At 44.3% G+C, this 115343-nt stretch carries 94 protein-coding genes, 5 tRNA genes, 1 pseudogene and 1 riboswitch (2 of these 101 cut by a window edge); of the genes and pseudogenes, 39 read left to right on the top strand and 61 right to left on the bottom strand.

The features are described 5' to 3' along the window. The 20 genes from P150_RS0100270 to P150_RS0100370 form a co-directional block, all read right to left on the bottom strand. Positions 1–1208 carry the 5' portion of an IS4 family transposase gene (locus tag P150_RS0100270; RefSeq protein ID WP_028895966.1) on the bottom strand. Its footprint begins 46 nt before the window's first position, so the window shows 1208 of its 1254 coding nt (coding positions 1–1208); it begins with the start codon at positions 1206–1208; its stop codon lies off the left edge, out of view. 25 nt (positions 1209–1233) lie between these two features. Beyond that, on the bottom strand, positions 1234–2133 hold the full coding sequence (locus P150_RS0100275) for a hypothetical protein (protein ID WP_028895967.1): 900 nt from the start codon (positions 2131–2133) through the stop codon (positions 1234–1236). Between the two features lie 161 nt (positions 2134–2294). Next, a complete protein-coding gene (fic, locus tag P150_RS0100280) occupies positions 2295–3188 on the bottom strand; it encodes a protein adenylyltransferase Fic (protein WP_028895968.1) in 894 nt (297 codons plus the stop codon). A gap of 10 nt (positions 3189–3198) precedes the next feature. Continuing rightward, positions 3199–4269 (bottom strand): Fic family protein, encoded by a 1071-nt coding sequence (locus P150_RS0100285; protein ID WP_036931943.1) that lies wholly within the window; start codon positions 4267–4269, stop codon positions 3199–3201. Positions 4270–4290: 21 nt separating this feature from the next. Continuing rightward, complete coding sequence (locus tag P150_RS0100290) at positions 4291–4500, bottom strand: helix-turn-helix domain-containing protein (RefSeq protein WP_028895970.1); 210 nt, start codon at positions 4498–4500, stop codon at positions 4291–4293. Positions 4501–4602: 102 nt separating this feature from the next. Continuing rightward, positions 4603–5265 (bottom strand): hypothetical protein, encoded by a 663-nt coding sequence (locus tag P150_RS0100295; protein WP_028895971.1) that lies wholly within the window; start codon positions 5263–5265, stop codon positions 4603–4605. A gap of 2 nt (positions 5266–5267) precedes the next feature. Continuing rightward, positions 5268–6188: a relaxase/mobilization nuclease domain-containing protein gene (locus tag P150_RS0100300; protein ID WP_028895972.1), complete on the bottom strand. Its 921-nt coding sequence runs from the start codon at positions 6186–6188 to the stop codon at positions 5268–5270. Then, complete coding sequence (gene mobC / locus P150_RS0100305) at positions 6185–6538, bottom strand: plasmid mobilization relaxosome protein MobC (protein ID WP_028895973.1); 354 nt, start codon at positions 6536–6538, stop codon at positions 6185–6187. The genes P150_RS0100300 and mobC overlap by 4 nt, the downstream gene beginning before the upstream one ends. Before the next feature lie 143 nt (positions 6539–6681). Continuing rightward, positions 6682–7572 carry a toprim domain-containing protein gene (locus tag P150_RS0100310; protein ID WP_028895974.1) on the bottom strand — a complete coding sequence of 297 codons (891 nt, stop codon included), beginning with the start codon at positions 7570–7572 and terminating at the stop codon, positions 6682–6684. Positions 7573–7789: 217 nt separating this feature from the next. After that, entirely contained in the window at positions 7790–9004 is a 1215-nt protein-coding gene (locus tag P150_RS0100315) for a VapE domain-containing protein (protein WP_028895975.1), read from the bottom strand. Positions 9005–9015: 11 nt separating this feature from the next. Beyond that, positions 9016–9372, bottom strand: coding sequence for a helix-turn-helix domain-containing protein (locus tag P150_RS0100320; protein ID WP_028895976.1), 357 nt, complete (start codon positions 9370–9372; stop codon positions 9016–9018). 98 nt (positions 9373–9470) lie between these two features. Further along, positions 9471–10217 (bottom strand): hypothetical protein, encoded by a 747-nt coding sequence (locus P150_RS0100325; RefSeq protein WP_028895977.1) that lies wholly within the window; start codon positions 10215–10217, stop codon positions 9471–9473. A gap of 14 nt (positions 10218–10231) precedes the next feature. Further along, positions 10232–11488, bottom strand: a complete 1257-nt coding sequence (locus P150_RS0100330) for a site-specific integrase (RefSeq protein ID WP_028895978.1) — start codon at positions 11486–11488, stop codon at positions 10232–10234. Positions 11489–11499: 11 nt separating this feature from the next. Continuing rightward, complete coding sequence (locus tag P150_RS0100335; protein ID WP_028895979.1) at positions 11500–12057, bottom strand: helix-turn-helix domain-containing protein; 558 nt, start codon at positions 12055–12057, stop codon at positions 11500–11502. Positions 12058–12264: 207 nt separating this feature from the next. Continuing rightward, on the bottom strand, positions 12265–14166 hold the full coding sequence (gene dnaK, locus P150_RS0100340) for a molecular chaperone DnaK (RefSeq protein WP_028895980.1): 1902 nt from the start codon (positions 14164–14166) through the stop codon (positions 12265–12267). A gap of 1540 nt (positions 14167–15706) precedes the next feature. Continuing rightward, complete coding sequence (locus P150_RS0100350; protein WP_028895981.1) at positions 15707–17323, bottom strand: MFS transporter; 1617 nt, start codon at positions 17321–17323, stop codon at positions 15707–15709. Between the two features lie 73 nt (positions 17324–17396). After that, complete coding sequence (locus P150_RS0100355; protein ID WP_028895982.1) at positions 17397–19571, bottom strand: S9 family peptidase; 2175 nt, start codon at positions 19569–19571, stop codon at positions 17397–17399. A 5-nt stretch (positions 19572–19576) separates the two neighbouring features. Next, positions 19577–21499: a membrane protein insertase YidC gene (gene yidC / locus P150_RS0100360; protein ID WP_028895983.1), complete on the bottom strand. Its 1923-nt coding sequence runs from the start codon at positions 21497–21499 to the stop codon at positions 19577–19579. 2 nt (positions 21500–21501) lie between these two features. Continuing rightward, entirely contained in the window at positions 21502–23109 is a 1608-nt protein-coding gene (locus P150_RS0100365) for a CTP synthase (RefSeq protein WP_028895984.1), read from the bottom strand. A 203-nt stretch (positions 23110–23312) separates the two neighbouring features. Continuing rightward, positions 23313–23522 carry a hypothetical protein gene (locus P150_RS0100370; protein WP_155952884.1) on the bottom strand — a complete coding sequence of 70 codons (210 nt, stop codon included), beginning with the start codon at positions 23520–23522 and terminating at the stop codon, positions 23313–23315. Between the two features lie 191 nt (positions 23523–23713). Between P150_RS0100370 and P150_RS0100375 the strand changes: the two genes are divergently transcribed. The 4 genes from P150_RS0100375 to P150_RS0100390 are packed head-to-tail and all read left to right on the top strand — an operon-like array spanning position 23714 to position 26669. Continuing rightward, a complete protein-coding gene (locus tag P150_RS0100375) occupies positions 23714–24715 on the top strand; it encodes a DNA cytosine methyltransferase (protein WP_036931946.1) in 1002 nt (333 codons plus the stop codon). Next, complete coding sequence (locus P150_RS0100380; protein WP_036931948.1) at positions 24715–25725, top strand: DNA adenine methylase; 1011 nt, start codon at positions 24715–24717, stop codon at positions 25723–25725. The genes P150_RS0100375 and P150_RS0100380 overlap by 1 nt, the downstream gene beginning before the upstream one ends. After that, the gene (locus P150_RS0100385) at positions 25715–26182 is read left to right on the top strand and encodes a hypothetical protein (protein ID WP_028895988.1); all 468 of its coding nucleotides are present in this window, start codon (positions 25715–25717) and stop codon (positions 26180–26182) included. Before P150_RS0100380 ends, P150_RS0100385 begins: the two co-directional genes overlap by 11 nt. Before the next feature lies 1 nt (position 26183). Continuing rightward, positions 26184–26669, top strand: a complete 486-nt coding sequence (locus P150_RS0100390; RefSeq protein ID WP_028895989.1) for an HNH endonuclease signature motif containing protein — start codon at positions 26184–26186, stop codon at positions 26667–26669. Between the two features lie 392 nt (positions 26670–27061). Here P150_RS0100390 and P150_RS0100400 read toward each other — a convergent pair whose 3' ends face one another. Continuing rightward, positions 27062–29260, bottom strand: coding sequence for a bifunctional (p)ppGpp synthetase/guanosine-3',5'-bis(diphosphate) 3'-pyrophosphohydrolase (locus P150_RS0100400; protein ID WP_036931998.1), 2199 nt, complete (start codon positions 29258–29260; stop codon positions 27062–27064). A 126-nt stretch (positions 29261–29386) separates the two neighbouring features. Here P150_RS0100400 and P150_RS0100405 point away from each other — a divergent pair, with 126 nt between their 5' ends. Next, the gene (locus P150_RS0100405; RefSeq protein WP_028895992.1) at positions 29387–30907 is read left to right on the top strand and encodes a DUF4301 family protein; all 1521 of its coding nucleotides are present in this window, start codon (positions 29387–29389) and stop codon (positions 30905–30907) included. A 117-nt stretch (positions 30908–31024) separates the two neighbouring features. On the opposite strand, the gene P150_RS0100410 is transcribed toward P150_RS0100405, so the two are convergent. The 3 genes from P150_RS0100410 to P150_RS0100425 form a co-directional block, all read right to left on the bottom strand. Beyond that, positions 31025–31255 (bottom strand): hypothetical protein, encoded by a 231-nt coding sequence (locus P150_RS0100410; RefSeq protein WP_028895993.1) that lies wholly within the window; start codon positions 31253–31255, stop codon positions 31025–31027. 1528 nt (positions 31256–32783) lie between these two features. Then, entirely contained in the window at positions 32784–33851 is a 1068-nt protein-coding gene (locus tag P150_RS0100420; RefSeq protein ID WP_028895994.1) for a mannose-1-phosphate guanylyltransferase, read from the bottom strand. Positions 33852–33957: 106 nt separating this feature from the next. After that, positions 33958–35070, bottom strand: coding sequence for a porin (locus P150_RS0100425; protein ID WP_028895995.1), 1113 nt, complete (start codon positions 35068–35070; stop codon positions 33958–33960). 398 nt (positions 35071–35468) lie between these two features. On the opposite strand from P150_RS0100425, the gene P150_RS0100430 reads away from it, so the two are divergent. Continuing rightward, positions 35469–37166: a putative transporter gene (locus tag P150_RS0100430; protein WP_028895996.1), complete on the top strand. Its 1698-nt coding sequence runs from the start codon at positions 35469–35471 to the stop codon at positions 37164–37166. 645 nt (positions 37167–37811) lie between these two features. Here P150_RS0100430 and P150_RS0100440 read toward each other — a convergent pair. Both P150_RS0100440 and rfbC read right to left on the bottom strand, forming a co-directional pair. Further along, positions 37812–38594, bottom strand: a complete 783-nt coding sequence (locus P150_RS0100440; RefSeq protein WP_028895997.1) for a DUF4738 domain-containing protein — start codon at positions 38592–38594, stop codon at positions 37812–37814. Between the two features lie 79 nt (positions 38595–38673). Further along, positions 38674–39225 carry a dTDP-4-dehydrorhamnose 3,5-epimerase gene (gene rfbC, locus P150_RS0100445; RefSeq protein ID WP_028895998.1) on the bottom strand — a complete coding sequence of 184 codons (552 nt, stop codon included), beginning with the start codon at positions 39223–39225 and terminating at the stop codon, positions 38674–38676. Positions 39226–39361: 136 nt separating this feature from the next. On the opposite strand from rfbC, the gene P150_RS0100450 reads away from it, so the two are divergent. From P150_RS0100450 to P150_RS16765, 3 genes are all read left to right on the top strand, one after another. Further along, complete coding sequence (locus P150_RS0100450; protein WP_231477552.1) at positions 39362–40351, top strand: SPOR domain-containing protein; 990 nt, start codon at positions 39362–39364, stop codon at positions 40349–40351. Positions 40352–40358: 7 nt separating this feature from the next. Beyond that, the gene (locus P150_RS0100455) at positions 40359–40895 is read left to right on the top strand and encodes an FHA domain-containing protein (protein WP_028896000.1); all 537 of its coding nucleotides are present in this window, start codon (positions 40359–40361) and stop codon (positions 40893–40895) included. Positions 40896–40993: 98 nt separating this feature from the next. After that, on the top strand, positions 40994–41467 hold the full coding sequence (locus P150_RS16765) for a hypothetical protein (protein WP_028896001.1): 474 nt from the start codon (positions 40994–40996) through the stop codon (positions 41465–41467). Positions 41468–41678: 211 nt separating this feature from the next. Here the strand turns inward: P150_RS16765 and P150_RS0100465 are convergent, their stop codons facing one another. After that, entirely contained in the window at positions 41679–42143 is a 465-nt protein-coding gene (locus P150_RS0100465; RefSeq protein ID WP_028896002.1) for a MaoC family dehydratase, read from the bottom strand. 620 nt (positions 42144–42763) lie between these two features. Then, a complete protein-coding gene (locus tag P150_RS0100470) occupies positions 42764–43048 on the bottom strand; it encodes a putative quinol monooxygenase (protein WP_028896003.1) in 285 nt (94 codons plus the stop codon). 310 nt (positions 43049–43358) lie between these two features. On the opposite strand from P150_RS0100470, the gene P150_RS15580 reads away from it, so the two are divergent. The 4 genes from P150_RS15580 to P150_RS0100490 all read left to right on the top strand — a co-directional run bounded on the left by P150_RS15580 (position 43359) and on the right by P150_RS0100490 (position 47088). Beyond that, positions 43359–44270 (top strand): HAD-IA family hydrolase, encoded by a 912-nt coding sequence (locus P150_RS15580; protein ID WP_231477553.1) that lies wholly within the window; start codon positions 43359–43361, stop codon positions 44268–44270. 364 nt (positions 44271–44634) lie between these two features. Continuing rightward, on the top strand, positions 44635–45288 hold the full coding sequence (gene rbr, locus P150_RS0100480; protein ID WP_028896004.1) for a rubrerythrin: 654 nt from the start codon (positions 44635–44637) through the stop codon (positions 45286–45288). A gap of 227 nt (positions 45289–45515) precedes the next feature. Then, positions 45516–46499: an aminodeoxychorismate synthase component I gene (locus tag P150_RS0100485; RefSeq protein WP_028896005.1), complete on the top strand. Its 984-nt coding sequence runs from the start codon at positions 45516–45518 to the stop codon at positions 46497–46499. Further along, positions 46483–47088, top strand: a complete 606-nt coding sequence (locus P150_RS0100490; RefSeq protein WP_028896006.1) for an aminotransferase class IV — start codon at positions 46483–46485, stop codon at positions 47086–47088. Before P150_RS0100485 ends, P150_RS0100490 begins: the two co-directional genes overlap by 17 nt. 211 nt (positions 47089–47299) lie before the next feature. Here P150_RS0100490 and P150_RS0100495 read toward each other — a convergent pair whose 3' ends face one another. The 10 genes from P150_RS0100495 to P150_RS0100540 all read right to left on the bottom strand — a co-directional run bounded on the left by P150_RS0100495 (position 47300) and on the right by P150_RS0100540 (position 54992). Next, positions 47300–47674, bottom strand: coding sequence for a RidA family protein (locus tag P150_RS0100495; protein WP_028896007.1), 375 nt, complete (start codon positions 47672–47674; stop codon positions 47300–47302). A 382-nt stretch (positions 47675–48056) separates the two neighbouring features. After that, a complete protein-coding gene (locus P150_RS0100500) occupies positions 48057–49148 on the bottom strand; it encodes a DegT/DnrJ/EryC1/StrS aminotransferase family protein (RefSeq protein ID WP_036931953.1) in 1092 nt (363 codons plus the stop codon). 2 nt (positions 49149–49150) lie between these two features. Next, a complete protein-coding gene (locus P150_RS0100505) occupies positions 49151–50098 on the bottom strand; it encodes a GNAT family N-acetyltransferase (RefSeq protein WP_028896009.1) in 948 nt (315 codons plus the stop codon). A 3-nt stretch (positions 50099–50101) separates the two neighbouring features. After that, positions 50102–50518: an FdtA/QdtA family cupin domain-containing protein gene (locus P150_RS0100510; protein ID WP_028896010.1), complete on the bottom strand. Its 417-nt coding sequence runs from the start codon at positions 50516–50518 to the stop codon at positions 50102–50104. A gap of 227 nt (positions 50519–50745) precedes the next feature. Next, the gene (gene rfbB, locus P150_RS0100515; protein ID WP_028896011.1) at positions 50746–51894 is read right to left on the bottom strand and encodes a dTDP-glucose 4,6-dehydratase; all 1149 of its coding nucleotides are present in this window, start codon (positions 51892–51894) and stop codon (positions 50746–50748) included. A gap of 30 nt (positions 51895–51924) precedes the next feature. Beyond that, positions 51925–52182 carry a hypothetical protein gene (locus P150_RS0100520; RefSeq protein ID WP_028896012.1) on the bottom strand — a complete coding sequence of 86 codons (258 nt, stop codon included), beginning with the start codon at positions 52180–52182 and terminating at the stop codon, positions 51925–51927. A gap of 49 nt (positions 52183–52231) precedes the next feature. Further along, on the bottom strand, positions 52232–52738 hold the full coding sequence (locus tag P150_RS0100525) for a metallophosphoesterase (protein WP_028896013.1): 507 nt from the start codon (positions 52736–52738) through the stop codon (positions 52232–52234). Continuing rightward, entirely contained in the window at positions 52735–53364 is a 630-nt protein-coding gene (locus P150_RS0100530; RefSeq protein WP_028896014.1) for an AAA family ATPase, read from the bottom strand. The genes P150_RS0100525 and P150_RS0100530 overlap by 4 nt, the downstream gene beginning before the upstream one ends. Positions 53365–53385: 21 nt before the next feature. Further along, positions 53386–54741: an MATE family efflux transporter gene (locus P150_RS0100535; RefSeq protein WP_028896015.1), complete on the bottom strand. Its 1356-nt coding sequence runs from the start codon at positions 54739–54741 to the stop codon at positions 53386–53388. Between the two features lie 68 nt (positions 54742–54809). Further along, on the bottom strand, positions 54810–54992 hold the full coding sequence (locus tag P150_RS0100540) for a hypothetical protein (RefSeq protein ID WP_028896016.1): 183 nt from the start codon (positions 54990–54992) through the stop codon (positions 54810–54812). Positions 54993–55186: 194 nt separating this feature from the next. Between P150_RS0100540 and P150_RS0100545 the strand changes: the two genes are divergently transcribed. The 4 genes from P150_RS0100545 to P150_RS0100560 all read left to right on the top strand — a co-directional run bounded on the left by P150_RS0100545 (position 55187) and on the right by P150_RS0100560 (position 59225). Continuing rightward, the gene (locus P150_RS0100545; protein WP_028896017.1) at positions 55187–56563 is read left to right on the top strand and encodes a S8 family serine peptidase; all 1377 of its coding nucleotides are present in this window, start codon (positions 55187–55189) and stop codon (positions 56561–56563) included. 14 nt (positions 56564–56577) lie between these two features. Beyond that, positions 56578–57903 carry an exodeoxyribonuclease VII large subunit gene (gene xseA, locus P150_RS0100550; RefSeq protein ID WP_028896018.1) on the top strand — a complete coding sequence of 442 codons (1326 nt, stop codon included), beginning with the start codon at positions 56578–56580 and terminating at the stop codon, positions 57901–57903. 5 nt (positions 57904–57908) lie between these two features. Then, positions 57909–58097 (top strand): exodeoxyribonuclease VII small subunit, encoded by a 189-nt coding sequence (gene xseB / locus P150_RS0100555; RefSeq protein WP_028896019.1) that lies wholly within the window; start codon positions 57909–57911, stop codon positions 58095–58097. Positions 58098–58208: 111 nt separating this feature from the next. Further along, positions 58209–59225, top strand: coding sequence for a branched-chain amino acid aminotransferase (locus tag P150_RS0100560; protein WP_028896020.1), 1017 nt, complete (start codon positions 58209–58211; stop codon positions 59223–59225). Between the two features lie 315 nt (positions 59226–59540). On the opposite strand, the gene P150_RS0100565 is transcribed toward P150_RS0100560, so the two are convergent. Then, positions 59541–60140: a DUF4738 domain-containing protein gene (locus P150_RS0100565; protein WP_028896021.1), complete on the bottom strand. Its 600-nt coding sequence runs from the start codon at positions 60138–60140 to the stop codon at positions 59541–59543. Between the two features lie 278 nt (positions 60141–60418). On the opposite strand from P150_RS0100565, the gene P150_RS0100570 reads away from it, so the two are divergent. From P150_RS0100570 to P150_RS0100620, 9 genes are all read left to right on the top strand, one after another. Beyond that, positions 60419–61363: a serine O-acetyltransferase gene (locus P150_RS0100570; protein WP_028896022.1), complete on the top strand. Its 945-nt coding sequence runs from the start codon at positions 60419–60421 to the stop codon at positions 61361–61363. A 133-nt stretch (positions 61364–61496) separates the two neighbouring features. Next, a complete protein-coding gene (locus P150_RS0100575; RefSeq protein WP_028896023.1) occupies positions 61497–62993 on the top strand; it encodes a class I SAM-dependent RNA methyltransferase in 1497 nt (498 codons plus the stop codon). Then, positions 62983–65193, top strand: a complete 2211-nt coding sequence (locus tag P150_RS0100580; RefSeq protein WP_028896024.1) for a S9 family peptidase — start codon at positions 62983–62985, stop codon at positions 65191–65193. The genes P150_RS0100575 and P150_RS0100580 overlap by 11 nt, the downstream gene beginning before the upstream one ends. A 150-nt stretch (positions 65194–65343) precedes the next feature. Further along, a complete protein-coding gene (gene purD, locus P150_RS0100585) occupies positions 65344–66612 on the top strand; it encodes a phosphoribosylamine--glycine ligase (RefSeq protein ID WP_028896025.1) in 1269 nt (422 codons plus the stop codon). Positions 66613–66714: 102 nt separating this feature from the next. Next, complete coding sequence (locus P150_RS0100590; RefSeq protein WP_028896026.1) at positions 66715–67659, top strand: hypothetical protein; 945 nt, start codon at positions 66715–66717, stop codon at positions 67657–67659. Beyond that, a complete protein-coding gene (locus tag P150_RS0100595) occupies positions 67632–68084 on the top strand; it encodes a YqaA family protein (protein WP_028896027.1) in 453 nt (150 codons plus the stop codon). Before P150_RS0100590 ends, P150_RS0100595 begins: the two co-directional genes overlap by 28 nt. A 783-nt stretch (positions 68085–68867) precedes the next feature. Further along, positions 68868–70229, top strand: a complete 1362-nt coding sequence (locus P150_RS0100605; RefSeq protein WP_028896028.1) for a dipeptidase — start codon at positions 68868–68870, stop codon at positions 70227–70229. Between the two features lie 282 nt (positions 70230–70511). After that, positions 70512–71423, top strand: coding sequence for a sugar phosphate nucleotidyltransferase (locus tag P150_RS0100610; RefSeq protein WP_028896029.1), 912 nt, complete (start codon positions 70512–70514; stop codon positions 71421–71423). Positions 71424–71742: 319 nt separating this feature from the next. Continuing rightward, positions 71743–72780 carry a bifunctional oligoribonuclease/PAP phosphatase NrnA gene (locus P150_RS0100620; RefSeq protein ID WP_028896030.1) on the top strand — a complete coding sequence of 346 codons (1038 nt, stop codon included), beginning with the start codon at positions 71743–71745 and terminating at the stop codon, positions 72778–72780. Positions 72781–73212: 432 nt separating this feature from the next. Here P150_RS0100620 and P150_RS0100630 read toward each other — a convergent pair whose 3' ends face one another. The 12 genes from P150_RS0100630 to P150_RS0100690 form a co-directional block, all read right to left on the bottom strand. After that, positions 73213–78846, bottom strand: coding sequence for a DUF4465 domain-containing protein (locus P150_RS0100630; RefSeq protein WP_028896031.1), 5634 nt, complete (start codon positions 78844–78846; stop codon positions 73213–73215). 165 nt (positions 78847–79011) lie between these two features. After that, positions 79012–79193: riboswitch (cobalamin riboswitch) on the bottom strand. Between the two features lie 462 nt (positions 79194–79655). Then, positions 79656–80597: a thioredoxin-disulfide reductase gene (trxB, locus tag P150_RS0100635; protein ID WP_028896032.1), complete on the bottom strand. Its 942-nt coding sequence runs from the start codon at positions 80595–80597 to the stop codon at positions 79656–79658. A 158-nt stretch (positions 80598–80755) separates the two neighbouring features. After that, a complete protein-coding gene (locus P150_RS0100640; RefSeq protein ID WP_028896033.1) occupies positions 80756–81376 on the bottom strand; it encodes a deoxynucleoside kinase in 621 nt (206 codons plus the stop codon). Positions 81377–81408: 32 nt separating this feature from the next. After that, positions 81409–82023 (bottom strand): deoxynucleoside kinase, encoded by a 615-nt coding sequence (locus P150_RS0100645; protein ID WP_028896034.1) that lies wholly within the window; start codon positions 82021–82023, stop codon positions 81409–81411. An 83-nt stretch (positions 82024–82106) separates the two neighbouring features. Continuing rightward, the gene (locus P150_RS0100650; RefSeq protein ID WP_028896035.1) at positions 82107–83576 is read right to left on the bottom strand and encodes an alkaline phosphatase family protein; all 1470 of its coding nucleotides are present in this window, start codon (positions 83574–83576) and stop codon (positions 82107–82109) included. Between the two features lie 308 nt (positions 83577–83884). Beyond that, on the bottom strand, positions 83885–84451 hold the full coding sequence (locus P150_RS0100660) for a hypothetical protein (protein ID WP_028896036.1): 567 nt from the start codon (positions 84449–84451) through the stop codon (positions 83885–83887). Positions 84452–84498: 47 nt separating this feature from the next. Beyond that, entirely contained in the window at positions 84499–84957 is a 459-nt protein-coding gene (locus tag P150_RS0100665; protein WP_028896037.1) for a DUF2262 domain-containing protein, read from the bottom strand. A gap of 655 nt (positions 84958–85612) precedes the next feature. Continuing rightward, positions 85613–87553 (bottom strand): YgiQ family radical SAM protein, encoded by a 1941-nt coding sequence (locus P150_RS0100670; protein WP_231477562.1) that lies wholly within the window; start codon positions 87551–87553, stop codon positions 85613–85615. A gap of 167 nt (positions 87554–87720) precedes the next feature. Continuing rightward, positions 87721–88059 carry a hypothetical protein gene (locus tag P150_RS0100675; protein ID WP_028896039.1) on the bottom strand — a complete coding sequence of 113 codons (339 nt, stop codon included), beginning with the start codon at positions 88057–88059 and terminating at the stop codon, positions 87721–87723. Between the two features lie 28 nt (positions 88060–88087). Further along, entirely contained in the window at positions 88088–90673 is a 2586-nt protein-coding gene (locus P150_RS0100680; RefSeq protein ID WP_028896040.1) for a fibronectin type III domain-containing protein, read from the bottom strand. Next, entirely contained in the window at positions 90673–91230 is a 558-nt protein-coding gene (locus tag P150_RS0100685) for a 1-acyl-sn-glycerol-3-phosphate acyltransferase (RefSeq protein ID WP_028896041.1), read from the bottom strand. Before P150_RS0100685 ends, P150_RS0100680 begins: the two co-directional genes overlap by 1 nt. A 6-nt stretch (positions 91231–91236) precedes the next feature. Next, the gene (locus P150_RS0100690; protein WP_028896042.1) at positions 91237–91509 is read right to left on the bottom strand and encodes a hypothetical protein; all 273 of its coding nucleotides are present in this window, start codon (positions 91507–91509) and stop codon (positions 91237–91239) included. A gap of 815 nt (positions 91510–92324) precedes the next feature. Between P150_RS0100690 and P150_RS0100700 the strand changes: the two genes are divergently transcribed. Next, a complete protein-coding gene (locus P150_RS0100700; protein WP_028896044.1) occupies positions 92325–93968 on the top strand; it encodes a diphosphate--fructose-6-phosphate 1-phosphotransferase in 1644 nt (547 codons plus the stop codon). Positions 93969–94029: 61 nt separating this feature from the next. Continuing rightward, positions 94030–94914 carry a glycoside hydrolase family 25 protein gene (locus tag P150_RS0100705; RefSeq protein WP_028896045.1) on the top strand — a complete coding sequence of 295 codons (885 nt, stop codon included), beginning with the start codon at positions 94030–94032 and terminating at the stop codon, positions 94912–94914. Here the strand turns inward: P150_RS0100705 and prmA are convergent. Then, positions 94841–95710 carry a 50S ribosomal protein L11 methyltransferase gene (gene prmA, locus P150_RS0100710; RefSeq protein WP_028896046.1) on the bottom strand — a complete coding sequence of 290 codons (870 nt, stop codon included), beginning with the start codon at positions 95708–95710 and terminating at the stop codon, positions 94841–94843. The two genes, P150_RS0100705 and prmA, sit on opposite strands and share 74 nt — an antisense overlap. 178 nt (positions 95711–95888) lie before the next feature. Here prmA and P150_RS0100715 point away from each other — a divergent pair, with 178 nt between their 5' ends. Continuing rightward, entirely contained in the window at positions 95889–96947 is a 1059-nt protein-coding gene (locus tag P150_RS0100715) for a hypothetical protein (RefSeq protein WP_028896047.1), read from the top strand. Positions 96948–97085: 138 nt separating this feature from the next. After that, positions 97086–98717 (top strand): OmpP1/FadL family transporter, encoded by a 1632-nt coding sequence (locus tag P150_RS0100720; RefSeq protein ID WP_028896048.1) that lies wholly within the window; start codon positions 97086–97088, stop codon positions 98715–98717. Positions 98718–98829: 112 nt separating this feature from the next. Here the strand turns inward: P150_RS0100720 and P150_RS0100730 are convergent, their stop codons facing one another. The 4 genes from P150_RS0100730 to P150_RS0100745 all read right to left on the bottom strand — a co-directional run bounded on the left by P150_RS0100730 (position 98830) and on the right by P150_RS0100745 (position 104668). Then, positions 98830–100131, bottom strand: coding sequence for an McrC family protein (locus tag P150_RS0100730; protein ID WP_028896049.1), 1302 nt, complete (start codon positions 100129–100131; stop codon positions 98830–98832). A gap of 3 nt (positions 100132–100134) precedes the next feature. Continuing rightward, complete coding sequence (locus P150_RS16770; protein WP_028896050.1) at positions 100135–102177, bottom strand: AAA family ATPase; 2043 nt, start codon at positions 102175–102177, stop codon at positions 100135–100137. A gap of 666 nt (positions 102178–102843) precedes the next feature. Continuing rightward, positions 102844–103881: a histidinol-phosphate transaminase gene (gene hisC / locus P150_RS0100740; protein WP_028896051.1), complete on the bottom strand. Its 1038-nt coding sequence runs from the start codon at positions 103879–103881 to the stop codon at positions 102844–102846. 91 nt (positions 103882–103972) lie between these two features. After that, complete coding sequence (locus tag P150_RS0100745) at positions 103973–104668, bottom strand: RNA methyltransferase (protein WP_028896052.1); 696 nt, start codon at positions 104666–104668, stop codon at positions 103973–103975. 85 nt (positions 104669–104753) lie between these two features. Here P150_RS0100745 and P150_RS0100750 point away from each other — a divergent pair, with 85 nt between their 5' ends. Then, on the top strand, positions 104754–107024 hold the full coding sequence (locus tag P150_RS0100750; protein ID WP_028896053.1) for a BamA/TamA family outer membrane protein: 2271 nt from the start codon (positions 104754–104756) through the stop codon (positions 107022–107024). 198 nt (positions 107025–107222) lie between these two features. Here the strand turns inward: P150_RS0100750 and P150_RS0100755 are convergent, their stop codons facing one another. From P150_RS0100755 to P150_RS0100775, 5 genes are all read right to left on the bottom strand, one after another. Continuing rightward, positions 107223–108707 carry a glycoside hydrolase family 10 protein gene (locus P150_RS0100755; protein ID WP_036932003.1) on the bottom strand — a complete coding sequence of 495 codons (1485 nt, stop codon included), beginning with the start codon at positions 108705–108707 and terminating at the stop codon, positions 107223–107225. A gap of 68 nt (positions 108708–108775) precedes the next feature. Next, positions 108776–109186, bottom strand: a complete 411-nt coding sequence (locus tag P150_RS0100760) for a hypothetical protein (RefSeq protein WP_028896055.1) — start codon at positions 109184–109186, stop codon at positions 108776–108778. A 19-nt stretch (positions 109187–109205) separates the two neighbouring features. Next, positions 109206–109598, bottom strand: a complete 393-nt coding sequence (locus P150_RS0100765; protein WP_028896056.1) for a hypothetical protein — start codon at positions 109596–109598, stop codon at positions 109206–109208. 85 nt (positions 109599–109683) lie between these two features. Beyond that, positions 109684–110232 carry an RNA polymerase sigma factor gene (locus P150_RS0100770; RefSeq protein WP_028896057.1) on the bottom strand — a complete coding sequence of 183 codons (549 nt, stop codon included), beginning with the start codon at positions 110230–110232 and terminating at the stop codon, positions 109684–109686. 29 nt (positions 110233–110261) lie between these two features. Further along, on the bottom strand, positions 110262–110573 hold the full coding sequence (locus P150_RS0100775; RefSeq protein WP_028896058.1) for a T9SS type A sorting domain-containing protein: 312 nt from the start codon (positions 110571–110573) through the stop codon (positions 110262–110264). 575 nt (positions 110574–111148) lie between these two features. On the opposite strand from P150_RS0100775, the pseudogene P150_RS15590 reads away from it, so the two are divergent. The 8 genes and pseudogenes from P150_RS15590 to P150_RS0100820 all read left to right on the top strand — a co-directional run. Then, positions 111149–112058, top strand: a pseudogene (locus P150_RS15590) (IS982 family transposase). Between the two features lie 264 nt (positions 112059–112322). Continuing rightward, positions 112323–114299: a hypothetical protein gene (locus P150_RS0100785; protein WP_028896059.1), complete on the top strand. Its 1977-nt coding sequence runs from the start codon at positions 112323–112325 to the stop codon at positions 114297–114299. A 323-nt stretch (positions 114300–114622) separates the two neighbouring features. Continuing rightward, positions 114623–114696: transfer RNA gene (locus P150_RS0100795), tRNA-Pro, on the top strand. A gap of 29 nt (positions 114697–114725) precedes the next feature. Then, positions 114726–114798: transfer RNA gene (locus P150_RS0100800), tRNA-Gly, on the top strand. 48 nt (positions 114799–114846) lie between these two features. Then, positions 114847–114927 (top strand) — tRNA-Leu (locus P150_RS0100805). A 27-nt stretch (positions 114928–114954) separates the two neighbouring features. Further along, positions 114955–115038: transfer RNA gene (locus P150_RS0100810), tRNA-Leu, on the top strand. A 28-nt stretch (positions 115039–115066) separates the two neighbouring features. After that, positions 115067–115139: transfer RNA gene (locus P150_RS0100815), tRNA-Gly, on the top strand. Positions 115140–115179: 40 nt separating this feature from the next. Further along, positions 115180–115343, top strand: partial view of a hypothetical protein gene (locus P150_RS0100820; protein WP_028896061.1) — the 5' end (the start) only. Its footprint extends 373 nt past the window's final position; 164 of the gene's 537 nt are visible here — the first part of the coding sequence; it begins with the start codon at positions 115180–115182; the stop codon falls past the right edge of the window.

Consider the following 115343-nt stretch of genomic DNA (forward strand, 5'->3'; position numbering starts at 1 on the left):
GAGTCATTCTGAGGACGTTTTGGTTTAACGAATAGTTCGCCTAAGGGTTTCCTCTCAAAGAGAACCTTCCCGATGGCAGCCGATAAAATATAGAGATCCTGTTCAATATGGTACACTTTCTTTGCAACGGCAAGCAGCAGATAATCGCAGATAGCAATCCAAATCTGCGAGAATACAGCATTCTGGCTCGTTCCGTAGAACGAGTTGATGTGCATTCGCTGCTTTATCCATTTGAAGAAGCACTCCACTTGCCAGCGTTCCCTGTAGAGTTCTGCGATTGTCAGGTAGGAATGAGTAAAGTCATTGGTCAAGAATCTGTAGACGTTACCTGTGGCATAATCTTCGTAAACAACCATGCGCAGTGTGTCTGGATACCACTTGGAGGTTCTTGGTCCTGTAAGTCTGACAATGGTGTCGTTTGTAACTCCTGTCTGTTTGTCTACAGGACGTTCCTCAACTACCTCATACCTCATGTTATCTTTTGCCCTTGTCACAAAGAAAGCCTGCTGACGATGGAAGTGGTTGAACAACTGTCTGAAGTCAACATAACCCTTGTCCATGAGATAGTAGCTTCCTGGTTCTACGGGAATCAGACTCATGGTCTTGGAATCATGAACAGCAGCCTCCGTCAGATGGATGAAGGTTGGTATGGAGCCACGCAAATCCAGAAGTGTATGCATCTTTACACCCCCTTTGTCATGATGCAGACGAGCCCACGGGCAAAGCTGGAGGCACAGTTTGATGGTGCTGCTGTCAAAGGCATACACGATGCCATCCACGTCAAGCCGGGACGGTTCGTCCTGGTACAGCTCTCTTGCCCAGGCTATCAGGCTCTGCCCAAAATCATGGTATATACGCCAATCCTTGGTCTCATTGATATGGGCCAAAGTCGAACGTTGGATATACTTTATTCCACTCGAATAGAGCTTGGAAGAGAGAGCCACCAGCGTCGCATCAATGCTGCGGAGACTAATCTGGTCGGTGAACTGGGCAAAGCTCATCACCATAAACTGGTCTCTGCATTTGAAGCCGATGGCATGTCTATTGCCGTTGTATCTCTTTACGCACTTGTCGAACTCATATCTTGGTATGAGCGACATGATTTGAGCGAATACGGTCTTTCCTTGATTCATGAGTTCTGCCTCTTGCAATACGATTTGCAAAAGTACAAAACCAAATCTCGAAAAAATAATATTCGCGTAACTCATTGAAAATAATCAATTTGAATTAGGTTCAAGAATTTTTCTTTGGACAGTAGTGATCTGTTATATAAAAGTCAAGAAAACGTTTTGGATTCTTTTCGTTTCTCTTTTCATCAAAGATTTTCAGAGATAAAATTTGAATCAAGATCTCAAAGCCGATTGGATTCAGCATTCCAACATCGGTCATTCTACGCAGAATACTGCTCATAGCATCGTTTATCTGAGTAGAATGTACGCCAGAGATTATATCCAAATCTTCTATTTTTCTTTTAGAACGATCAAGAGTTTTCGTAGCAGACCACTCTAACAAGCATTCAAAATTTGGCAAATTAAAATAAGGATCGGGAAGATGTAATGAAAGTTCTTTGGTCTTGCTATTATCTCCCTTTACATTAAATTCTTCACTATATCTCAAGAACATTCCATTAGACTTGCGGAATAGATAGAGCCTTTCTGTGTCATACAAAACACCCAAACAAAAGGAACGACGACTCTCATTTAGATATGCCTTTAACTGTTTGTCCCAAATATCTGCAATATTTTTGTTATCCTCTTTTTTGAATTCCAAAGCAACTAACAGGTGTTCCCGAAGCCAATCTAAACTTTCATTATTGCCATTGTTATGGTAATCTTTGTACTTTTCAAACCATGAAACATCATCAAATATTGCAGCATCAAGTCTAATAGGAGCCGATGATTTATTTCCTTTTGGAAACTGAACTTCGGTTCCAATATAATCCTTAATGAATAATCCAGATTGTACAATAGAATAAAGGAATTGCCATTTATAGTATTGCTCATTATGTTCACCATTTTTCTTTTGAAAATAGGTTTTCCTATTCATTGTTAAATGCTCCGGTAGAAAGCAAGTATATTCTTTTATAAACTGATATTTACTATCAAATTCATTTTTAGCTTCTGTAAAAGTCATTGATACTATTATTTATTTTAAATTAAATATTTGTTATGTCCTCTACTCCTTATAATAAGACTGCTCAAAGTTTTAGATGAATACTTCTTTAGATACGAGGGCTGTCTATATGTGTAAACAATGTTTAAAGTTACTCATAAGATTACGTCTCATTTTATTAATCACTCATTTTGCTCATAATAATACGAATAGTCAATACCTTTCATAAACATTTCCCTGTCATCAATCTTTGTTGTGAGTGCAGGCTCTACTAAAGCCTTAATGCGTGTACTATCAGACACACTCTCACGCATTGCTGACAGATACTCGTTCTTATCTATTTGACTCCAATCCACACACCGTTTGAGAGAACGCTTCAGCATGAGGTCAAGCCAAATGCGAGTGCTGCGACCATTGCCTTCCATAAAAGGATGGGCAACATTCATTTCAACATACTTGTTCATTATCTCATCGAAAGTAGTTTCTGGCATTCGCTCTATCGTTTGCAGTGTAGCAGGGAAGTGCATACAATTAGCGAAAGTGAAACCTCCCTTTGAAATATTCTTGGTGCGAATTTGTCCAGCGAAGTCGTACAATCCTCCAAAGAGATAAGCATGAATCTGCTGTAAACATTGTATGCTGCCCGGTTCAAGACTTTTCAGCAAACCACTTTCATATAACTGATATGCTTTCTTTCGACTCTGTCCATCCAATGTATTATCGCTGTATGTAAACCAGTCAAGGAACTCATTTGCACGATTGTTGGGATAGTGCTTTGCTAATAAAGCCACTCCTTCACTATCAAGAACATCTGCAATACGCATCTTTCCATCCGGTGCTTCAAATTTAAAGCCGTGAGTAGCACTCACAGGTTCAATGCCTTCTTGTTTCAACTTACGTTTTAGCCAGCGCCAATAGTTACCTGCTTTGGTGTAGTCAGGCTCATCATTAATGGCACGCACAATGTCTGTTGCAGAAAACCACCAACAATTATTTTCTTCATCCCATACGGCACGTACTTCACGGTCGTTGAAGAAGCGAATTGATTTCTTATGTTGTTCTTTCTTCTCTTCCATAAATGAGAATTTAGTTGTTTATTTGACTGCTTTTTATAACCCAATAGCCATTACGCCGACCATTTTTGCGTTCAATGATGCCTTGTTCAGATAATTTTACGGTCATCGTCTTTATCGTTCGTTCTGATTTTCCTATATGCGCTGCTATTTCCTTTTGCGTTGCATTCGGCTTCTCCTTAATGAAGTTGAGCAATGCCAATTCTTCTAAAGTGCAATTCAAAGTGCAAATATTGCACTTTGTAGCATTTTCTTTTGCACTTTGAGTATCTGCCGAAACATGTAGAAACCTGTTCTTTAACTCATTCTGCTCACCCAATATCAGATTACGGAAAAACGCTTCAAGGTATTGTGTTGTCGCAAAAATACCTTTAGGTATATTGTTATAGTTGGCTCGAACCAGTGCATTGCGGAAGTACCACGAATAGTTGGCAAAGATTTCGTTGCTGACGCCAAAGCCAAATGTACGCAGATACTTAATGGTGAAAACTGCTGTGGTACGAGTATTTCCTTCTCCAAATGGATGAATTTGCCAAAGGTCGGAAACGAATTGCGCAATATGCTTCATGGCTTCCACTGTGTCATGATGCCTATAATCGTATTCCTTTTCACGGGCAAAGTCGTAATCCAAAGTTTCACGAATACTGTCTGCACCTGCATACAGTACAGTTTCTCCATTCAGCACCCATTCCTTTTTCGTAATGTTGTAATCTCTTATCTCACCTGCATGATTATAAATGCCTACAAACAATCGACGATGAATAGCAATATACTCTAATGGTGAGAACGTAAAACTCTGCTCAGATAGCAATTCAGTGATACGAGCCGAAACTTTATCTGCCTCTTCGGTCCTGTCCTCTATATCCTTACGGACAGTCTTAGATTCATAGTAGCTATTGACAAGTTGCTTCACCTCCTCAATCGTGATATTGCCCTCAATATGCTGTCGAGCAGTCTCACGCAGATAGTCGGAAGTTTTCAAACCATCAACAGCCTGCAAGCCAATAGCCGTCTGCCACGCATAACCCTTCTCACGTTTATGCGGTTCACCCTGTCGTATATATTCTTCAAAGTCAGTTATCATATGGCTTTATGAAATGATACTTTATTTGTCATCTTTTGTATTGATCAAATCCTTAGGATTGACTTGTAATATCTCTGCTATTTGGAATAGAAGTTCCAAACTTGGCTGACGACGATTGCAAACGTAGGAGTTCACTATCGTAAAACTCTTGCCGAGCTTTTCTGCAAGCCATGTCTGCTTGATTCCTTTTTCGGTAAGCACCTCTTTTATTCTGTTGGTAGGATTTTTCATAAATATTATAAGATTGTTTGCAAATATAGTAAATATTATTGTATAAGTAGCTAAAAAGGAGGAGATTTTTTCTCCTCCTTTAAAAGTTTTATATCCATATTTCTATTTGCCTTTCCTATTTTGCAGATTATTCTGCATTAGGCTATCCGCTTTTGCTTTCAGTTCCCAGTTATAATTATCCGTCTGCTTCTTGATTCTTTTAATCATTGTAGCATCGCGATGAATGTCAAACACATCATTGAGCCATAAGATTTCCTTTGGGCTGCAACCTCTCCACACTCTGATGATACGGAATTTCAAGGCATCATCTTTGTATTGTTGTTTGCTTTGCCATAAGGAGTAATTACCAACCAAAGAAATAAGACAAAGGAAAGACACTGCCACTACTGTAGTAAAGACTTTCGATGACTTGATGTCAAAGCTATGCCTGTGAATCTGTTCTTGCGGTTGTGGATATTCTTTCTGCTCCTGCCACTCGTGCAGCATGGTCAAGACACTTGCCACCAATTTGTCTATGGATTTAGCCTCCTCGTCCTTGATGCGCTTTTGCACATCAATGTACTTGTTAAGAACGGCTTTTGTACGCAATTCGTACTGATTGAGTAATTCCTGTTCTTGCTGGTCGTCATTTTGCACAGGTGTAGATGGAACAGGGAAAGAGACGGAACTGTTCTCTTTTTCTTTCAGCTCCTTCAGTTCCCTGTAAATTGTTTCCAACTTGTTCTTGATTTCCTCAAAGAGAACAAATGTATTATTATCTGCCATAGTTATAAATGTATTTTACGTTTTTTCTTTTTCTTCTTTTTGTCAAGTGTGTTGTAAACTTCCGCAGAGACTGTGCCATGAGTCTGAAATAATCCCAATCCTCCTTCTATAAGGTCGTTGGCTATTTCACTCGTAACATCTGCAACATTAGATATAAGATTTATCGTTCCTTGCATCTGCTGTTCGTGTTCTCTATCATTCTGTTGCAGGGCAAAGTCAATCTTGGAATAACAGAAACTCCGGTCCACCTTAGAGCCATTGAAATGGTAGCCGTTCTTTTCAAAGATGACACCCTGAACTTCCTGCGAGTTGCCTTTATACTTGAAACAGACATCAATACCTTGCTTTTCTAAATGAGCAAGGAGGGATTGCCAATTCCTACATCGAGTTACTTCTGCTTTCAATGCCTGATAGATTTCATATTTGGTCTTGTCAGGTTCTTTCAGGCGGTGTTCCTTGACATTCTCCTTGCCACCGGCGAAATACAAACCATACTTGGCGGTCAGTTCCTTGCAAATCTTTTCACTTCTGAATCTGTCGTTACGGTCAGAAATGCTCTTGCCGTTATTGTCTATCCGATTGAATGCGATATGAATGTGCGGATGTTCTTTGTCGAAATGGCGACCAATGATATACTGCGTATCTTTTATTCCCATCTTCTCCATGTACTCATGCGCCACTTTCGCCATCCACTCATTGTTGAGTTTGCGAGAGTCCTGAGCGGGGAAACTAAGGGAAATATGTCCGACAACCTTACTTACTCGTGGATTCAGTTCCGTCTGGTCAATGAAACTTTGGACAATATGGCTGATACTGTCTGTTCTCACTCCGGAACAGTCTATAAGCTCCGTTCCTTTCTTCGGGTCAAGGATGTAGTTGATGACACCCTTGAAGCCCGAGCCTTTCATTATCTTGGCTATCATCTTCGTATCAGGTTTAGGATTTTGTCAATCTTGCCAATAATGATTTTGTGAAAAGGAGCAACGGCATGAAACCCCTCCGCATTGGCACGATGAGCCAACTGGTTGAGATTGTTTGCCATGCCACACAGCTTACGGATAAAGTCTGCTTGCTCTACGGTCAGTCGTTCTATGACATTTCCTTTCTCAAGAACTTTTCTTACAAACTCACTCATGGATATTCCTGCGTTCTTGGCTTTACCTTTGAGCGTATAGTAATCCTCTGTGGTAAGTTTTACCGTGATACGGTATTTCTTCTTTTCAGTAGCGCCTTTGGTTGGACAACCACCTTTGTTGTATTCTGATTTAGTCATATTTTTTTCTTTAATTTGAATTGATGGAGACCGACGGGATAATTCTCTGAACCGAGTGGCAGGAGGTGGAGCAAGTGGTTTTGGTATGCCCAAAACATAAACTTGCTCCCCGAAAAATATATCATACCCAGCAATTCCTGTAATCATAGCTTGATCCCTTTGGATTTCTTGATTTCTGCTTTCTCTGAATGCTTGAATTCAGCACACAGACACTCGTTCAAGTCCTTAAAGTTTTGATAAATAGAAGAGCAATCTTGGATACGTAATCCATCCTCTATGAGTTTGTTTAAAGCTGTTCTTCCTCCTTCATCGTTATCTAAATACGAACATACCAAACTGTGTTTTGAAAGGAAAATTTTTGACTTCCTGATATTACTTATAGAATTTAGAATTAATGCGGATTTTTCCTCTTCCTCTGGGCTCATTGTAAGCAAGCTAAGATAATCCATAAAGCCTTCAAATAGATTGATTCGTTCTGAAGGGGTTGGGATGTACGATACATCAGAAGGAGGCAAACACCCTTTGAAATATGGATTGCGCAACGCATACCCATAAGAATTGTTCGGAAAGCCTATTGCATAAAATTTCTTATCAGCGATTCTATAATGGATTTCCTTACAATACTTTTTAGCAATATTCAGATTGATTCTTCTTTGGGTGAAATATTCAATGAGATTCGGATGGCATAGCTTGGTAGAACCGATAACCTCTATCCGTGATTGGCTTAAATTTTTTGTTTCGTTATTACCTATGGAGAATCTTGGCTGGATATTTGGTTTACCATTAAAAGTATCTATTGCCTGTACTAGACTACATTTATGTAATCTCATAACTAAATCTATAAGACTTCCACCTTCATTAAGGGCAAAATCATACCATAGATTTTTATTATAATCTACTTTGAAACTTGGAATATGCTCGTTTCTAAACGGACTTTTATACATTCCATAATAGCCATAATCCTTAGCAGGATATATAGCCATATTGCCTAAGTAATCCTTAATTGATATTGCTTTAATTTCATCTATTGTCATACTTATAACTTTTAAGTTTGTTGGTTACTACAAGGTTATATTATTGTAAGTTGTTGACAGTGAAAGAAAAACATGTAGTAGTCATTTATTTTGTAGTAATTTCCTTACACATATATAAATTGTTGGTAGTAATAGGTAGTAAATCCCTTTTTTGCTGATTACTACAACCTAATCTTTTTTCTTTCAATGCTTTATCTCTCTTTGTAGTAAAGTAGTATTAATAATTAGTATTGTAACTTTGAATAAAGGGATTGGGAGCAATCTTGCGTATGTGATACACATACATTGGGTTGCCACCGATTCTTTTGGACTTTCTCAAGAAACCTGCCTTTTTCAAGGCTTCGCCCATTCTCCTTTCACTTAGATTAAGTGTAGTATAAGCTCGTAAATAATTCAAGATTTCTGATGTTGTCATATAGCTTTCTTCTGTTACTGCTGGCTTTTCCATGCCTTTAAGAAGCATTTCATATTCAATAGTCTGTACTTGGAAATCTTCGCTTTCATGATGTAACTCTGCAATTTCCTCTTCGTTGAACCAGTAGTGATACCCAGACCTCCATAGTTCTACAGCTTCAGAATAGACTCTATTCATATCAATTTCCTTTGCTGAATTAATATCAATACTTTCTACCTCAAATGGAAGAAAGCGACGGCTTCCCGTCGGATCTGTCAGAAAGTCGTTGCCATTAACTGATGCCATAAAACTTGCCAAATGCGGATATTCCTCAATATAAGTGTCGTATGGTCTTCTATATTTTACTCTTGGTGTTGTTATAAGGTTTTTCAACTCATTCTCGTCTCTTTTATTTAGAGCCTTTAACTGGTCGTCAATATTGATAAAGAGGTACTCGGCAATCAGTGTCTGTACGTCTTTCCCCTGTGGGTCTATCTTGCCTGTGAATAAATATCCTTTCAATTTCTCTGGACATAGTAAATCAAGGAATGTTGTTTTGAACTTTCCTTGCTCTCCAGTAAGTACCAAACAGGTGTGATTTCGACATTGTAAATCATCCATCGCATTAGCCACAACAGCAACAAGCCATTTTACAAAATAATGCTGCCATTTATTTGGATTCTTCACAGATACACAGTTTGCTAACTTGATGATTTCAGATTCATCTTCTCCTTTAGGTTTAGGCAGACTAAGCAAGAACTCATGGATAGGATTGACTTTGCTACAAAAATCACTTTCCAATATCGCACGAATATTGTCAGAGGGAGTATATATCCCCAATGAACCATCTACTAAACGGCGCATAGAATTAATGTCATATTTAGTGAGAGGAGCAAACGGTATGTTCTCTCCTTGTGGTCTGAACTCCGTTCTACTTTTCACCGTGTTATAGCGAAAAGCATATTGCTCTTTCAAGAATTGTTCTATACGTTCATTCTTGGATTTCTTTGTACTTGTTTCTGTTTTTTCCTTCTTCATAATATGTGATTTTATAAAAGGGAAGAATCAGAATGCTTCTCAAAGATAAAGGCTTTCGCTTCCTCATTGATTTCAGCAACGGTCTTTTTCTTACCGCCTTCAATCCATGCCAATAATTCGTCTTCGAAAAAGTAGAGATGCTTACCATTCTTATAGCAAGGTAGTAAGCGTTTGCGTACTAAGGTATAAACTGTGGGCTTAGCTTTCCCTATAAGTTTACACGCGTCATCTATTCCAATAGGAATGCGTTTAGGAGGAGCAACAGGTGTTTGCCCTTTACATACTAAGTGTTTAATTTCAGCAACTTCGCTGACTAAATGAGCAACTGCCTTTGGCAAGTTCTCAAAAGTGATTTCGTTTTGTACCATAATAATTGTTGTTGATTTTACGGTGCAAATGAAAAAAGTGTTTCCTCTGTGTCCAAAGACACAGAAGAAACACTCCAAAAACACAATAGGATAGTGTGTTATTCTGTTATTTGATGGTCTGAAAGGTTTTGGACAATGGGAATAATGCCTTTCTTTTCATCATCACGCAGATGGCTTTTTATACTTCCTATTTCCATCTCTTTGAATGTGATGGCAAATACTTTTTTAAGGAACAGTGATATTTCATCTTGTTTGCCAACCCTAAAATGGTTCCATATATTCCAACCAAAATGGAATAAGTCTAAAGCAACTAACCCTTTGATATTTATCGGTTCTACTTGTGATAGTGGGAGCTTGGCAGAGTATAACTCTATATACTTACAAAGCCTGAGCAGGTCTTTATCAGAAACATACGGTGCGAACTGCTGCTGAGTATATTGAATGGCTATAGCACGTTTATCCTGCTCTTTCTGGTTTATTATCTTTTGTTGCTGTTGACGAATAGAGTCAATGTCTATTGAATGCTGATGTTGTATGGAAGAAGATTTGTTAGTACTTTCTATTGTTTGTCCAGTCTCAATCTTAGATACATTATCATTTGTTTCCTCTTCTTGTTTCTTTGGAAAGAAGAACTTAACTAATGCCGTAAATAGCCCCTCAACCAAAATAGACAATATTGAATAAATAATAATGCCTAAAGCGACAACACTCCAAAATATAATATGTGCCGTAAAGTCATCTGCACCTAAACGTATGGCAAGCATTCTTGCGAATAAAGCAATAATGACACAAACAACAAGAACGGACAAATATACTACGATATGTTCAAAATATTTGGTGTTCATTTTATTTTATCGAATTAAGTTTTATCATTTTCAATATCTATTTGAATGGCATTGGCTGCTTTGTTTTTCTTTTCGTCGACCACTTTCGCATATACCTGTGTTGTTTTTACGTTGGTGTGCCCCAACATTTTACTTACGGTGTAGATGTCTGTTCCGTTTGCAAGTTGTAGGGTTGCAAATGTGTGTCGAAAGCAATGAAAGCTGAGATGCTTGTGGATGCCAGCCTTCTCTATCCAAGATCTTAGTGGACGAGAAATCCAAGAAGGATTTGGGAGTCCTTCAAAAACGAGTTGCTCTGGCTGTCTTGGCTCTCCACAAAGTTTAAAAGCCTGTTCCGAGATGGGCATATACTCCACACCTTTTGTTTTTTTCTGAGTGAAGAGAAGTTTGGCTTGGTCTGCTTCTATGGCTATTTCATTCCATTTTAACTTTTGAATATCACAGTGTCTTAATCCAGTCAAGGCAGAGAATAGTGCAGCTCGTTTAAGTACATCACGTTCACATGGAGTATTGGCTAACTTATTTAATTCATCAAGCGTTAAGTATTCTCTACGGGATTCTTGTTCCTGTATGCCTTTGATTTTTGCAGATAAATCTATAGTCAAATATCCATCTATGAATGCTTGTTTGAGTGCAGCTTTAAAAATAGAGAAATATGTGGATGCCGTATTTCGTGATATTGTTCCTTTTTTGCTTCCACCACAAGGAGCTGACAACAAGAAAAACTTAAAATCTTCAGCTAAGCGGTTATCTATTTGTGAAAAGAGAAGAGTATCACCTGCAAACATTTTCAATAAAACATGAACTCTAGCCCAGTTGGTTTGAACTGAAACAGAACTATTGCGATGTCTTTTGTCAGCCACCTTATCAAAATACTTAATGAAATTCTGTTGTAAACGCTCTTTTTGTTCTGCCTGTGCTATTTCTGTATCGCTATATAAGCTGGCATTGTCATACTCTCGTTGTCTAAGTTTTCTAACACTATCTGCATAGATACACGATTCTTGGTCTATTTCGCTTTTGCACAAGATTATCCCATTCAAATCTCGTTTGGGTTTGAATGATTGATTAGCTCCCGTTGTTCGGGCTATTCTGCTTTTATCCCAAATAGGAGTAGTAATCGTTCGGTTAAGATATTCACGCACTCTTTGTGGAGTCGCTTTGCCAGCTACTCTTACCGGGTAGCTTTCTATATATAGGTACCACTCTTTGCGATAAGCACTTTTGCGTAGCCGTACTGTTGCTTTCGTATTGTCAAGTTCCTTTCTCATTATATGGTGGGTTAGTGATTATACAGATTGTCTATTTCTGATTTTGGAGCATAGACATAATTACCTATCTGTCTTGTAGGAATAGAATATTTGCGTATATGCAGATATACGGTACTGTCATTGATTCCAAATTTTTTGGATATTTCTCCGATAGTATAGCAGTCTTCAGGTTCAAGCCTGTAAGTCTTGACTTCTTTTGATTTATGCTTTTCTTTCTCATTATATGGACGCAGGCTAAAGCGTTCTTGTAAATCTGCTTTACAAATCCGCGTCATTCTTTGTCCGAGATTATAATAACGGACTTCCTTATTTCTAATCAAACGATATAAAGTATCACGACCAATATCAAACAGGGCTGATGCATCTGCAATGGAAAGATAAGGCTGGTCCTTAGGAACTCTTGCAGCTTTTTCTCTTTTCAATGCTTCCAACTGTTCTTCTTTCTTCCGTTGCTTATATGCTGTTTGAGAACAGGCTTTAGAGCAGTATTTTGAGGTAAGGGTTTTCGCAGTGAAAATCTTACCGCAAATCTCACATTTTCGCTCTATTTGAAATTTCGCACTTGGCATACCATTTGTATCTAATTGATAATCAGTTCTATTTTTGAATTAAGTCGTACTTTATCTCCCATTAAGTCGCGGAACAAATATGGTACAAATATAAGCATAAAATCGATTAAAAACAAGCAAAATTAAATATTATTAGAAAAGAAAAATCCCAGTAACTTATTATGTTACTGGGATTTGCTTATTTTTAGTTAGTGTTTTTTAGCACTTTTATTTCACCTCCTCAAAATCTGCATCTTGTATAGTGTCGTCCTGCTTAGGCTGCTCCTGCTGACCTGCATCTGCACCCGGCTGTGAACCTGCCTGACCTGCACCCTGATACATCTGCTGCGATGCTGCCTGCATCACGGTGTTGAGGTTGTTGATGGCAGTATCGATTGCGGCTGCATCGGCTGCCTTGTGAGCGTCCTTGAGCTGCTGGAGGGCTGACTCAATGCCCGGCTTCTGGTCGGCCGGAATCTTGTCGCCGTTGTCCTTCAGGAAGTTCTCGGTAGTGAAAATCATAGAGTCGGCCTGGTTGAGCTTGTCAATCTTCTCACGCTCTGCCTTGTCGGCTGCCGCATTCTGCTCGGCCTCTGCCTTCATACGGTTGATTTCGTCGTCGCTCAAGCCGCTTGAAGCCTCGATACGGATGCTTTGCTCCTTGCCCGTAGCCTTGTCCTTGGCAGATACGTTGAGGATACCGTTGGCATCGATGTCGAACGTTACCTCAATCTGTGGAACGCCGCGGCGAGCCGGAGCGATGCCCGTGAGGTTGAACTGACCGATTGACTTGTTCTGCGCCGCCATCGGACGCTCGCCCTGAAGCACGTGGATGGTTACTTCGGTCTGATTGTCGGCCGCTGTTGAGAACACCTCGCTCTTCTTGCAAGGAATGGTTGAGTTGGCATCGATGAGCTTTGTCATTACGCCGCCCATTGTCTCGATACCGAGTGTCAGCGGAGTAACGTCGAGCAATACGATGTCGCCCACGCCGCTCTCCTTATTAAGGATAGCACCCTGAATAGCCGCACCTACTGCAACAACTTCGTCGGGGTTCACGCCCTTTGAAGGCTCTTTGCCGAAGTAGTTCTTCACGAGTGTCTGAACTGCCGGAATACGGCTTGAACCACCCACGAGGATAACTTCGTCGATGTCGCTCGTGCTCAGTTTTGCATCGCGGATAGCGTTTTGGCAAGGCACGAGACAAGCCTGAATGAGGTTGTGTGCGAGCTGCTCGAACTGAGCACGTGTCAGACTCTTAACCAAGTGCTTTGGCACGCCGCCTTCTGCTGTGATATAAGGAAGGTTGATTTCCGTAGATGTAGTGGAACTCAACTCTATCTTTGCCTTTTCAGCAGCTTCCTTCAAACGCTGCATAGCCATAGGATCCTTGCGGAGGTCGATGCCCTCGTCTGCCTTGAAACCATCTGCCAACCAGTCGATAATAACCTGATCGAAGTCGTCGCCGCCGAGGTGGGTGTCGCCGTTTGTAGAGAGCACTTCAAATACGCCACCGCCGAACTCGAGGATTGAAATATCGAATGTACCACCACCAAGGTCGAACACGGCAATCTTCATATCCTTGTTTGCCTTGTCCACACCATAAGCGAGTGCGGCTGCCGTAGGCTCGTTCACGATGCGCTGAACATTGAGACCTGCAATGGCACCTGCCTCCTTTGTTGCCTGACGCTGAGAGTCGGAGAAGTAAGCCGGAACGGTGATAACGGCGTCCGTAACTTCCTGACCGAGATAGTCTTCGGCAGTCTTCTTCATCTTCTGAAGCACCATAGCCGAGATTTCCTGTGGAGTGTATTTACGGTCGTCAATCTGCACACGTGGATAGCCGCCCTCATTTACAACCTTGAAAGGAACACGACCCGTCTCCTTTGCACACTGCTCATAGGTTTCACCCATAAAACGCTTGATAGAGTAGATGGTCTTTTCCGGGTTTGTGATTGCCTGACGCTTTGCAGGGTCGCCAATCTTGCGCTCGCCACCTTCCACGAAACCGATCACGGACGGAGTTGTACGCTTGCCTTCAGAGTTAGTAATTACCACAGGCTCGTTGCCTTCAAATACAGAAACACAAGAGTTTGTAGTTCCTAAGTCGATACCAATAATCTTTCCCATAATTGTATTTATTTTTTTGTTTTTATTTCTTTTCTGATACTTGTCGAGGATGCAAGTTGGTGCGTGGCAGCGAACGATTTTTTCTGAATCTGTTCCTTATTAACGCCTTGTTAATCAGTAAGGTTTGTTACCTTTACGATTAACGGCCGTCCAACTTGAACCTGCGTTCGCTTGTAATTAAACAAATGTTGTGCCAAAAGAAAATGTGTTTGTCAGATGTGTCATAATGAGTGACAAGGTGTCATAGGAGGGAGAGCAAGGGGACGAGGGAATAAGTGGACGAGTAGACAAGTGAACAAGTGGATAAGTTTACAAGTAAACAAGTGAACAAGTGGACAAGTAAATTTGTAATTTATTTCTGCTGTTTGAGCCTTCATTTTCCTATGCTCTCTTTAGTTAATAAAGTAATATCCTTGTAAACTTGTCCTCTCGTCCCCTTATAAACTTCCCCTTGCAGCTTACACAAAAAAAACGCCCCATCATAAGATCACTCTCTTGATGGGACTAACTCATATTATATATAGACTGAAGTATTAAACATTTTAAACAGGAAGAAACCGACTTTGGCTCTCTTACACCATTTGCGCCTACAATCAATCATTCCACGCTTGGTTACTATGACGCCAGCAAAGCCTAATTCTCAATAAACAACGAGCCTCCGTCGATTCCACCTGATTTGAATTTATAACATAAAATCAAAATATTATCGTTTAATGATAAAGAATCAATTCTAAGTTGCTCCCCTCCGGCACTAATAGTAGCGGCACTATTGCCCTACTATTTTTCTGTCGCCTCTTCCCACTCTGGAACCTCATTTGTTTTTTAGTGAATTTGTTTTGTTTTAGTGAGTGGGGTAAGGAGTGAACGCTTTCAAAAGGTTAGACCATCCGGTCTTTTTGTTGTATATCGCTCTTATAACACCAAAGCATAGAAATCCCCCTACACACCTTTAAAACATTAACTCTTATTAACGTTTTTGTCGGTTTGTAATATATAATTACTCAAAAAAGCACATTATTTTTCTTCAATATAGAGAATTTTAAGACGTATTTTGATGCTTAAAATTGCTTTTTGGGCAGATTGAGGCTGAAATATACGAAGATTGATTGCCATTTATGCGAAGAATACTTCCTGACTACTGCAAGAATAGAAAACAAATATGCGATGAATTGGATTTAAAATAAGGTTATTAATTCCGTTTAATTATCCTAATTGCGAACTTTTTACGGATAAATTATTGCACAGAAAGGTTTAATGGAATGATAGTTTGCTGATATTTAAGCTGTTATCATTGCACGCTGAAAAATCGCATATTTGAAAATTAAAAATATTTCTTCTGAAATAAACGAATTATGGAGACTGTTTTGTAAAGAATATTCACATCTGCTATACTATTTCAAGAAATATCTAAACTCCATTAAATGCAGCATAGTATATAGTTCAAAGATACGATGAAAAGAAAATTCCACTGATATGAAAGATTGGATTCATATCAGTGGAATTGGGTTTTAAGAATATTCGTGGAATGTTCTTGGGGAGTTTACTTGATGTTTGGTTCTTCCAGACCGAGGTGCTTCTTCTTGTCCACAACCTTCAGCGTCAAACCGATGAGGAGGGCAATCACGCCGAGGCTTGCCAACATAAGCAATGGAGCTGTGTAGTCGAGCTTCGTAGCATCGGTAACACCGACATTTGTCTTGTCGAGCGCCTTACCGATGAGCATTGGGAAGAGCCACAAACCGATGTTCTGAATCCAGAAAATCAATGCGTAGGCTGAACCGATGATCTTTGCGTCTACCAACTTTGGCACGCTCGGCCACAATGATGCAGGCACGAGTGAGAAAGATGAACCCAATACGAGGATTGTGAGGTAGGCTACTATCACGCCGCCTACCTGACTGCCCTTGAACATCGGGAGCACGAAGGCGAATGTGAGGTGGCAGCACACGAGGAGGATAGAACCGAGGATGAGCATTGATGCTGCCTTACCCTTATGGTCTACATAGTTTCCGAGGATTGGAGTGATACCTACTGCCAAGAGTGGGAACACGGCGAAGATGGATTCTGCTGACTGACGCATATAGCCCATATAGCAGTAAGAAATGAGGAACACAACAGAGAGTGTGAGCATTGTGTACTTCACGCTCTTGTTCTTCATAAAGTTGAATCCGAAGGCTGTTGCCGCAACTGCCAGCATAAGGAAGTACTGGATGAATGTAACGCTTGATGAAGCCCAGAACGAATCGGCAGGGAGTTCGCTGAACGTGAGGTTGCACTGGAGCATATTCACGGCGTACTTCTGGAATGGGAAGATGGCAGAGTAATAGAGCACGCAGAGCAATGCCACGAGCCAGAATCCCATACTTGTGAGAATCTTGCCGAGGTCGCTGATCTTGAATGGGTCGTCTTTTTCTTCTGCTTCTCCGGTCTGTGAGTCGAGCTTCTTGTCCATAAAGAAGTAGACTACGAACATCATCAGGGCGATACAGATGAGAACCACACCGAATGCTACCGAGCGGGATACGTCGATTGAGCCGCCGAGCTTAGCAAAGAATGGTGAGAAAATCATACAGGTGGCAACACCCAGACGAGCCAATGCCATTTCGGAACCCATAGCGAGTGCCATTTCGCGACCCTTGAACCACTTAACGATACCACGGGACACCATAATACCCGCCATTTCGGTACCACAGCCGAAAATCATAAAGCCGATGGCAGCCACCTTTGCCGATGCCGGCATACCTTCAAAGAACGGAGAAACGCCGAGTTCGTCGAAGATTGGAATGTAATTGAGGTTTTCCGTGAACCATCTTTCAAGTCCTGTGTCGAAAAATGACTCGCTGATAGCATAGTACTTGATGCCGGCACCTACGAGCATCACGCAGCCTGAAAGAACGGCCGTGAAGCGAACGCCCATCTTGTCGAGGATGATACCTGCGAAAATGAGGAAGAACACGAATACGTTGAGGAAAGTTTCTGCTCCCTGCATCGTACCGAAGGAGGTGGAATCCCAACCACGCTGGGTTTCCATCAGGTCCTTGATAGGCGATAGGATGTCTACGAAGATGTAGGCACAGAACATTGCCAGCGACAATAGTAAAAGGGCAGTCCATCGCATAGCTGCCGAATCTCTTAATGTTTTGATTTGGTCTGTCATAATATTAATTAGTTATATATTTTATTCTAAACAGTTTAGGGAATCGGTCCTTGCAGACCAATTCCCGATAATGTTATTTCTTGTTTGGCTTCAGCCAACGGTCGAGCCAGTTGAAGAATGTTCTCTGCCAGAGAATACCGTTCTGTGGTTTCAGCACCCAGTGGTTTTCGTCAGGGAAAAGAAGGAGTTCTGCCGGGATTCCTCTCAGGCGTGCTGCATTGAATGCGCCCATTCCCTGATTGGCATTGATGCGGTAGTCTTTTTCTCCGTGAATGCAGAGAATAGGAGTGTCCCACTTATCAACCATCTTGTGAGGGCTGTACTGGTAAGTGCGCTTTGCGGCATCTGTCTGGTCGGTATTCCAGTATGCGTCGTCGTATTCCCAGTTGCTGAACCAAGCCTCTTCCGTGTCGGTGTACATACTCTCGAGATTGAAAGCACCGTCGTGAGAGATGAAACACTTGAAACGCTTGTTGTGAGTTCCCGCCATATAGTAAACGGAAAAACCACCGAAGGAAGCACCTACTGCGCCAAGACGGTCTTTGTCTACGAATGGGAGATTCTGTGCAGCGTCGTCGATAGCTGAATAGTAGTCCTTCATACACTGACCTGTCCAGTCCTGACTGATTTTCTCGTTCCATTCACTGCCGAAGCCCGGTAAGCCGCGACGGTTTGGCGCAACGATAACATAGCCGTTTGCAGCCATCATCTGGAAATTCCAGCGAACACTCCAGAACTGGGAAACAGGACTCTGCGGACCACCCTGACAATATAATAATGTAGGATACTTCTTGTTGGGGTCGAAGTGCGGAGGAGTGATAATCCAAACGAGCATATCCTTGCCGTCGGTTGTCTTTACCCATCTTTCTTCCGACTTGCCCATTGCAAGCTGATCGAGTATCTCCTTGTTTTCAAAGCTCAACTGAACCTGCTGACTTGCCTTTTCCTTCTTTGAAGGAGTGATGGCATAGATTTCGGTTGGCTGCTGATGGCTCTGGCGCAAACCGAGAAGTTTCTTGCCATTGTCGCCCAGTAAGCCGATGCTCACATAATCGTGCTGACCATCGGTCAGTTGCTTTACTTCGCCCTTTAAATTGGTCTGATAGACATTAACCTTTGCGTGCCAGCAGCCGATGAAGTAAATGTCTTTTGAGTTTGGAGCCCAAGTATAGTCCTCTACGTTTGAATCGAAACTCTCGGTAACGTAGGTCTTCTTTCCGGTTGCAAGTTCGTATATGCACAGACGGTTTCTGTCGCTTTCATATCCGTCGTGCTTCATACTCTGCCAAGCGATGTACTTGCCGTCAGGAGAGAAACGTGGATTCACATCGTAGCCAACGTTGAAATCGCCGTTCTGCTTGTTCACGGCCTGATTGCGGAGGCTCTTCGTCAAGTCTTTCTCCGGTGCAACATAGCCTTTAGGCTTGCAGAGGTTTACAGACTCCTTTGTGTCTATATTATAAAGGTATATGTCGGCATCGGTTGATGTGGCGTAGTCTACGCCTTCCTTCTTTCTGCAAGTGTAGGCAACAGATTTGGAATCCTTGCTCCAAGAGAATTGCTCGATGCCGCCGAACGGTGCCAGCGGACTTTCAAAGGGTTCGCCCTCGATGATGTCGATTCCGTCGGAAATTCCCTGCGCGGTAACATTGGCTACATAAGGATGTGCAATGGACTGAACGTAGTGGTCCCAATGACGGTAGTTCATATCCGTAGCCACGATGCCGGTTGTCTTTGGAAGGTCAGAAGGATTCTGCTTGATGGTGCCATAATATGGCAGGCTCTTTATGAGCAGCACTTTCTGCCCGTCGGGAGAAAAGAGGAAACCTTCGATTTCTGTCTTGGAATTGGAAAGTTTCTTTCGGTTCGTTCCATCAGGATTCATCGTCCAAACCTGTCCTTCAGAGAGATAGGCAATAGTGGAATTGTTGAGCCATACTGCGCTGCTTTCGCTCTTGGCAGACGTGGTAAGCTGACGGGCGTTCTTTCCGTCGGCGTCCATAATGCAGAGAACCTGATGGCCTCTGTTTTCTTTCACGCTGTAATAACCTACCTGATAGACAATCTTCGTACCGTCAGGAGAGGCTTGCGCGCTGCCCACACGACCCATTTCCCACATAGTTTCAGGTGTCATAATATCGCTTTTAAGCGTAACGTTGCTTTTTCCGATATTAACATCCTGTGCCTGTGCAATACCTGTGTTCATAAGCAATGAGGCTGCAATTGCGATTGAGATGTTTTTGTTCATAGATATTATTGTTTTTTACGATTAAGTTCTTCTTGCTTGCGTCTGAGTTCTTCCTGCTGCTTGCGCTGCATTTCCTGAATAGCCTGCATACGTGCAGCCAAACCGCCTTGCTTTTTCGGATTCTTCTTGTTTTCCTCACGGCGTGCTTCGAGGTATGCCAGAAGCTTCTCTTCGTTCGTTGTCTTGCGGAGTGCCCACATAATGGCTGCCGAGAAGAACAGTGAAATGAAGTAGTAGAAGTTCAGGCCTGAAGAATAGTCGTTGAACATAAAGAAGAAGAACAACGGCATCATATACATCATCCACTGCATCATCTTCATTTGGTCAGCCTGCTGTCCCACCATCTGGTCTTTCTGCTGCTGCATCGTGAACCACGAGTAGAGGATGTTGGTGGCACAGAAGAGGATACACGTCAGCGAGAGGTGGTCGCCGATGAGCCAAAGGTCTGTGTCCCAAGACAGGATAGGGTCGAAAGTGCTTAAATCGTCCATCCAGAGGAAACTTTCTCCACGGAGTTGGATAGCATTTGGCACGAAGTTGAACATAGCAATCCAGATAGGCATCTGTATGAGCATCGGCAGACAGCCGGAAAGCGGGCTTACGCCATACTCCGAATACATCTGCATCATAGCCTGCTGCTTCTGCATCTGGTCTTCCTTCTTGTTATATTTCTTCGTAGCCTCCTCGAGTTTCGGCTTCAGAACCCTCATCTTTGCCGAGCTCATATAGCTCTTCTTTACCATAGGATAGGTAATGAACTTCAGGAGCAGGGTAATGAGAATCAATACGATACCCATAGGGAAGAACTTGCTGAGTCCGTCGAACACGTAGATGGTAAACCAACGGTTGATGTAACGGAACAGAGGCCACCCCAAGTAAACGAGCTGTTCCATATCCAGTTCTTTCTGGAACTTGCTTTCCGATTCGATGTTCTGCAAGAGACGGAAATCGTTCGGACCGAAATAGAGTTCTAGTTCGGTGGCCTTCTTGCCCGACGGGTCGAAAGCCGTATTCATATTTGCCTGATACTGCTTGAGGTATCTCGACTCCTTGCTCTGAGGGGTGCTCTTCAGTCTTGCGCCTGTCTGGAAACCGTCCTTTGAAATCATTACGGCAGAGAAGAACTGATTCTTGAAGGCAACCCAGTCAAGGCTTTCCTCCATTGTCTCGTCGGCCTCGGCAGTCTCGCTCAGATAGTCGGTGCCGCCGTTGCTCTCCTTGTAAGTAAGGGTAGCGTATCTGTTTTCAAACGTGTAGCCACGCTCCTGCTGCTTGGATTTTTCCTGCCAGTCGATATTCAACTGGTTCTCGCCGGGTTTGAACAAGCCGTTCATTCCCGTCGTCTGAAGGCTCAGGTGCAGCATATAGCTCTTGCCGAGCTTGTAGTTCAGCGTAAGCGTCTTGCCCCCACCTGCAACGGCTGTGAGCGTAAGTGTAGAGTCGGTAACGTTTGATGGCGTGAAGAACAGATCCTGTGTTTCAATATTGTTGTCCTTCGTTGCAAGGCTGAAGTTCATACGCTGGTCTTCGCCGTCGAAGAGGGTTACTCCCTGCTTGTTGTCCTTCGAACCGTCCTTCACTTCGATATTGTGTCCTACGTAGTTCTTGATGAAAGCCTTCTTTATGGTACCGCCCTTCGTGTTCAGCGTAAGCTCCACCTTGTCGTTCTTCAGCACGATATCCTGTGCATTGCCCGACAATGCCTGATGGAAAAGCGCAGTAGTGTCAGCCTTCTGTGCAGCCTCGGCTTTGGCAAGTTCGCTGGCCTTTCTTTTCTCGTCTGCAATTTTCTTCGCGTTCCTTATAGAATCCTGCACGTATGCGGCTCTTTCCTTTTCCAACTGTTCTGCCGATGGCTGCTGCCACCAAGCAAATCCGAAGAGCACCAATGCGATAAGTACAAATCCGGTAATAGTGTTTTTATCCATTTTTATTTTTTCTTGTTTTCAATTGCAGTCTTTATAAAATCGAGGAACAGAGGATGCGGATTGAGCACCGTAGACTGGTATTCGGGATGGAACTGTGTGCCGATATACCACTTCAGTGAAGGGATTTCCACAATTTCCACCAAATCACTTTCCGGATTTCGGCCGACGCACATCATACCGTTCTTCTCAAATTCCTTTTCATAGTCATTGTTGAACTCGTATCTGTGGCGATGACGCTCCTGAATATGTTCCTGATTATAAATATTGAACGTGCGCGAGCCTTGACGGAGAATACATTCGTAAGCCCCCAGACGCATCGTGCCGCCCATATTGGTAATGTTTTTCTGTTCCTCCATAATGTCGATAACGTTATGGATGGTCTTTTCGTCCATCTCGCGCGAATTGGCATCCTTGTAGCCCAACACGTTGCGCGCAAATTCTATTACCATCATCTGCATACCGAGACAGATACCGAATGTGGGAATATTATGCGTTCTGGTGTAGTGGGCTGCCACTATCTTTCCCTCGATGCCGCGCTGTCCGAAACCCGGGCAAATCATAATTCCATCGAGTCCTTCGAGCTTTTCTGCCACATTCTTTTCCGTCAGTTCCTCAGAATTAACGAAGTGGATTACCGTTTTGTGGTCGTTGTAGGTGCCGGCTTGCGAAAGTCCTTCGCGGATACTCTTGTAGGCATCCTGCAAGTCGTACTTGCCCACAAGGCCGATGTTGATTTCCTCGGTTGCCTTCTCGCGGCGTTCCAAGAACGCTTTCCACGGTCCGAGCGCAGGTGCGGGCTTTATTTCCTCACCACACTTGCGGAGAATGGCCACGTCGAGTCCCTGCTCCTGCATATTCACAGGCACTTCGTAGATGCTCGGAAGGTCTTCGCTCTGGATTACGCAGTCGAAATCCACGTTGCAGAATGCAGCCACCTTCTTGCGAATGCCGTCGTCAAGGTGCTTTTCGGTGCGAAGAACGAGCACATCAGGCTGAATGCCCACGCTCTGCAATTCCTTCACGCTGTGCTGAGTGGGCTTTGTTTTCAGTTCGCCTGCCGCGTTCAGGTAGGGCACGTAAGTAAGATGGAGGTTGATGGCCTTCCTGCCCAATTCCCATTTCATCTGACGGATTGCCTCTAGGAATGGTGCCGATTCGATGTCGCCAATCGTGCCTCCGATTTCCGTAATCACGAAGTCGTACTGGTTCTTCTGCCCGAGCTGCTTGATGTTTCGCTTTATTTCGTCCGTGATGTGGGGCACCACCTGAATGGTTTTCCCCAGATAGTCGCCACGCCGCTCCTTGTCTATCACGCTCTTGTAGATGCGTCCGGTAGTCATAGAGTTTGCCTTCGTGGTCTTTATGCCTGTAAAACGTTCGTAGTGTCCCAAGTCGAGGTCGGTTTCCATACCGTCCACCGTAACATAGCATTCTCCGTGTTCGTATGGGTTCAGCGTTCCCGGGTCAATGTTTATGTATGGGTCGAACTTCTGGATAGTAATATTGTAACCTCTTGCTTGAAGAAGTTTTCCTATTGATGATGATATAATCCCTTTTCCGAGCGAGGACACAACACCACCAGTTACGAAAATGTACTTTGTTTCAGTCACGATTTTATATTTTTATATTATTATCTTAGCTTGATATGCCCGTTTTAATCAATTTGCAAAGATAGTAAAAAAACTATGAATATAGCCTAAAAAGAAGACGTTTTTTTAGCTCTTGTTTTTTTATTTGAAATTGTGTGTTTGAAGTTGATAAACAATAGGTTTGAAGGGAATGAAGGGTGGAAGGGAAAATGACAGACAGATGTTCAAAATTGTGCGTACGCTGTTTTTTGTTTATTTCCATCTTGCTTTGCTGCAATTTTCCCGTCTTTTCGCATCAGTCCGTCGCCTTTCATCATCCGAACAACCTGTTGGATTTCTTTTTCGGAAGGGCAATCTGCCTGAAAAACAGACAAAAAATATTGGAGTAGTTGATTTTGAATCCCCACCCGAAAGTTTGAGAATGGGGCTGCCATACTTATATTGATGGCTTTTGGATAATACTGGTAGTAGTGAAAATGCCCCCCAGATAGCAATAAAAACGCATAACATAGGCATTGCTTGTAACAAAAATATCAAATTACCAATAAACAATAGCTAAAGTTTATATTAGCAGTTAAAATATACTGATTATTTCGTAACTTTGCATTCTGTAATAAATGATAGTATGGCTAAGAAACAATATACAGTAATTGATTTGTTTTGTGGCTCTGGTGGATTTTCACTAGGATTTGAATGGGTTGGATTCAGAAATATATTTTCAGTAGAATTGGACCCGGAAATCTGCGAAACTTATAGACACAATTTCCCTAAACATAAACTACTTGAATGTGATATAACTACTTTGTCAAATGAAGAAGTAGTGAGACTTACCAAAGGAAAACCTGTGGATGTTATTATAGGCGGTCCGCCTTGTCAGGGTTTCAGTATGGCTGGTAATATTGGCAGGAAGTTTATAGACGATCCCAGAAATAACCTATTCAAGGAATTTGTAAGAATAGTAGATGTAGTTCGCCCTAAATGCTTTGTTATGGAAAATGTAGCAAGGCTATATACCAGAAAGAAGGGCGAAACTAGAAACGAGATATTACAATGTTTCAGAGATTTAGGTTATGCAGTAGAAGCTAAGGTGGTACTGGCTTCTGAATATGGCGTACCTCAAAACAGAAGCCGTGTACTATTTATAGGTAAGAAAACGGAAAATTTTATGGAAATGATACATTTCCCACATAAAGTATCTGGAGATAAACTTACTATCAAGGATGCCATAGACCGATTTCCACCTTTGCAAAGTGGCGAAACTTCCAGCATACCCAATCACGAAGCTATGATACATTCTGAGCAAATGCTTGAAAAGATGCGTTATGTGAAGGACGGTGGCGATAGGAATGATATACCCGAAAGCATACGACCGGAAAAGGGAGATGTTAGAAAGTATATTCGATATGATAGTACAAAGCCCTCTATCTGTATTACCGGAGATATGCGGAAGGTGTTTCACTATAACCAGAACAGAGCCTTAACGGTAAGAGAACTGGCTGCCATACAGACCTATCCGGATGATTTTGTATTTTTAGGTTCTAAATCAATTCAACAGCAAATGGTCGGTAATTCTGTACCGCCAGTATTAGCCAAGGCAATAGCAGAGGCAGTAAAAGAAATGTTATAATGGCACATAAGTATCCAAAGCTAAATTATATTGGTAATAAGGAAAAAATATCGGAATGGATAACTTCCCTTATCCCTTCCGATGCAGAATCATTATTAGATGTTTTTTCTGGTGGTTCTTCCATAGGTTATACTGCAAAGAATAAAGGTTTAACAGTATATTCTAATGACATACTTACTATAAACTACTATATAGCCAAGGCTATCATAGAAAATAATAGCGAAACATTAACAGAGGAAGATATTAATACTATTTTTTCCGGCGAGCCAATAGAGGGTTTTATGTATGAGAATTATGCAGATACATATTACTTCCCTGATGAATGTAAACAGTTGGATTTATATCGTGCAAATATAGAAAAACTACTTACGGAATACAAACGAGCATTAGCTTTAGTTCTAATGCGGCGTGCTATGATTCGTAAAATGCCTTATTCCAGATTCACAATCAAATGGGATAAGATTAAGCAATTAAGGGATGAAAATTATAGCTACCGTGTTTACAAGCGTAAAAGGGCTTATCATAATAAATCATTCAAATTTCACTTTGAAGATAACTTAAAGGCATATAACGAAGCCGTTTTTGATAATGAGAAGAATAACAAAGCATATAACCTCGATGTATTTGAGGCATTAAAATCTATTAAGGCGGATGTGATATATATGGATCCGCCTTACGCTGGTACTATGTGTGATTATTATGGCTTCTATAATCTTTTGGATGAATACATAGAAGGAAAGAAGACAGCACCTTTTGCAAATAACTTTGTAGATAGGAAAACGGTAGTAGATTTGTTTGATAATTTATTTTCTAATTTATCAAACTATAAGTATTGGATGCTGAGTTACAACAGCCGTTCTTATCCTACAAAAGATATGCTTATGGAACTGCTTTCTAAATACTCAAAGGATGTTACCTTATATGAAATGCCCTATGCCTATAAAGTAACTGGTAAGGAAAAGAAACAAAAAGATATTGAATATTTATTTGTAGTAAAAAATGAAAAATAGAGTAAATCAAGTCTACGAGGAATATTGGAATTATACTGCTGCCTTTACTGATTTTAACGGTGAAAAATTTTTGCGTGCAGTAAGGGCTTGTGTTGATTTCCTAAATGTAAATCCCGGTATTTATGACCCCTCTAATGCGAATGACAAAAAGTATGAAAACTTGCAGTTGTATTTTGATGAGAAGTGTAAGGTAGGTGCTGAACATCTTATAGATAGAACACCGTCTTACCGAAAGATGATAAACCAACTCGTTAAAATTGGAGTTATCAATCCATTCTTGAATGGATATCCTTATGAAACCTTAGATTTGTTAGAAGCCACTACTGATAAAAAACGAAAAAGAATTTTATCTAAGATAGTGTATAAATACGCTAATTTGTGTAATTCCACAACTAATCAAAGAAAGAAAATACAATCAAATAGGACATCTAAGAAACCTGTTAGGCAGATTAGATGATTTGGCTATTGTTGATGGTACTATATATTTTGAAACAGATGCTCAAAAACTCTTCGGCAATGAACCTGAAAGACAAAAGGAATGCAGGGACCCTTACTTGCAAAGGCTCTATAAAAGGGAGCTTGAGGAAGAAAGTATGTCTTTCCTGAAAAGCACAACCCCAAAATGTATGCTTGAGAGCCTAGACCACCCAGTATTAATAGCAAGCCATATTAAACCATATAAGGTTTCTGACGAAAAGGAAGAATTTGATGTTAATAACGGATTGCTGCTAAGTAGGAATCTGGATTCTTTATTTGACTTAGGTTATATTACGTTTAATGATGATGGAACTATTAAGCCTTCAAAAGTTTTATCTGAAGATATGAAAGCATATCTTAGCCAGTATAAACTTAATGCTTATTTCATTAATTCAAAACGAATGCAATATATGCAGTATCATAGGGAATATGTTTTTGAAAAAAGAATTTCTATAAGACGTAGGTAGTTTATTAATATCAAATTAGCAATCTTCTTCCCTTGTTTCGGGATGTAAGGAGAGACTCTTGTTTCAGGTTTGTAAGTGCTTGAAGATCAGAATGTGTTTTAATGACTTTCAAACGTGCGAAGATTGCATTCCAATCTTCGCACGTTTGCATTCTATTTTTGCGAAGAATAGACTGCAATCTTCGCACGTTTGTAAACTGGGGTTGCGAAGGGAATGAGATTGGGGTGGGAGAGAAGGAAGGTTTTGTATGCTTGGGAGCGCAATCACGTCGGGATATTAAGTCGAGGGAGAGTGGGTATGGGGAGATATAGGGGCTTGTGCCATTGGGCAGAGGATGGAAAGTGCTGAAAAGAAAAACGTGTGAGCGAAATTAGGTTTCGCCCACACGTCTGTCAGATTCTCATTACTTGCTTTACGCCTCTGATGTTGGCAAGTTTCTTGATGAGGAGTTTCAGTTTTGAAGTATCGTCGATGAGGACGACGAGATTGCCCGAGAACAGGCCGTCGTGCGAATCTATGCTGATGGAGCGCATCGTAACCTTGTCTTCCTTTGCGATGACGTTGGTAATGTTGCTCACGATTCCGATGTCGTCGTTGCCTATGATTCGCAGGGTAATGGTGTAAACGGAACCTCCCTTGCCGCTCCAGCAAGCCTTCACGATACGATAGCCAAAGCGTTTGCGCAGTTCGGGTGCGTTGGGGCAGTTCGTCCGGTGAATCTTGATGCCGCCATTTACGGTTACGAATCCGAATACAGGGTCGCCATAGATGGGATGACAGCATTTGGAAAGCGAGAAATCTACGCCCTTGAGATTCTCGTCTATCACGAGTACGTCCTCATTTGCCTTGATGAATTGTTCTGTATTGGCATCGAATTCAAAGTTTTCCGCGCTTTCGGCTTCTTTCGGCAGATTTTGGCCGTGCTCTCTTTCGTATATCTTCTGATACTCCTCGATGACGTAGTTGGGGTCGAGTTTCTCTTCGGCTATCTGTCTGTAAAATTCAGATGCTTCCTTGTAGCCGAGTTTCTTGAGCAGATGCTGAAGGATGGAGTCGTCTATTTCAATCTTCTTGTTCTTGAATCTTCTTTCGAGCAGTTCCTTTGCATAGAGTCCCTCCTTTGCCTGAGTTTCTTTCAGAGCCAGTCTTATTTTTGCTTTTGCACGCGAGGACTTCACTATCTTGAGCCATTCCCGCTTGGGCTTTTGAGTGCTTGAGGTAAGCACTTCCACGGTGTCGCCGCTGTGGAGTTCGCTCCTGAAGGATATGTTCTTGCCGTTTACTTTTCCGCCCACGCATTGGTTGCCCACCTTGGAGTGGATATGGTAGGCGAAATCGAGCAGGGTTGCACCTTTGGGAAACTTCAGCAGGTCGCCCTTGGGCGTGAACACGTATATCTCCTTGTCGTAGAGGTCGAGCTTGAACTGGTCCATCACTTCGAGGTTGTCGCCGGCTTCGAGCGCAGTGCGTATGGATGCGAGCCAGCCGTCCATACCGCCGCCCGACTTCACGCCCTTGTATCGCCAGTGTGCGGCCAGTCCGTGCTCGGCAATCTCGTCCATCCGCTCGGTTCTTATCTGCACTTCCACCCATTTGTGTTCTGCGCCCAGCACGGTGATGTGCAGACATTCGTAGCCGTTTGATTTCGGTACGGAAATCCAGTCGCGCAGTCGCTTCGGGTTGGGTTGGTACATATCCGTTACGATGGAATAAGCCTGCCAGCACTGCATCTTCTCTTTCTCTTCCGGAGAATCGAGGATGATGCGGATGGCGAAGAGGTCGTAGATGCCCTCGAAGCTGCATTTCTGCTTCTTCATCTTCTGCCATATCGAGTGGATGGACTTTGTGCGGCCCTTGATGTGGAACTTCAGTCCGGCTTCCTTCAGATGTCTGCTCACAGGGTCTATGAATCCCTTGATGTAGGCATCGCGGGCAGCTTTCGTCTCGTTCAGCTTTTCCTTGATATGATAGTAGGCATCGTGCTCGAGATATTTCAGGGAGAGGTCCTCGAGTTCGCTCTTCAACTGGTAGAGACCGAGTTTGTGGGCCAACGGTGCATAGAGATAGCTCGCCTCTTCAGAGACTTCCCGCTGTGCCTCCTTGTTGGGAGTGTCCCTTATCTGTCGCATCAGGTTTACCCTGTCGGCTATCATTATCAGGATTACTCTCATATCCTCGGCAAAGGATACGAGGAGATTGCGGAAGTTTTCGCTCTCAATGGTGGGGCTTTTCTGGTAAAGGCTCTTTATGCGGACGATTCCGTCGATAATCTTCGATACGCCTTCGCCATACTCTCTGCCTATCTCTTCGGATGTGGAATAGCCTCCCTGAACGCTGTCGTAGAGCAGGATGGCGATGACGGAATCCCTCTTCAGGCCGATGTCCTTTGCGGCAATTATTGCAGTTTGGATGGCGCACAGCAGACTGTTCAAGCCGAAAATGTTTCGCTCGATGAGTCCGTTCTGTTCTGCAAGCGTGAAATGCTCCGTGAGTTTTTCCTCGTCTTGCGCCGATAAACTGTCTTCCAGATAAGTCTTCAGTTGTTGAAAAAGTGCTTTTGCCGTTTCTTTTTCTTCTTCAGTAAAAAACATTCTTGTTTCCATAACCGTCAATAATATGCGACACAAAGGTACAAAAAAAAGCCAAAACGCCTTGCCTTTTAAGAAAAAGTAAGTATATTTGTAAGAGACTAATCAATCATTTAAATTATCAATCAAATGCTAATACAAGAGGATTTACAACAAATTGCCAAGAAGGGAATCAGCATTGAAAACTTCAACAGACAGTTGGAGAGTTTCAGGCAGGGCTTTCCTTATCTGAAACTTCAGGGTGCTGCCACTCCCGAGAGTGGTATTCTCCAGTTGAACGGCGAAGAATGTCGGAAATATACCGACGCTTGGGAGCGATACAAGGAAGAAGGCAAACGAATCGTGAAGTTTGTCCCGGCATCAGGTGCTGCCAGTAGAATGTTCAAGGACTTGTTTGCTTTCTTGGATGCTGACTATACAAGTCCTTCAACGGAGTTCGAGAAATATTTCTTCTCTCATATAGACGGATTTGCTTTCAAGGGAGAACTCGATGAGGTCTGCATTGAAAACGAGGGAAAGAACGTTGCTGCCTTAATCAATGAGGGCAACTGCAAGGCTGTTGTGTCTAATCTCCTGAATGCAAAGGGTTTGAATTACGGACAGTTGCCGAAGGGATTGCTCACTTTCCACGATTATGACGGGGGGGCGCGTTCGTCGATGGAGGAGCATTTGGTGGAAGCGGCCTTGTATGCTGAAAGCAACGGAGAGGCAAACGTGCATTTCACGGTTTCCAATGAGCATCTGGATTTGTTTAAAAAGAAGGTGGCAGACAGGGTGGCTAAATATGAAGAGCTGTTCAATGTGAAATACAACATCAGTTTCTCTGAACAGAAATCCAGCACGGACACCATTGGAGGCAATTCCGACAATACGCCTTTCAGAAATGAAGACGGCTCTCTGCTGTTCCGCCCCGGTGGGCACGGCGCATTGATTGAAAATCTGAATGATATCAACGCAGATGTGGTCTATATAAAGAATATTGACAACGTGGTTCCCGACCGTCTGAAGGAAGAGACCGTGAAGTGGAAGAAGATTATAGCAGGATTGCTGGTCGCACTTCAGACTAAGGCTTTCTCATACATCGAAAGGCTCGAGACAGAAACACTTTCTTTAGCAGAGCTGAAGACAATCCTTGCTTTCCTTGAGAACGATTTATACTGCAAGAACCCTGATGCTGACGCTCTGGATGAAGAACAGTTGAAGGAATATCTTTTGAAAAAGCTGAATCGTCCGATGCGCGTTTGTGGTATGGTAAAGAATAGTGGCGAGCCCGGTGGCGGTCCTTTCTTTGCTTATAATGCAGACGGCACGGTCAGTCTGCAGATTCTCGAAAGTTCGCAAATCGACAAGGACAATCCTGAATACCTTTCAATGTTCAAGAACGGCACGCATTTCAATCCTGTTGATTTGGTTTGTGCATTGAAAGATTATAAAGGTCGTTCCTTTAATCTGCCCGGTTTCGTAGACCCTGCAACAGGTTTCATCAGCAGCAAGTCGAAGAATGGCAAAGAACTCAAGGCTCTCGAGCTTCCCGGTTTATGGAATGGTGCAATGAGCGATTGGAATACTGTGTTCGTGGAAGTCCCAGCCATCACCTTCAATCCCGTAAAAACAGTCAATGATTTGCTGAAAAGCGAACATACAAAATAAATCATAACTCCCATTTGATTATAAGCAATAATTAAATGGGAGTTTTTGTGTCTGTATAAAAACAAAAAACCGTTGGAATAATCCAACGGTTTGTTTCTTGTGAATCTACTTCATAGATTACATAGCAGCTGAATCAGCAGGAGCAGCAGCAGAGTCTACTGTTGCAGCAGCTGAATCTACAGGAGCAGCAGCTGAGTCGAGAGCAGCTGAATCAGTAGCAGCTGAATCCATAACTTCTGTTGCAGCTACGCTGTCAGAATCGTTAGCAGCACCGCTCTTAGCGTTGCCTGTACAAGATGCGAATGAGATAGCTGCCATAGCTACGAACATAAATACCAATTTCTTCATTTTTCTTTGCTTTTTAAATCTGTAAAACAATCACGTTTATTAAAACGATGCAAAGGTAAGTATTTTTTTTATACGGCAAACATTTTTTATTCTTTTTTTTTATCTGTTTTTGTAACATTTTTGTATTATTCTGAAAATCAACTGTTTATAACTTGAATATCGGTGTTAAAAAATGCAAACGAATTGAATCTATGCTTGAAGACATCATTAAATGTGTGTAAAATAGATGAAGAATATCATAACTGAAGAGGCGTTCTTTATATATAAATAAGGTGGATAAGATGATTTTTTAGGATTTCTGTCTGAAAAGATTCTGTGTTTATAGGCTTAGGGACAAAAAGTAATCTGCACAATCTGCGTGATTTGTGGGAGGTTTTGATTCTTACTGATACGTAGATAGTGCTGCTATTTATGAATTCTGTTTGAAAGTGTATGGCTGTTATTAGTCCTCGTTATTGTTTTTCTCTGAATAAAAGAAGGTGCCTCAGGCTTGATGCTTGTCTTGAGAAAAGTTCATTTGTGGGTGGTTGATTTAAGACTGTTCTGAAGGCACTTTGCAAGTAACCGATAAATGCAAAACATTCTTCGCAAGATTGCAAGGCGTTTTTGCGAAGATTGCAGCGCATTCTTCGCAAAAATGAAAATAAGGATTTTGATAGCTGATTCTCAGATATTTACGGATTGATGAATATTTGTCTTGTTGTAGATTGACTATCAAAGGATGGGTAAAGCAAGTTTAATGAAGATTGTGTGAGGAATATGAACGGAAATGGAATGCTACAAACATTGAAAGGGCTGAATAGAATAGGTTGAGCAATAAGCAGGGATTGCAGCAGTAAGGTGGAAGATTACAAGAGAGACTTCTCTTTCAGGAATTTCCGAATAAAAATGGGTGGGGATATAATGAAAAAAGCGATGGCCTTCACAGGCAATCGCTTTCAAATCTTCAATAGGTATTAGTCTTTTAAGGTAAAAAGATTGTTTTCAGGATAACGATTGCAAAGATAAGTGGTTTTTTGATTACTGCCAAACATTTTTGCAAGTTTTTTTCCTTTGTTTTGTGCGTGTGCGAACACACAAAAATAAATAGCAGGACTTGATAAAATATTATTCGCCGTAAGCTCAGGTTATGTTGTTATTGAGAGTTTGGAGAAAGGGGCGTTCGTTTGAGTTTTTCCAGCAATATGTAATAAGGTGTATCGAATTACGGAGGATAAACAGAGTGTCTCTTAATAATAATATGCGCAGAATATGGATTTTATGACAAAATGAAAACTTCTCATTTCAATGAGTGGTTAGGGTTATACAAGCTGGAAACACATAGTAAGGAAAGAGAATGATAGAAAAACAAACACGGACTTGATGTGCGAAAAATGAAGCCGTCGGATAGGAACGCCTTCAGTTGTTGTAAATTATTTTCTCATTGGTCAGGAGTTTGGTCAATGAGCGAGAAATGAAAAACGAAGAATACTCACATTCTGCAAGGTGAGCATTCTCCGTTTATCGTCGGGTTTGGTTCTTCTCGCAATTATCCTTCGCCGGAAAACTGCTTGATGCGCTGTTCGTCTGCGAGTTTGCAAATCAGCAGAGTGCCGTCCTTTTCGGCCACGATATAGCCGTCCAGTCCCTGAACCACTACTTTTCTCTCGTCGGCCGTATGCACTATGCAGTTCTTGCTGTCGAACAACTGCACGTTGCTGCCGATTACGGCATTTCCGTAAAGGTCGTGCTGCAACTGCACGTGTAGCGAGCCCCAAGTGCCGAGGTCGCTCCATCCGAAGTCGGAAGGACATACAAAAATCTCTTCTGCTTTCTCCATAATGGCATAGTCCACGGATATTCCCTCGCATTCGGGATACACCTTGTCGATTGCAGCCTGCTCTTCGGAAGTGCCCAACACGTCCATTACGCCTTCAAAGATGCGGGCAATACCCGGCTGATAGATGCGGAATGCGTTCACGATTGTTGAAACGTTCCAGATGAATATGCCGGCATTCCAGAAGAAATTGTTCTGACTGATGTACCTCTTTGCTGTTTCCAGATCGGGCTTTTCGCGGAACTGGTCTACTCTGAACATTTCCTTGTTGCGCACCGACGGCACAGAGAGGTCTGCCTGTATGTAGCCGTAGCCTGTTTCCGGGCGGGTGGGCTTCATACCGAGCGTAAGGATGGCGTCGGTCTCGGAGGTAAACTTCAGACTGTTCGCGATTACGCGCCGAAATTCAGCTTCGTTGGTTACTATATGGTCGCTGGGCGTAACCACGATATTTGCCTTTGGGTCGTTTTTCTTGATGCGCCAGCTCACGTATGCAATGCAGGGAGCCGTGTTTCTGCGGCAAGGTTCGCTCAGGATGTTCTCGCGTGGAATTTCGGGTAGTTGTTCGTGAACCAAATCCACGTACTTCTTGTTTGTAACTACCCAAACGCTCTCAGGCTTGGTAATGCCCTTGAATCTGTCGTAGGTCAGTTGCATCAGCGAGCGTCCCACTCCCAGCACGTCGATGAACTGTTTTGGTTTTTCAGCTGTACTCATAGGCCAGAATCTGCTTCCGATTCCTCCGGCCATAATTACAAGATGGTTATTAGCGTGTAACATATTATTCTAAACTGGTTTTATTATACTTTACGTGCAAATATACGAATAAAAAACAAGAAAGGCAACAAATCGCTGCCTTTCTCCTATTATTTATGATGTTTTACTCCTAAAATCGGAAACTCATCTGAACATCAATCATCGAATAGTTGGGCTCTGCCAGCGAGCGGTCGTGTACGTAGGCATATTCGCCTGACAGTTGAAGGCTCTTGGAGAACTTATAATTCAGACCTACTTCATACATCGTCTTCTGCTTTTCAGCACCGTCTGTGGGTTGATACATATCGTAACGCGCCTTAGCATAGAGCTTGTCTTTCAGCACCGGTGCAATTACCATAGCATAAACGCCCTGAGCCTTGTCGCCCTTTGTGCCTATGTTGCAGTCAGACGCCGATGCGTCGTTCGTGTTCACGAGTGCCTTTGCGAATGCCGGACCGGTGGAATGAATGTATTCCGAACGGAAAGTCCAGTCGTTTTTCAGATACTCGGCTGAGAAAGCATAGCGGCGTTGCTTCAGACTGCGCACACCACTGTGATTAATGCCGTTTTCTGTCCAAGTGCCCTTGCGTGCATAAGAACCTGTCCATCCGAACCATCCGAGGCGCATACCTGCAACCGGCATCACCCACACGCCTCCGATGATATTCTTCTGTTGGTCAATGTCCTTGACATTGATGCCCTGTCCGTTGAAAACACCAATCTGATAGTGAATCAGATTACGCCCTGCGGAGTTCTTCAGGAAGTCGCCCTGCAACTGAATACCGATATCACGGCCGTTTGAACTGTGCTTGCCGGAACGGTCGCTGAAGCCTGCAAATGCAGTAACGGCTTGTGAATAGCCCATAAATCCCTGCTCCACGGGATGGATTGGATTCTCGAAAGTGAATGGATTCTTGAACTGTCCCGCCTTGATTCTCAGGAACTCGTACTTCTGCCATTCGGCAAACAGATCCACCACGCGTGGCGAAGACCCTAACGTTGAGGTGTTTCCGTTGAACTGAATCTGTGCTTTCCAATACCAATCCTTGAGGATACGGCCGTCCAATGCTATACGTCCCAGTCGCAGATTGAACGAATTGGCCTTGGCATTGTCCTGACTGCTGAATTGATATTGCACAATGCCATATCCAGACAGTTTCACATTGTTGATCCATTTAGGTGTCTGCGCATTTGCGCCAAGCACTCCAAGCACCATTGCGGCACTGATAATGTATTTTTTCATATCTTTAAATTTATAGTATTATCGGTAGTAATAATGTATTAATATCGCAAAGGTAAGGATTAAAAATTATAAAACAGAAGCATACATTAACTTTTTTGCAGAAAATATGCTGATTTTTCATTTTGTAAAGTCAGACGCTCCAAACTTACTGCTACAATATCCTCATTGTGGAAAAATAGTCAGAAACAAGCAAAGATGAAAACAGAAAGAAACTGATATTTAATTTTGAAGAGCTGATTTCATTATAAATTACACCTTATTTTATTATTAATAAGGCCGATGTTTGCAGATTATTAACCAAATTTGCCTACTTTGCAACATAAATATACAAATTAGTAATTGAAAGTTAGCGTATCTCCAAGTTTATATTTACCTTTGCACGAGCTAAAATTACATTTATGGATTGGTTAATAAAATTATTTACTGCGGAGGATAGTGTGGCTCACATAGTGCTGCTCTATTCCATTGTGATTGCATTGGGTGTCTACCTCGGAAAAATCAAGATTGGTGGCATCTCATTGGGAGTTACTTTCATTCTGTTTGTTGGTATTCTTGCAGGCCATATCGGCTTCACGGGTCCAACGGCAACGCTGACTTTCCTTCAGGATTTCGGTCTTATCCTATTCGTGTTTATGATAGGTTTGCAGGTAGGGCCGGGCTTCTTTGAAAGTTTTGGAAAGGGAGGTTTGAAGCTGAACATGCTTTCTTGCCTTGCCATTCTTCTGAATGTTGCGGTTATGTTCGGTTGCTACTTCATCTTCTTCGACACGAGCGACAAGAGCAACCTTCCGATGATGGTCGGTACTATGTACGGTGCCGTTACCAACACGCCCGGTCTTGGTGCTGCGAAGGAAGCCTTGAACAGCGTTTTTCCGGGTGGAACGGATTTCGACATTGCGTCCGGTTATGCCTGTGCTTACCCTCTTGGCGTGGTAGGTATCATCGGTGCGACGCTCGCTATTCGCTTTATCTGCAAGGTTGATCTCGATGAGGAGAACAACAAGCTGAGCGACGATGAGGCCGAAAACCCACACGTGAAGCCGCACATTATGTATCTCAAGATTGAGAATGAATACCTGTCTGGCAGAACCTTATCTGAAGTTTCAGAGTTCCTCAACCGTGATATTGTGTGCACGCGTATTATGCACAACGGTACGGTATCTCTTCCTTCGCGAGACACAGTCTTTGAGCTTGGCGACGAAATTCTCGTTGTCTGTGCCGAAACCGACGCTGCCGCCGTAAAGGCATTCATCGGCCCTGAAATAGAAGCAGACTGGCACGAAGAAAAGCAGGCGCAGAAGATGGTAAGTAAGCGAATCCTCGTTACGAACAGCTCTATGAACGGCAAGACACTCGGTAAGATGCACTTCAGTTCTGTTTACGGCGTGAACGTAACCAGAATCAGCCGTCAGGGAATGGACCTCTTCGCAAGCCGCAACCACCACTTCCACGTGGGCGACAAGATTATGGTTGTAGGTCCGGAAGAGAACGTACAGCGCGTAGCCGAGCTTATGGGCAACTCCATCAAGCGTCTCGATCATCCGAACATTGCCACTATCTTCATCGGTATCGTGGTTGGAATCCTGTTCGGTAGCCTCCCATTGGCAATCCCGGGTATGCCTGTTCCGTTGAAACTCGGTCTTGCAGGCGGTCCGCTGATTATTGCAATCCTTCTCGGACGATTCGGTTACAGAATGCATCTCGTTACCTATACCACGACATCGGCGAACCTGATGCTCCGCGAAATCGGTCTGGCTCTCTTCCTTGCATCCGTCGGTGTAAAGGCCGGAGCGCATTTCTGGGAAACAGTGGTTCAGGGCGATGGTCTCCTGTATGTGCTTACAGGTTTCCTGATTACGATTATTCCAATCCTCATTGTAGGAACAATCGCGCGAATGAAATACAAGTTCAACTACTTCACCATTATGGGTATGCTCGCCGGAACCTATACCGACCCTCCTGCATTGGCATACGCAAACTCTGTCTGCAACAGTGAAGCACCTGCCATCGGCTACTCTACGGTTTATCCATTGAGTATGTTCCTTAGAATCCTCGTGGCTCAGCTGATTGTATTGTTCTGCTGTGGTGCTCTCTAAGAAACGCTCGAGTTAGTTTCGGAATAAGTTCCGAAATCAGCTATACATTATAATAATGCCATTCTCTTGATTGTTTGCAATCAGGAGAATGGCGTTTTTCTTTGCCAGATTTATGTGTTCTCTCACTTTCATAATCTGTGAAGAAGGATTCAAAGTATAGATTTCAGCTTTGTTTCGACTTGTATCTATAAGCCTCCCACAATCAATAATTCTTACAAAACCACCTTCATAATTCGATTATTTCAGAAAAAGATTCATTTGTTTTTAAATACGCGAATTATGAGTGTGCAATTATAGTGTTCTCTGCATCAGTAATTTACTTTCAAAAAGCGCATATCTGTGTAGAGAATTTCCTCTTAAAAGTTCTCATATAGAACAATAAACTCGAATAATCGACCTAATTTCAGGAACCATTCAATGCTCTTTCGGTTTCCATTCTTGCGATAACTGCACAGCGTTTGTCGCAAGAATGAACAACAATCTTCGCACAACCAGAATCCATTGCAGCGAAAATCTCTTTTCAAGTGTCGAAAGAGCAGCAGAAAATCTCTATTTTGCGAAAAAAATATGTGCGTTTTTTGGTAATCATATTTTACAGAACTGAGTTGAAAGAGGGGGCTTTTCTTCCTGTCAGCTTGGCATCCATCACGTCATACGCGTAGTAACCTTGCCGTCCGTAGTAATCCTTACCTCTATCACATAGCTTGTTGCAGCATCGGGAATACCAATCATCGCATTGTAATACAGGGCTTTCAGGTCGGTTCTGTTGAATACGAAACGCTTCAGTATGCTGCGCTCGAGAAATGCCTTGTCGATCATCGACTGAAATTCCTGCTTCTTAAATTCGTGCGAATAGATAAGTTTGCCGCCGTTGGTTATGTTCAGCCGTGCCGTGTTGTCGAGATACACGTTATCAACCTCTATTCCCAAATCGTTGAAAGTAGGCTTTATTACACGCTCTGAACTTGTCTGACAGAACACCTCCGACTGAAAATAGCCTGCCTCGGTCTTTACAAGCGTGTCTGAACTCTCCTTTAGGAAAGTGTTCATAGCGTATGCGTGATACTTGAAGTCCGAAAGCAGATTCTTGTTGTCCGATTTTACCAGCGTAACTTCCTCTCCGTTCTTGTTCATCATCCGAAATACGTTTTCAGACTGCTTTATGATTTTGTAGCTATTGACGTTCTGACCTTTCAGGAAAATAGAGTCGCTGTTTATCCAGAAATGGACGGGCACACTTGCAGAATCGGGAAAGGAAATGCTGTCGCCCTTTGCAAGCAGCACGGAGCCTCCATTTTCGTCCATTACCCATAAGCCCTGAAACATCTCTTTAGCTTTATGGTCTTCGGTAATGGTCTCCGTTTTGGAATCCCGACAACTCCAAAATATAATACTTCCTAAAAAGATTAGTAAAACAGATTTCCTCATAATCTTAAAGCTGAAAAGAATGTTATAAATGCAGATACTTCACGATTTGGTTTGGAAAGACAGGCTTTCAGGGCCTGAATCAAAACAAGTCGGCCTGATTGAAAGGCAATGCCTTGTTCTGGTCTTTCTCTGAAACCAATACCTCATTTGCAGAAACAGGCCATTCTATGCCGATGGTCTCATCGTTCCACCGGATGCTTGCCTCGCTCTGAGGCGCATAGACGTTGTCTACCTTATAGGTAAACACAGCCTCGTCGGACAGTACCAAAAAGCCGTGTGCAAAGCCGCGTGGAATAAAAAGCTGCTTCTTGTTCTCTTCCGACAGTTCCACCATTACGTATTTTCCCAATGTAGGCGAGTCCTTTCTCAGGTCTACGGCCACGTCGAGCACCTTTCCTTTCAGCACTCTCACGAGCTTGGCCTGCGAGAAATCTCCCTTTTGGTAGTGCAGTCCGCGAAGTACGCCGTAGCTTGATTTCGATTCGTTGTCCTGAACGAAATCCACGTGGTAGCCGATGTGCTCATCGAAGTCGGCCTGTTTCCATACTTCATAGAAATAGCCGCGTTGGTCGTTGAACACTTTAGGCTCTATAATCCATACTCCGTCAATAGCTGTTTTTATATATTCCATAAGTATTAAGTTTGAATAACGCAAAGTTATAAAATAATATTCAAACAATGAAGCCTTGGAATGATATTTGTGAAATTAATTGAGTTTTAGTTTCTTTGGCTTGGAGATTAGAGATAAAATAATTAAATTTGCAGACGTGATTAGAATCGACCGACATATTGAGATCCTTTTACTCGAGAACGACTGTGTGATTGTTCCCGGGCTTGGTGGCTTTGTAGCCCACCAGATAGAGGCGCGTTATGATTCTGATGACGCACTTTTCCTGCCGCCTTTCCGAACCGTTGGCTTCAATCCCGTGCTTACTATGAACGACTCCCTTCTGGCACAGTCTTATTCGGAGGCATACGACGTGAGCTATCCGGAGGCTTTGAAGCTCATCGAGCAGGAAGTGGACGAGATTGAGCACAGGATTGAGAATGAAGGGACTGTTGAACTGAACGACTTAGGACGGCTTTTCAAGAACAGTGAGGGCAAACTTACGTTTGAACCGTATGAAGGTGGCATACTTACCCCGTCCTTCTATGGGCTGAGCAGCTATGAATTTTCAGCAGTCAAGCTCGGGAACAAGACAGAGAAGGTGGACGTCAGCATTGCCGATGCCGCCGAAAAGAAGGATGTCAAGGAAAAGATTGTCTATCTCTCTACCAGTAAGTCGGGCGAAAAGCGTGTGAACATCAGCTATAAAGCACTTCGGGATACGGCGATAGCGGCAGCAGTTCTGTCGTTTGTGTTCATCGTGGGAATCAATGTTCAGAAGCGAAATGGCGTGAGCGACCAGCCGGTTAAAAGCGGCGTCTTGTATAATTTGTTTGATTCGAGCAGTTCAGAGAAGGACGTTGAGGCAGCGGAAATAAGGAAAGAAGTGCAGACTGAAAACACGAAAGCCGTTCAGAAGCACTACTGGTCTATCGTGTTGGCGAGTCACGTAACTGCGGCGAATGCCGAATCATTCATAGAGAAATTGACCGATAAGGGATTCAAGGAAGGTCATTTGCATTCAGGAAGTGGCAGCTTGAAGGTTTTGTACGGCCATTTTGAAACGGCTCAGCAGGCTGTTGATGAACTAAACAAACTAAGACCTAATCCTGAATTCAAGCAGTCTTGGATATTGGAAGTAGGAAAATAATAGACTTATGAAACGTGTCAGATGTCCCAAATGTGATAACTATATCACATTCGACGAAACAAAGTACCAGTCCGGACAGAGATTGGTATTCGAATGTCCAAGTTGCAGCAAGCAGTTCGGCATACGCATCGGTGTGTCAAAACTTCGCAAGACGCAGAAAGAAGAAAACAATACGGGCATTGAAGAGCCGGATGAAGCTGAATATGGGTATCTACACGTGATAGAAAATGTATTTCACTATCAGCAAAACATTCCCTTGCACTTCGGTGAGAACCTGATAGGACGCTATCAAAAGGGAAATCCGGTGAACTGTCCTATTGAAACGGTAGACCCCAGCGTGGATTTGACCCACTGTGCCATAACGGTTTCAAAGGATAAGAAGGGAAATGTGAAGTACGTGCTGCGGGACGGTCCTTCCTATACCGGCACTTTTGTGGATAACGATATTCTTGCAGACAACGAACGACGTGTGATTGAGAATGGAACGCTGTTCACGCTTGGCGCAACAAGCATTATCCTTCGCACACAGTCAGAAGAAGAATAAGTCTTCAAAAACAAATTAAAGCCTCTTAATTAGAATAAATATATTTGCACCGAGCGTGCAAACGTATTACTTTTGTCCCATCATTTACAATTTAAAAGATGGGTAGGCACATAGCATTCTTTATATTGTTCCTTGCAGTTGCGCTGCCGTCTTTCTCTCAAAGGAAAGGCGTCATTGTCAGTATGGAGACCGGTGTACCCATCAGGGATGTTAAAATTTATACGAACAACGGTCAGATAGATTCCACCAACTATCGGGGAGAGTTTCAAATCAAGAAGGATTTTTCCAGTATTACGATTGCCAAGGCCAGTTTCGTGAGTTTAACCCTGAATCATTATGAAATGACCGATACCATTCAGCTGCTTCCCAAATTCAATACGCTGAACGAGGTAATCGTATGGGGAAAACGAAAGGAGACAACGCTGAATATAAACAGGGCAATAGGCGATTTAACCCAATATTATACACCGAAGCCCGGACTGAATTTTGACGTCATTTCGCTTTTCAGAAGACGGCAAGGCCTCAGTAAAAAGGAAAAACAGAAACACGATGAAATCATAGACACCTATTAAGTTTACCTGTTTGCAGAATTTTCCAACTTGATGTTTATGTTTGAAAAAGTTGTGCATATTGCTGAATGTAAGCCTCTTGATGATTATTCGTCATTGAGTTTACATTCAGCAATATGCACAATTTGTATATAAGTTTCCTCAAAAATCAGCATCATCTCTGAAGAAACGTAAGGATTCTTCCGACAATCTTGTCGGCAAGTATAGCTGAAAACTATTCAAAATAATAGAGGAAGGTTGCAATACCCTCGAGTGCGGGCTTGCGTTCGCCTTCTATTTCAATCTGGAACTTGATGCCGGCCTTGCATACGCCACGCAGATTCTCAATGGAATGAAGCGTTGTAACGAGACGGACGCGCGAACCGGTAATGACCGGACAGCCGAAACGCATCTTGTCCATACCGTAATTTACCATCATTTTCAGATTCTTCACTTCGATAATCTCGTTCCACATCTTTGGCAATAACGAGAGCGTGAGATAGCCGTGAGCGATAGTGCTCTTGTAGGGGCTTTCTTCTTTCGCACGCTCGGTGTCGATGTGAATCCACTGATGGTCGAGCGTTGCATCGGCAAAGAGGTTGATTCTTTCCTGATCCACCTGTAACCACTCGCTTTCACCGAGCTTCTCGCCGAGGTGAGAAGCCAATTCGTCGTAACTATTAACGATAAGTTTTCCCATTTTCTTTATTTGTTTGATTAAATTTCCTAATTGTTTTTTTAGGCGTAAACAAGCGCATAGCAATGCCATTTTTGCTCATTTACCCTATGTTGTGTGCAAAGTTACTCAAAAAATCTGTATTGGCAAACTGAAATTCCTGCTTACTTGCAATCTGTGTTCTGGATAAATATCCCGAGTGTGAAATCAGTTGATGCGAGAATAAAGGAATAAGTTTACAAGAAACGTAGTTGAAAAGGGCAAAGTTTCAAATAAATTTGTATGTAGTTCTGCCATTTAGGCAAAGTTATTCAATGGTACGAAATGTGTGTTTGTAACTAATTGAAAATCAGTTTGTAATATATTCGTTTCCAAACGTGCGAAGATTGCGCTGCATTCTTCGCACGTTTGCGTTGCAATCTTCGCAAGATTACATTGCATTTTTCGGTTACTTGAAAATCGTGTTTCCGTCAGTCGTCAGCGATAGTAGTTTTGCCGAATCGGAATGACACAATATCCTTAAAGAGAGCAAGCTGAATCAGGAATTGAATCAGGGCTTGTTCTCTCACAGGGATAGGTTAAGAGCTTTATATTTTCCGATTTACAACACCTCTTATATAGGAGCGTGAAAGGGAACTTTGGGCTTAAAACTCGAACTTTTCCAGTTTCAGTCCATTCTCTGTGAGTGCTTCCAACTTGGGAACAATCGTTGTGAAGTGTTCTGCCGAAGCGTGTTTGTCTATGCAGGCTTGGTCTTTCCACGTTTCGCAGAAGAGCATAGTGCGTGGGTTGGTGGTACTCTGGAAGAGGTCGTAACTGATACAGCCTTCGTCCTTACGTGATTGTTCTGCTAATTTGTGAGCCAATGCGAGTGCATCCTCAATCTTCACATCCTCTCTTAAAGAGAAAAAAGCATTAAATCTAAACATATTCTTTTTGTTTTTGGTACTTGCAAAGGTAAGGATTCTTTTTCATTTCAGAGCTTGTTTTAATGATTCACAACGATAAAAAACGATAAAATATTCGGCAGATAGCATTTCTTTATAGACTATTGTTGTAATTTTGTTGCCCCTTATTGATGGAAAATGGGGGATGGGAGATGTGAAAAGGGAGATGGGAGATGTTAAATGGAGGATGTGAGATGGGAAAGGGGAGATGTGAGATGGGAAATGAGGGATGGAATATAACAATGAGAAGTATTACAATAAATATAAACATATAATGAGTTTCAAGAAAATATTGAGTAGAATAAAGAACTGGCTGCAAGGTCTGTCGTTCAGAACCGGTGTCATTGTGATGGCTTTGTGCCTGCCTTGCTATTTCATTTCGCTCGGTCTGCCGTGGCTTTTGGATATGGATGCAAGCAAGAAAGGCGCAATGTTCGTTGTGTTCTTTGGCTTGGCGAAAACGTTTCAATACGCGGGACTGACGATTCTCGGCAAGGAAGGCTACAAGCGATTGAAGGCAAAGTTGAAAGGGAATAAGCCCATAAGGCTGATTATATTCGATTTCGACGGTACTATCGGGGATTCCAGAGGGCTGATAACGCAGACGATGCTTGAAACGATAGACCGGCTTGGGCTGGAAAAACGGACGGAAGAGGAATGTGCGAGGACAATAGGACTGCCGTTGGCTGAATGCTTTTCGTCGATGATTCCGATGACTGATGAGAAAGCCGAGGAATGCGCACGTGTCTATACGGAGATTTGTTTGCGAAATAGTGTTCCCGGGGCTGTTCCGGCGTTTCCGAATGTTGTGGAAACCATCAGGAATTTGCACAGTCAGGGATACATTCTTACCATAGCAACCAACCGCAGCAGGCTGTCGCTCGCAGATTTTCTCAACGATATGCAGCTCGCTGACTGTTTCAGCTTGCTCGTTGGCGTAGACGATGTTCAGCAAAAGAAGCCGAATGCCGAGCCTGCAATGAAGATTCTCGACACATTCGGGCTGAAAGCGAGCGAGGCCTTGATAGTTGGCGACACGGAATCGGATATTCTTATGGGCAAGAATGCAGGTGTAAGAACGTGTGGTGTTACTTACGGCACGGGCAAGGAAGAGGAATTGAAGAAGGCGGGAGCTGATTTCATCATCAACGATTTCAGCGAATTGACAGGCATTGTGAGCCATTCCGCAAACGGAAGCAGATAGAATCGGAACATTTTTTGCAAGGTCAGGTGTTTTCCTTGTGAACTTGTTCTCTCGTTCCCTTGTTCCCTCGTTTTCAATTCAGCTTGTTCTTATTTAGCTTTTGTCTAATTAGAGGTTTCGGGGTAAAAAGAACGTTAATTTATTATGATGTTTAATTGATAAATTGTACTTTTGCAATACGAACAAGATAATTTGGATAAATTCCAATACTCGTAGTTTTACTGCCTGTAAATGAGGGTAAACGGAATTTAGAAAAACGCTCTACTGTCTTAAAAGAGATAGTGTTGCGTTGCGTCCGAGCCAATCGGAAACCAACAGATACTGAACAGGATTCAAGATTTTCATTTAATAAAACAAAAACATTATGAAGAAGAAGTTTATTTGCACCGTATGTGGTTATATGTACGAGGGTTCAGAGGCACCTGCTGAGTGCCCAGTATGCCACGTAAAGGCTGACAAGTTCAAGGAATTTAACCCTGAAGCATTGAAGGGCACAAAGACAGAGGCCAACCTTCAGACTGCTTTTGCAGGCGAGAGTCAGGCACACACCAAGTATCAGTACTATGCTTCAAAGGCACGCAAGGATGGTTACGTGCAGATGGCTGAAATCTTTGAAGAGACATCGCGCAACGAAAAGGAGCACGCAAAGCTGTGGTTCAAGTTCCTCCACAACGGCGACATTCCATCAACTCCTGAAAACCTCCTCGCTGCTGCCGAAGGTGAGAACTACGAATGGACTGATATGTACGACAAGATGGCTAAGGACGCTATGGAAGAAGGCTTCCCAGAGTTGGCAGTTAAGTTCCGTACAGTCGGTGCTATCGAAAAGAAGCACGAAGAGCGTTATCGTAAGCTCCTGAAGAACATCGAAGACAAGGTTGTTTTCGCCAAAGACGGTTCTGCCGTATGGCAGTGCATCAACTGCGGTCATATCGTAGTTGGCAAGCAGGCACCTGAAGTTTGCCCTGTTTGTGTGCATCCACAGAGCTTCTTCCAGATTAAGCCTGAGAATTACTAAAAGTCATTTAACCGACAGAACATACATCCTCCCACCTTCGCCGTTGTGCAGAGGTGGGAGGATTTTTTTGTTTCATCGTGTCTTTGATGTAGACCTGCAATGCTTTGCGCAGTTATTTTTAAGACAGGAAAGCATAGGAAAGATACGATATTGTAAAAAAATATGTGTAATTTTGCGATTCATACACGATGCAATGATAAGTTTTATCGAAGGAATTGGATTTTACTATGAAAATTTATCCGAAGGAAGAGGCGCAGACGCTGATGAACAGACTTGCCAAAGAGGGCAGGGAGTTTGTCTTTGCCGTTAGTTACGACCAGAGTCAGGCATATATTGTGGAAGCCGGGAAACTGGATTCCGATGAAATGATGGTGGCATTTCCCAATTTCAATAATATTCCTGAAAATGCTGAATGCAATTCCGATACCGTGGAGTGGGATTTTGATGCCCCGAACCGTGAACGGTACGAAGACAGTATTAACTTTGTGAAGGCGAATATGCGTGCCGGAAACAGCTATTTGGCAAACCTCACGTGCAAGGTTGAGATAAGAACAAACCTGACTCTCCGCGATATTTTCCTCCGTTCTAAGGCAATGTACCGCTGTTGGATCCGCAATCGCTTCGTATGTTTCTCTCCGGAGATATTCGTTCGCATAGACAACGGAAAAATCAGTTCGTATCCGATGAAGGGAACGCTCGATGCCACACTTCCGAATGCCGAGGAAATACTGATGAGCAATGTTAAAGAAGCTGCCGAACACGCAACGATAGTAGACCTGATACGCAATGATTTAAGTATGGTTTCGGATGGAGTTGCCGTAACGAAGTATAGATACATCGACCGACTTCAGACCAACAAGGGAGAGATATTGCAGACGAGTTCTGAAATCACGGGAAAACTGACCGACCATTACACGAGGAATATAGGCGATTTGCTGTTCAGGCTGCTCCCGGCAGGTTCCATTACGGGTGCGCCAAAACCCAAAACGATGGAAATAATCGCCGAGGCCGAAGCCTACGACAGAGGTTTCTACACCGGAGTGATAGGACATTACAAGGATGGGAATCTTGACAGTGCCGTAATGATAAGATTCATAGACGAGGAAGCTGGCAAATTCTATTATAAGGCAGGTGGAGGAATCACGGCAAAGAGCAATAACGACGATGAATACAAGGAAGTAAAGGATAAAATCTATGTGCCGATTTATTGAAACGATGCGAGTGGAGAAGGGCGAGATTATCAATCTTGATTTCCACCGACAGAGATTTGAAGCTACGCGCAGGCATTACTGGCCCGGAGCGGAAGAACTTTCGTGGCAGAACGTTTATGCAGCCGTGGACGCACGACTCGAGAAAGCCAAACTGCGTTTTCTGTATGACGAAACTTCCATCACCGAGATATCCTGTACGGAATATGTTCAGAAAGACATTTGCTTGCTGAAACTTGTCCGTGCAGACGGAATCAGCTATCCGTTCAAGCATTCCGACCGTTCGGCGTTGGAGAAATTGAAGGCGCAGCAAGGTGATTGCGACGAGATTCTGATAGTGAAAGACAACCACATAACGGACACCTCGTTCACGAACGTTGCATTTTTCGACGGAAAAGAATGGTTTACGCCCGACACTCCTCTCTTGCCGGGAACTCGGCGTGCGAGCCTCATTGCTCAGGGAAGGCTCAAGGAAAGGGAAATACTGGCAGATGATCTGCCCACTTACAGTTTCATAGCCCTCTTCAATGCAATGATAGATTTGGACGAACTTGTGCTGCCGTTGCACGAAGGCTGCTTTACAATTCGCTGATTCATCAATCTGTCAATGGATTACTGTATGATTATTCTCATTGCCGACCGATTTCCTTGCCAATCTGTCCTGAACCCGAAGAATTTATAAAGAAAGCAGAGAATGCAAATCACTTGCATCCTCTGCTTTTTTATTGAATCTGATTCGTGAAAAACTGCAGGGCAGAGTTCCAACTCCGTTTCCATCCTTGCTTTATTCCACTTCAGCGATTTTATTTTACTGCAATGCACTCCACTTCCACGAGCGCATCCTTTGGCAAACGCTTCACGGAGATAGCCGAACGAGCCGGGAATGGTTCGCTGAAGAACTCTGCATATACTTCGTTCATAGCTGCAAAGTCTTCCATATCAGCGAGATAAACAGTTGTCTTTACTACGTGAGAGAGGTCGATGCCTGCTTCTTTGAGAATAGCCTGAGCGTTCGTGAGCGACTGACGGGTCTGCTCCTTCACGCCACCGGGAGCAAAAGCACCCGTTGCAGGGTCGATAGGGAGCTGTCCTGATGTGAATACAAAACCGTTGGCTTCGATAGCCTGACTGTAAGGACCGATAGCACTGGGTGCGTTGTTTGTGTTTACTACTTTCATAATTCTTATCGTTTTAAGATGTTAATCAAATGTCCGTGTCGGCACCAATGCCTGCACACCTTGCAAAGATACGAATATTTTTACAAGTAAATGCCCATTGGCTGAATAATTCCTTGTTGTACGTTTTAATTTCTATTGACAGCAAGTATCGTTTGTCCCTGATTTTTTCGTTTGCGTATGCAGGGTTGTGCCGTGATGTTCGGAAGCTATATTTGCTGATGCTGAAGTCTGATTTGCAAGTGACCGAAGAACGGAATGCAATCTTCGCAAAAACGCATTGTATTCTTGCGAAGATTGCATTGCATTCTTGCGAAGATTGTAGTCCTATGTTTTAAGCGTTGATTTTCAATTGATTATGAAATTTGCTTTGTCTGTATGTTTTTTAAAAGGCATTCAGCAGTCTGACGATTCTCTGCGCATCTTCATCCGTCATTGCCTGATTGCACGGCAGGGAGAGTTCCTGTCGATGAATGCGCTCGGTAATGGGGAAAGAAAGGTGGTTCCATTCCTTGTAGGCCTGTTGCTGATGGGGAGGAATGGGGTAGTGAATCATTGTCTGCACGTCGTTCTCCTTTAGATAGGCTTGCAGCGTGGCGCGTTCTTCGCAGAGAATGGGGTAGATATGATAAACGTTGTCTCGGTCGGGCGATTTCGGAACAATAGTCTTCGGGTTTGAAATCTGTGTGTTGAAAATCTGTGCAATCTGCTTTCTGCGTGCATTGTCGGCATCAAGATAGCGTAGTTTCACGGAGAGTGCGGCAGCTTGAAGCTCGTCCATACGGCTGTTTCTGCCTTTGTAGGCGAACTCGTATTTACGGGACGAACCGTAATTGGCGAGTGTTCGGATGGTGTTGGCAAGCAGTTCGTCGGATGTGGTTACGGCACCTGCATCGCCCAATGCGCCGAGATTCTTGCCGGGATAGAAACTGTGAGCTGCTGCATCGCCAAGGCTTCCCGTCCGTTTGCTGTGGAAGGTGCAGCCGTGAGCCTGTGCATTGTCTTCTATCAGCTTGAGATGGTGCTGTCTGCAAATGTTTTCTATTCGTGTAGTGAAGGCGCATCTGCCGTAGAGATGTACGAGGAGAATGGCTCGGGTGCGTGGAGTTATTGCCGACTCGATGCGTGCGTCGTCTATCTGCATCGTACTGATGTCTGGCTCAACAAGCACGGGAACAAGATTGTTTTCTGTGATGGAGAGGATGCTTGCGATATAAGTGTTGGCAGGTACGATTACTTCGTCGCCGTCCTGAAGGACGCCCAGATCCCGATAGGCACGGAAAATGAGGCTGAGTGCATCGAGTCCGTTGCCGCAAGTGATGCAATGGTGAGTGCCGATATAGCGTGCATACTGGTCTTGGAATTGGCGTGTGGCCTGTCCTTGCAGATACCAACCGGAATCCACAACCTGCTGAATTGCCGCAGAAATCTCTTCGGCGTGCATCGCAGTGATTTGTTTCAGTGATAGATATTCCATTGTTAAAAGTCCGATATTTCCCACGTGTCGTAGCAGATGCCTCTTCCTCCGAAGCCTTCTTTCTGAAAAATGAGCTGCTCGTTGAGGTCGTGGCCGTCGCCGTCGGAGCTTTTTCCAAAGTCGAAATAGCCGGTATGGGATGCGTACACCTTATTTAATATATGGTCGAAAAGCAGGTCGAGCGCACCGTTTGCCTTTCCTTCGGGCGAGGCTGAAATGTATTGTGTGTGAATGGTTCGGGGAGTTTCGTAGACAATCGTGCCTCCTATTGGCAGTTTTTCGCTGCTTTGGGCAATGAAAAGCCTTATTTCTTTTGGAAAATTGGCTTTGAGCAATGTGAGTTCGTCGAGTGAATGAACCGGAGCGGCATCGTATTTATTGTGCAGATTGTCGTTGAGGATATGCCAGAAAGCAGCAAGGTCGTTGCTTTCTTCCACAATGATTCCGTTGCGCATCGCCTTTCTGATGCCGCTTTTTCGGCTTTCGGCGAATTTCATACGGTTTTCCAACGCAATGGTGGATGAGATATGGCGTGTGATGATGCGTGCATTGCAGACGTTTACCAGTGCGTAGAGGTCTTCCTCGGCAGGAATCCTGTGGTAAATGTGGGGAACAGCCTTATACACGAAACGATGAATGCCGTGTTCGGAAAGGAAGGAAAGAATGAGCCTTAAGACTTCGCAAACGTCTGAAGTCGTGGCTTTTGCGTTGGTTATCAGTCCACCATAGGTAAGTCCTTGGTGGGAATAGAGCGTATTGCCGGCGAGATTGGCAGGCAGTAGCGCGAAGATGCGTTGCTTGCGGCGGACAATGAGTGAGAAATCATCGAAACGGTCGGAATGATAGTCCATATAATGCCGGTCGAACAAGAATGTGCCTTGCTTCGACTGCTTCACGAATGCGTTCCATTCATTCGCCTGCTGTGGACTGTATTTCGTGATTTCAAACATCGGTTATTTCTCTTCGATAAACTTTAAATACTCATCGTATTCCCTGATATAGTCATCTTCATCGAACAGGTCTTCGGCCAATACGAGGCAGACTGCACCCGATGAGAAGTCGTCGAGCGTCCGCCAGATGTTCGTATCTACCAATAATCCCTGATAGGGATGGTTCAGAAGGAAGGTATGCTGCTGTTTCCCGTTGGTAAGGGTAACTGTGAAAGAACCACTGACGGCGATGATAAACTCACGACAATGCTTGTGGGAGTGTCCTCCTCGGCATTCTCCGCCGGGCACATCGTAGACCCAATAGACGCGGGAGACATTGAAAGGAATGTCTTTCGATTGTTCAACGAAAGTGAGATTGCCCCGTTGGTCGAGAATCTTGGGGAGGTCGATGATTTTTCCGATGCTTGGTTCGTCTTGCATTGTTTGAAAAATAAGGGGTGTTGGAAGGGAATTGGGAGTGAAGGTTCTGCTTTGTGATGTTCCGTGAATGGGGCGTTTGATGGACTTGAAGGGAATTCAATGAACTTGAAAGGTCTTAATCGTGAAGAAGTGCTGATAATAATAGGTGCTCGCTGCTTTTGTTTTTCAGGCAATTATCATCGCTTCTTCACGCTAAGTGCTTTCTTATGGATTCACTCCTTCGGTTTCTATCTGTTGGAATACATCATATCGTAATACTTCTGATAGTCACCGCTGGTAACTTCCTGTATCCATTCCTGATTTTCGAGGTTCCACTTGATGGTCTTCACGATGCCTTCGGCAAACATTGTTTCAGGGAACCAACCGAGTTCTTCCTTGATTTTGGTTGGATCGATGGCATAGCGGGCGTCGTGTCCCAGTCTGTCGGCAACGTGTGTAATGAGATCGTTGTTTATCCAACTGATGTCTATGTCGCCGTTTTCGTCCTTTACCTGTTTTTTCAACACCTTACGGAGTTCCTTGTTTTCGGCCAGCATATCGTGGATGGTCTTGATTGTGAGCTTCACAATGTCGATATTGGTCATCTCGTTGTGTCCGCCTACATTGTAAACTTCGCCTACACGTCCTTCACGAACCACCATATCAATGGCCTTGCAGTGGTCTTCCACGTAGAGCCAGTCGCGAACATTCAGTCCTTCTCCGTAGACCGGGAGTGCTTTTCCTTCGAGAATGTTGTTGATTATCAGTGGAATGAGCTTCTCGGGGAAGTGATAAGGGCCGTAGTTGTTGGAACAACGGGTGATGCTGATAGGCATGTGGAACGTGTCGTGATATGCCATTACGAACATATCGGCACTTGTCTTGCTTGCCGAATACGGACTGTGAGGGCAGAGTGGGGTGGCTTCCGTGAAGTAACCGTCGGCTCCGAGCGAGCCATATACCTCATCGGTGGATACCTGATGATAGCGTTTGCCCTCCTTCCAAGTGGGGTATCCCTTCTCGTCCTTGCCTGTAACCCACGCACGGCGTGCGGCATCCATCAGGTTTTGAGTGCCCAGTATGTTCACGTTGAGGAACAGTTGAGGGTCTTCTATCGAACGGTCTACGTGGCTTTCAGCAGCGAAGTTCACGAGATAGTCGATGTCGTATTCGGTAAAAAGCCTGTCTGCGAGTTCCCTGTCTCGTATATCGCCCTTGACAAATATGCAGCGTTCGCCGTCTATATCGTCCTTGATGGTTCCGAGATTACCTGCATAGGTTAGTGCATCAAGAACAATTACCTTGATGTCTTCGTTCACATACTTCTTGTGAAGCAGATACTTGATGTAGTTTGCGCCTATAAAGCCGGCGGCTCCAGTTACTAAGTAAGTTTTCATTTTGTTGTCTATTATATTTTTATCTGTTTCTTAATTTATTTCCGTATTGAATTCATCAGCAGCTTTGGCGTGTTTGCCCCTATGCCATCGGTTCTTATAGGCTGTTTTTATCTTTCTCCAACAGTCAGGAAAAGTGTAGACGGTAGCCATTGCTGCACCGAAGCCAGTGCTGTTGAAAGCGATTTCCTTCCAGTCATACTCATTGTTCCATTCAAATATTATAGTGATGATGAAATATGCAATGCTATACACAAGAAACTGGCTGCTGAATTTTCTTATGGTTTTCATTCGGTTGCAGATTTTTGTAATGCCATTAGGGGGCGTTTGCCTTGTTATTTCAGTTTTTTGCCTTATCATTTAAAGTAATAACTTCACAATCACTGAATTTATTGCCTTCGATGGTAAGTCTTATCAGCGTGCGCTCCTTGTGCCACCCGCTCAATCCGGCAGCACCGGGGTTGATATGGAGCAGATTGAGCGTCTTGTCGAACTTCACTTTCAGTATGTGGGAATGCCCATCGACGAACAGATCAGGTGGAGAAGCGTAGAGCATACCCTGCACCGATCGGTCGTAATTGCCGGGATAGCCGCCGATATGCTTCAGGAGAACATCAACGTCTTCGCACTTGAAACGCAGAATTTCACGGTAGCGTGCCCTTATCTCGCAGCCGTCTATGTTGCCATACACGGCACGGAAGATAGGTTTCATTGCCTCGAACCTGTCGGCGACTTCCAAAGAACCGATGTCGCCGGCGTGCCATACTTCATCGCAGTCCTTGAAATAGTATTCGTATTTCTCATCCCAGTAAGCGTGAGTGTCCGATATGATTCCGATGCGTTTCATTTGGCTGCCTTCAACTTGCGTTTTATGAACTCTGCTATAAAATCCTTCGTTGCCTCGAGCCCGAGAATGCTTGCATCAACGCAGAGGTCGTAGCTTTCGGAGTGTCCCCAAGTCTTGCCCGTATAGTAATTATAATACTTAGCCCGTTCGCTTTCGCCGTTTTCTATGATTTTGCGTGCTTCCTCCACCGTGCACCCCCTGCGTTTGCTCACGTTTTCGGCTCTGAAGTCCATATTTGCCGTGATGAAGATGTTCACAACTGCCTTATTATCGCGCAAAACATAGTCTGCCGTTCTGCCTACGAACACACAGCGGGGATTCTTTTCAGCGGCATCGCGAATGGCATCGCTCTGAAACTGATAGAGACTTTCCTGCGAAAAGTCGTTTTTATAGAAGTCGTTGCTTCCCAACAGAGGCAGATGGATGTGGAAATGAGACTTCAGGAATCCCTTCTGCTCGTCATTCTCCTCGAAGAACTTCTCTGAAAAGCCACTCTCCCGGGCTGCAATGTTCAGTATTTCTCTGTCGTAGAACTTGCAGTTGAACTCTTCGGCAAGCATCTTGGCAATGATTCTTCCACCACTTCCGAGCTGTCGGCCAACGTTTATAATCAGTTTTTCTTCCATAAGCGTGAATATTTTACAGGTTCAGGCCTGCATTTCTTTCTTGAAATTTCTCATATAACTAAACATTATCGTACCGGCAATGACAGCCGAAAGGGCATCGCTCGACGGCAATGCCGCCCATACGCCGTCGATATTGAAGAATCGGGGCAATACAATCAGCAGCGGCAACAGCAGCAAGAGCTGTCTGGAGAGCGAAAGGAAGATGCTTATCTTCACTTTTCCGATACATTGGAAAAAATTGGTTATTACCATCTGTCCTCCGATAATCGGAAACATCATCATATTGATGTGAATCGCCTTTACCGACTGCGTGATCAGTTCGCTGTCGGTGGTAAACATTCGGGCACAATAGTAGGGTGCGAACATCGCAAGGAGCCATCCGGTCGTCATTATCGCCGTAGCCGAGACAACGGCAAGTTTCACAACCCGCATCATTCTGTCGAACTGCTGCGAACCGAAGTTGTATCCCGCTATCGGCTGCATTCCCTGATTCAGTCCGATTACGAACATCACGAAGATAGTGGCAATACTGTTTGCGATGCCATAAGCCCCGACAGCCATATCTCCGCCATATTTCACGAGCTGATTGTTCATAAAAATCACAATCACGCACGCACAGGCATTCATCAGGAAAGGCGAAATGCCAATCGAAACAATATTCTTCACGAGGTCTTTCTTCAGTTTGTAGATGCCGCGCTTCAGATGGAGCAGCTCCTTCTGATTGGAAAAGAGCTTCATCTGCCAGCAGAGTGCCAGTATCTGCGAGATAATCGTTGCCAACGCAGCCCCCTTGATGCCCCAGCCCCACCACAGGATGAAGACAACATCGAGAAGAATGTTCATCGCCACCGTGAAGATGGTTGCAAACATAGCGTGCCTCGGCTTGGATGCGGCGCGAAGCACGGCATTCATTCCGAAGTACATATGCGAGAAAACATTGCCTGCGAGGATAACGGTCATAAAGTCCTTGGCATACGGAATCGTGGCATCGCTTGCACCGAAGAACCTAAGAATGGAGTCGAGGAAAATAAGACAGAGTGCTCCGAAGACGATGCCGATGATGAGATTCAGCGTTATCGTGTTGCCGAGTATGTTTTCTGCCGTATCGTAATCCCTCTGACCGAGCTTCACGCTGATGGTGGTTGATGCCCCTACGCCCACGGCTGCACCGAAAGCAGCCGCAAGATTCATAAACGGAAAAGTGATTGCCAGACCCGAAATAGCCATAGAGCCGACCACCTGACCGATGAACACGCGGTCGATGATATTGTAGAGCGACGCTGCCGTCATCGCTATGATGGCAGGCAGGGCATACTGCGCCAATAGTTTCCCTACGGGCTTAGTCCCTAACTCTAACGTTGCTTTCTTATTATCCATTGAGTCTTACTTATATACATTTGCAAAAGTACAAAAAAAATGTGATACACTCATTGGATAAATTAAATTTATAAGACACGGATGATGAGAAACCACCCCTGTTCAGCCTCGAACGCCTGCCGTATGCCCACACAGGCAGAATCATATCCTTGCATCCCTGTTCGCTTCCTGTCTTTATTCCCTGCGTTGGGGCTTATCCTGAATCGGGTAACGACGCTATTGTCATCTGTTTGTAAGTATTTGAAAATCAATGTGTATTACGCCTGTTTTCATTTGTGCGAAGAATGCACGCCAATCTTCGCACAAACGCGCTGCAATCTTCGCAAGAATGCAGCGCAATCTTCGCACGTTTGAAAACCGTCTGAAATTCTTTTGTTGCGCATCTGGAATTATTTCCTTGCCTTTTGTGCAGAGAATGCTGAATATTCTTATTATCTTTGCAACTATGAATAGAATGGATTTAAAGATATTGCTGGCGTTTTGGCTTTCTTTCTTTGCCAATATGGCAATGGCTCAAAACGATGAAATGGTATATATGTATCGTCTCACGCTGACCGACAAGCACGGCACGCCCTACACGCTGACCGCTCCCGAGCGATTTCTCTCGTGGAAAGCCATTGAGAGAAGGCGAAAGCAGCAGCTTCCGATAGATTCTACCGACTTGCCCGTTTCGCCGAAATACATTGAGCGCATCGAGGCAAAGGGTGTAGACATAGTGGCGAAGAGCAAATGGAACAACACCGTTCTGGTGCGCGGCAGAGATATGAAGAAGATTGAAACGCTCTCGTCGCTGCCCTTCGTAGCCTCTATGAAAAAGGTGTTTGGGATAGACGCCGGAGCTTACCGTCAGTCCCGGCGCGTGGAATACCAAGAACAGCTGGCACTTACCGATACAACCCTGCACGACTACTACGGAGTGGGGCAGAAACAGATTGAAGCCGTGAACGGACGGAGGCTGCACGAACGGGGATTCACGGGTAAGGGAGTGACCATCGCCGTGCTCGATGCTGGTTTTATGAATGTAGACAAAATTCCGGCATTCGGAAATCTCAGCATCATAGGCACGAGGAATTTTGTGCCTGATGGGGGCGAGGATATTTACAAGGAAATGGATCACGGCACGAAAACGCTTTCCACGATGGCTATGAACCGTCCGGGAGTATTCGTGGGTACGGCACCCGATGCCGACTATTGGCTGCTCAGATGCGAGGAACACAATTTTGAGAGTTCGGCCGAAGAGGATTATTGGGCGGCTGCCGTGGAGTTTGCCGATTCCGTGGGCGTGGACGTTATCAGTTCTTCGCTCGGCTATCACGAATTCGACGATGGGGCTACGAGCTATAAATATGCCGATCAGGACGGAAAGACGGCACTCATTTCGAGAACGGCGTCTATGCTGGCTCGTAAGGGAATCGTACACGTGAACAGTGCGGGCAACGACGGCGTGCGTCCGTGGAAGAAAATCAATGTGCCGGCCGATGCTCACGACATTATTACCGTGGGGGCTATTTCGCCCGACAGCATCAATGCAGGCTTCAGTTCGGTCGGACCTACTGCCGATGGGCGTGTGAAGCCCGACGTGATGGCATACGGATGTCCGTCGAGCGTGGTTTCCGGCCGCGGCTATCTCTCCAGAGAAAACGGAACGTCGTTTGCCTGTCCGATAGTGGCAGGTATGGTGGCTTGCCTTTGGCAGAGTATGCCCGGGAAAACGGCTTTGGAAATCATAGAGACAGTAAGAAAGTCGGCAGACAGATACCATACGCCCGATAATATTTTCGGCTACGGAATCCCCGATTTCGACAATGCCGGGACACAATAGCACCTATTTAATATATGCACGCACTGTCATTATACGAACTTAACTCCATTGTAAGCGAGGTTATCCACACCACGATGTCGCGCTCCTATTGGGTTGAGGCCGAGGTTTCGGAAGCCCGTGAGCGCAACGGACACCTCTATCTGGAACTGATTCAGAAGGAGGAAGGAACGAATACGCCCATCGCACGTGCCTCGGCTAAGTGCTGGAGGTCGGCGTGGAGCCTTATAGGGCCTCACTTTGAACGTGTGGCAGGGCTGCAAGTGCGTGCCGGACTGCAACTGATGGTGCAGGTTCACGCCCAGTTCCACCCACAGTTCGGTTTCTCGTGGATTGTGGACGACATCAATCCGGAGTACACAATGGGAGATATGGCGCGCAAGCGTCAGGAAATCATCAGACAACTGAAGGATGAAGGCGTGTTCGGCCTTCAGAAAGAACTGAAAGTGCCGATGTTCGCGCAGCGCATTGCCGTCATTTCCTCGGCTTCGGCGGCAGGCTATGGTGACTTCTGCAATCAGCTCTCGGACAATGAATACGGATTCGCCTTCTCCATAGAGCTTTTCCCCGCCACGATGCAGGGCGAGCAGGTGGAGCAGAGCATCATCTCGGCTTTGGACGCCATCAATGCAGAAGAAGACGCATTCGACTGCGTTGTCATTATCCGCGGAGGTGGTGCGACGGCAGATTTGAGCGGGTTCGACACGCTGCTGCTGGCCGAAAACGTGGCAAACTTCCCTCTGCCGATTATCACCGGCATCGGACACGAGCGGGATGAGAGCATACTGGATATGATTTCAAACACACGTGTGAAGACTCCGACGGCCGCCGCAGCCTTTCTTGTGAACAATCTCGCCAACACTTTGGGTATGATTGAAGACGCACAGACGTCTGTTTTCCGTTATGTGCAGAACAGAATGCAGATGGAAAAGATGAGGCTTCAGCGACTCTCGACGGGCATAACGATGCAGTTCTCTATGATGAAGACACGTCAGGAGGGTATGCTCGACGCACGGTTTGTGCGTCTTTCGCAACGGATTTCGGAGGCTTTGTCGGAGAAGCGGCTCAGACTGGAAATGATTTCAAACAGATTGCTGCCGCTCGCAGATAGAAAACTTACGGCAGAGAAGCACAGGATGGAACTTCTTGCGCAGCGTGTGGAGTCGGTTGATCCGAAGAGACTGCTGCGATTGGGATACAGTATAACCTATCATAACGGGCGTGCCGTGAAGGATTTGAAAGAACTCTCCGTAGGCGACGAGCTCACAACAATGGTTGAGAACGGCATCATAAAATCTGCCGTAACGGAAAATATCATTAATAAAAGGAAAAGAAAGGCTTGAAAGATATGAAACAGATAAAATATGAAGAGGCTGTGAAGCAGCTTGAGGCTATCGTGATGAAGATGGAGAACGGCGATTTGGACGTGGACTCTATGGCCGGGGAACTGAAAAAGGCGCAGCAGCTCATCAAGTTGTGCAAGGATAAACTGAAACATACGGACGAGGAAATAAAGAAACTATTGGAAACGGAATAAAGGAAGTGTTTCCAGTTTCTAATATTTTTTTCGGATTTTGTTGCCATTTACAATTTATCTTTGTATATTTGCAGAAATTGGACTTAAAATAATCTTTAGAAGTAATACATTATGAAAAATTTAGACTGGGCTAACCTTTCCTTTGGCTATTTGCCAACAGATTACAATGTACGCTGTTATTATCGTGACGGCAAGTGGGGCGAAATCGAGGTATGTTCCGATGAATATGTGAAATTGCACATGGCGGCTACTTGCCTGCATTACGGACAGGAGGCTTTCGAGGGGCTCAAGGCCTATCGCTGCCCTGACGGCAAGGTGCGCTTGTTCCGTCCCGAGGAGAATGCAGCCCGCTTGCAGAATACTTGCCGCGGTATCGTGATGCCGGAAGTGCCGACAGAGCTTTTTGTTGAAATGGCAAAGAAGGTGGTTCGCCTGAATCAGGAATACATTCCTACCTACGAGAGTGGGGCTACATTATACCTCCGTCCTTTGCTGATCGGTACTTCGGCTCAGGTGGGCGTTCATCCAGCAAAGGAATATATGTTTATGATTTTCGCTACACCGGTAGGTCCTTACTTCAAGGGTGGTTTCTCTACCAATCCTTACGTTATTATGCGCGACTTCGACCGTGCCGCTCCTCTCGGAACAGGTACTTACAAGGTGGGTGGAAACTATGCTGCCTCTCTCCGTGCCAATCAGATTGCACACGAGAAGGGCTATGCTTCGGAGTTCTACTTGGATTGCCGCGAAAAGAAGTATGTTGATGAGTGTGGTGCTGCCAACTTCTTCGGTATCAAGAACGATACCTACGTAACACCGGCATCCACCTCTATCCTTCCGTCTATCACGAACAAGAGCTTGATGCAGATTGCCGAAGATCTCGGTATGAAGGTGGAGCGTCGCCCGATTCCTGAAGAGGAACTGGCAACATTCGAGGAGGCAGGTGCTTGTGGTACGGCTGCCGTTATCTCTCCAATCTCCCGTCTCGACGACCTTGAGGAGAACAAGAGCTATACTTTCGGCGAAAAGCCGGGTCCTTGGTCTACAAAGCTCTACGAAACGCTGCGTGGAATCCAGTACGGAACTGTTGAGGATAAGCATAATTGGACCACGGTTGTGATTGAATAATCACTAAATAAGTTCAGAAACACACCATAATATATTTATTTGGTTGTGCTGAATATATAAAAAAAATGACGAATCACGTGTCTGATACGTGGTTCGTCATTTTTAGATAAGTGGACGAGTTTACGAGTGAACAAGGAGACAAGTAGACGAGGTTACGAGTGGACAAGTTTACAAGTATATTACTTTCGGTATGCACAGAAAGAGGGTAGGATAATAAGATGGGGATGGAAAATGCGTAGCAAATCTACTCGTCCACTTGTCCTCTTGTAAACTTGTCTCCTTGTTCACTCGTAAACTCGTCTCCTCGTCCCCTCATCACATTCCGTCTTCTTCGGCCATTTCCAATTCCGTCTTCTTCGGTTTCTGCTCGTCTGTGTTTGTGTCTACCTGAATGGAACTCGAGATATTTACCGCACCGAGATTACTGATAGACACATCAATAGGGATAAACTCATCGCTGTTTGGGTCGGGAGAGCCAACGCTGGCACCGAACTTCACGTAGTTTCCTTCCACGGTGTCATACATAAAACCTATGAGTGCGCCGTTACGTCCGTATTGGTTGTCGGTATATTCCTTGAAATCGCTCTTCGTAAATGTCTTTTTAAAGAATACGCTGCCATCCTCACGAATTATTTTTACATCAACCTTGTTGTCGTAATACTGTTTTTCGCCATCCGTAGCCATTGCCAAGCTCTTATCGGCATATCTGCTGATGGTAACGGTGTAATTATTGCCGAGCCATTCTATGGACTTTTTGTAGTTGTGGTTTGACATCTGCTGAGGTCCTGACGGAGCTTTGGGCTTCGGTGCAATCTTGGTAATGATATCTTTGGTTTCCTTCTGTTCCTTTTTGCAAGAGCAGATTCCCACGGTAAGCATTCCCAATAGAACGACGAGAGAGAGAGATTGTTTCATAATCATCAATTAATGATGCAAAAGTAAGCATTTTTCTTTTATTACACAATATAATAGCATAGTTTATTGTGATGATGGGTGGGGGGAGTAAGGGAACGAGAGGGATAAGGAAACAAGGATGCAAGAGAACAAGGAGACGAGTAGAGGAGAGAACAAGTGGACAAGGGACAAGGGAACAAATGGAGGAGGAGATAAGTTTACAATTTTTCCCCGATAATCATTGTATAAACTGATAGAATTGATTATCTTTGCAGAGTAATTACATTTTGAAACAATCAATGAGTAGACAGGACATCACTCAGCAACTCATCAATACCGTGGATGAGCTTTCAGACCCAAAGGCTTTGCAGGGGCTCTTCCACGAGCACTACGATGGCGACCCACTCCCTTCCGGAAAGGAGTTGGAGGAGATTATAGAACTTTCAAGGGCTGTTCTTTTTCCGGGATTCTATGGAAACTCGTTCGTAAATATACAGACCACAAAATATCAGATAGGGGTAAACGTGGAGCGATTGCACAAGTTGCTCACGCGTCAGGTGCTTGCAGGGCTTTGTTTTAATGAAGACTGCCATTGTGCGCACATTGAGGACATACGGAAATGTATGCGGGAAGAGGCTGAAATGATAGCGCAGAGGGTGATTGCAAAGTTCCCCGCTATCCGGCAGATGCTCTCAACCGACGTTCAGGCAGCCTTCGAGGGCGATCCGGCCGCAAAGAACGAAGGAGAAGTGATTTCCTGTTATCCGGTAATCAAGGCATTGACCAACTATCGGATTGCGCACGAACTCTATCTGGAGGATGTGCCGCTGATTCCGAGAATGATGACCGAACTGGCGCATTCTGAAACCGGTATCGACATTCATCCACGTGCAACCATCGGCACGCACTTCACGATTGACCACGGAACGGGCGTGGTGGTGGGTGCAACCTGCGTCATAGGCAATCACGTGAAACTCTATCAGGGCGTAACGCTCGGCGCAAAGAGTTTCCCGCTGGACAAGGACGGCAAGCCGATAAAGGGCATTGCGCGCCATCCGATTTTGAAAGATGGAGTGGTGGTGTACGCCAATGCCACCATTCTCGGGCGAATTACGATTGGAGAGGATTGCGTCGTTGGTGCCAATGTGTGGGTAACGCACGATATGGAACCGAGAACGAAGAAGTATAGGCAGAACAAGGAAGATAGGCTGGATGTCAGGTTTGATGAAGGAGAAGGGATTTAGGTGTCTTCCCGAAGGCATAAATGCTTGTTGTTGCCTATTGTAGAAGAAGGAATTAATAAAAACTATAATAAACTAAAACTTCTCACGGATGTGATAACGCACGCAGCGTGAGACTGTTTAATTGAAAAAATTGATGGAAGAATTTGAACTCATCGCCAAGACCTTTATGGGACTTGAGCAGGTCTTGGCACAGGAGCTCACCCAACTGGGTGCTAACAACGTACAGATTGGTCGCCGTATGGTGTCGTTTACCGGTAACAAGGAAATGATGTACCGCGCTAACTTCCAGTTGCACACTGCTATCCGAGTGCTGAAACCTATTGCGCACTTCAAAGCCAAGAGCGCGGAAGATATGTACGAGGAGGTAAAGAAACTTGATTGGAGCAAGTATATCCAGAAAGGAAAGACTTTCTCTGTGGATTCAGTGGTTTATTCTGAGGAATTTACCAACTCTCGCTTTGTAACTTACAAGGTAAAGGATGCCATCGTGGACCAGTTCCGCGAAAAGACCGGCGACCGTCCGAATATCTCTGTCAGCAATCCCGACATCCGTCTGAACATCCATGTTGCCGAAGACAATGCAACTTTGTCGCTCGATTCGAGCGGCGAATCGCTGCATCGTCGTGGCTATCGTCAGGAAAGTGTGGAGGCACCATTGAATGAAGTGTTGGCGGCCGGTATGATTCTTATGACGGGTTGGAGGGGCGAAACGGACTTTATCGATCCTATGTGTGGTTCAGGTACGCTGCCGATTGAGGCTGCGCTGATTGCGCGCAATATCTCGCCGGGTGTGTTCCGTAAGGAGTTCGCATTTGAAAAGTGGCCTGACTTTGATCAGGAACTCTTCGATTCAATCTATAATGACGATTCTGCCGAACGAGAGTTCACGCATCATATCTATGGTTACGACATCGAAATGAAGTCTGTCAATACTGCTCGCAGAAACGTTGCAGCGGCAGGTTTCTCTCGTATCATTACCATTGAGAACAAGGATTTCAAGGATTTCACGCAACCGGAGGAAAAGAGCATCATCGTGATGAATCCTCCGTATGGCGAGCGCATTTCCACGCCAAACCTTCTCGGCACGTACAAGATGATCGGCGAACGGTTGAAGCATCAGTTCAAGGGAAACGAGGCTTGGGTGCTTTCTTATCGTGAGGAGTGTTTCCGTGAAATCGGTTTGAAGCCCAGCATCAAGATTCCTGTTTATAATGGTTCTTTGGAATGCGAGTTCCGTCGTTATCAGATGTTCGACGGCAAGTTGAATGATTTCCGTGCAGAAGGCGGCATCGTGAAGACCGAAGAAGAGATAAAGGAAATGGCTCAGAAGCATCGCTTCAAGAAGAACCGTGAGTTCAAGAAGCGTATTGAGGAGACTGAGGAAAACGAAGAGGGAGACATTCGTTCATTTACTTTCCATAGCTTTGATCGCAAGAACTATACGGGCGACCGTAAGCAGAGGTTCGACGGAGAGCGTCGTGGAAGGCGCGACGACCGAGACGAGCGTGATGGACGCGACTTCAGGGGAGGCAAGAAGTTCGGCGACCGTAAGTCAGGAGGAAAGCGATTCGACAAGGGAGAACGAGACGGAAAGTTCCGTAGAAAAAATAATTACACAGATGAAGACTAAAACTTTAATCGCCCTTGTGGGTCTGGCAGGCCTGATGGGGCTTGCTGGTCCTACAAAGACTATGGCACAGAAATCATTTACCTTAGAAGATCTGAATTATGGTGGCACTAATTATCACAATATGCGGCCGGAATCGCGCTATACTGCGTGGTGGGGCGACGAGCTTGTTCGGTTGGAACAAGACTATTGTGCCAGAGTGAACACAACAAACGGCAGGGAGGAAAAGCTCTTTAAACTTTCTGATGTGAATACTTGGGCAGGTCTCACAGCGTCAGAAGAGCAGGTTCGACATCTTTACAATGCACGCTTTCCTTATGCTGACAAGCCTTTGGTACTCTTAATGAATGGCAAGGAAAACCTGCTTGTAAATTTCAAGACGAAGAAACTTGAAAAACGTTGGAACAGAATCCAAGGAGCACAGGCGAGAGAGTGGAATCAAACTTCGGGCGCAACTGCCTATGTTTCCAACGATCAGTTGTATGTGTCTGATGCAAAGGGAAATGTAAAACAGCTTTCAACCGACGGTTCACGCAGTATCGTGTATGGTCAGAGCGTTCATCGCGATGAATTTGGCATCAATGGCGGCTTGTATTGGAGTCCTTCGGGCGAGCGTCTCGCATTTTACAGAATGGATCAGAGCATGGTTACAGACTTTCCTTTGATGACCGTACAGGAAGTTGATTGGAGTCCGAAAGCAGGAGAGTCGCGTATGGCAACACCTGAGCCTGTTAAATATCCTATGGCGGGCGAAACATCGCATAAAGTAACCGTAGGTGTTTATGATTTGAGCACTCAAAAGACAGTATATCTTGAGGCAGGCGACCCCACTGACCGTTATTTTACCAACATTGCGTGGAGTCCCGACAACAAGACTGTTTATATGTTTGAGCTGAATCGCGACCAAAACGATTGCCGATTGGTTTCCTATGATGCCGTAACGGGTAAGAAAATAGCCGAATTGTATCGTGAAACCGACAGCAAATACGTTGAGCCATCGCATCCGATTATGTTCTTGCCTTGGAACAACGACCAGTTCATTATGCAGAGCCAGAAGGACGGTTACAATCATCTTTACCTATATAATAAGGACGGAAAGATGATAAAGCAGCTTACAAACGGAAACTGGGTAGTGATGGAAGTGCTCGGATTCAATGAAAAGCAGAAGAGCATCATCTATGCTTCCAACGAATGTTCGCCGATTCAGCGCAACACTTGGAGCGTGAATGTCGCAACAGGAAAGCGCATTTTGCTTGATAATGGCAAGGGATATCATCACGCCGTACTGAGCAATGGCGGCAAGAACCTGATAGATAACTACTCCGAACCGGATGTTCCAAAGAAGATAGACTTTATCAATGTGTCGGCTAAGCCATCACGCTATAACTGGCTCACGGCTTCGAACCCTTGGGAAGGCTATAATGTACCTGAATATACAAGTGGAACATTGAAAGCAGACGACGGAACTACTGATTTGTACTATCGAATGGTAAAGCCAATCGGCTTTGATCCAAACAAGAAGTACCCGACTGTCGTATATGTATATGGTGGTCCTCACGCATACAATGTTGATGCCAGTTGGCATTACGGTTCACGTGCTTGGGAAACCTATATGGCGCAGAAGGGCTATTTGCTTTTCATTCTCGACAACCGTGGTAGTGAGAATCGTGGAAAAGCCTTTGAACAGGCTACATTCCGTCAGTTAGGTCAGGTAGAAATGCGAGACCAAATCACAGGTGTAAACTATCTGATGTCGCTGCCTTATGTCGATCAGGACAGAATCGGGGTTCACGGCTGGTCGTTCGGTGGTTTTATGACCATCTCTTTAATGACAAACTATCCTGATATTTTCAAGGTTGGCGTGGCAGGTGGTCCTGTTATTGACTGGAAATGGTATGAAGCAATGTATGGCGAACGCTATATGGACACACCACAGACAAATCCTGAAGGCTATGCAAAGACCTCATTGCTTGCAAAAGCAAAGGATTTGAAGGGAAAACTTCAGATAATCACAGGTTTGAACGACCCCGTTGTGTTGCCACAGCATTGCTATTCGTTCCTCAAGGCTTGCATCGGAGTAGGCACACAGCCCGACTTCTTTGTCTATCCGGGCGAACCTCATAATATGCGTGGCCATCAGAGCGTACACTTGCACGAGAGAATCACGCAGTATTTTGAGGATTATCTGAAGCCTCTCCATTAAGATTTCCTCAAAATCGGAATGGAGAATGCTTACTGAAAATATCAAGGTGGCATATTAAAATCCATCAATACTCATTAATTATATAATCAGCAAAAACAGTATTCCGAGTGGAAACCCCTCCTTCGGGAGGGGAACTGGTAAGACTATAAGATGAAAATACTACTCTTAGGAAGTGGCGGCCGCGAGCACGCCTTGGCTTGGAAGATAGCCCAGAGCAGCAAGTGTGAGAAACTGTTCATCGCTCCCGGAAATGCAGGCACGGCAAACTGCGGCGAGAACGTAGCCGTCGGTGTGAACGAGTTCGACAAACTCAAGGATTTCACGGCCGAGAATAAGATTGATATGGTCGTTGTCGGACCGGAAGATCCATTGGTAAACGGTATCTACGATACTTTCAAGAACGATGCACGCACGGCAAACGTTCCTGTCATCGGTCCGTCAAAGGCAGGTGCAGTGCTCGAAGGTAGCAAGGACTTTGCAAAGGCTTTTATGCAGCGTCATAATATTCCGACGGCTGCGTATGGCACTTTCGATGGCACAATGATTGAGGAGGGATTGAAATTTCTCGAAACATTGCAGGCACCCTACGTATTGAAGGCCGACGGTCTTTGTGCAGGCAAGGGCGTTCTTATCCTTCCTACGCTCGATGAGGCCAAGAAGGAGTTCAGGGAAATGCTCGGTGGAATGTTCGGCAACGCATCGGCAAAGGTCGTTGTCGAGGAGTTTCTCAGTGGTATAGAATGCTCCGTGTTCGTATTGACCGACGGTAAGAACTACAAGATACTTCCCGAAGCAAAAGACTACAAGCGCATCGGCGAGCACGACACGGGTTTGAACACCGGTGGTATGGGCAGCGTGAGTCCGGTTCCATTTGCTACCAAGGAATGGATGCAGAAAGTAGACCGGAAAATCATTCGCCCAACCGTAGAAGGGCTGGCAAAGGAAAACATTGATTACAAGGGGTTTATCTTCTTCGGGCTTATCAACGTGGACGGAGAGCCAATGGTAATAGAATATAATTGCCGTATGGGCGACCCTGAAACGGAGAGCGTGATGCTGAGGCTGAAGAGCGACATAGTAGATCTCTTTGAAGGGGTGGCAAACTGCGACCTTGACAAGCGTCAGATTGAATTTGACGAACGTGCGGCAGTCTGCGTAATGCTTGTCAGCGGCGGCTATCCTGAATCTTACGCAAAGGGTTATCCTATCACAAGTATCAACGATGTGGAAGGCTCTGTTGTGTTCCATAGCGGCACGGCGATGAAGGACGGCGAAATTGTTACCAACGGAGGACGTGTCATTGCTGTGTCTTCCTACGGCAAGGACAAGGAAGAGGCTCTTCGCAAGAGTTTTACCGAAGCCGAGAAGATTGTTTATAAGGATAAATATTTCAGAAGAGATATTGGTCAGGACTTGTAGACAGACAGTGTTTCTGTCAGGATTCTGATATATCTCCTAACTCTATAAAGCCCATCTGGTTTGCTTTTCAAATTATGAAAAGCAAACTTAGGGCTGAATATTATGCAAAGAAAACGACTACAAAACAGAATATCAGAAAGCCGATGGTTGCTCGCTTTTGTTGCGCCGGTGGCAATTTCGGTATGGATATTGGTTTCATTCTTCGACCATTCAGCCATACCTCCAATGATTTGTTTGCTGTTCTCCACCTACCTGATGCTGGAGTTGAACAATGCCAACGCACTCATTCGCATTTACAGTCGAATGGTTTCGTGCACCTTCCTCGTCTTAACCACGATGGCCACCTTTCAGTTCACGTCCATTCGTTCGGCAATCGTAGTCTTGTGTTCGGTAGGGTTCTACACTTGTGCGTTTCGTTGTTATCAGGACACACGTTCGCAGGGATGGATTTTCTATGCTTTCCTCTGTCTGGGACTCAGCAGTATTGTGTGGATACAGACGCTTTTCTTTGTTCCGCTCCTGTGGATTCTCATTGCAACAAACCTCTTGGCAATGTCGCCGAAGAGCTTTGTCTCCTCCCTTTTCGGGCTTATATTTCCTTACTTCTTTTTCGTCGGCTACTGTTTGGCAACCAACAACATAGCTGAATTGGCAAACCATTTCACGGAAATAGCAAATTTTGGTTCATTATTGGATTACCAGAATTTGTCGCTCAATCAGATTCTTTCTTTTGCTTTGGTGCTCCTTTGTGCAGCCATCGGAACCATTCACTGCATTCTTCAGAAACGAAGCGACAGCATTCGCACACGTTTGCTCTACGGTTTCTTTATTACTGTGAACACGGCAGCCATCATCTTCATTTGCCTGCAGCCACAACACTTTGATACCCTGTTGAGTATCATCGTGGTTTCCACCTCGCCGCTCATCGGACACTTCTTTGCGCTTACTCATTCTAAACTTTCTGATTTCACGTTCAAGTCGCTCGTGTTCATCACGCTTGCGCTCTTGCTTTTCAATCTATGGACGTTATTATCCAATTTCTTATAGATTACGGCTATTGGGGTATGCTCATAGCGGCATTTCTGGCAGGAAGTTTCATTCCTTTCAGCAGCGAAGCCGTGATGTTGGGCCTGCTTGCAACAGGTCTCGACCCTATAACGCTCGTGGTTTATGGCAGCATTGGCAATATATTTGGCTCAATGTTCAACTATTGGGTTGGCAGAATGGGCAATCTCGAATGGATAGAAAAGTATCTCCACGTAAAGAAATCATCATTGGGCAAAGCCCAACGCTTTATGGCAGGTCGCGGTGCTTGGATGGGCATCTTTGCCTTTCTTCCTCTTTTGGGCAGTGCCATTACCATAGTGTTAGGTCTCATCCGTGCCAATATGCTCATCAGTTTAATCAGTGTTTCATTAGGCAAGATTGCCCGTTATGCAATTTTGATTTGGAGTGCTGCGCTGGTAATGTAATCAATCCGGTTCAGACTGCGCAATATTCTTGCTTTGTGCAGAGGATATCTGCAAGGTTTCGGAAAGCAATCTGATTGACTGGTTGTTTTTATCCGAATTAGGGATAAGAAAACAAAAGCATACAAGGAAACCTATTGGCAAATAGATTTTCTTTGATTTCGCTGTTTCCGTCTTATTAACTCCTTTTTCTTTTGGATAAATGTGCCCATATACTTGTAAACTTGTTCACTTGCAGCCTTGTTCTTCTAAGTCCGATAGCTATCCCGAACTTAGTCAGTTGTCTTAATTAGTCCCCAATTCATAACTACGCAAAAATATCATTGTTTTATTTTTGTAAGTTGCTGAAAATCAATTATTAAACTTATAGTTTCCAAACGTGCGAAGAATGAGTTCCATTCTTCGCAAAAATGCGCTGCAAATATGCGAAGATTGCAGCGCATTTTTCGGTTACTTACAAATCGTGTTTATTTTCATAATAGTTTGAATTTGGAAATACGAGTGAACAGATATATGATTTTGTTAAAATATTATCTCGTATATGATGAAATGGCAAAGGATTATAATTCCGGAATGATAGGAATTGGAACTGAATACTTTGTTCACGTGTGAATTGTTACTCTCATCCATTCATCCATCTCGTTCCTTGTCCTCCTCTCCAAAACTCAGGTGTTTATAATCATTTTTAAGATTTGGGTATATCTGATTTAGCATATTTCATTTGCAGTTTAGGGTAATTTTGTGTAAGTTTGCACCATTAAGTTTTTAACCTTTAAACCCAACATTATGATTAAAGAGTATATAAAGGAAAATCAAGACCGAATGCTGGAAGAGCTTTTCAGCCTGATTCGCATTCCGAGTGTCAGCGCGCAACCGGAAAAGCACGGTCAGGATATGATCCGCTGTGCTGAAAGATGGAAGGAACTGCTGTTGATGGCAGGCGTAGACAAAGCGGAGATAATGCCGACAAAGGGAAATCCGGTGGTATATGGCGAAAAAATAGTGGATCCGAACGCTAAAACGGTTCTCATCTATGGTCATTACGACGTGATGCCGGCTGAACCGTTCGAACTTTGGAAGAGTGAACCGTTTGAACCGGAGGTGCGCGACGGACATATCTGGGCGCGTGGTGCTGACGACGATAAGGGACAGTCGTTCATTCAGGCGAAGGCTTTTGAGTATATCGTGAAGAACGATTTGCTGAAGCACAACATCAAGTTCATTCTTGAGGGCGAAGAGGAAATAGGCTCGCCGAGTTTGAGCGCATTCTGCACAGAGAACAAGGAACTGCTGAAGAGCGACGTGATTCTGGTATCGGACACCAGTATGCTGGCAAAGGACCTTCCTTCGCTCACTACGGGCTTGCGTGGCTTGGCTTATTGGCAGATCGAGGTTACGGGTCCTAATCACGACCTGCACTCAGGACATTTCGGCGGTGCAGTAGCCAATCCTATCAATGTGCTTTGCAAGATGATTTCAGACTGTACGAACGAGGACGGCAAGGTAATGTTCCCGGGATTCTATGACGATGTTGAGGACGTGCCGGCTGAGGAGCGCAAGATGGTGGCCGAAATTCCGTTCGACGAGGCTGCCTACAAGAAAGCTTTGGACGTTGAGGAACTGTTTGGCGAAAAGGGTTACAGCACAATCGAACGCAACGGATTCCGTCCTTGCTTCGACGTGTGCGGCATTTGGGGTGGCTATCAGGGCGAAGGCGCAAAGACCGTGATTCCTTCAAAGGCTTTTGCCAAGCTCTCTTGCCGACTCGTTCCACATCAGGACCACGAGAAAATCGGACAGTTGGTGGTAGATTATTTCAACAAGGTGGCACCAAAGACCGTGAAGGTGAAGATAGAATCGCTGCACGGAGGCCAGGGCTATGTTTGTCCGATAGACCTTCCGGCATACAAGGCTGCCGAAAAGGGCTTCGAGAAGGTGTTCGGCAAGCGTCCTCTGGCAGTTCGCCGTGGTGGAAGTATTCCAATCATTGCCACATTCGAGCAGATTCTCGGCGTAAAGACCGTGCTGATGGGCTTCGGTCTGGAATCAAACGCCATTCACTCTCCAAACGAGAATATCCCTGTGGACATTCTCTGGAAGGGTATCGAGGCTGTTGCCAACTTCCATCTGGAGTTCGACAAGATATAAACGGACTTCGGTAGACGAGGTAACGAGGTTACAAGGAGACAAGTCTACAAGTGGACGAGTTTACGAGTGAACGAAGTTACAAGTTTACAAGTGGACAAATGGACGAGTTTTACAAGTTTGCGAGCTGACAAATGAGCTATTAATTATCGCCACCAAGTGTTCAGGCTTGGTGGCGATATTGTTTTTTGTTGTTCAAAATACATTTGCATTGTGCTCACTTTTAGAATAGTTTTATTACCTTTGCAATCAGTTGAAACACTATAAACATAAAAAATATAAGATATGAAGCCAACATTGCTATTGCTTGCTGCGGGTATGGGAAGCCGTTACGGAGGTCTCAAGCAGCTCGACGGTCTGGGTCCTAACGGCGAGACCATTATGGACTATTCTATTTACGACGCTATTCAGGCAGGATTCGGAAAGATAGTTTTCGTTATTCGCAAGGACTTTGAACAGCAGTTTCGCAATCAGGTGCTCTCTAAGTATGAAGGACACGTACCGGTTGAACTTGTTTTTCAGGGTGTCGATGCGCTTCCTGAAGGATTTTCAGTACCCGAAGGTCGTGAAAAGCCTTGGGGAACGAACCACGCCGTGCTGATGGCAAAGGACGTTATCAACGAGCCATTCTGTGTAATCAACTGCGACGACTTCTACAATCGCGACTGCTTTATGGTAATCGGCAAGTATCTTGCAAATCTTCCTGAAGGCGCAAAGAATGATTACGCAATGGTTGGCTTCCGTGTGGGAAACACTTTGAGCGAGAACGGAACCGTCTCTCGTGGTATTTGTTCTACCGACGATGCAGGGAATCTTACCACCGTTGTGGAGCGCACAAAGATTGAACGCCGTGGCGGACAGGTGCAGTGCGTGGACGACAACGACGCTTGGGTATCGGTAGACGACAACACGCCTGTTTCAATGAACGTATGGGGTTTCACTCCCGACTATTTCGAATATAGCGAAGACTGTTTCAAGAGTTTCCTTGCCGATCCGAAGAATATGGAAAACAAGAAATCAGAGTTCTTTATTCCAATGATGGTCAATAAATTGATCAACGATGGAACGGCTACTGTAAAGGTGCTTGACACAACGAGCACTTGGTTCGGAGTTACCTATCCCGAGGATCGCGACGGCGTTGTGGCTCGCATTCAGCAGTTAGTGGAAGAGGGTGTTTATCCAAACAAGCTCTTCTAAGTACATAACGTGCAGCCACGTTCGGTCTTTGCCAGTGCGTGGCTGTTTTCAATGAGGTTTTCAAACAGGTGTTCAAGGCCGATTGCCGTTATACGAAGGGCTGTCGTTCAGCCACTCGGATACGTTTTCAGTCTTGAATGCTTGCTTGCAAGTTGTTTTTTATAGTGCCTGACCGCCTCATTGTCGGAGAAATAGTTATGCTTCAGGCAGTTATTCTTCCCGACGGAAAGCCATAAGAGTTTTTGAATGAAAAAACAGTTGCAATTTTTATGTTGGCACACAGATGCAGCTTGTTAGCCTACTTTAAAAATAACATACGATGAATATAAATCTATTAGATGAACAACAACTCGAGAAACTCCGTTCGCTCATTGCCGAATCAGAGCACATCGTAATCTGTGCACACAAATCACCGGACGGCGATGCCGTGGGTTCTTCGCTCGCTTGGAAAGCCTATTTGCAGCAACTGGGAAAAACCGACGTGAAAGTGTGTCTTCCTGACGCATTTCCCGATTTTCTGCAATGGATGCCGGGCACTCAGGAGATTGTGAGATACGACAAGCGACCGGCTTTGGTACAGCAGATTTTCGATAATGCCGACTTGGTTTGCTGCCTGGATTTCAACCAGATAACGCGTGTCGATGATATGTGCACCGTGCTGGAGAGCTGCAAGGCTAAGCGGCTCTTGATAGACCATCACTTGGAGCCGGACACGAACAACGAACTCACGCTGTCGTTTCCAAAACTTTCCAGTACCAGTGAACTTCTATTCAGCCTTATATGGCAGATGGGCGGCTATGAGGATATGACAAAAGCTTGCGCACAGTGCATCTATTGCGGAATGATGACCGATACAGGCGGCTTCACTTATAATTCCACGCGCCCTGAAATCTATTTCATCGTCAGTCAGCTTTTGAGCAAACGGATAGACAAGGATAACATCTATAATCGCGTTTACCATAATTATTCGAGCAATGCCATCAAGTTTCGGGGACACATTATCTGCAACAAGCTGAATATCGTGGAGGAACTTCACGCAGCTTACTTCGCAGTTACGAAGGAAGAGATGAGGCAATTTAAGTTCATCAAGGGCGATTTGGAAGGCGTGGTAAACATTCCGCAGCAGATAAAGGGGTTGAAATTGAGCATTTCTCTTCGCGAAGATACCGAAAAGCCCAACCTCGTCCTTGTGAGCCTCCGTTCGGGAAACGGCTTCCATTGTCAGCCGATGGCCGTGCAGTTTTTCAATGGGGGAGGACACGCCGATGCATCGGGCGGCAAACTGCATTGCTCAATTCAGGAAGCAGAGCAGATAGCCCTGAATGCAATCCTTGCATTCAAGGACCAGTTAAAGTAAAGACAACGGCATCTCCTTATAAGCAACACGCACCTCGGGTTCGAGGTGCGTGTTTTGTTTTCTCTTATCGTTTCAGGTCTGTTTTCATTAGCCTGTATTCAACCTTGACGGAAGTGATTTGCATTTTTGCGAAGAATGCCAAACAATCTTCGCACATTTGCATTGCATTCTTCGCAAGAATGGATTGCAATCTTCGCACGTTTGGAAACCGTCTTTTAATCTTCAGATTATCAGATGTTTATGTATTTATTGAATAAGAGAGAAAATATACAGGTAAGCAAGTCTTCAGGCGTCTAGATTTCTCTCAGTTCAAGTTGTGTTTTGTTCATTGGCAATAAAATAAGCCGTGCATCAGAGACTAAGCTCCCGATACACGGCTCTACATATATGCTATGAATTAAAGAATCCGAATTATTGATTTATCGCAATGAATTATTGAATGATAACATTCTTGCTGAAGCTCTTGCCGTTGGCAGTTACCTTTACGATGTAAAGACCTTGTGCAACGTCCAAACGAGCATTGCCCTTAGCATTTGCAACAAGTACACCGGTTGTGGTATATACCTGAACGCTTGCATTGGCACCTGCATTCACGATTATATGACCGTTTTCTATGCGGATAGCACCGTTGTCTGCATCTTCGCCTACGCTTGTAATGCCTGTCGGAGTGAAGTTTACAGGGATGCGAACGAACTGAATCTTACCAGCCTGTGTCATCTTCACGATTACAGAGAAGTTCTTGTTTGAAGTGCCTTTGACAACGAGCTTGCCGTCTTTCGTAACCTCAACGCTCGTAGCAAGACTGCTGTCTACGCTGTCAGCTAACTCGTACTTGATAGTAGCGTTAGAGCCATCTGGCGTGAACAAGCCTGCGATGTTGATAGTGTCAGACACTTCTTGCGAAGCAGCATCGGTAATCTTGCGTGTGCCGTTGAAGTTGTCCATACAGAAGTAAGTAGGTGTTGTAAGACCAAAATTGTTCTTCTTTGTGCCTTCGAGCTTGAAGCTGATTTCCTGAACTGCACCGAGTGTACGGAGATCAACCCACTGCCAAGATTCGAGTACATAGCGGTCAGCTTCCTTATCTGAACGGTAGTCAGCAAGATAGTATTCAACGTTCTTCTTCGTGCCGTCCTTAGCCTTTCCGGTTATGGTGAGCTTGTAGTAATCGCCCTTTTGGAATCCACCTTCAACGGTAGACATATTGTCTCCATTCTTAACAGCGTCTACTACCCAAGCTGTGTTTGTGATGTAGAAACCACGGATAGAGTCGCCGTCTTCCTTGTTGAATACCGTGATTTTTCCACCCTGTGGATAAGCTACGGCATAGTTCTCAGAACCGTCTACACCTGCACCAACTGCACTATGGAACTGATCTGCAAGACCTTTATATTTGGTTGAAGTTTCATTTGAATAGCCGAAGTTGTACCAATAGTTCCACTCTGGCATATTTCCGTTGTCGAATTCGTATGAACCACTAACAAATGAGCCATACTTGTTCGGACCACTCCAATGGCTTTCATTGTCGAGATAGAGGTTTTCAAATGTTGCAGTTACGGCATTGCCAGTTACATAAACGCGACAGGTGTCAGTAGCTGTCATACCATTTGCATCAGTAACGAGGATGATATAATCGTCGTTTTCAGTAGGAACTACGTCAGTAGCAACCTCCTCGTGCTTGCCATTAATCCACTTGACTGTGTAAGGAGCCTGGCCTTCTGTGATGGTTGCTGTGAGGTTGGCAGCAGAACCAGCCTCAATGATGTTGTCGTCGGCAACAACCTTCGGTGCCTTCAGTTCAATCGGAGCAGGAGAAGATGTAGCCTTGAACTCCTTGCTTGCAACAACTTCGCCCTGTGCATCGCGAAGGCTTACGAGAACAGCATAAGCAACGTAGGTTTCATCTTTGGTCAATCCTGTTGCATTGTATGTGCCCTTTTCGTCCTTGCTTATGATTACTACGTTGTTTGCAGCAATTACTTCTTCCTTGGTAGGAGCAACTTCGCCCTTCTTCTTTACAACGATGTAAGCCTTAGCATTCATATCTGCCTTTACATTTACGTTTGCTGTGCTGTCTGTGATGTTTGTAACAGAAGGATAGTCAGCAGCCATAACAGGAGCGGCAGTAGATGCGTTGTATTCGTAAGCACCCATAGTAGGAGTGCTGGCATTGCGCACAGTACCGTTGATGTCTTTGGCAACGTAAGCGAGTGCTACTGTCTTCAAAAGATTGCCTTCGTTCTTTGGTTCAAGAATCTTTTCATCGAGGAACTCAACGGTTTCGTTGTAGCTGTCTGCTTCGTTAGACTTTGTAGTCCAATCTGCAAATTTGGCAATGTTATTCTTGTCGTAGGCAAATACAGATCCGGTAGTATATACATTATTCTTGCTGTATTTTATCGTAGCGATATTTTCAGTCTTGTAGAAACGATAAACATAGCCGCCTGCCTCATTCTGGAAGATGTTTTGAGTAACAGAGACATTCTCCATATTGTCATTAAACCATAGTGCAGGAGCAGTGGTTTTACCTATTACACGCACTGTGTTGTGAGCAATATTGATATTTGAGGATGGGCTAGAAATCTTGATAGCAGCAGAACTGTTATCTTTTGTATTGAGTACAAAAGAATTATTTACAATCGTTGCAGGCTTATCAGCAGTTGCATTGATGGAACGAATGGACAATGCTGTGGTATTAGGAGTGATATTAAGAATGAATTTATTGTTTTCAATCTGCATAGTTGTCTCACTCTGAATGTCAGCAGCAAGGAAATTACCCTTTGTCGTTGTTGTATTTTCAAGTGTATTGCCAATAATCTTAGCGTTATCCTCCTTCATCAAATAGATACCCTTAGTACCGTTGTTTCGGATAATATTGTTAAGAACTTGAGCACCTGTTTCCTTTGGCAGGTTTACATTAGATGTACCACCAAGTTTCACACCGATATAACCACCATCAAGCACAGAATTTTTCAATGTGAAATAATCATTGTTGCAGTTTGCCTTGTTGATAGAGTACATATAAACAAGGTTTACGTCTTGCTGATTATTGGTTGTGATAGGAGCGTGGATATAGCAGTTATCAACCGTAACGTGCTGACTTACATTGCGAAGATGAACAACAGAAGGATAATTAATCTTGTCTGTTGTAACCTCTACGCCACGAAGTGTAACATAGTCGGCACCATCAAATGTAAATACACCATATTCACGCGCCATCTTGTCCTCAGAATAGCCTGAATCTGCATAGCGGTCGTTGTAAATCTTAACATCTGACGGTTTGCCGGTAGATGATTCGATCGTCAAAGTGTTGTTTTCAGACATACCCGGAATCTCAGGAACGTTTACGTGTTCCTTATATATACCCGGCTTAATGCTGATGGTAACAGGACCTTCGATACCATCATTCAGCGCATCGATAGCAGACTGGATAGTCTTGTATTTTTCGTCTGCACCTACGCTGATAGTACCCTTAATGCCTTCCTTGATAGTAGTAGTAGCTGTAACTGCTGCTTCAGGGCTTGATTCAACGCCACCGATGGTTACGTTGGTCAATGCAGCTGAAGCCTTATCGCCGAGATTAGCGGCAGTAGAAAGGTCGTAAGCTACCCAGAACTTGTACACACCACGGTCTGCAATGGTGTAAGTACCATTGATTTCGTATGGATTAGCCGTAGCTTCGCCTATGAGATTTGCTGTTGCGAATGTAGAAACAGTATCTGTTGCATAGACTTTCGCACGAGTAATGATGCTGTTCTGGTCGGCATTAACGACGAACTTGGTAACGTCAAGCGTTCCATAGTCGCCCTCTGCCTCTACATCGATGCGCATCATTGGGAGATTTGTTTGTCCCTTGAGCACTTCGTCCTTAGCAACTGCTACGGTCTTTACTGACTTTACTGCAATGGCAGTAAGAGGAATTGAACTTACTTCAATAGCAAAGCCATCGCCCGAGGTTCTGCCAGTAGTAAAGTTTACGGTAAGTTTTCCGTCCTGTGATTTTGTTATGATGCTTTCCAGCTTATCGTAATATCCAAATTTTGCATCAGGCGTTGCTTTTGCTTCGCCACCATAAGAGACGTTGAAGTTATTGCCATACACCATCTTCCAGTCCTTCACGGTAAGTTTGATTCCATAACCCGGTTTTTCAGGAGCGAAAGTTACTGTTCCATTGAAATTGATAGATGCCTTATTCTTTTCGCCACCGTCATCATAGAACATCAAAGTTCCATTCTCTGGAATTATCTTTGTACCATTCTCGCCGTTCTTCAGATTGAAAATGTTCTTGATAATACGTTCGCCTTCAGGGTCGGCTGTGGCTACAGGCTGACTTGTACCATTAATAATTACGGATGCAACAGCAGCGTCAATTTTCTTTTCAGCCTCTGCATTGTCTTTAATATCGTAGCGTACACGGAACCAGTTGTCGCCCTCTGTGAGATCGACCGGTGTCGTGAATGTTGCATTTACAGTATTATCTGTTCCGAAATCTGTGATAGTAGCAATTGCTGTGGCAGATTTTCCCGGAACTTCGTCCTTGCTGCCAGTTCCGAAGATAGTTATCTTCTCGATACTCTGCTTGGATTCTTTCAAATCAATAGCAACACCATTCAGTTTCAATGCGTCCTTATCTCCTTCTGTCTTCACATTGAAACTGATAATATCTTGGTTCTTGTCGCTGGCAGCAATGATATCCGTTGAAGTTTGATTAGCCGTAACTTCCTTGACAGCCATCGGCTTTGACTCGTATTCGCTTACGGTTGCTTCTATACCTTTGCCAAGATAGTAGGATGTTGTGCTCTTAGCATTGAATCGAATAGTGATAGCTCCGTCGGCAGATTTTGAGCGAATGGTTTTCCCCGGACCGTTTTCAGCAGCAGTCTTGGAGTCTACTTCCCAAAGTTTTTCGCCTTTAGTATCCTTACCACTATAAATTTCAAATATGGCTTTTACACCATATCCACTATACTGAGAATAGTAAAGGTTGAATTTAGAGAAGTCAATCTGTATGATTTTACCATTGTGCATAGGCACAAAAGTAATGATACGATCTTCATCGAAGCCTTCGTGGCTACTGCCATAGCCACTTTTAGTCTTGTAAACGAGTGAACCATTTACTTTCTTTTCAATTTTTCCAGTCTGAACATAAACGATATTCTCCACCGTTCGGTCGCCCGCAGGATTTCCCTCAGCACCTACTGCGTGGTCTCCATCGCTCAATGTAAAGTTTGTGAGGGCGGCATCAATTTTCTGACCGTCGAGAGCCTTTTCATTGATGTCGTAAGCCAACCAGAAATAGTTGTTGCCTTCAAAAAGTTCTAATGCTTCTGTTGTGGTAATCTCAAATTCGTTCCCAGTAACATCAACTTCTCCGATTTTCTTAGTAGTAGCAAAAGCATTGGAAGCCTTTGTATAATATAATGTAGCGTGGGTAACTTGTGCTTGTGTTCCGTTCGTATTGAAGCGGAATTTCTTCGTGGTAAGAACCGGAGACAGCTCTTCTGTCTTGATATTGAATGACAGGATAGCCTGACTCTTGTCGCCGGCGCACACAGTACCGGTAGAGAATTGTGCAATGTCGATACCAGCATACTTCATTGGCTGTGGGGCAAACTGGGTAACGGTAGCTTCCCAACCTGCTCCTTCCATATAAGCATTGTTCTTTAGCTTAACAGTCAATGCACCATCAGCAGCAGAAGATCTTACCTTACCTATTTCCTGCTTGTTGAAAGTTGCCAACAGATTGGCTGCATCGGTCGTAGAACCATTATATACATAAACGGTCTGACCATATAATGATCCGTTTGCGATAGACATCTTTGTGAAGTCTATCATAATTTTCTTACTCGAATCTTCGGGTTTGAAGGTTACTGATCCTTCAAGATCCTTTGTGATGTTGCCTTCCTTGCCTCCATCATCGTAAAACTGAACGGCAGCGTCACCCACTGTTACAGTTTTGTTGCCTTTTTCAAGTTTAACCACAGATTCTGTCTGCGCCCATACAGGCGTAGATACGAATGTAGCCAAGGCAAGAGACAACGATACTAAAAAGTACTTTTGTTTCATAATATTTGTTAATGTGAAATAATTGATTAATCATAAATATCAGGACACACCATTCCCCAAAGCCTTATACAAAGGCATTACACCTTCGTATTCCATCAGAGTTCAGAGTGTCTTTTATTTTCCAACGCGTTGTTTTTCTCTTCTTCGTCTAACCCGAGAGACTACTTCGAAGCAGAATGTAATGGCAGGTCTTCTGACTTTGTTTCCTGACCATAAACCCTTCCCGAACTTCCGTTCAGTGGTTTCCGTTTATGTCTACAAGGATAACTCACAGCAGCCGGACTGTCTGGGATTTCCACCCAGTTCCCTTTCAATCAATTTAATGAACCTATTACGTTTGCAAAGATAGTAATAAATATTGAACTGCAAAATGAATTTTCAATTATCTTGAATAAATAATCTTCGTTTGATAAAATTACGTTCCTTTCCGACTGCTTTTATTTCCTTGTGTTTTTAGTTTAATTATAGAGAGGGCGCATCATTGATGCAGCAAAGTGGCTGTCATTACAGGCAAAAAAAGAAGGATTTGCAATTAACCGAAGAATGTGTTCTATTCTTCGGACAAATGCGTTGTATTCTTGCGAAAATTATCCGCCATTCTTTGCACGTTTGAAAATGCAAAGTTTGTATATTGATTATCAGTTACTTGCAGATTTTATGGCAATGATAGTATTGCACCATTTTTTGTAATGGTTTGATGGTGTACGCCAAAACAAAAACAGATTGCAAATCCAAAACTGGAATGCAATCTGTTTTATGGTTTTAGGTTTCCTTTAATTATAAAAAGGATGTATTTTCTGTATCTTCACTTACTTTTCGCCCTTTTCCTGTAAGAATCTTTCGGCTTCGATGGCAGCCATAGAACCGGTAGCTGCTGCGATAACGCCCTGACGATAAGTTGGGTCAGCCACGTCGCCGGCAGCATAAACTCCCTCTATGCTCGTTGCCGTAGAGAAGCCTTTGGTGGCAATGAAGCCTTGTGCATCGAGTTCCAACTGGCCACGGAAGAGGTCGGTATTGGGAGTATGGCCGATTGCAAGGAAGAAACCATCGATTGCAATGTCGTAGTTTTCTTCGTTCTCCTCGCCCTTGTGTCTTACAAGATGTGCGCCCTCCACGCCGTTTTCGCCGAACAAGCCGAGCGTATTTGTATTGAAAAGTATCTCAATGTTCTCCTGTTCCATCACACGTTTCTGCATAATCTCGGCAGCACGCAGGTATGGTTTGCGGACAATCATATAGACTTTCTTTGCCAATCCGGAGAGATACATCGCCTCTTCGCAGGCAGTATCGCCGCCACCCACTACGGCAACGGTGCGCTTGCGATAGAAGAAACCGTCGCAAGTGGCACAGGCACTGACACCTTGTCCGCGATATTTCTCTTCGTCTGCCAGTCCGAGATACTTTGCACTCGCACCGGTTGCAATAATTACCGTATTGGCTTCGATGACATTGCCGCGCTCATCCTCGCAAATGAAAGGACGCTTGCTGAGATCGGCCTTGACAATGGCACCGTCGCGAACGTCTGCACCTACATTAACTGCCTGCTGGTGCATTTCCATCATCAGTTGATTGGCATCGATTCCGTCCTTGAAACCGGGAAAATTCTCGATGATGGTAGTTGTTGTCAATTGTCCACCGGGCTGAATGCCACGATAGAGTATTGGGCTCAAGTTTGAGCGACTTGCGTATATTGCTGCGGTGTAGCCCGCTGGACCACTACCGATAATAAGGGTTTTAACTTTTTCCATATTAATTGATTTGCAAAGAGTATGCCGAAATGTTTAAATAAACGAATATTATGATGAATAATGTCGAAAAAGTTTCGCATCGCATATTCGCCAACTGCCTTGTTGTGCCCTTTCCCTACGTGAAAACGAGAGTGGAGCAGGGGAGCGAAGACGTGTTTTTATTCCATCGGGAACAGTCCGAAGAGGCGGTCGTCGATCATATCCGTAATTCTCTGGAAGTCCTGTGGATTGTTGGCAAAGTCGGTGTTGTCGCCGTCTACAATCATCAGGTGTCCCTGATAGCCCTTTATCCATTCCTCGTAGCGTTCGTTCAGACCGCGGAGATAGTCTATTCGCATCGTCTGTTCATATTCCCTGCCACGCATCTGGATATGCTCAATGAGGTGGGGAACGCTCGCCTTAATGTAAATCATCAGGTCGGGGAGCTTTACAAGACTGAGCATCAGGTCGAAAAGATGAGTGTAGTTGTCGAAATCGCGGTCGCTCATCAAGCCCATATCGTGGAGATTGGGGGCGAAGATGCGGGCATCTTCAAAGATGGTGCGGTCCTGAATGACGGTGTCCGACGAACGGGAAATCTCTACAACATCACGGAAACGCTTGTTGAGAAAGTAAATCTGAAGGTTGAAAGCCCAACGGTTCATATCCTCATAGTAGTCAGCGAGGTATGGATTGTTGTCTACTGGTTCGAAGTGTGCCTTCCAACCATATCTTTTTGCGAGCATTGTGGTAAGTGTTGTCTTGCCGGCTCCGATATTTCCTGCGATAGCTATATGCATAGTATAAATTGTTCTGGGTATTAATGATGGTTTTAGAACAGACCGAACAGTTCCCGGTCTATCTTGTCCGTAATGAATCCGAAGTCCTTTGGCTCGTGCTGATAGTCGAGTTTGTCTACATCAATAATCAGGACACGCCCCTTGTATTGGTTCTGGATAAAGTCTTCGTAGCGTTTGTTGATATTCTCCAAGTAGTCGAGAGGCATTTTCTGCTCGTAATCTCTGCCCCGCTTCTCGATGTTCGCAACGAGATGGCTCACAGATGAGCGGAGATATATCATCAGGTCGGGGTATTTCACGACGTCTGTCATATCCTCGAAAAGCTCCATATAGGTTTCGTAATCACGCTCGTCGAGGTTTCCCATCGCATAATTGTTGGCCGTGAAAACGTAAACTCCCTCATAGATGGAACGGTCCTGAACAACATCCTCGTCGTTCTCATTGATTTCGAGCAAGTCCTTGAATCGTTCCTTGAGGAAGAAAATTTCCATTGCGAACGACCATCGCTTGATGTCCTTGTAGTAGTCATCGAGATAGGGATTGTAGTCCACCGACTCAAACCTTGGCTTCCATCCGTATCGTTTGGCAAGCATAGTGGTGAGCGTGGTCTTTCCGCTTCCGATGTTTCCTGCTATTGCTATGTGCATAAATTCATTTCCCCGAATATCCACTTCGGCATTCCTTCGGAAAACCGAGAGAAAGAAGTGGGTTGCAGGGTGGTTTTATATTCTTATTTTGCGTTTCTTACCTTACCGATGCAGCCGTTCGGCATCTGAATCTTCAACATTGCGCATACGGTTGCTGCAATATCGTTGATGGTTACACTCTCGTTCGACTGACCTTTGCCGATGTTCCAGCCATACATCAGCCAAGGAATATGGTCGTCGTATGGGAAAGGCTGTCCGTGCGTAGTGCCGATATAGTCGGGAGAGTTCTTTGCACCGAAGAACTGAGGGCGCGTTACCACTCCGATTTCGCCGGAACGGTTGCGAAAATAGCCGTTTTCAAGACGGGTTCTGAGATATTCGGGCATTGTGGTTGCTGCTATTTCCTCCTCATCGAACACATATAGGAACTGAGGGTCTTTCTTAAGGAAGTCCACACTGGCTTCAATGATGTCGTCCTTCTCCTTGCCTGCCTTGGCAATCATCGCGTCGTCGAAGTAGAACTGATAATTATCCTCGCCCATAACCGGCTGAATGCCGAACTTGTTTTGCAGAAAAGCATTCAGGTCTGACACGCTTTTCTTGTATTCCCACGCACCTGCCGGAATGCGGTGCTTCTTCAGATAGTTGTAGTTGTGAGCGGCACCGTGGTCGGCAGAGAGGAAAAGAAGATAGTTTCCTTGCCCCACCTTTGCGTCAAGCACCTTGATGAAGTCTGCCAAATCCTTATCCAACTGCATATACACATCGTGGTTTTCCTTTCCACGGGTGCCGTATTCGTGTCCGATGGCATCGGTGGGCGAAATGCTGATGCAGAGCATATCCGTTTCAGCACCCTGTCCCAACCGTTCGTTTTCCAGAGCGGCGGCAGCCATCTTGAAAGTCATTGTAACGCCGCTGTTCGACATCTTGATGTTGAATCCCGGTTTCGTGCGGTTCTCCTTGTTGAAGTCGTTTACCCATTTGGGCAGTTCTTTCATATAATAGGTGGACGACACGAAGTTGCCTGCCGATGTATCCCACCAGTAGGCAGCGTCAGCCGAGTGTCCGGCAGGCAGAATGGATGCACGGTCTTTCAATGCCACCCCGATAACCTTCGAACGGAAGTCGGAAGCTATCTTCAGTTGGTCGCCGATGGTGGTTGTCAGCATTCGGTGCGGACTCATCTGTCCCTCCTTGCTGTTCGAGCCTACGCTCTGCACCGAAGGGTCTCCACAGCAGTAAACGGGCTTATCCTCTTGCCAGAAATGGTTGCCGACAATGCCGTGAATGGCCGGGACGGAGCCGGTGTATATTGATGCGTGGCCGATGGCTGTTACCGTAGGCGCGTAGTTGATGTGCATATTCTCGAAGGAATAGCCGCCGCTGAGCAACCTGCGCAGTCCGTCTGTGCCGTATTCATTGTAATAATAATAGAGGTAGTCCCACCGCATCTGATCGACGGCAATACCAACAACAAGTTTCGGGCGCGAAATCTGCGCGTGGCTGGCGATGGCAATTGCCAAAAGCAGCACAAGTGTAGATAGTTTCTTCATTTATTAGGGTCGTGTTTCAATATTCAGAACGTATCAAATTTCTTACAACTGCAAAGATACAATAATTTATGTATAATGAAACAGAAAAGCAGAGGATTTTTCCTGTAACTTTATTGCCAGTCCCTGATGGTTGATTTAAAATTATGAGGTATCAACAACGGAACGCTAAACTTGCGAAATGGCAATGCACTTGCTGCAAGCAACTTTGCCGTAAAGTCCTGTAAGGTATTCTTGGAGATATTGCGCGTTGGCAAAAAGAACAAGTTTCAAAATCTCCAAATTTATCCCAATCAGTGAAAAACTTGAATTTAAGGAGTGCAAGAAGAACAGTCCGGCATTAATGAATGGAGATAATTCAGAACATTTTTCCAACCGTCAGCTTCAGCATCAAAGCTCCATAGTTTTGTGGAAAGATCGTCCAGTTCTTCAACACCTTTATGGAATGCTTCGCTTTTTGCCTTTCTTTCCTCTTTTGAGATTGCATTCAATCTTTCATCCGAAACTTTAAATCGAGGATTAATCAAAAAGTTGCTGACGTCGGTATAAGTTTTCTCGTCGCAATCTTTTGCAAAATCGGGAAATATGGATAGTGTGCGTTCAAAAGCATTTTTGATTTCTATAAGCCTCAAGCTGTTCAGCGTATCAGGAATATAGGGGAGTAGTTCTCTTCCTTCACAAAAGAGAAAATGCCACCCAACGCCTTTCCAATTGCCTATCATATTTACAGCAATGTGGAAAGTGAAAGTTTCGGGACTTACCTTCTTTTTGATTTCTTCGATTGAACCTAATTCCCAAATATCGTCGGATATACTTGCAAACTTGGTTTCTATATCGCAATGGCTGTAATTTTCCAAAAGTGTTCTTAAATCGTCCATTGTGTTATGTTTTGCATTTAAAAGAAAATAAACTTACGAAAGGTTAATCAGCCGTTCAGTCCGCCAAACTCAATCTCATAGTGGCTGTCAATCTCCATATAGGCTAAGTGCCCAAGCAGATAATCGGGGGCTGCATCTAAATCGATTCCGAGGTTAGTATCACTTCCTTTTACCCATATAGAAACATTATTTATAAACAGAGCATTGATGAAATCGTCTGCCGAAATAGAACTATCAGCCTTGAAATCACCACTTTCTATCATCTCATTGATAACGTCTACATAGTGATCGTTTTCGAGCATAAACGCATTTACGATTTCATCTTTGTTACCCTCTATCCAATTTATTTTTTCAGTAACGATTTTTTCTATATCTTCCTCTTCTGTATCTTCGATATTCAAGAAAACATCTGTTTGCCGTTCCCATATTTTTAGTTTTCCGATATACTCATCAATTGTTTTATCAAATGTAAATTCACTTGTACCGATAATTATTTTGTTTCTCATATATCAAATATTTTTTATAGAGGCTGAAAGTTATCAAAAACGCCTTTTACCAATATGTATGTCCATTTACTGCCAACTGTTGAAATAATTGGCGTGGATATAGACGATACAAAAATATGAAAATATTTTGGATAAACAGCTTTTTTCTTGAAATAATGCTTTTATTCAACTTAGAAAATTTGTAACAACAAGAAAAATATATTCCCTACGGAGTGTTTAAAATTTATTATACAATAGTCTTTGCGCGTCCTTCCCGTTCGTATCTCCCTTGATACATATATTGGTGGAGTTATTCTCAATTATCCGATAAGTTTATCAGAATGTAAATTAAAATTGCGTTTCATCGTGATTATATTCTGTTTTGTAAGTAGTTGAAAATCAGCTTGTCAGTATCTCGGTTTCAAACGTGCGAAGAATGCAGTCCATTCTTGCGAAGATTGCGCTGCATTTGTGCGAAGAATGGAATGCGTTTTTGCGAAGATTGAAAAGAGGTATATAATCGGTTGATTTGCAATGGCTTGTGAGAGGTGTTTCCGTCTTGAGGATTTGGCATAAATAAATAGCTGAAGATGACGGATAATCGTCATCTTCAGCTATGAAAATAATTTTATTAATGTGTTGGGAGTGGGATTGTTTTGGCAGACGGGTGGACGTTTTATCTTTTCTTGCCCTGCTTGCGCTTGCCGTCTCTCCACGCATCATTCTTTTGCTTTTTCTTATAACTGGTATGGTCGGGAGTGCTTCCTATTGCCTTTGCATCGTAGTTCACCTTGCCCTTGAAAGGTTTTCCGTCGTAGAGTTTGCCTATCAGGTCGCTTCTGCCGATTCGTTTCAGCTCCCGTTCTATGCCTGCGCGCTCGCCGGGTTTGTACCAGAAGAAGAACTGGCGTTGTGCCAGTTTCTCTCTTTGCGTCTTGGCAGAGAATATCGGTTCGAGCGTATAGGGTTCAAAGCCTGAATACCACGTTTCGGTTGAAACGGTCATCGGCGTGGGCGTGAAGTCCTGTACTTGCTCAAGATGGAAATCGAGGTCCTTTGTGATTACTGCCAACTCTGCCATATCCTCTTCCTTGCATCCCGGATGGGAGGAAATGAAGTAGGGAATGATCTGCTGGCGCAGTCCTTCCTCCTTGTTTATCCTGTCGAAGATTCGCTTGAAGGCGTAAAACTGTTGGAAGGAGGGCTTGCGCATCAGCTTCAGTACACGGTCGGAGGTGTGTTCCGGAGCTATTTTCAAGCGTCCGCTCACGTGGTTTACAATCAGTTCGCGGGTGTATTCCTGTGCAGCCTTGTTGGATTTTTCGTCCTTGCTCTTGTGCAGCAGCAGATCGTAGCGCACGCCCGAACCGATGAAGCTCTTCTTTATACCCGGAAGTGCGTCCACCTCTCTGTATATTTCGAGCAGTTTGCTGTGGTCGGTGTTGAGGTTCGGACATATTTCGGGGTTGATGCAACTGGGTCGCTTGCAGCGTTCGCACGCCTTTGGGTTGATACCTGCCATTCCGTACATATTGGCCGACGGTCCGCCGAGGTCGGAAAGGTAGCCCTTGAAGTCGGGCATCTGGGTTACTTGCTTTACCTCTTTTATAATACTCTCTTTTGAGCGGCTTGCAATGAACTTGCCCTGATGTGCCGAAATGGTACAGAAGGCGCATCCACCGAAACACCCTCTATGGATGTTTACGCTGAACTTGATCATTTCGTAGGCGGGAATGGTCTTGCCCTGATACTTCGGATGAGGCTCGCGGGTGTAGGGAAGGTCGTAGGTGGCATCCACTTCCTCGGTGGTCATAGTGGGATAGGGGGGATTTACCACGGCATAGAAGTTGTCCACGGCCTGAAGTATGCGCTGAGCGTGCTTTTTGTTGGACTCTTCTTCAATGTATTTGAAGTTCTCCGACTGCGCTTTCTTGTTGTGCAGACATTCTTCGTGAGAGTGGAGTATGATATCGTCTTCCTGAATGCCTCCGGCGATTTCGCTCTTGCGGCAGAGATAAGCAGTCTGCGGAATGTGCTTGATGTCCCTGATGTGCTTTCCGTTTTCTATTTCGCGGGCGATGCTTACCACCTGTTTTTCGCCCATTCCGTAAATCACAAGGTCGGCACCTGACTCGCAGAGCACGCTCTTCCGGATGCAGTCTTTCCAGTAGTCGTAGTGCGTGAGCCTTCGGAGCGAGGCTTCGATGCCGCCGAGTACCACGGGAACGTCGGGAAAGAGCTTCTTCAGAATCTGCGTATATACGATGGAGGGATAGTCGGGACGCATATCGTGCCGGCCATCGGGAGAATAGGCGTCTTCCGAGCGCAGTCTTCTGTTGGCTGTGTATCGGTTTACCATCGAGTCCATAGAGCCGGCTGTTACGCCAAAGTACAGACGGGGGCGTCCCAACTTCTTGAAATCGCGGAAATCTCCGTGCCAGTCGGGCTGCGGAACAATGGCAACCTTGTATCCCGCGTGCTCCAAAGTGCGCCCGATAACGGCAGCACCGAAAGCCGGATGGTCTATGTATGCGTCGCCGGAAAACAGAATGATGTCGAGTTCATCCCATTTTCTGAGTTCCACTTCCTTTTTGGTTGTAGGCAGAAAGTCAGTCAGTCGGAATCGTGATTCGACCCGACGGCCTTGTTCTTTTCTCTTTTGTTCATTCGCCTTCGAATGCGTGTCTGTCTGTTCCCTTTGCTTGTTGGGATTCTTCTTGTTCTTGCCTCCCTGTGGAGTCTTTTGCGTCTTCAATTCTTTATCCTTCCAACTTCTTTTAGCGTTTAAACCTCCGGCTTGTTTTCGCCGCTGTCGGTCTCAACTTTCTTTTGCTCCTCTTTCCAGTCTTTGTAAAGCGCAATGAGATTCTTCAGTCCCAATGCCTTCATATTCTGATTGTAGATAACGTCCAGACAGAGATCGAGGAGTGCCTTGTCCTTTCCTGCTTCCGATTCCAAGAGACTTCTGACGTTTAACTTCAGTCTGTCGAGCGTGTCCTCGTCAATGATGCCGCTCGAGCCCACGAGGTTTGAAAAGAGAGAATACTTCTTTAGGGTTTCAAGATGGGTGTCGCTGATTTCCAAGTTTCTTGTACCCGATGCGTTTGCTTGTATAGTGTGCATAGTCATTTGTTTTAAAAGGATTGGTGTCTTATTTCAAGAGGAAGGCAACGATACCACGCATAATCTTGTTGCGTGTGTCCCTGTCCTTGATACATTCGAACGGAATCGCCATAACGAAGGTTTTGTAGTCGGCTCCCTGATAGGCTACTGCCGCGCTGGAATTGTCGGCATACTTCATAACGCTGAAAGCATTGCCTGTCGGGAGAAGCACGTCCGGAGAATATGCGCCGTAGTGTTGCTCGTTGATGGTGCGATAAACGTCGAAGTTCATCCCCATTCCGGTTACCACAGAGTTATAATTGTTCTGATTGCTTCCGTTGTTTGCAACTTTCAGCGTGGTTTTCAGCCACGTTTGTTCGGAATCCGTTCTCATATCCGACGACAGATAGGCACCACTGACAAAGAGTCTGCCTTTCCTGTTCAGATAGTTCCTGAGCTTTTCCTGCATTTTCGGCCTGAAAGCCTTGTAGAAATAGAGGCTGTGGCCGTCGTCTTTCTCAAGCCCTAATGCCAGATCCACCATCGAATACCTTGAAAGCTCAATGTAACCGTTCTCCACTGCCTCGCTTGAACAGCTTACAACGTTGTATCTTCTCGCCGTGGCGATGGCCTCAACGTGGGTTTTCACGTAGTTGAAATCGTTTCCGGCAACGAACGTTCCCACAAGTTCGTCGCCTCCGAATCCGAGCGCACTTGGACCTTCCTTGCCTGCCTGCGTCTTGTCGAAATTGCTTTGGCGGCCGTTCCAACCGGCAGTAGGGCCGTAACTGACGCCCGGATCGGCTTCAAGGTCGAATCCCTGTTCGGCATCGTTGTTTACCTGTGCCGGAGACGACAGACGATGGAAGCCGTTTACAACGAGAATGGTCTGCCTTGCACCCTCCTGAGCGTATGCCGAAAGCACTTCCGTGGGGAAACTTTCGCCGCCACGGTTGCAGGCAGTGATTCTGAAGTTATACTGTATGCCTGGTTGCAGTTCCATTTCGTATGAACTGCCCCTTACATTCACGCCATTGTCAAAGCCGCTTGTGCCGGTTGATGTATAAATATTGAATGAAGTAGGCTTTGCAGTAGGCTCCAATGGGTCGCCCACGGCGTTCCAGCGCAGCCTGACTTTGTTTCTTGAAGTAAATTCTATACGGAAGTTGTTGGGTGCAAGCGGCTGAACCACGTAACTGGTGTTGTGCAGTCGGGAAGTTTCCTTCAGTATAGTCTTGTAGATGGAGCGTGCCAATGTGAACTTGAAGTTCGGATCCTGCCCGAGACGCATATCATTAAAGTTCTGATGCGAGAGGGTTTCAATGATTGCCGACGGCACTTCGGGAAGTCGTGTTTCGCTGTAATTCGCATCCTTGACCGACCGTATGTTCCAGCTTCTCCTGAAAGTGCCTTCTATATCGCGTCTGGCATTGCTGACCAACTGCTCTGCAAACGACTTGGAAACGCTTCTGCTCATACCTGCTCCGAGTGTTGGGTTGCCATTCTGCGTGGTACAGATGGCCAGTGTTCCCACGGTTGTTCCGTCTTCCTTGTAGCCTGCGTCGCTGTGGATAGCCAATGCCATTTCTATCGGAACTTTCTTTCCGACGGCATTTGGAACGTATGACGAGCCTCCCGCGAGCCAGTTGGTGTATAGGGAGCGGGAGTTGATGTCGTCGTTATAGTCGTTTGCGCCGCCACTCTTGCTCGCAACGTCTCGTGGCGCACCTGCCCATTGCGTGTAGTAGCGTGCTCCCTCAAGCGTTCTTGGCAGTCCGCTGACCTTTCCTCCACGGACAATATTGCCCATTCCTCCACCGAAACGGACGGCATCGGCAGTTACCACGCCCTTTCTCCGGCTGTGGTTTGTGAGGACAACACGGTTGAAAGCGTTGCAGCCCTTATCGAAATCGAAAGTCCCGAGATACACCCACGTGCCGCCACCCATCTGCTGATTCACCTTGAAATGGGTTTCCTGACCTTTGTGATAAACGATGTATTCGGCATCGTCTACGCTGTTTTTCAGCGTCTGATAGCTTACATAAACGGCGTATCGGCCTGCTTCCTTGATATAAGGCTGATAGGAAACCGTGCTCAAACGGCTGCTTCTCTTCCTTGCCTTTACCTGTCGTGCCGTGCCTGCTTGGAATGGATTCTCGCCATCGCGATAGTTTCCGTTGTGGAATGCAAATCCTGTCGTAGATGCTTTTTCCCACGATTTCTTGTCGTTCGTCTCGGAATAGTAGTTGCTTCCGTTGTCATTGTCTACGATGACCTCGTTCTTCTGCCAATCGCGTTCCCTCGGCGAAATCACTACTGCCCCTGCATTCTCCAACATCGGATAGAGATAGGGAATGACGATGGTCTGCGTATAGGTGTCTTCGGTTGTGCAGAAGAGATTTGGACGCTGCCATTTCCACGTCTGCTTTGCCGTGTCGTAATAACGTCCGTGAGACGACCACACGGAGAGATGCCTTCCGTTCAATCCGTCGGAAACGGTGTTGGGACGAGAAACGTTCTCCACCCACGGCTTGCCGTCGTAAGCCGACTTGCCCCACGTGGCCTTACCGTTCTGTGCCTGAACGCCAAACACACACGACAGTCCGAGAACGGACAGTAGGATTCTTTTCTTCATCAGTCAGTTGTTCCTATGGTGAAAAGCTCCGGATGCTTTCCCTTGAAATCTTTGTAATACAGTTTTATCTCTTTCATATCCTTATCAATGTTGCCGGAAGGATGAATGATTTTGGTGCAAGAGATAACTTTCTTTTCATAGTCCAGTCCGTAGAGGAGAATGGGAATCTGTGCCTTGAGCGCAATGTAATAGAAGCCTTTCTTCCATTCGGGATTGAGAGAACGGGTGCCCTCCAGTGTGATTGTCAAACCGAAGGTCTGAGACTTCATTGCATATTCGGCAAGCTGATCGGTCATACTCGTATGCTTGCTGCGAAACACGGGAATGCCGCCCAACTTTCTGAATACGGGTCCCAAGGGCCAGAAAAACCATTCCTTCTTCATCAGGAAATTGCTCTTCAGGCGTGCGGCACGGCTGTATAGCTGTCCGATAATGAAATCCCAATTACTCGTGTGGGGTGCCAGACAAATGATAAACTTTGCCGGAATCTCCACGGTTACGTCTATGCGCCATCCCATAGCTTTGCATAAAAGCCACGAAGAAAAATTATCAGACATAACCGTTTATCCTAAATTGCTTATCTGGTCTATGATTTCGCCTACCTCTTCATTGAACTTGTTCTTCAGATCCTTGAAATAAACGCTGGCCTTCATTCCGGGCTGAACATGAGATACACGGTTAATGTAGTTTGCGTGCATAATCAAGATTGAACTGAGAAGTGCATCGACATTCTCCTGATGTTCGTTGCTTCCATACAGGGAAGCTGCCACTGCCTCTGCAAACAAGTCGCTGCAGATGTAATTGATAGTACGCTTTAAATCTCGTTTATTGCTCATAATATTACTCTATAATTGAAAACACTTTCTTTTTATGTTCAAAGATATATAAAATCAATGAATGAACATTCTAATTTTAACAAAAATAGAGTTAAAATATTAAATTAACCCGAATTTGGGATAAACGGAGCCGGTATGCAAGTGAATGATTTGCCGAAAAACACCTCTTTCCGATTCGGCGGAACGGCAGTCGTTTCCGTTGTTCGGAAACACGATTTGCAAACGTGCGAAGATTGCGCTGCATTCTTCGCACGTTTGCGCTGCATTTTTGCGAAGAATGAAATGCAATCTTCGCAAAAATGGAAACAGGCGTTTTATCCATTGATTATCAATTACTTATAAATCTTATTGCGTTTGATGGACTGCATAGCTCCGAATGACTTTCTGATAGACCTCTCCGATGCCTGATCTGCGAGCAGATAATGGGCGAGAAATGATTGGAAATTTATGCTGAAACACACGTTCCAACAAGGAAATCTGTGCCATCTTTGAAGGCTTACCTTCCCAGTGAGGAAAACAGCGTCTGTGATTTTGTGCAATCCGTGAGAGATTCAACCACAAGAGACGGCTGAATCATTATTGGAATAGCCTTGTGTTTCTGAGTTCTTATTTATCTTGGGCGCAGATAATAAATGCTGATAAAAGGCTAAAAACCAACGAAGAATACAATTCTTTGTCATTGTTTTTTATAAATTTAATTCATCCGGTGGGTTAATTTAGTGTTTTTTATTCCAATTTGTCATTAAAATAATGTACTTTTGCAAATGAAAATAGATTGTTTTAAATTATAGATATTCAAAAAAGTTATTTTAAGTATGGAAACAAGTGCATTGCAAAAGGCAAGAGCTGCCTATCAGCCAAAGTTGCCTAAAGCTCTTCAGGGTGCAGTAAAGATTCAGGAAGGCGAACCTACTCAAAGCGTTGATAATCACGAAGAAATTAAGAACTTATTCCCTAACACCTATGGTATGCCCCTCGTGGAGTTTGTACCTGCTGATAAGGAAAATGCACTTAGGATAAACGTTGGCGTAATCTTGTCCGGCGGTCAGGCACCGGGTGGACACAACGTGATTTCCGGTCTGTTCGACCAGTTGAAAAAGCTCAATCCCGAAAACCGTCTTTATGGTTTCCAAATGGGACCCGGTGGTTTGGTGGACCACAAATATCTCGAAATCACTCCGGAACTGATGGATAAGTACCGCAATACGGGCGGTTTTGATATGATTGGTTCGGGACGTACAAAGCTCGAGGAAGTGGAACAGTTCGAGAAGGGACTCGAAATCATCCGTGAACTCGACATCAAGGCACTCGTAATCATCGGCGGCGACGACTCGAACACGAATGCCTGCGTGCTCGCCGAATACTATGCGGCAAAGAACTACGGTATTCAGGTTATCGGTTGTCCGAAGACCATCGACGGCGACCTGAAGAACGCCCAGATAGAAACCTCTTTCGGTTTTGATACTGCTACGAAGACATATTCTGAAATCATCGGCAACATAGAGCGCGACTGCAATTCGGCGCGCAAGTACTGGCACTTCATCAAGCTGATGGGTCGTTCGGCTTCCCACATCGCGCTGGAATGCGCCTTGCAGACACAGCCGAACATCTGTCTTATCTCGGAGGAAATCGAGGCAAGAGATCTCACGCTGAACGAGATTGTGGAGGATATTGCACGCATTGTTGCGCGCCGCGCCGAGGATGGCCGCAATTATGGCGTTGTGCTTATCCCTGAAGGACTCATCGAGTTCGTGCCTGCCATCGGCCGTCTCATTCAGGAACTCAACGACCTGCTCGCTGCTCACGGCGACGAATACAAGGACCTCGACCATCAGGCACAGCGCAAATACATCATCAGCCACCTTTCAGAGGCCAACCGTGCTACCTACGAAACGCTTCCAAGGGGTGTTGCCCGTCAGCTTTCGCTCGACCGCGATCCTCACGGAAACGTTCAGGTTTCGCTCATCGAAACCGAGAAACTGCTCTCGGATATGGTGGCAATGAAGTTGGAAACGTGGGCGGAAGAAGGCAGATTCGTCGGCAAGTTCTCTGCTCTGCACCACTTCCTCGGCTACGAAGGCCGCTGCGCAGCACCGTCGAACTTCGACGCTGATTATTGCTACGCACTGGGAACGTCGGCCGTTCAGCTCATAGCCAATGGCAAGACTGGCTATATGGCAATCGTTCAGAACACCACAGCCACATCGGATGAGTGGATTGCGGGAGGCGTGCCTATCACGATGATGATGAATATGGAACGCCGCAACGGCGAGATGAAGCCTGTAATCCGTAAGGCACTCGTTGAACTGGACGGTGCTCCGTTCAAGGCTTTCGCAAGTCAGCGCGACGAGTGGGCCACGAAGACAAGCTATATCTATCCCGGTCCGGTGCAGTATTGGGGACCATCTGAGGTCTGCGACCAGACCACAAGAACCCTTGCGCTCGAACAGGGTAAGTAAATCAGTATCTTAGTCCGTTGTTCTTCCCACGGAGAGCGACGGGCATTAATCTTCTAATACAATGGATATTCCTGCAATGTTTTACCATTTACGGCAAAGAGTGCATCGTGCTCCGAAGTGGGTGTGGTGGGTTGGAGGAATATCCATTGCCGTTTTGTATTGCGTGGTTTTCTATATCTTCCTCGTTGCACCGTCGGGATTCCGGTGGCGAGCCATCTATGGCGACCCCGCTTACCCCAAGGGGTACGAGATTCACGGCATAGACATCAGCCATCATCAGGGAGACGTGAACTGGAACAGGCTCAGAAACGCAATGGTGGAGCAGGCTCCTATCCGCTTCGTGTTTATGAAAGCCACGGAAGGCGACAGCCATGTGGACAGAAAGTTCCGTGAGAATTTCCAGAATGCTCGGGAATCCGGGTTCATAAGGGGTGTTTATCATTTCTGGAGCAACGTGTCCTCGCCCCGCCGTCAGGCGTATTTCTTCTTGGCAATGAGTCCGCTTTCGCCCGGCGACTTGGCTCCGGTGCTGGATGTTGAGCATAAGCCTACTGATATGAGTACGGAGGAATTTCAGCAGAATGTGCTCACGTGGCTGCATATCGTGGAGGATAAGTACCACGTCAAACCCATTATCTATACCTATTATAAATTTAAGGACGAGTATCTTTCAGATTCCCGGTTCGACGACTATCCGTATTGGATAGCGCATTACTATGTGGACAAGATGGAATATGAAGGTCCTTGGAAGTTCTGGCAGCACACGGATGCCGGACGATTGCCCGGCATAAAGGGGTATGTTGATTTGGATATCTTCAATGGAAGCATCTACGAGCTGCGCCAACTGATGATTCCCGAGCCTGAACCCGAGCCTACGATAGACGAAATATCAGACAGCACCAGTTATGATTCTCTCGCTGCTGACACAGGTGCAGCCCAAGAGTAGAGGCCTTCTGTTCTAAAATTGCAGCGTCTTCGGTGTAGAAACCGCTGAGAATCAGCTTTCCGTCCTGTTTTAGCTTTACACGGAAAGTTTCTATGTCATTCAGCAGAATGTTGCGGTTGATATTGGCTATCACGAGGTCGAACTGTCCGTCGAAATTGCTTGTAATGTGTTTGTCGCCTTCCAGCACTTGAATTTCCACGCCGTTCAGTTTCGCATTGTCTTCCGTGTTCCTTACGCTCCATTCATCTATGTCGTAGGCGCAGACCGTTGCAGCCCCGAGTTTGGCGGCAACGATTCCGAGAATGCCAGTCCCGCAGCCACAGTCGAGTACGCTTTTCGCACGCAGGTCTTCATCGAAGAGTTGGCTGACAATCATCTGTGTGGTTTCGTGTGTGCCTGAACCGAATGCCTGTCGTGGGTCTATCCTCACAACGAGTGGCTCTTTTATGGTGTTTTCAGTCAAAAGTTCAAATGGATTTTCTTCCTTTGAGCTGCAAATGATACATCTGTCATCAATTATAATAGGCGAAAAGCCGTTCTGTTCCCATTCTTCGTTCCAGTTTCTGTTCTCGGCTTCCTTGATAGTATAGGCTATCTTGGTGTCGGGAATGGGGAAGTTTTCGCAGTAGGCTTTCAGCATTTCGTCCTGAAATAGTTTTTCCTGTGCATATCCTACCCACGAACCTCCTTCTTCTGTGAACGATTCGCAGCCGGCCTCGCTTGCAAGACTGGTCAGAATATCTCTTGCAATCTCTGAATCAGGAGTAATCTGAAATGTAATTTGCAGATATTTCATTTGATTATGTTTATTATTTTATGTTGCAAAATTACAAAAAATAGGGAAAAACCTATATATAGTTAGGGAAATTCCGTATCTTTGTAGGTGTTCTTGTGTTATTTTTGCACCAGATACAAAAGATTTTGTAGGAAATCAAGAAAATATTAATAATAAACTAAATAAAGGAGACAGGTGTATGAAGCGTTTTATATTACTTTCGGTTCTGGCGGGTGCTTTGCCGTTGGCAATGCAGGCACAGGACGATCTCTATTTTACTCCGTCGGATAATAAGCCTTTCGTGGAGGAAAAAGCCAATGCAAAACCCACATATTATGGTGGTATTAGCAAGTCTGATGCCGAATACAACAGGCGTGGCGCACTGCGCAGCAGCTATGAGGTAATTGGTAAGGACTCTTTGGGCAATGATATTATCAGATTCGAGCCGGGAGACGGCTCCTATACTTCAAGGTTCGACACCCTCTATCAGGCTGACAGATACTATGATGTTTCGGAAGACGACTTTGCATACAGCAGACGTATGAGCCGATTCGATGGTTATTGGGGTATATACAGCCCTTGGTATATGGGCAGACCTTATTATTACAGCCATTGGGGATATTGGGATCCTTGGTATTACGGTATCTATGATCCTTGGTATTACGGAGGATATTATGGAGGTTACTACGGTGCTTATCGTGGTTGGTACGGTCCTTGGGGCTACGGCTATTACGGTGGCAGTTGGGGTTGGCCTTATTATCATCGTGGTTATGGCTACGGATACTATGGTTACGGCTACGGCTACTACGGCTACGGATGGGCTCCACGCCACGGATATTACGCAAGTGGGCATACGGGTACCGGCAACCATTGGGCAAACGGCAGAACAAGGCACGATGCAGACTTCAGTGGTTACCGAGGTTCAAACTTCAATACGAGAAATTCAAACTTCAATACGAACGGAACAAGAACCGTGCGCAGCTATGGTAACGCTTCAACTCGCACCGATAGTCGCTTCGGAGGTTCAAGAGGAGTAAGCGACAGTCGTTTCGGTGGTTCCAGAAACTCGAACACTTATAATAATACACGCTCTTCCAACAACACGCGTACTTACGATACGCCGAACAGATCGTTTGGAAATGGTTCACGTGCTACCTTCAGCAATGGTGGCAGCTTCGGAGGCTCAAGAAGTTCCGGTGGTGGAAGTTTCGGAGGTTCTCGTGGTGGTGGCGGCAGCTTTGGTGGACACCGTCGCTGACAATCGGTTCCATCGGCACTCATAATCGATTCCATCGTCGTTGGTAATCAGTTCCATCGTTATTGATAATCGGTTTCATCGTCGCGATGATAGGAAATCAATCAAGAGAAATCATCTATTTAAAATCTTTAGATAATTATGAAAAAGCAATATTATTTTCTGTTTGCTTCATTGTTGGCAATGCCAGCAATGGCACAGGAGACATACGAAAATGCCCGTTTGACAGGCGAAGACCTCAACGGAACGGCTCGTTACGTTGGTATGGGTGGTGCATTGGAAGCCCTCGGTGCTGATATTTCAACCATCGGAAGCAATCCTGCCGGCATAGGTCTCTTCCGTCATAACACGTTAAGCGTCAGTGGTGGACTGCTGATGCAGGGCAAAGGTAATGAGTTTGCGAATGGGAAAAAGACAAATGCGAGCTTTGATCAGATTGGTGGCGTTTATTCTACGCGCACCGGTCGGAAGTCATACCTCAATTTAGGTTTCAATTACCACAAAAGCAAGAACTTCAACTATATTCTCAATGCTGCGAACTCCCTCAACGGAAGTTCTCAGAACGGTCAGTCCTACTTGAAAGGGATGCTGGGAAGCGAAGCCAATGGTGGTTTTTCGGTACGTCAGATGAAAGACGGTACCTATATGGGATATGTGGATGATAAGAGCGACAATACATCTTACAGTTGGAGCCAGACAGATTACCTGTATTGGAACACCGTTATTCCTGATGTTAAGGCAGGTCCGAACGATTCTAAGTTCTTCGAGTACCCTGCACAGAGCTATATGTTCGACCGCTCAAGCAAGGGATATATAGCTAATTACGATTTCAATATCAGCGGTAACATTAAGGATCGTGTGTTCCTCGGTGTTACGTTCGGTATCAAGGATGTGGATTATAAGGGATACAGCGAGTATAACGAAACATTGATGGGGAATAAAGGAACCATTGCTATGGCAGATGAGCGCAGAGTTTCGGGAACAGGATTCGATGTAACGGCAGGTGTTATCGTTCGTCCACTCGACAATTCTCCATTCCGTTTTGGTGCGTATGTGAAGTCTCCGACTTGGTATAACCTCACAACAGAGAATTATACACAGATTCTCAACAACACAACCGAAGGCGGCACACACGATAGTGGAAAAATAAGCAATGCTTATGATTTCAAGATATGGACACCTTGGAAGTTCGGTTTCTCACTTGGCCATACGGTAGGCAACTATCTTGCGCTTGGTCTTAGCTATGAATACGAAGACCACAGCACAATCAACACCCGAATCAATGACGGTGTATATTATGATTACGATTCTTGGTATGGTTATGGCGACGTTTATGAGTCTACATCGGCAGACGGTTATATGAACGAGCACGCAGAAATAGCGTTGAAAGGTGTGAGCACATTGAAATTGGGTGCAGAGTATAAGCCGACAGCTAATCTTGCCCTTCGTATAGGTTACAACTATATAAGCCCTAAGTACAATGCAGAAGCTCAGAAGAATCCAACGCTTCCTTCTTACGGCACAAGCTATTCTTCGGCAACTGATTATACAAACTGGGATGCTACGAACCGTTTCACTTGTGGTATCGGATATCAGATCAAGAAATTCAATATCGACTTGGCTTATCAGTACAGCAGTCAGAAAGGCGAATTTTATCCATTCAGCAATCTGAGCGTTGAGGATGGCGGACAAATCCATTCCAACACAACGACTGCAACAAAGGTTGATAAGAACCATAGTCAGTTATTGCTGACTTTAGGCTACCATTTCTAAGTAAAAAAACATTCTTCCTTCATTGGAAAATAAAAAACAGGAGCATAAGAATGCTCCTGTTTTTTTGTATTAAGCCCTTTCTTTTTGCTTATCACAGCAAATCTGCCGCCTGTCATTGCATTATCTTTTTCAGTTTATCTTCTTCTATTTTTATCCGTTCTGTAAAGTTGGTAAACGTGTTGCAGTTTTGCGGAATGCACAATGAGTAGACTTTTACGTTGCCGCCATACCCTTCAAGCGTTCCACAGCCATTTACCGTCGTATCTTTTGCAGGATGTATGAAACCACCTGACTCAAATTTCCTGATATACATATAAGTGATAATCTGGTTCAAGTCTTCCCTGTCTATTATTGTATTTCCCTTGTCGCTCTGCATTTGTTTATATTTGGCATCGAGTGCCGTATCGTTTTTCCAATAGTCGGGATAGCGGTATGCGTTGAAATCAGATGAGGAAGTCTTGTTGAACACGCTAAGCCCGCCTTTTCTATCTTTATTCTTAGGATGCTTAAATCCCAAATCTTTAAAAAGTTTGGCCAAATATTCCTCCCAAAGCCAAGCAGCATCGAACAAAATACCATATATCTGTTGAGTGTTGTTGCCGAACGACAGTTTCTTATGGCATAGTATCATTAGGCAAAGACGCTGCAATGCCACATAATTCGAGAAGTAAGGGCGACTGATGGGTTTCATATTCTTGGCAATTATCTTCTGCAAATCCCTTGAATTAAATGAAGTTGTTGCCTGTTCTATCCTTTTAACGGCCTCTTCTGTTTCTCTGCTGTTATGTAATATCAGCTTGGCGGCACTTCGCTTGATATATTCTATCGTGTGCCGAATCAACTGTGTCAAGGCATTATCGTGCGAATACTCACGAACCCGATAAGCAATGTTGCCTTGGAACGGAATATTCGTTTTTATATGTCGGGCTATGTCTATCGTTCCCCGCACACGGGCATCGTTATATTCCCGAGTGCAATACTCACGATACAGACCTTGCTCCAAGGCTTTCGTAAGCATATAAGGAAACAGATAGACCAGAAAATCGAAGATTCGTTCCTCGTCGCTGTGCATTTTAAGGTCTACGACATTTATTCCCAACACCCGTTGCAGCATATAGTGCAGAAAGAAATCTTTATCATCGTCTTCGCTGAAACGGGAGGAAATGCTCAGTTTGGTATTCCCTATGCCCACGAACCCAACAACATTGTTCGTATATAGCTTATTATCATTGATACGGAAGATGCACGACGAACCTATATCATCGCCGTTTTCGCCCAATGAATGAGGAAAAACAAGCAGGTTAGGATGCTTTTCTTCGCAAATCTTCTTCAGCGTTACACCACTATAAGGCAACAAGTCAGCCAGTTCCCCGTTGCTTATTTCCTTCCCGCAATTATTATCCGTCGTTCGCATTCTTTACTCTTCAAAACTGTCTACACCCCTAAATGCTTCTTCAAGTTTCTTGAAATTCGCTTCAGCATCGGGCATTCCGCGCAGATATTCCTTTAGCAAACTTGACAGATGGTAGTCCCAGAGTTCCTCCATATCCGTTTGATTGAGGAACAAAGCACCGCCAATCTGAAATTCCCGTCCCAATCCTTCAGTTTTCAAGATTGTATCATTAAGCGCAAACATCCGTTCCCTTGCTTCTCCCTGAATGTTCATATTGTCGGCACTGTCTTTTGCCGATACCTCAATCCACGTGAAACGGCGGCGCATAGCAAAGTCCATACTCTCCACGCTGCGGTCTATATCGTTCATCGTGCCGATGATATAGACGTTTTCAGGAACGAAAAATCCGTCACGGAAAACATCTCCTTGATCCACCAATTCCTGATATTGAGTTTTCACTTTTATTCTGTCTTCCTCTTTTCTATAACCGGGATCAATGGAGAAGAACAGTTCGCCAAAAATCTTGGATATTTCTCCACGGTTGATTTCGTCGATGATGAAAACGTAATTCTTGTTTTTAACTTCCGACTTAGCGACTTTCAAGTCAGGGTGTTTGCTTTTAATATCCTCGCCAATGGCAGTAGTATATGGTTTCCAATCCAGTATTTCACCTTTCTCTATATATGCTTTCAGAAATTCTTTCTTCACAACAAATTGTGTTTTAGCCGTAAAGACAGTAATATTCCGATTTGAATTTGCAGCTATTTTAAAAGGTTTCTTCTGCACAGTAGTTGTGAGTTCTGCTTCCTCACACTCAATTAAATTATCTATATACTTTTGATAGATATCTTCAAAATTACCCGTAAAATTCTCATTTTCCAAGGCTTTCTTGCAAAAACTCTTGAAAATTCCGTCTTTACGTTCAAAGGCAATATTACCGTTTTCGTCTTTTACAGGGCGCAATCCCTCCACAAAGTCCGAATAATCATACGAAGGATGAAACTGCACCATCTCGTATTCTGCCCCCATCGCTTCGGCAATTTTGCGGGCAAGGTAAGTTTTTCCTGTGCCGGGTGCGCCGGTCAGTACAATATTCTTGCTTTCTTTTAAAATCTTTACGTAGGGTTTATATTGAGACTTTATGTCCATTTCTTCAGATTTATTTCTATACAAATAATTTTCTACATAGAGTGGTATTTCATTCTTATTCAAAGTTCCGTATGGTATCCATTGTCTTTCAGGGCTTTTTATGTTGAAGTCTTTTGTAGGGATATACCCTTCCTCTTTGAAACAAAGCCACGCAACGTCAATATAATGAGAATAATAAGATTTATTCCCGTCCTTGTCGGTGCCTGCAAAGTGTATTTGCGACTTATATTTATAGGGCGATAAAGCAATACCCATACCATAAAATCCGTGATTATTATTGGTACAGCAAATTATATCACCATTGCAAATCTGCTTAATGAGTTTAAAGGGATAGACAGCACTTTCATCCTGATTTTTATATATGGATTCTAATTCGGCAGTTGTCGAATCACTGTAATCTTCGTCATTCCATCCAATAGCCATAAGGTTGTTTTCTACAAAACTGTTCCAAGCTATTTGTTTTTGACCCTTACAATGTGTCGGGGATATGAAATAACATTTGTGTTCTGCTTTTAAATCCTCAACAGATAAATTGTTAGGAATAGAAAAATTGATTTCGTTCTTTTCAATCTCCATTCCCAATTCTTTGACAAAATCATAGAATTGTTGCGTCAGAAAATCATCTTTATAATTCTTGTATAACTTTAAATCAGTCAGGTTATTAAGAACTTCTATTCCGTCTCCACTTCCATAACTCACGGAATGTTTCTCATAAGTATTGTTCTTGAATCCAACAAATCGGCAAGGCGCAAAAAACAATTTGTTGCCGAAAGATTCTACAATAAATCGTGTAGCATTCTCAAAACGTTCTTTTGCCCATTCTTTTTTCTCTTCCGATCCATCTTTTAGATAAGAATAGAGGGTGTAGATATTCTTTACAACATCTATTCTGTTTTCTACAAAATCAGCTCTTGCCATATTTTATTCTTTGATTAATTTCGTTGCGATAATAGCGTATGCTGCTATCATTATTTTGAAAAGGTAATAATAGTATTGCTTTTATTTTGAATAGCTACAAATTTAATAATAATAAATGAATAATGGAAAGCTCTTCGGCTATTTGGGGAAAAGAATCTGCCTGATGCTGCAAGAAACTTCTTCAGTCGTCATTTCGTATAGGAATATACGCTCTGTTCCTATATCAGTTTGTAAAATTTAATGATCAAAAAACGCACAAAATTTTTCTGCGATTTAGAAAAATAATCGACAGATTTGGGAGGAATGGAATGAGGATTTCGTGCGTTTGAATCTTACTGACCGAAGATTGTTTTCCATTCTTGCGATAAATGCAATGCGATTGTCGCAGGAATGGAAGGCAAAATAAGGAAGAATGATAGCGAAAATGTGATAGATAATTCAGATATACTGTTCTATTTGCGAATAAATTTCCAAACAGAATATGCACACTTCGGGTATATAGATTGTAGATGGTTGAGAATAAGCGTTTTAAAATTGCACGCTGAAAACTCCCGTATTTGAAAAATAGAAATCCTTTGCCGAAAATAATGGAATTATACAGAGGCTTTTGTCATTATTTTTCGGCTGATTCATAGTTCGTTTTTTATGTTTTTATGCCGAATATGGTTATTTATATCGGCGCAAAGCTCCGAGCAGTTCGCCGTTTTCTGATTTCGTTCCGATGGTTATTTGCAGACAGTTGTTGCACAAGGCAACCTTTGTTCTGTTCCGGACGCTGATGCCTTCTGCCGTCAGATAGTCGTAAATAGTCTGGGCATCGGTTACTTTTATGAGAAAGAAATTGGCGTCTGAGGGATAAACTTCCTCGCAGATGGGCAGTTCCTTGAGGGCTTTCATCATCTTGGAACGCTCCTGAAGGAGGATTTTTATCCAGTCTTCAACATCGAATGGGTGCTGAAGGGCTTCCAATGCCTGATTCTGTGTGAGGAGATTGATGTTGTAGGGCTGCTTAACCTTGTTGAGCAAGTCGATAATTTCTTTCCGTGCAAAGGCCATTCCCAGACGTATGGCAGCGCATCCCCACGCTTTTGAGAAGGTATTGAGTACAATGATGTTTGGATATTTCGCCAGTTCTTCCCTGAAAGTCTTTTGTTTTGAGAAATCGGAATAAGCCTCGTCCGCAACAACGATGCCATCGAAGGTTTCCACTATTTTCTGAATCTCATCACGGTTGAGATTGTTTCCCGTAGGCGTGTTCGGCGAGCAGAGCCAAATCAGCTTTGTATTCTTGTCGCAGGCAGCAAGTATCTTGTCGGATTCTATGTCGTATCTTTCGTTGAGAAGCACAGGACGGTATTCCACGTTGTTGAGGTCTGCGCAGCGTTTATACATTTCTCGGGTCGGTTCTATTGCAACAACGTTGTCTTTCGTTGGTTCGCAGAAGATGCGGTAGCACAGATCTATGGCTTCGTCGGAGCCGTTTCCGAGGAATATTTCTTCTGCCTTCACTCCTTTGATTTTGGCAATCTTCGCCTTCAAATCTGTTTGGAGAGGGTCGGGATAACGGTTGAAGGGCTTGTTGTATGGGTTCTCGTCTGCATCGAGGAGCACGTGTGCATTGCGCCCTTCAGGTTGATTGCGTGCATCGGAATAAGGAGTAAGTTTCCAGATATTGGGTCTTGTGAGTTCTTCCAAACTTCTCATAGTCATATCCTTTCAGTTGTTTTGTTTCCTCAAATTTGGTTTTATGGTTTGCCGATTCTTGCCGTTATGACCGTTTTGTGCGCAGTTGTCGTTATCCTCTTCTTTTAAATTCAGAGCATACGATTGACGTTGCGATGGCTACGTTCAGGGAATCAGCCTTGTGTTCGCTATTTGAAAACGTGGGTATCAGCAGTTTTCTGTTCACTTTCTCCCGTATGGGCTGCGAAATGCCGTTCCCTTCGTTTCCCATCACAATGATTCCGCTTTTGCTCAAGGCTTCTTCGTAGATGTTTCTGCCGTCAAGCATTGTTCCGTAGACAGGGAAATCGCCGGGCAGAAATGCGATTAAGTCTTCTAAGTTGATGTAATGGATATTCACGCGGGCAATGCTTCCCATCGTGGCTTGCACCACTTTCGGGTTCCAACAGTCCACGGTGTCGTTTGAACAGATGATGTTGTCGATTCCGAACCAGTCTGCAACTCGGATGATTGTTCCCAAATTGCCGGGATCCTGCACGCCGTCGAGCGCAATGGAAAGCGTGGAAAGAATGTCGGGAGAGGCACTTTTGGGTTTAAACCTGAACACGCCGAGCATCGGTTGGGGGTGCTGAAGGAAAGAAACTCTCTTTATGTCTTCCGCATCCTCAATTATATCTTCCGCCGTGAAGCCTGCATCGAGCAGGTCGTTCACCACTTTTGGTCCTTCGGCAACGAACAAGCCTGCCTTTTCACGGCCTTTCTTGGTTTCGAGCGAACGGATAAGTTTTATTTTATTCTTTGATATCACATCGCAAATTTACAAAAAACTATCCACTCTCCGTCTTTAACTCTCAACTTTTTAGTATCTTTGCGCAAAAAAGAACAGGTATTCAATGTTTCGCATCAGATTATTCCATCTTCACTTTATATTGGCAATCGGTATTCTGGGAATACTTTTTGCGGCTTGTTCGGCTGAAAAATTCGTTCCGGATAACGAATATATGCTCGACAAGGTTGAAATAAGGTCGGACGCAAAAGGCATCAATCCGTCGCAACTTGCCCAGTATGTACGCCAGAAAGGAAACTCACGATGGTTCTCTTTCTTCAAGATTCCACTCGGAACATACGCGCTTGCAGGCAAGGACACCACGAAATGGATAAACCGAACCTTGCAGAAAGTGGGTGAGGAACCGGTGCTTTACGACACGGTTCAGGCTCGGCTGTCTTGTGAAGACCTTCGTATCGCAATGAACAATATGGGATATATGAACGCTTCGGTGGACATTGACACCAAAGTGAAGGGCAAGAAGCTTACTGCCATCTACAACCTGCACCCCGGCGCACCGTTCGTTATCAAGAATTTCAGTTACGACATTGAGGATTCCCTGATAGCTGAGATTCTGAAACCACATCTTCCACAAGGTTTCGATAAGGCGCATCCTCGCCAGTTCACGGTTTCCTCTCTCGACGATGAGCGGAAACGACTGACCAAGATACTGAACGATTCGGGTTATTACAGGTTCAATAAAGACTTCATTTATTACAGTGCGGATTCCATTCGAGGCTCAAAGGAAGTGGATGTTACGCTGCATCTTACCAAATTCAGGGCGAACGGAAAGGCTGAACCTACCTTGCATCCACGCTATTTCATTGATAAAGTGAACATTATTCCCGGAGATTCGACGGGCATTCACTTGAGAAAGAGTGTCATTGACGACAATAATCTGATAGAATCGGGTAAATATTTCTCTGCAAGCGACTTGCAAAAGACTTATAATAATTTTGCAAGACTGGGTGCTGTGCGCTATACGAACATAGATTTCAGGGAGAAACAAACGTTCGACAACATTATTTTCGGCAGAAACACATCGCTGAAAGGTTCGCAACTGCATTATCTTGATGCTGACATAAAGCTCTCCAACAACAAGCCGCACACTATTTCGTTTCAGCCTGAAGGTACGAATACGGCCGGCGATCTCGGTGTTGCAGGTGCTTTGAGCTATCAGAACAGAAATCTGTTCAAAGGCAGCGAGCTTTTCAGCATAGAGCTGCGTGCAGCTTTCGAGGCAATTACGGGTCTGGAAGGCTACGACAACCACAATTATGAGGAATACAGCGTGCAGACTCGCTTGGAGTTTCCCCGATTCCTTGCTCCGTTCGTTACCAGAGACTTCAGAAGAAGGAGCAATGCAACCTCTGAAGCCACTGTGAGTTGGGATCTTCAGAACCGGCCGGAGTTTCATCGGCGTGTCTTTTCAGCAGCGTGGAAATACCATTGGATGAATCCTCTGAAGCACTTGAAATACGATTTCGACGTCTTCGACCTCAGTTATGTCTATATGCCTTGGATCAGTCAGACTTTCAAGAAGGATTATCTCGACGACGTTTCAAACCGTAATGCAATTCTTAGATACAATTATGAGGATCTTTTCATAATGAAGATGGGATTTGCAGCAAGCTATAATTACAATGATATTGCGATACGTGGACAGGTGGAGTCGGCAGGCAACCTGTTGAGTGGGCTTAATTCCATCTTTAATTTCAAGGAAAACGCCGATGGACAGCACACGCTTTTCAACATAGCTTACGCTCAATACATTAAATTCGACTTTGATTTTACAAAGATAATTCGCTTCGACGAACGAAATTCATTGGTACTGCACGGCGATTTCGGTATTGCTTGGCCGTTCGGCAACAGTAAGGTGCTGCCCTTTGAAAAGCGATATATTGCCGGTGGAGCCAATTCCGTCCGTGGATGGAGCGTTCGTGAGCTTGGACCCGGTAAGTTCAAGGGATATGACGGAAGGATAGATTTCATCAATCAGACCGGCGATTTGAAGATAGACCTCAATGCAGAGTATCGCACGCATCTGTTCTGGAAGTTCGACGGAGCTGCATTCGTGGACGCCGGTAACATCTGGACATTGCGGGAATATGCTGAACAGCCGGGCGGACAGTTCAAGTTTGATGAATTTTATAAGCAGTTGGCAGTTGCGTATGGCCTCGGTTTGCGCTTGAATTTCGATTATTTCATTCTCCGTCTTGATGCAGGTATGAAGGCTATAAACCCTTCTTATGAAACAAGCAAGGAGCATTTTGCCATCTTCCATCCGAACTTAGGGCGCGATTTCAAGCTGCATTTTGCTGTCGGACTCCCATTCTAAACTGCTTCCGACACGAAAATGTATCAGAAACCCTGCTGAAACTCCTGACGATTTTGCGATAGTTCTGCAAAGAAAAAGTCCATTGATTCCCCTGTTTGGAAAATCAATGGACTTTAATATTTTGCCGTTAGCCTTGATTCTTTGAAACTAATGTCCGGCTTATCTGAATGTATGAAATCTGTTCTTTCGGTTGAAAGACTATAACTTTACCTTCTTTCTCTTGCCAATGCTTTCGTTGCTCATTCTGTCTAAAGCCGTAACGACGTATGTGTATCGGGTGCTTCCGTCTCTGTAATTGAGCTTCAGTATCGTACCTCTCGTGATACAGACAATCTTCGATGGGTCATCGGTATTGATTTCTTCGCCCGGAGCAAACTTGTAGACTACGTATTTATAAGCCTCGTCGTCCCAACCTGTTCCCTTGGGAGCTTTCCATTGCAGATAGTATTCGCCGTTTTCCTTTCTCACTTTCACTTTCTTGGGCTTCCCCGGGGCGTCATTGTCTATGAAAGGCATACTCGGCTGAAGGGCGGGGTAACGCCAATAGTCTGTCTGCAACACAGAACCATAGTTTCCCGGATTGTCTACAACGGACGCTGCATACCAAAGCACGGTGCCTTGAACGTTTTCTGACTGCTGGTGCAAACGGTGCTTGGCAGGCAACTGATGCGAACGGGGATTCTGTGGGTCGGACGCTTTTACCGTGCGGAGCACGTCTTCGCCGATATATAAGGGACGATTGCCCGCATATTTGTTCCACCACTGAATCAGTTCTTTGTAATCGGCAGCCTTGTGTCCTATTTCCCAGTAGATCTGCGGCACACAATAGTCCACCCATCCATTGTTTACCCATTTGAGAACATCGGCATACAGGTCGTCGTAATTCTGAAGACCGCTGGTTCTGCTTCCTATGTTCGGCGCACTCTTTTGGTTGCGATAGATGCCGAACGGCGATACCCCGAACTTCACCCACGGCTTCACTCTGTGGATGGTTTCGGAGAGTTGCTTGATAAACATATTCACGTTGTCTCTGCGCCAGTCCTGAATGCTGTTGAATCCTCTGCCATACGTTCTGTATTGCTGCTGATCCGGAATCTGAATGCCCGGAGCAGGGTAGGGATAGAAGTAATCATCGATGTGGAATCCGTCTACATCGTAGCGTTGAAGGATGTCTTCAACAATCTTGCAGATGTAGTCTCGGTTTTCGGGAATACCCGGATTGAGTATGCTCAAGCCGTCGTAGGCAAACACACGGTTGGGAAACTGCCGTGCAACGTGGTTGGACGCCAACTCGTTTGTAGTCTTTGTCTTTGCACGATAGGGATTGATCCAAGCGTGAAGCTCCATTCCGCGCTTGTGGCATTCGTCGATCATCCATTGCAATGGATCCCAATACGGATTGGGAGCAACGCCCTGTCTTCCCGTAAGAAACTTACTCCAAGGCTCATACTTGCTGGGGTAGAGGGCATCGCACTCTGCACGAACCTGAAAGATAATGGCATTTACGCCGTATTTCTGCAACTGATTCAGTTGGGAAGTGAGCGTTCGCTGCATCTGTTGGGTGCCAATGCCCTGAAACTGTCCGTTCACACACTGTATCCAAGCTCCTCTGAACTCTCGTTTTTTCGGGCGACTTGCCGAAAAAGCAAAATTGCTTGCACATAAAAACATTATGGCAAGCATTGCAACTTTTAAAATGCAGGACTTATTCATCTCCAATTTAATATGTATATATTTCTTGTTTATCAATATTATTTAGTGGTTTTCTTGAAATACTGGCGATGGAATTTCCGTTCAGCCTTCAAAACGGCATTGAGTTTCAAGGCAGAAAGCACTCTCAGCATCTTCTGATGGTATTCCTTTTCCACCTGTTTCATATTTATGTTCAGGTCGTCTGTCATTGTAATTGCATTCCTCGCCTCGCTTTCCGTTGCGGCATTGCACTTCTTGTGTTGTCGAATCTGCTTGTGAATGGCACGCTGCCTTTCTTTCATCTCATCATAGATGGGGAAGAACTTTGCCGCTTCGTCATCCGTCAGACTTGCGGAAGAACGGATGTACTGGTGTAATTCTGTTCTGAACTTCTGTGGATTAAATTTCTTCTGCGCATTGATGCTCAGGGCGCAAACGAATATTGTGATAAATAGAATGAATCTTTTCATACTGTTTGGCTGTTACCTGTTAATTTTCCGACATATATGCGTACATATCGTCTTCGTCAATCATCATATAATCTACTGCTTCGTCTACGGCATCCGTGCTTACGGTATCTCTCTGTGTGCTTTTTTCAACAAACTTGGTAGCCACTTGCTTCTCCTCATTGTTTTCCTTTGCCAGAAAACTGTTATAAGAAAGATAGGCAACGAACACAAGTCCTACGACCGATGCTGCCATCAATACCGGCTTCAGTTTGCTGAAAATACTTACTTTCTTAGCATTTGATACATTTACACTCGAATCCTCTGCCGGAAACTGTGCGATGATTCTGTCTGAAAGATTCTCAAAATAATCTTCAGGAACTGTGAACGGCCGCTTGTTTCCAAATTCTGAATGTAAATTACTCTCGATGTCCATAGTAAAAATAAAATCTTTTATTATCAGTTTGTTATATATCTTATGACGAACCGAACAAGAATAGGTTTAATCTCTATGATGAATTTTATTGATGTTTCTTGATATATTCCGTGATTTTCTGGACGGCAATGTGGTATGAGGCTTTCAATGCTCCTTCGCTTGTGCCCAGAATGTCGTGTATTTCGGAGTATTTCTTCTCATCGTAGTATCTGAGAAGAAACACGGTTCGCTGAACATCGGGCAGGGAAGATATGGCTTCCTGCAAGAGAGCCTGTCCCTTGTCTCCGTCGAAATACTCATCGGCGAGCAGTCTGTTGGAAACTCCTGTGCTTTGATCGGCTCCAACGGTGGCAATAGGCTTCTGATGGCGTATGAAATCAAGCGATTCGTTGATGGCGATGCGGTACAACCACGTGGAAATCTTGGACTTTCCCTGAAAAGTTCCGATATTCTTCCACGCTTTCAGGAAAGTATTCTGCAATACATCGTCGGCATCGTCGTGAGATAGTACAAAGCTGCGAATCTTCCAATATAGCTGCTGACTATACTGGTTCACGAGTAATGCGAAAGCCTTCTGCTGTTCTTTAGGGTTTGCTAATAATTTAAGGAGCTCAGCTTCTTCAATCTGCGACACAACAAGACACAATAAATAGAGGGTAATGCTTAACGGATTGAAATCTTGCGAACTACTTTGCCCACTTTGACAATGTAGCAGCCCTTGGGCAGATTGAGGTTGTAGCGTTTGTCCTGACCGTCTACTCTCACGCTCATTACGCGCACTCCGGTTACATTGTAGATGTGCATCATTTCGTCGTTGGCTCCCTCGACGCGAAGAACAGAGCCATAAACAGAAATGGTGATGTTCTGAAACTCCTGTTCCGTAACCACGATAGCTGTATTCGCCTCAACGTTTGTTGGAAGCGCAAAGCTCAAAGTCATCAGTGCAATCAAAAAAGTAAATATTTTCTTAGCCATACGCATTCTTATCTAACTATTGCAAAGATAGTATTTTTCTTGCATAGAAGATATGAAAATATTGTGTAATAATTTGATTTTAGAATTAATTAACGCTTGTTCTTCCCAATTCCTAATATTGATTTACGTACAAGGTGGTTGTCTTCTTTGCTATGATGGATAGTGGAATAGCGGAGAACGTGGTACAGATATGAATAAATTTATTTGAGAAACGTAAGAATTTATTACTAAAAAGGCACGTCGTTTTTCTTCAAAATAGAGATGAAAAAGCCTTGTTTGCACGTTTGAAATTGTTTTTAGCGAAGGTTGGAATCTAAAGTTGCGAAGATTGCTGTGCATTCTTGCGAAGAACGCCTGACGATTGTCGCAAGAATGAAAGGTGAATGTGCAGCAGATGAGGCTTAAAATAAGTTCTTTAGGTTTGTTTTATTGTTCTAAATGCGAACTTTTAGAGGGCGTTTTAATGCACAGAGTACGCCAGTTCGGGATAAGAAAGTTGTTGAAAATGTTGGTAATCTCGCTTATTTTTTGTAACTTTACAGTTGAACATCAATTAATTACAAACAATATAAGCGATGATTACCGAAGACAAAGTTACAGAAATTTTCTGTGTTATTGATGAGTTTTGCAAGAATTTAGGCGCAGAATTGAATAAAAACCTTCAAATAGCTCCCACAGACGAAGGCTACAAGCATGTCAGACACCGTAAGGGGCGTATGTGTGAAAGTGAGATTATGACCATTTTGCTATGCTGGCATTTTGAGACTTTCCGAAACTTCAAACATTATTATCTGTTCTTTGTGAAAGTTCATCTTGCCCGATGTTTTCCCACCGCAGTATCCTACAATCGCTTTGTGGAACTTATGCCTCGGGAGTTCTTTACAATGCTTACTTTTATGAAACTTTACGCCTTTGGCAAATGCACGGGAATCAGCTTTGTCGATAGTACTATGATACCTGTATGCCATAATGTAAGAAGATATTTCAATAGGGCTTTTGAGGGCTTTGCCAAGAGCGGAAAGGGTACAATGGGATGGTGCCATGGCTTCAAACTGCATCTGCTTTGCAATGACACAGGAGAGATCATAACATTCTGTCTTACACCTGCCAACGTGGACGACAGAGATCAAAGGGTATGGTCTGTTTTTACAAAAGTGCTCTATGGAAAAGTATTCGCAGACAGGGGATATATCAAGTGGGAACTCTTTGAGCAAGGAATACATCTTGTACACGGACTGAAAGCAAAGATGAAAAAACAAACTTATGCCTGTGTATGATAAAATCATGTTACGAAAGAGATATATAATAGAGTGTATAAATGAGTTATTGAAAAACAAGGCAAACCTTGTACATTCAAGACACAGGTCAATACATAATTTCATCATGAACTTATGCTCGGCATTGGCGGCATATTGTTTCTTTGAAAATAAACCGGATGGGCTGTCAGTATATGTGGAAGATAAAAGACAACTGGAACTTTTTTAAGATTTATTATCCCGAACTGGCGTAAACTATCGCATTTGATATGTCTGTTATCTGCTTGTTAGTATATATCGTGCAGATGTGTAATTATTTTGCAATAATATATTTGCATTATAAATAATTTTATTGTATATTTGCATTAAACAATCATTTTGCTGTTGCATTATTACTGTTGTCAATCAAGAAATGTATCTTTTTGAAACACTAATAGAATTGTCAATACAAAACAAACCATTTAGTATAATATTTTCAATAATCAAGAACCTTATGAAGAAACTGTTTACAACCTTATTTGCAGCCGTGGCAATAATTACTTCGCTGCCCGTGCAGGCACAAACGACACAGACAGGCTATAATTTGTATGGTCACGTATCAAACTTTGACGAAAAATGCGGAATCTATCAGTTCACGTCTAATGGCAATACTGATATGAACCTTGTAATCAACATTGGCACAAAGCCCGGTTACGGTGCCGTGAAAGTGAAAGATTTGTATTATGTTTTCAATATGGAGTCCGCAGGCGAATACGGCCCTGAATATGTTATGGACATCTATGATACGGAAAACTACGAACTTATCACACGCCATAAACTCTCCAAGGACATTGTTTCGGAAGGAAGCCCGATTACCTACGATGCCAAAACCGATAAGGTTTACAGCATCTACAAGGTAAACGATTACTATTATCAGCTCTGCACGTTAGACCTTAAGCGTGATAAGAAAACCGAGATAGGTTCGCTGACAAAGAATTTCCTCACGTTGGCATTCAATGATGAGGGAAAACTCTATGGAATTACCGACCAAGGCGACCTTTACATTATTTCGACTGCCGATGCTGCTATCGAACTGGTGGGGAACACAAAGCTGACGCCGATGTATCAGCAGGCAGCAACTTTCCTTCCGGGCGACAATAAGAATATGTATTGGACGGCTACTTTCCAAACGGAAAACGGTGGATTATATAAGGTGGATGTTACCAATGCCGCGTGCGAAAAGATTAAGACTTTTCCTGAAGACCACGAATTTGCCTTTATCTGGGCAGGCGACAAAATCATTCAGGCTGACGCACCCGGCAAATCAACCAATATCAGCACGAAGTTTGAAAACGGATCAACCGCCGGGAAAGTGTTGTTCACGGCTCCTGCCACCACTCATTCCGGCGGTACGCTGACCGGTTCGCTCACGTATCGTGTCTTGGTGGATGGAGAGGAAAAAGCCAACGGCAGCACGAATCCGGGAGAAGACGTGCAGGCTGACGTAACCACGACGCAGGGAATGCACAGTTTCACAATCGTTGTAAGCAACGATTACGGAGACGGAGAAAAGGCAGGACTCACTAAGCAATATATAGGAAAGGACACGCCGAAGGCTGTTTCCAATGTAAAACTGGAACGTGCTGCTAATGGAACCGACCTTACACTTACGTGGGATGGTCCAACGGAAAGCGTACACAACGGTTATTTTAATGCTGAAGAAGTGAAATATAAGGTGGTTCAGATGCCGGCAAACAAGATGATAGAAGCAAATGCTGTATCTCCTTTCACTTTCAATGTTGCTTCCGATAAGCCTGAATTGTGCTTCTTCGATGTAATTCCTTATGTTGATGAGACTACGGTCGGCATACCGATGTCGTCGAACAAACTGTTGATAGGTAAGCCCTTCACGGTGCCATATACTGAAAATTTCGACAAGAATGAAGAATTCCTGCTCTTTACCATCGAGCATAATGGAGAAGGAAATGGTTATTGGGCGTGGGATTATGACTATAAATGGATTTCAATTTACAGCAGTACGGAAAAGGACGATTGGATTTTCACACCGTTCATTGCCGTAGAGAAGGGAGCGACCTATAAACTTTCGTTTGATGTGCAGACCATCGGAAAGGAAAAGTTTGAAGTGAGATTGGGCAATTCGCCGTCTTCAACTGCTATGACCCAAGAATTGATAAGCGACACAGAGCTTGACACCGATGGAAAGTTCATTAATAAAGAGTGTGAATTTACCGTTGAGGAAGGCAATATTGTCTTCATAGGCTTCCACGCCAACACTACTAACTTTGAAGATGCAATGAAATTATATCTCGATAATATTAAGGTGGAGAAGACCGGAACGACGAAAATCGATGCCGTGGGCACAAGCAAAGAGGATGAAAATACGCCGATGTATAATCTTTCCGGGCAGAAAGTGGATAAAAACTATAAGGGAATTGTAATTCAAAAAGGCAGAAAGTTTATGAACAGATAAACTTTCCAATCGTTTTTAGCACTGATATTCCCCATTGGCAACTGCAAGGAACGCCAATGGGGAATCTGTAATGCCTTTGCGTGTGGAAAAGTGATGCCCCGTGCCTTTGCAGGCAGTAAGTCCTTTTTATATATTGATTATCAACAAGAAAGCCGACAGAGGGACTTTCCTGTCGGAATAGGAAGATCTGGAGAAGTGGAGTTTTTGAGCCGGGAAACTTCAAAATGTTGGAAAAAAAACATAGAAATGTTTGGTGGAATAAAAAACTTGCAGTATCTTTGCACTCGCAATTCGGAAATGAGTTCTCTCATAGTGAATGGCAGCGGGGTGTAGCGCAGCCCGGTAGCGCGCCTGGTTTGGGACCAGGTGGTCGCAGGTTCGAATCCTGTCGCCCCGACCGAAGTCTTTTGGTGAAAAGATTATCTTGCGGAAATAGCTCAGTTGGTAGAGCACAACCTTGCCAAGGTTGGGGTCGCGAGTTCGAGTCTCGTTTTCCGCTCTCATTGAAATGATGAAATAAGTAAGTGAGAGACCTGTTCTCTGTTTGGCCCAGGTGGCGGAATTGGTAGACGCGCACGTTTCAGGTGCGTGTGTTTATAACGTGCAGGTTCGAGTCCTGTTCTGGGCACATTACTTATTTTGTTATGATTTGTATGGAGAGGTGGCGGAATTGGTAGACGCGCTACTTTGAGGGGGTAGTGAAAATTGCTTCGTGGGAGTTCGAGTCTCCTCCTCTTCACTTTAGTAAGAGTTCTTACTTTTATGTTGCGGAAATAGCTCAGTTGGTAGAGCACAACCTTGCCAAGGTTGGGGTCGCGAGTTCGAGTCTCGTTTTCCGCTCTTTTATTGCATTAGAGAAACATACTATCATTCCATCTAAATGAATTTATATTTAAGATATTTCGATAACGAGACATTGGTATATAATGTTGAACAGGCTTTAGACTTTCTCGCTTCCATCCCTGACATTCAGGTTACTCCTGATATGGAGGATGATATTCGTGCCTATGCTGAGGGAGACGTGTTCTATCCGAAGCGTTACAA

This window comes from Prevotella sp. HUN102, from assembly GCF_000688375.1.
Classification (GTDB): domain Bacteria; phylum Bacteroidota; class Bacteroidia; order Bacteroidales; family Bacteroidaceae; genus Prevotella.

Bases quoted from the DNA above. Each gene is read 5' to 3' on its own strand.
- P150_RS0100275 (WP_028895967.1), bottom strand. From the start codon at position 2,133: ATGACTTTTACAGAAGCTAAAAATGAATTTGATAGTAAATATCAGTTT.
- fic (WP_028895968.1), bottom strand. From the start codon at position 3,188: ATGGAAGAGAAGAAAGAACAACATAAGAAATCAATTCGCTTCTTCAAC.
- P150_RS0100285 (WP_036931943.1), bottom strand. From the start codon at position 4,269: ATGATAACTGACTTTGAAGAATATATACGACAGGGTGAACCGCATAAA.
- P150_RS0100290 (WP_028895970.1), bottom strand. From the start codon at position 4,500: ATGAAAAATCCTACCAACAGAATAAAAGAGGTGCTTACCGAAAAAGGA.
- P150_RS0100295 (WP_028895971.1), bottom strand. From the start codon at position 5,265: ATGGCAGATAATAATACATTTGTTCTCTTTGAGGAAATCAAGAACAAG.
- P150_RS0100300 (WP_028895972.1), bottom strand. From the start codon at position 6,188: ATGATAGCCAAGATAATGAAAGGCTCGGGCTTCAAGGGTGTCATCAAC.
- mobC (WP_028895973.1), bottom strand. From the start codon at position 6,538: ATGACTAAATCAGAATACAACAAAGGTGGTTGTCCAACCAAAGGCGCT.
- P150_RS0100310 (WP_028895974.1), bottom strand. From the start codon at position 7,572: ATGACAATAGATGAAATTAAAGCAATATCAATTAAGGATTACTTAGGC.
- P150_RS0100315 (WP_028895975.1), bottom strand. From the start codon at position 9,004: ATGAAGAAGGAAAAAACAGAAACAAGTACAAAGAAATCCAAGAATGAA.
- P150_RS0100320 (WP_028895976.1), bottom strand. From the start codon at position 9,372: ATGGTACAAAACGAAATCACTTTTGAGAACTTGCCAAAGGCAGTTGCT.
- P150_RS0100325 (WP_028895977.1), bottom strand. From the start codon at position 10,217: ATGAACACCAAATATTTTGAACATATCGTAGTATATTTGTCCGTTCTT.
- P150_RS0100330 (WP_028895978.1), bottom strand. From the start codon at position 11,488: ATGAGAAAGGAACTTGACAATACGAAAGCAACAGTACGGCTACGCAAA.
- P150_RS0100335 (WP_028895979.1), bottom strand. From the start codon at position 12,057: ATGCCAAGTGCGAAATTTCAAATAGAGCGAAAATGTGAGATTTGCGGT.
- dnaK (WP_028895980.1), bottom strand. From the start codon at position 14,166: ATGGGAAAGATTATTGGTATCGACTTAGGAACTACAAACTCTTGTGTT.
- P150_RS0100350 (WP_028895981.1), bottom strand. From the start codon at position 17,323: ATGACAGACCAAATCAAAACATTAAGAGATTCGGCAGCTATGCGATGG.
- P150_RS0100355 (WP_028895982.1), bottom strand. From the start codon at position 19,571: ATGAACAAAAACATCTCAATCGCAATTGCAGCCTCATTGCTTATGAAC.
- yidC (WP_028895983.1), bottom strand. From the start codon at position 21,499: ATGGATAAAAACACTATTACCGGATTTGTACTTATCGCATTGGTGCTC.
- P150_RS0100370 (WP_155952884.1), bottom strand. From the start codon at position 23,522: ATGGCAGCCCCATTCTCAAACTTTCGGGTGGGGATTCAAAATCAACTA.
- P150_RS0100375 (WP_036931946.1), top strand. From the start codon at position 23,714: ATGGCTAAGAAACAATATACAGTAATTGATTTGTTTTGTGGCTCTGGT.
- P150_RS0100380 (WP_036931948.1), top strand. From the start codon at position 24,715: ATGGCACATAAGTATCCAAAGCTAAATTATATTGGTAATAAGGAAAAA.
- P150_RS0100385 (WP_028895988.1), top strand. From the start codon at position 25,715: ATGAAAAATAGAGTAAATCAAGTCTACGAGGAATATTGGAATTATACT.
- P150_RS0100400 (WP_036931998.1), bottom strand. From the start codon at position 29,260: ATGTTTTTTACTGAAGAAGAAAAAGAAACGGCAAAAGCACTTTTTCAA.
- P150_RS0100405 (WP_028895992.1), top strand. From the start codon at position 29,387: ATGCTAATACAAGAGGATTTACAACAAATTGCCAAGAAGGGAATCAGC.
- P150_RS0100410 (WP_028895993.1), bottom strand. From the start codon at position 31,255: ATGAAGAAATTGGTATTTATGTTCGTAGCTATGGCAGCTATCTCATTC.
- P150_RS0100420 (WP_028895994.1), bottom strand. From the start codon at position 33,851: ATGTTACACGCTAATAACCATCTTGTAATTATGGCCGGAGGAATCGGA.
- P150_RS0100425 (WP_028895995.1), bottom strand. From the start codon at position 35,070: ATGAAAAAATACATTATCAGTGCCGCAATGGTGCTTGGAGTGCTTGGC.
- P150_RS0100430 (WP_028895996.1), top strand. From the start codon at position 35,469: ATGGATTGGTTAATAAAATTATTTACTGCGGAGGATAGTGTGGCTCAC.
- P150_RS0100440 (WP_028895997.1), bottom strand. From the start codon at position 38,594: ATGAGGAAATCTGTTTTACTAATCTTTTTAGGAAGTATTATATTTTGG.
- rfbC (WP_028895998.1), bottom strand. From the start codon at position 39,225: ATGGAATATATAAAAACAGCTATTGACGGAGTATGGATTATAGAGCCT.
- P150_RS0100455 (WP_028896000.1), top strand. From the start codon at position 40,359: ATGAAACGTGTCAGATGTCCCAAATGTGATAACTATATCACATTCGAC.
- P150_RS16765 (WP_028896001.1), top strand. From the start codon at position 40,994: ATGGGTAGGCACATAGCATTCTTTATATTGTTCCTTGCAGTTGCGCTG.
- P150_RS0100465 (WP_028896002.1), bottom strand. From the start codon at position 42,143: ATGGGAAAACTTATCGTTAATAGTTACGACGAATTGGCTTCTCACCTC.
- P150_RS0100470 (WP_028896003.1), bottom strand. From the start codon at position 43,048: ATGTTTAGATTTAATGCTTTTTTCTCTTTAAGAGAGGATGTGAAGATT.
- rbr (WP_028896004.1), top strand. From the start codon at position 44,635: ATGAAGAAGAAGTTTATTTGCACCGTATGTGGTTATATGTACGAGGGT.
- P150_RS0100485 (WP_028896005.1), top strand. From the start codon at position 45,516: ATGAAAATTTATCCGAAGGAAGAGGCGCAGACGCTGATGAACAGACTT.
- P150_RS0100490 (WP_028896006.1), top strand. From the start codon at position 46,483: ATGTGCCGATTTATTGAAACGATGCGAGTGGAGAAGGGCGAGATTATC.
- P150_RS0100495 (WP_028896007.1), bottom strand. From the start codon at position 47,674: ATGAAAGTAGTAAACACAAACAACGCACCCAGTGCTATCGGTCCTTAC.
- P150_RS0100500 (WP_036931953.1), bottom strand. From the start codon at position 49,148: ATGGAATATCTATCACTGAAACAAATCACTGCGATGCACGCCGAAGAG.
- P150_RS0100505 (WP_028896009.1), bottom strand. From the start codon at position 50,098: ATGTTTGAAATCACGAAATACAGTCCACAGCAGGCGAATGAATGGAAC.
- P150_RS0100510 (WP_028896010.1), bottom strand. From the start codon at position 50,518: ATGCAAGACGAACCAAGCATCGGAAAAATCATCGACCTCCCCAAGATT.
- rfbB (WP_028896011.1), bottom strand. From the start codon at position 51,894: ATGAAAACTTACTTAGTAACTGGAGCCGCCGGCTTTATAGGCGCAAAC.
- P150_RS0100520 (WP_028896012.1), bottom strand. From the start codon at position 52,182: ATGAAAACCATAAGAAAATTCAGCAGCCAGTTTCTTGTGTATAGCATT.
- P150_RS0100525 (WP_028896013.1), bottom strand. From the start codon at position 52,738: ATGAAACGCATCGGAATCATATCGGACACTCACGCTTACTGGGATGAG.
- P150_RS0100530 (WP_028896014.1), bottom strand. From the start codon at position 53,364: ATGGAAGAAAAACTGATTATAAACGTTGGCCGACAGCTCGGAAGTGGT.
- P150_RS0100535 (WP_028896015.1), bottom strand. From the start codon at position 54,741: ATGGATAATAAGAAAGCAACGTTAGAGTTAGGGACTAAGCCCGTAGGG.
- P150_RS0100545 (WP_028896017.1), top strand. From the start codon at position 55,187: ATGAATAGAATGGATTTAAAGATATTGCTGGCGTTTTGGCTTTCTTTC.
- xseA (WP_028896018.1), top strand. From the start codon at position 56,578: ATGCACGCACTGTCATTATACGAACTTAACTCCATTGTAAGCGAGGTT.
- xseB (WP_028896019.1), top strand. From the start codon at position 57,909: ATGAAACAGATAAAATATGAAGAGGCTGTGAAGCAGCTTGAGGCTATC.
- P150_RS0100560 (WP_028896020.1), top strand. From the start codon at position 58,209: ATGAAAAATTTAGACTGGGCTAACCTTTCCTTTGGCTATTTGCCAACA.
- P150_RS0100565 (WP_028896021.1), bottom strand. From the start codon at position 60,140: ATGAAACAATCTCTCTCTCTCGTCGTTCTATTGGGAATGCTTACCGTG.
- P150_RS0100570 (WP_028896022.1), top strand. From the start codon at position 60,419: ATGAGTAGACAGGACATCACTCAGCAACTCATCAATACCGTGGATGAG.
- P150_RS0100575 (WP_028896023.1), top strand. From the start codon at position 61,497: ATGGAAGAATTTGAACTCATCGCCAAGACCTTTATGGGACTTGAGCAG.
- P150_RS0100580 (WP_028896024.1), top strand. From the start codon at position 62,983: ATGAAGACTAAAACTTTAATCGCCCTTGTGGGTCTGGCAGGCCTGATG.
- purD (WP_028896025.1), top strand. From the start codon at position 65,344: ATGAAAATACTACTCTTAGGAAGTGGCGGCCGCGAGCACGCCTTGGCT.
- P150_RS0100590 (WP_028896026.1), top strand. From the start codon at position 66,715: ATGCAAAGAAAACGACTACAAAACAGAATATCAGAAAGCCGATGGTTG.
- P150_RS0100595 (WP_028896027.1), top strand. From the start codon at position 67,632: ATGGACGTTATTATCCAATTTCTTATAGATTACGGCTATTGGGGTATG.
- P150_RS0100605 (WP_028896028.1), top strand. From the start codon at position 68,868: ATGATTAAAGAGTATATAAAGGAAAATCAAGACCGAATGCTGGAAGAG.
- P150_RS0100610 (WP_028896029.1), top strand. From the start codon at position 70,512: ATGAAGCCAACATTGCTATTGCTTGCTGCGGGTATGGGAAGCCGTTAC.
- P150_RS0100620 (WP_028896030.1), top strand. From the start codon at position 71,743: ATGAATATAAATCTATTAGATGAACAACAACTCGAGAAACTCCGTTCG.
- P150_RS0100630 (WP_028896031.1), bottom strand. From the start codon at position 78,846: ATGAAACAAAAGTACTTTTTAGTATCGTTGTCTCTTGCCTTGGCTACA.
- trxB (WP_028896032.1), bottom strand. From the start codon at position 80,597: ATGGAAAAAGTTAAAACCCTTATTATCGGTAGTGGTCCAGCGGGCTAC.
- P150_RS0100640 (WP_028896033.1), bottom strand. From the start codon at position 81,376: ATGCATATAGCTATCGCAGGAAATATCGGAGCCGGCAAGACAACACTT.
- P150_RS0100645 (WP_028896034.1), bottom strand. From the start codon at position 82,023: ATGCACATAGCAATAGCAGGAAACATCGGAAGCGGAAAGACCACGCTC.
- P150_RS0100650 (WP_028896035.1), bottom strand. From the start codon at position 83,576: ATGAAGAAACTATCTACACTTGTGCTGCTTTTGGCAATTGCCATCGCC.
- P150_RS0100660 (WP_028896036.1), bottom strand. From the start codon at position 84,451: ATGGACGATTTAAGAACACTTTTGGAAAATTACAGCCATTGCGATATA.
- P150_RS0100665 (WP_028896037.1), bottom strand. From the start codon at position 84,957: ATGAGAAACAAAATAATTATCGGTACAAGTGAATTTACATTTGATAAA.
- P150_RS0100675 (WP_028896039.1), bottom strand. From the start codon at position 88,059: ATGCACACTATACAAGCAAACGCATCGGGTACAAGAAACTTGGAAATC.
- P150_RS0100680 (WP_028896040.1), bottom strand. From the start codon at position 90,673: ATGAAGAAAAGAATCCTACTGTCCGTTCTCGGACTGTCGTGTGTGTTT.
- P150_RS0100685 (WP_028896041.1), bottom strand. From the start codon at position 91,230: ATGTCTGATAATTTTTCTTCGTGGCTTTTATGCAAAGCTATGGGATGG.
- P150_RS0100690 (WP_028896042.1), bottom strand. From the start codon at position 91,509: ATGAGCAATAAACGAGATTTAAAGCGTACTATCAATTACATCTGCAGC.
- P150_RS0100700 (WP_028896044.1), top strand. From the start codon at position 92,325: ATGGAAACAAGTGCATTGCAAAAGGCAAGAGCTGCCTATCAGCCAAAG.
- P150_RS0100705 (WP_028896045.1), top strand. From the start codon at position 94,030: ATGGATATTCCTGCAATGTTTTACCATTTACGGCAAAGAGTGCATCGT.
- prmA (WP_028896046.1), bottom strand. From the start codon at position 95,710: ATGAAATATCTGCAAATTACATTTCAGATTACTCCTGATTCAGAGATT.
- P150_RS0100715 (WP_028896047.1), top strand. From the start codon at position 95,889: ATGAAGCGTTTTATATTACTTTCGGTTCTGGCGGGTGCTTTGCCGTTG.
- P150_RS0100720 (WP_028896048.1), top strand. From the start codon at position 97,086: ATGAAAAAGCAATATTATTTTCTGTTTGCTTCATTGTTGGCAATGCCA.
- P150_RS0100730 (WP_028896049.1), bottom strand. From the start codon at position 100,131: ATGCGAACGACGGATAATAATTGCGGGAAGGAAATAAGCAACGGGGAA.
- P150_RS16770 (WP_028896050.1), bottom strand. From the start codon at position 102,177: ATGGCAAGAGCTGATTTTGTAGAAAACAGAATAGATGTTGTAAAGAAT.
- hisC (WP_028896051.1), bottom strand. From the start codon at position 103,881: ATGAGAAGTTTGGAAGAACTCACAAGACCCAATATCTGGAAACTTACT.
- P150_RS0100750 (WP_028896053.1), top strand. From the start codon at position 104,754: ATGTTTCGCATCAGATTATTCCATCTTCACTTTATATTGGCAATCGGT.
- P150_RS0100755 (WP_036932003.1), bottom strand. From the start codon at position 108,707: ATGCTTGCCATAATGTTTTTATGTGCAAGCAATTTTGCTTTTTCGGCA.
- P150_RS0100760 (WP_028896055.1), bottom strand. From the start codon at position 109,186: ATGAAAAGATTCATTCTATTTATCACAATATTCGTTTGCGCCCTGAGC.
- P150_RS0100765 (WP_028896056.1), bottom strand. From the start codon at position 109,598: ATGGACATCGAGAGTAATTTACATTCAGAATTTGGAAACAAGCGGCCG.
- P150_RS0100775 (WP_028896058.1), bottom strand. From the start codon at position 110,573: ATGGCTAAGAAAATATTTACTTTTTTGATTGCACTGATGACTTTGAGC.
- P150_RS0100785 (WP_028896059.1), top strand. From the start codon at position 112,323: ATGAAGAAACTGTTTACAACCTTATTTGCAGCCGTGGCAATAATTACT.